Here is a 113108-nt window from a genome sequence, read left to right on the forward strand (position 1 = left end):
TTTGTGTCAGACCCAACATGAGTCAGCTGAACCACCGCTATCGCAGGCAAGCCAGCTCCCACATTCAACCGCATGCTCAAGCCGGAACCCGATCAACTGTCGGAGCGGGCTTGCCCGCGAAGGCTTTGTGTCAGGCCCGACATGAGTCAGCTGGCCCACCGCTATCGCAGGCAAGCCAGCCCTCACATTCAACCGCATGCTCAAGCCGGAACCCGGTCAACTGTGGGAGCGGGCTTGCCCGCGAAGGCGGTTTGTCAGGCCCTACATGAGGCGATTGGCCCACCGCTATCGCAGGCAAGCCAGCTCCCACATTCAACCGCATGCTCAAGCTGGAACCCGGTCAACTGTGGGAGCGGGCTTGCCCGCGAAGGCTTTGTGTCAGGCCCTGCATGAGTCAGCTGACCCACCACTATCGCAGGCAAGCCAGCCCGCGCATTCGACCACACACGCATGTTGGAACTCGGTCTACTGCTGAAGGGTTTATCCAGACAAAAAAATGCCCCGCACGTGGCGGGGCATTTTCATGTGCGAGGCTTACAGGCCGTCGAGCATTGCTTTGTTACGCACAGCGCCTTTGTCGGCGCTGGTGGCCAGCAGGGCGTAAGCCTTCAGCGCGGTGGTGACTTTGCGCGGACGCTTCTCGACCGGTTTCCAGCCTTTCTTGTCCTGCTCGACCCGGCGCGCGGCCAGTTCGTCGTCGCTGATCAACAGGTTGATCGAGCGGTTCGGAATGTCGATCAGCACTTTGTCACCGTCCTGCACCAGGCCAATCGCGCCGCCGGCAGCGGCTTCTGGCGAAGCGTGGCCGATGGACAGGCCCGAGGTGCCGCCGGAGAAACGGCCGTCAGTGAGCAACGCACAAGCTTTGCCCAGGCCTTTGGATTTCAGGTACGACGTCGGGTAGAGCATCTCTTGCATGCCCGGGCCGCCTTTCGGGCCTTCGTAGCGGATGATCACGATGTCGCCGGCTTTGACTTCGTCAGCGAGGATGCCGCGCACGGCGCTGTCCTGGCTTTCGAAGATCTTGGCGTTACCTTCGAACACATGGATGGATTCATCCACACCGGCGGTTTTCACCACGCAGCCATCCAGCGCGATGTTGCCGTACAGCACGGCCAGGCCGCCTTCTTGCGAGTAGGCGTGCTCGACACTGCGGATGCAGCCGTTTTCACGGTCGTCATCGAGGGTGTCCCAGCGGGTGGACTGGCTGAACGCCGTTTGCGTCGGGATGCCGGCCGGGCCTGCCTTGAAGAAGTGATGCACGGCTTCGTCGGTGGTCTGGGTGATGTCCCACTTGGCGATACCTTCGGCCATGCTCGTGCTGTGCACGGTCGGCAGGTCGGTGTGCAACAAGCCGCCACGGGCCAGCGAACCGAGGATCGAGAAGATCCCGCCGGCGCGGTGCACGTCTTCCATGTGGTACTTCTGGATGTTCGGCGCGACTTTGCACAGTTGTGGCACGTGGCGGGACAGACGGTCGATGTCGCGCAGGTCGAAATCGATCTCGGCTTCCTGGGCGGCGGCCAGCAAGTGCAGGATGGTGTTGGTGGAACCGCCCATGGCGATGTCCAGGGTCATGGCGTTTTCGAACGCCTTGAAGTTGGCGATGTTGCGCGGCAACACTGACTCATCGTTGTCGGTGTAGTAACGCTTGCACAGCTCGACGATGGTGCGGCCGGCCTGCAGGAACAGCTGCTCGCGGTCGCTGTGGGTGGCCAGCGTGGAACCGTTGCCCGGCAAGGCCAGGCCCAAGGCTTCGACCAGGCAGTTCATCGAGTTGGCGGTGAACATGCCGGAGCACGAACCGCAGGTCGGGCAGGCGCTGCGCTCGTATTCCGCGACTTTCTCGTCAGACGCGCTGGAATCGGCGGCGATGACCATGGCGTCCACAAGGTCGAGGCCGTGCGAGGCGAGTTTGGTCTTGCCGGCTTCCATCGGCCCGCCGGAGACGAAGATCACCGGGATGTTCAGGCGCAGGGAGGCCATCAGCATGCCGGGGGTGATCTTGTCGCAGTTGGAGATGCACACGATGGCGTCGGCGCAGTGGGCGTTGACCATGTATTCCACGGAGTCGGCGATGATCTCGCGGCTCGGCAGCGAATACAGCATGCCGTCATGGCCCATGGCGATGCCGTCATCCACGGCGATGGTGTTGAATTCTTTGGCCACGCCGCCGGCGCGTTCGATCTCGCGGGCGACCAGTTGGCCCAGGTCCTTGAGGTGGACGTGGCCGGGTACGAACTGGGTGAACGAGTTGGCAATCGCGATGATCGGCTTTTTGAAGTCGTCATCTTTCATCCCCGTGGCACGCCACAGTGCGCGCGCGCCGGCCATGTTGCGGCCGTGGGTGGATGTTTTCGAGCGGTAATCAGGCATGAAGCACTCCGGGCGGCTAATCAAGTACTAAAGGGAAGTGAGCCTCTATTGGCGTCTGGAACACTCAGAAAATGGCTGTGTGTCCAAACGCTGCCACTCGCGTCGCGGGATCGCCGCGTGCTTGGGCCTCGAGCTCATAAACCCGCCGGGGGATGACTGGCGATGAATAGGGTCGATTCTACACCGCTGGCGGCCGGAGGGAATGGCCGCCGGTGTGAAGATAATGCTTACGAGACGTGCGCAGGCCGTTGCACCAGAGCGTTCAGGCCCATGCCGATACCGCTCAAGAGCAGGAAGGTGATGGGCAGCACTGTCATCACCTGCTCGCCGGTCTGGCTGACCAGGCCGCTGATCAGGCCGCCGCTGATGAAAATGATCACATTACCTGCCGACGCCGAAGTGCCGGCGTTCTGTGGGAACAGCCCCATGGCGCGTGAAGTGGCGATGGGCCGAGTGATGGTGGTGCCTGCGGTGCAGAGGATCATCGGCAGCATCACCGTGACCACACTCAAGCCCCACACATGATCAAGTACCAGCATCAGTACGCCCGCGAAGGCGATCAGCCGCTGACCGGTGACGATTTGGGTGGTGCCCTCCATCCGTCGGTTCATCCAGCCGGCACCCATGCCGCCCAGCACGTAGGCTGCACCGTAGAGCAGCAGCGCCAGGGAGAACTGATAAGGCGTGAGGGCAAGTTGTTCCATCAGGATGATCGGCGACACCACGATAAAGGCGAAGTGGCAGGCAAACGCCAGTGCAGAGATCAGCCAGTAGCCGACAAAACGGCGATCGGAGAACACCTGTTGATAGGCCTTTAAAATGGGAACGCGGGCGGCCGGCACGCTAGGTTGGCCGTCCAGCAGTAGCCAGGCCTTGAGGACCAGCACGAGACCGATGATCACAAACACCTGGAAGCTGCCGCGCCAGTCCAGCCAGGTCTGCAACCAACTGCCGAACAAGGGCGACACTGAAATGCAGATGCCGCCCGCCGTGACCATGGCGATGCGCAGCCGCTCCTGCTCCTTGCCGACAAAAAGGTCCTGAACCAGCGCCTGAGACAGCACAAAACTGCCACAACCCACCGCCTGCACCACGCGGAAGAACAGGAACCAGCCGAAATCGTCCGCCATCGCACAGCCCGCCGAGCCTGCCACGGCAATGCTCATGCCGATCATCAACAGGCGCTTGCGGCCCAGGTTGTCGGACAGCGGCCCGATCAGCAGCAGCGACAACGACAAGCCGATGGAAAACAAACTCACCGACAACGCGATGTCGGCCACCGAGGTGTCAAAGTGCGCAGCCATGGACGGAAACGAAGGCAGGATCACATCCAGCGGGAACACGCCGAGCACCGTCATCGTCATCAGCAGGAAGATGGCGGCGGTCTTTCGGGTCGGGGAGGTGAGGGTGGTCATCTGGTCAAAACTCGGTCCTTGAGCGAGGACGAAGAATTGATTTGATGACTCGGAAAGTCAATGCTCAGCGGCTGAGAAAATGTGCCTGGTGCCGCAAAAAAAAAGGTGGGAGCCGGCTTGCCTGCGATAGCGGTGTAACAGGTAAAAAATGTGTACCTGATGCACCGCTATCGCGGGCAAGCCCGCTCCCACCTTTTGATCTGCGTTTATTGCTTAGCTATTCGGCAACAACCGGCACGTAATGCTCTTGATGTAGCGCGTTTCGGCAATCGCCGGGTGCACCGGGTGATCCGGGCCCTGGCCGCCGCGTTCGAGCATCTGGATATTGCGGTCCAGGTGACGGGCGCTGGTCAGCAGGATGTTTTGCAGGTCGTCTTCCGGCAGGTGCATCGAGCAGGATGCGCTGACCAGGATGCCGTCCTTGCTGAGCAGGCGCATGGCTTGCTCGTTCAGGCGGCGGTAGGCGCCTTCGCCGTTCTTCATGTCTTTCTTGCGTTTGATGAAGGCAGGTGGGTCGGCCACGATCACGTCGAAACGCTCTTCGCTGGCTTTCAGCTCTTTGAGGGCTTCGAACACGTCGCCTTCGATGCAGGTCATCTTCTCGGCAACGCCGTTCAGTGCCGCGTTGCGCTCAACACCGTCGAGGGCGAAGGCCGAAGCGTCGACGCAGAACACTTCACTGGCGCCGAAGGCGGCCGCTTGCACGCCCCAGCCGCCGATGTAGCTGTACAGGTCGAGTACGCGTTTGCCTTTGGCATACGGCGCCAGGCGGGCGCGGTTCATGCGGTGGTCGTAGAACCAGCCGGTCTTCTGGCCCTGGATTACCGGGGCTTCGAATTTCACGCCGTTCTCTTCCAGCGCGACCCATTCCGGCACCAGGCCGAACACGGTTTCAACGTAGCGGTTGAGGCCTTCGGCGTCGCGCGCGGCGGAGTCGTTCTTGAACAGGATGCCGCTTGGCTTGAGCACTTGGGTCAGGGCGGCGATCACGTCTTCTTTGTGGGCTTCCATGGTCGCCGAAGCGATCTGGACGACCAGGATGTCGCCGAAACGGTCGACCACCAGGCCTGGCAACAAGTCGGAGTCGCCATACACCAGGCGGTAGAACGGCTTGTCGAACAGGCGGTCACGCAGCGACAGCGCGACGTTGATGCGGTGCACCAGCAGCGACTTGTCCAATGGCAACTTGATGTCGCGCGACAGCAGGCGTGCGCAGATCAGGTTGTTCGGGCTCATGGCCACGATGCCCAGGGTCTTGCCGCCGGCCGCTTCCAGGATAGCCTGGTCGCCTGCCTGGAAGCCGTGAAGTGGGGTGGCGGCCACGTCGATTTCGTTGCTGTAGACCCACAGGTGGCCGTTGCGCAAACGACGATCGGCGTTGGCTTTGAGACGCAGGCTTGGCAGGGACATGACGTCGCTCCGGAAAAAAGAGCGGGAGTATACCGTGTTGTGCATGATTTCGCGGCGCCGCCGGACATGTGGGAGCGGGCTTGCTCGCGAAAGCGGTGGATCAGCCACTCTATTGGGTGACTGACACCGGGCTTTCGCGAACAGGCCCGCTCCCACATTTGATCCGGTTTCAGTTCGGCATTTGGGTGTCGGTCAAGTCTTCATAAGGGTTAGAATCCCCGCCTAGCCCAGAGTGTGTACTTATGTCCCAAGAGCTTTCCGCCGAGCAGATCCAACAGGCCCTGCAAGGCATCAGCGTGCCGCCTCAACCGCAAATCATGGTGGATTTGCAGATGGAGCAGTACATGCCCGACCCGGACCTGGAAGTGATCGCGCGGTTGATCTCCCAGGACCCTGGCCTGTCCGGCGCATTGCTGAAGATCGTCAACTCGCCGTATTACGGCCTGAGCAACAAGATTGCCTCGATCCAGCGCGCGGTGAATCTGCTGGGCAGCCGTTCGATCATCAACTTGATCAACGCGCAGTCGATCAAAGGCGAGATGAGCGACGACACCATTGTCACCCTCAACCGCTTCTGGGACACCGCCCAGGATGTGGCCATGACCTGCCTGACCCTGGCCAAGCGCACCGGCTCGCAGGCGGTGGACGAGGCTTATGCCCTGGGGCTGTTCCACGATTGCGGCGTGCCGTTGATGCTCAAGCGGTTCCCCAATTACATGACGGTGCTGGAGCAGGCCTACGCCAATGCCGGGCCCGATTGCCGCGTGGTCGACACCGAGAACAACGCGTTCAACACCAACCATGCCGTGGTCGGCTACTACACCGCCAAATCCTGGCGTCTGCCGGAGCATGTGACCGACGCGATTGCCAACCACCACAACGCGTTGGCGATTTTCAGCGATGAGTCCTCGCGCACGCCGCAACTTAAAAACCTGCTGGCCATCTTGAAAATGGCTGAGCACATCTGTTCGTCCTATCGCGTGCTGGGTAACCAGGCCGTGGACCATGAATGGAATGCCATCGGCCATCTGGTGCTGGATTACGTGGGCCTGTCGGACTACGACTTCGAGAGCATGAAGTTGTCGATCCGCGAACTGGGCGCGCACTGACCCTTTTTTCACGAGGTACACATGCCCGAGTTACCAGAAGTCGAAACCACCCGGCGCGGGATTGCGCCGCACCTGGAAGGCCAACGCGTCAGCCGTGTGGTGGTGCGTGAGCGGCGCTTGCGCTGGCCGATCCCGGAAGATTTGGATGTGCGCCTGTCCGGGCAGCGCATCGTGCTGGTGGAGCGGCGGGCCAAGTACCTGTTGATCAATGCCGAAGTGGGCACCTTGATCAGTCACTTGGGCATGTCGGGAAACCTGCGGCTGGTGGAAGCCGGTTCACCCGCGCTCAAGCATGAGCATGTGGACATCGAGCTGGAGTCGGGAATGGCGCTGCGCTACACCGACCCGCGGCGCTTCGGCGCAATGCTCTGGAGCCAGGACCCGCACAACCACGAATTGCTGATTCGCCTGGGGCCGGAGCCGTTGACTGACCTGTTTGACGGCGAGCGGTTGTTCCAGCTGTCCCGCGGCAAGTCGATGGCGGTGAAGCCGTTCATCATGGACAACGCGGTGGTGGTGGGCGTGGGCAATATCTATGCGACCGAAGCACTGTTTGCCGCCGGGATTGACCCGCGCAGGGCTGCCGGTGGCATTTCTCGCGGGCGTTACTTGAAGCTGGCGATTGAGATCAAGCGTGTGCTGGCCGCCGCCATCGAGCGTGGCGGCACCACATTGCGGGACTTCATCGGCGGTGACGGGCAGCCGGGGTATTTTCAGCAGGAACTGTTCGTCTACGGCCGGGGCGGCGAGGCGTGCAAGGTCTGCGGCAGCGAATTGCGCAATGTGGTGTTGGGGCAGCGGGCGAGTGTGTTTTGCCCTAAGTGCCAGAGCTGAGTGTTGTGTGAGGGCTGATGTCGCCATCGCAGGCAAGCCCGCTCCCACATTCGACCGCATTTTGATGTGGGTACTTGGTCAACGGTGGGAGCGGGCGTGCTCGCAAAGAGGCCCTTGCAGGCACTGAAGAACCTCAGGCCTTACCGGTAATCAACCGATATTTTTCCATCAACTGCTCTTCAGTCTCAGGGTGTGCCTCGTCCAGCGGAATGCAATCCACCGGGCACACTTGCTGGCACTGAGGCTCGTCGTAGTGGCCGACGCATTGGGTGCACAGGTTGGGGTCGATCACGTAGATCTCTTCACCCTGGGAAATCGCAGCGTTCGGGCACTCAGGTTCGCAGACGTCGCAGTTGATGCAATCGTCGGTGATGATCAGGGACATGGAAACTCCTGCCAGGGCTGTCAGCCAGGGCATCTGAAAACGAATGCGCGCAATTGTGCCGCATTGGCGCCCGCAGTGCGAGCTGTGGCGATCGCTGGGCTTGTTGTGGCGAGCAGGCTTGCAACGGGTTGCGCTGCGAAGCGGCGCTAAAAACAGGCGGCGGTGTTTTGGCTGGAACTAAGCGGTGGCTTCATTGGGGCTGCTTCGCAGCCCAACGCGGGGCAAGCCCGCTCGCCACAGCAAGTCCGCTGCCACAATAAGCCTGCTCAGTGCAGGCAAATCAGGCTCAGCATGGACAAGTCAGGCTTGGCACAGGCAAGCCCGCTCATCAGAAAATTACTTCTTGAAGCGCAGTGTCAGCGCATCCGCCACAGCCGGGTGCACGAACTTGGTGATATCTCCGCCCAAAGCGGCGATTTCACGGACCAACGTCGAGGAAATGAACGAATAACGCTCCGACGGCGTGAGGAACAGGCTTTCCACGTCCGGCGCCAGTTGGCGGTTCATGTTGGCCAGCTGGAATTCGTACTCGAAGTCGGACACCGCGCGCAGCCCACGCAGGAACACATTGGCGTTCTGCTCCTTGGCGAAGTGTGCCAGCAGCGTCGAAAAACCCACCACTTCCACGTTAGGCAGGTGTTTGGTGACCTCACGCGCCAGTTCCACGCGCTGTTCCAGGGGAAACAGCGGGTTTTTCTTGGGGCTGGCAGCGACCGCGATGATCACATGGTCGAACAGGCGAGAGGCGCGTTCGACCAGATCGCCATGGCCTTTGGTAATCGGGTCGAAGGTACCTGGGTACAACACTCGGTTCATCGCGTCGTCCTGGCGGAGTCCGTTGGGGAACCGGATGGTATCGCAGCCATCCCGGTCGGCCAAGTCAACTTATGCAGAAGAAAGCACTATAGACACCGCGAATAACCTGTTTTTTCACGCTGTTTTCAGACGTTCGGCCAACGCTGTCGCCAGTTGCGCGGTTAATCCATACACCGACAATTGCGGGTTAGCCCCAATGCTGGTGGGGAATAACGAGCCGTCGTGGATCGACAGGTTGCGCAACTGGTGATGGCGACCGAGGCTGTCAGCCACTGCGTTTTTCGGGTCTTCGCCCATGGCGCAACCGCCCATCACGTGGGCGCTGCCCAGGGTGGTCCGATGCAGTTCCAGGCTCAGGCCGTCGATCAGGCTGCGTGCCTCGGCCAGGGTGCTGACGTAACGCGCGTCGTGATGCAACGGCTTGACCGACTTGGCGCCCGCCGCGAACTGGATCTCGGCCATGCTGTGGAAGGCTCGGCGCAGGCCGTCCCAGGCGTAGGGCGATACTGGGTAATCCAGAACCGGCGTACCGTCGCCGCGTAATTCCACCGTGCCGCCAGGGCTGTCGGGATGAAAACCATCACGTAAAAGGGCAAGCATGGCGTGGGTATGTGGCAACTGGCTCATATCCAGCGCGTTGCCGGTGCCGTAACCGCCGAATAGCGTGCTGGCCAACCCTGGGTGCAAGGGCGGTGCCTCCAGCTTGTAGGACATTTTGCCGGTGGTGCCGTCCACCCACTGAAAATGATCGGAATAAATTGACTGCGGCGCGCCGTAGAACGGGTTGATCACCTCGTCGAACTGCGCGGCAGAGAAATTCACCAGGTGCAGAAACGTGCGCTTGCCCACGCGCGAGTGCGGGTCGGGCGCGTCCGAGCGCATCAGCAGCGCCGGGCTGTTGATGCCGCCGCCCGACAGCACGTAATGCCTGGCCTTGACCGTTATCTTGCGACCCGTGGGCGCGACGCAGCGCGCGTCCATGGCCACGCATTCCAGGCTGCTGATGGTGTCGCCGCTGTAGTTCAAGCGTTCGGCGCGGGCCAGGTACAGCAGCTCGCCGCCGTTCTCCAGCGTGGACGGAATGGTGGTCACCAGCATCGATTGCTTGGCGTTGACCGGGCAGCCCATGCCGCAATAGCCCAGGTTGAAGCAGCCGCGCACGTTGCGCGGGATGACGTGCCAGCTGTAACCGAGCTTTTCGCAGCCTTTGCGGATCACATCGTTATTGGCATTCGGTGGAATCGCCCATGGCGCGATGCCCAGGCGCTGTTCCATTTTTTCGAACCACGGCGCCATCTCGGCGCTGCTGTGGCCTTTCACCGCGTACTCACTGGCCCAGTGGGAAAGCGTGGCGTCGGGCGTGCGAAAACTCGACGTCCAGTTGATCAATGTGGTGCCGCCCACCGCCCGGCCCTGCAGGATGGTGATCGCGCCGTCCTTGCTCATGCGGCCAATGCCTTCCTGGTACAGGCTGGCGTAGGCCTCGTCTTCGAGCAGCTTGAAGTCGCTGCTGGTCTTGAGCGGGCCCTCTTCGATCAGCAGCACCTTGTAGCCCGCGGCGCTGAGGATTTCGGCGGTGGTGCCACCGCCGGCACCACTGCCGATGATCACCACATCGGCTTCCAGCGTCAGGTCGCTGTTGAGTGCGGCGCCATTGTGGGTTTTCCAGCCGCGGGCCAGGCCGTCGCGGAATAGATCGGGTACGGGCATAGGTGTGCACTCTTATTTTTCTGTACGAAGTTGCGACCAGTGTGGGAGCTGGCTTGCCGGCGATAGCGGTTTGCCTGCCGATCAATTCATCGCGGATACACCGCCATCGCAGGCCTGCCAGCTCCCACATTTTCTAATCGGGTTGTCAGGTCTAGATCTTCGGCGGGCCGGGGTAGCCGCAATGGGCCCAGGATTGCGGGCGGAAGTACCACGCCATGATCACCAGCTTGAGCAGCGAGCCCTGGCCCATGCGCAGCAGGTTCAGGTAGCTGTTTTCCCAACGATGCAGGAAGTTGCGGATCTGTTCAGCGCTGGCATTTTCCCAACTGCCCCAGATCCCCGTCAGCGGGCCGCGGGTGATGCCCATGCCCAGTACGTCGAACAGTTGCTGGGTAAGCTTGAACATCTCCGGCGACAGGTGCTGCAGGCTGTAGTCGAGTTTTTTCAGCGTGTCTTCAATCCCGGCGACCACGTCCTGGGCGCTGGCCGCGCCTTCGAGCAGCACCGGGATCACCGCGCGCAAGAACGGCAAGTCGCTGCTGCGCAGCATGGCAAAGCCGCTGGCCGGGGTGCTGCTGGAACACCCGCTGAGGTTGGCGCCCAGCCCGGCAGTGGCCAGGAACGCGCTGGCACACAGGCCAATTTTCAAGACGCCGCGCCGCGACAGCGCAGGTGTTTCAGTCAGGCTAGGGTTCATTGTTATTGTTGTCCCGAGAGTGGCGGAATCAGCGAATAAACAACTTCTGAATCAACTTCTGAATCGACTTGCCATAGGGCGGGTAGATCAATTTCGCCGCGTTGAGGCGCTGCTTCACCAGCACGCCCTTGGCCTTGCTGAACGTAAGGAACCCTTCGTGGCCGTGGTAGTGGCCCATGCCTGAAGGTCCGATGCCGCCGAAGGGCATGTCGTCCTGGGCCACATGCAGCAGGGTGTCGTTCAGGCACACGCCGCCGGAGTGGGTTTCATGCAGTACGCGGTTCTGCTCGCCCTTGTTGTAGCCGAAGTAATACAGGGCCAACGGGCGAGGGCGTTGGTTGATGTAGGCAAACGCCTGGTCGATGCCGCGATACGGCACGATCGGCAGCACCGGGCCGAAGATTTCGTCCTGCATCACGGTCATTTCATCGCTGACATTCAGCAACAGGCTGTGGGACATACGCCGTGCCTGGCCTTGGTCGTACAAGGCGATCAGGGTGGCGCCTTTGTCGGTGGCGTCTTTGACGTAGGCATTCAGCCTGGCCTGTTGCCGATCATTGATGATGGCGGTGTAGTCCGGGTTGTCGGTCAGGGTTGGGTAAAACCCGCGAACTGCCTTGCTGTATGCCTCGACGAACCCCTCGACGCGATCTTCGGGCACCAGCACGTAGTCCGGCGCCACGCAGGTTTGCCCGGCATTCAGGCATTTGCCGAAGGCGATGCGCTCGGCGGCGTCCTTGAGCGGCACATCGGCGGAGACTATTGTCGGCGACTTGCCGCCCAGCTCCAGCGTCACCGGGGTCAGGTGTTCAGCCGCCGCGCGCATCACGTGCTTGCCGATGCTGGTGGCGCCGGTGAACAGCAGGTGATCGAAGCGCAATTTGGAAAACGCCATGCCCACTTCGGCTTCGCCCAGCACCACGCACACCAGGTCTTCGGGGAAAATTTTCGCCAGCAGCGCCTTGAGCAGCTCACCCGTAGCGGGCGTGGATTCGCTGAGCTTGAGCATCACCCGGTTACCGGCCGCCAACGCGCCGACCAATGGGCCGATGGCCAAATACAACGGGTAGTTCCACGGCACGATCACGCCGACCACGCCCAGTGGTTGATAGATGACCTTGGCAGATGCCGGTTGGAAGGCGATGCCTACAGCGCGGCGGGAAGGTTTCATCCAGCCTTTGAGGTGTTTGCTGGCGTAGTGAATGCCATGCAGGCTCGGCATCAATTCGGCGAACAGGGTTTCGTCTGCGCTGCGGTGGCTGAAGTCCTGGCTGATCGCGTCGATCAGGGCCTGGCGTTCGTCGCTGAGTACATCGCGCAATGCCTTGAGCCATTGTTGGCGCTGCGCCGCCGGTGGCATCGGGTTGGCGGCATAGGCACGGCGCTGGGCGTCGAACAGGTCCTGGAGCTGATCCAGCGCCTGGGAATCTTGCAGGTAGGCAACGTTGGCAGACATGGCGCAGTTCCCGATTGTTATAGGTCTGCCTGGATTTTTAGAGTCATTGCTCTAAATTGTCAAATGTCATTACAGCAACATGCGGATTTATCCAGACAAGGATAGGCCGTAAGATGCCCCATCACGTGTTCAGAAGCTGATCCCCTATGGCACCACGAGTAAAGACCAGCGAGCGCATCGTGCAAACCAGCCTGGAGCTTTTTAACCAGCAGGGCGAGCGCAGCGTCAGCACCAATCACATTGCCGCCCACATGGAAATTTCCCCGGGCAACCTGTACTACCACTTTCCCAACAAGCAGGCGATCATCGCCGTGCTGTTTCGCGAATACGAAGTCCTAGTGGACAGTTTCCTGCGCCCGCCCCAAGGCCGCGCCGTCACCGTCGAAGACAAGCGTTTTTACCTGCAGGCCGTGCTGGCTGGCATGTGGCGCTACCGCTTCCTGCACCGCGACCTGGAACACCTGCTGGAAAGCGATCCGGAACTGGCCACCGGCTACCGGCGCTTTTCCCAGCGTTGCCTGATCCAGGGCGGCGCCATCTATCAAGGGTTTGTCGATGCCGGCATCCTCAATATGGACCCGGTGCAAACCGAGGCGCTGACCCTCAATGCCTGGATCATCCTCACCTCGTGGGTGCGATTTCTGTGCACCACCAATGAAAATTCCGCCCACTTGAGCGCCGAGGCGATCAAGCGTGGGGTGTACCAGGTGCTGGTGCTGGAGGCGGGGTTTGTCACGCCCCAGGCCAAAGAGGCGGTAGACGCCTTGTTCAAAGAGTTTTACGTGCCGTTGAACCAGGCACTGGAAGAAGTGAAGTAGGACCTTTCCCGAATCTGTTCACAGGAGTCCGTCATGCCGCTTGCCCAACTGATCAGCCCCCAGCAACTCGCCGAGCGCCAGAAGGCGGCCGGGCTGGTGATCCTGGATTGCCGCTTCGCCCTGGAAGACCCGGACTACGGGCTTTGCAGCTACGCCGAAGGGCATATCGAAGGTGCGCAATATGCCGACCTGGAGCGCCACCTCAGCGGTGCGGTAACAAAGGGCGTGACCGGGCGTCATCCGTTGCCAGCGGCGGACACCTTGGCCGCGCAACTGCGGGCCTGGGGCATCAATGCTGACACGGACATCGTGCTGTATGACGACGGCCCCGGCGCTTATGCCGCCCGCGCGTGGTGGCTGCTGGCCTGGCTGGGCAAACGCGACGGCGTGTTTATTCTGGACGCAGGCCTCAAGGCCTGGCACTCGGCCGGCTTCCCGCTGAGCCTGGACGCGCCCGTGGTTGAGCCGGGGACGTTTGCCGGCATCCCGGACAATCACCTCGTGCTGGACGCCGAGCACTTGCAAAAACGCTTGGGCGAACCGGGCATGACCTTGATCGATGCCCGCGCCCAAGCGCGTTTTCGCGGCGACGTGGAGCCTATCGACCCGATTGCCGGGCACATTCCCGGCGCCCAATGTGCGGCGTTCAACGAAAACCTGGGCAGTGACGGTCGCTTCCTGCCAGCTGAGCAGCTCAAGCAGCGTTTCGCTGCGCGGTTGAAGGGCCGCTCGCCGGAAGAGTTGGTGGCGTATTGCGGTTCTGGCGTGACGGCGTGTCACAACCTGTTTGCGCTGAGTTTGGCGGGTTACCCGTTGGGCAAGCTGTATGCGGGGTCGTGGAGCGAGTGGATTACCGACCCGGCGCGGGAAGTTGCTACCGGCGACTAAATTCCCAGTCTGAAATCCGATCACGTGTGGGAGCTGGCTTGCCTGCGACAGCGGTGTGTCAGTGTTTAATCAGCCAACTGACACGACCTCATCGCCGGCAAGCCAGCGCCCACATTTTTAGCCGTGTTGAGCCAGTAGCCACTGTGGAATGCGACGCTCCAGGTAATAAGTGGGGCGCTTCAGCGACCCATCAACAAACCCCACATGCCCACCCTTGGCCAACAACTCGAACTCGGTGCAAGCCGACAGTTCACTGGCCTCGGGCAAGCTGTGGGCGAACACGAATGGGTCATCGGCCGCCTGGATAATCAGCGTCGGCGTGCGAATATCGCCCAGGTAATAGCGACTCGACGCGCGGCGGTAATAGTCCTCGGCGCTGAGAAAGCCATGCAGCGGCGCGGTCACCCGCCCGTCGAAGTCCCAGAACGTACGCATCTTCTCCAGCGAGCCGAGTGCCTCGAGGGTTTTCAGCCCGTCAGCTTGGCCATCCTGTAAAAAACGACGTTGCTTGACGCGGATATACGCCAGCATCTCGCGCATAAAGTGCTTCTGATACACCCGCGAAAACCCCAGCCCGATGCGATCCGCACACTGGTCCAGGCGAAACGGCACCGACACCGCGGCCGCGCCATGCAGCCCCGAGGCTTCGCCGGTTTCACCCAAGTGCTTGAGCAGCACATTGCCGCCCAGCGAATAACCCACGGCATACAGCGGCGCCAACGGTCGCTTGGCGCGCAGATGCGCAATCGCTGCTGCCAGGTCTTCGCTGGCGCCCGAATGGTAACTGCGCGCCAGCAGGTTGGGCTCACCCGAACACCCGCGCCAGTTCAACGCGGCGCTCGCCCAGCCTTGGGCGGCGAGGACTTTTTGCAAGCCGGCCACGTAGGGCGAATTGGACGAGCCGGTCAGCCCATGCAGCACCAGCACCAATGGCGCTTGCGCGTCATGGGGGCCGTGCCAGTCAAGGTCGAGGAAGTCGCCGTCGTCCAGCCACAAGCGTTCGCGTTGGCGTTCGATATGCGTGGTAGGACGCCACAACGGCCCCCACAGCGTTTGCAGGTGCGGGTTGCCGAGGCCGAAAGCGGGTTTGAACAGGTCGACGGAAGGGGTCATGGACATCTCTGTAGCGAGCGGACTTGTTGTGGAGAGCGAGGCTTCATGTGGCGAGCAGGCCGCCCTGCGTTGGGCTGCGCAGCGGCCCTGGCTCAGTCACCGCGGTCGGGCAGAGTGAACGCGGTGACTCTTTTGGGACCGCCTCGCAGCCCAACGCGGGGCAACAAGCCCCGCTTGCCACACATCAGGCGGCGCTTTCTACCAGGCGATGCCAAAGCGCGTAGTACACCCGGCCGGACTTCTGCTCGCGGTGCAGGCGCCAGGCGCCCGGCAGGCCGAGGGTAGACGGCGCGGTTTCACTTTCGGTGTAGATCCACGCATCTGCCGCCAGCCACTGACGCTCTTCCAGCAGCGCACACACGGTCGGCAACAGGTTCTGATTGAACGGCGGGTCGAGAAACACCACGTCGTATTCAGTCGCCGCCTGGGTTTCCAGGTAGCGCAGCGCGTCGGCGGTCTGGACCTGGCCGGTGGTGCAGCGCAAAGTGCCCAGGTGCTCCTTGAGGCTGGACACCGCCACATTGCTGGCATCCAGCGCCTGGGCCTGGGCCGCGCCACGGGACAGCGCCTCCAGGAACAGCGCGCCGCTGCCGGCGAACGGGTCCAGCACTTTGGCCCCGCCGATGTACGGCGCAAGCCAGTTGAACAGGGTTTCACGCACGCGATCCGGCGTCGGGCGCAGGCCTACGACGTCGGGGAAGCTCAGCTTGCGGCTGCCCCATTCACCGCCAATGATGCGCAGTTGGCCCACACCGTTATGCACGTTGTGGACGGGTTTTTTCGGGCGAGATGAACTGGCCATTAATGCTCCGGAACCCCGAGCGGCTGCTCGGCAGGTTTATCAGTGGGGGGCGGTAGTGGCTTTTGCGCAATCGTCGGGCCGGCGGTCACGATGACCATCTTGTCGGCGCTCAAGTGTTTATTCATTGCAGCCTTGACCTGCTCTACGGTCAGGGCCTGGGATTGTTTCATGAAATCCTCAAGATAGCTCAGCGGCAGGTTGTAGAAACCCATGGCGCCCAGCTGTCCGACGATATCGGCGTTGCTCGCGGTGGACAGCGGGAAGCTGCCGGCCAGCTCACGCTTGGCGTCGTCCAGTTCCTTTTGCGTCGGGCCGGTCTTGAGGTAGTCGGCCAGCACGTCTTCGACCAGGCGCAGGGTGCCGCCGCTCATTTCGGCGCGGGTCTGCAGGTTGATCATGAACGGGCCACGTGCCTGCATCGGCGAGAAGCCGGAGTACACGCCGTAGGTCAGGCCGCGTTTTTCACGCACTTCACTCATCAAGCGGGTGCCGAAACCACCGCCGCCCAGGATCTGGTTGCCCAGCGACAAGGCCGCGTAGTCCGGGTCGGCGCGGTCGATGCCCAATTGCGCGAACAGCAGGTGCGTCTGCTTGGACGGGAATTCGATATGGCTCAAGCCGGCTTGCGGTTCGGTCGGTTGGGCGATCTTCGCCAGGGCCGGGCCTTTAGGCAGCGACGCGGAGACCTTGGCCGTCATGGCTTCGGCTTCGGCACGGGTCAGGTCGCCGACCACTGCAATCACCGCATTGCCCGCGGCATACGCCTTGGCGTGGAACGCCTGCAATTGCGCGAGGTTAATCTTCGCAATGCTGTCGGGCGTGCCTTCGCTCGGGTGGGCGTAAGGATGGTCACCGTACAGGCGCTTGAACAGCTCAAGGCTGGCCAACTTGGCCGGGTTCTGCTTCTGGTATTCAAAGCCTGCAAGGATCTGGTTTTTGATCCGCGCCAGGGAATCGGCAGGGAAGGTCGGCTTGCCGATCACGTCGTCGAACAGGGCCAGGGCCGCGTCGCGCTTGTCGCTGTCGCTCAGGCTGCGCAGCGAAACCAGCGCCATGTCGCGGTAAGCACCATTGCCGAAATCGGCGCCCAAGCCTTCAAAACCGTTGGCGATCTGGCTGACATCCTTGCCCGGTACGCCTTCGTTGAGCATCGCATTGGTCAACAGTGCCAGGCCGGGCGTGTCGCCGTCCTGGCTGCTGCCGGCGGCGAACAGGATGCGCATGTCGTACATCGGCAATTCGTGGGCTTCGACGAACAGCACCTTGGCGCCGTCAGCGGTGGCCCAGGTTTGCACGTCGAGCTTGCGGTTGGTCGGCGCCTTGCCGTCCAGTTCCGCCAGCGATTGCAATTTGTTGGCCGATTCAGCTTTATCCAGGGCCTGGCTGGCGACGGATTCGCTTGGGCGCAGGAAGTACACGGCACTGGCGGCGATCAGGGTAACGACGACCAGGCCAGGAAAGATCAGGCGGCTGCTTTTACGATCACTCATGAGCGGTCTCCTCAGGCAAAACATGGGCGACGCTCAAACGCTCGCGGGTGAAATAAGTGCGTGCGGCTTTCTGGATATCTTCCGGCGTCACGCTTTGCAGGTCGGCCAGTTCGGTGTCCATCAGTTTCCAGGACAGGCCGACGGTTTCCAGGGAGCCGATAGCCGTTGCCTGGCTGGTGATGGAGTCACGTTGATAGACCACGCCGGCAATCACTTGAGCGCGGATACGCTCCAGTTCTTCGGTGGTCGGCGGCTTGGCTTTCAGCTCATCCAGCAGTCGCCACAGGCCGGCTTCGGCTTGGGCAATGGTCTTTTTCTTCTGCTGGTTCGGCGTGGCCGTCAGGGTGAACAGGCTGTCACCCCGGGTATAGGCGTCGTAGCTGGTGGAGGCGGCAGATACCAGCTCTTCACCGCGCTCCAGTTGCTCCGAAATACGCGCGCTATAGCCGCCGTCGAGCAGCGCCGAGAGCAGGCGCAGGGCTTGTACCGAGCGCTTGTCTTCGGCGGTGGCGAGGCCCGGCACGTTGAAGCCCAGGATCACGCTCGGCAGTTGGGTCTGCACGTGCATCGTCAGCAGGCGTTCGCCGGGTTCGGCGAGTTCCAGCGGGATTTTCGCGGGCGGCACATCACGCTTGGGGATCGGGCCGAAATAACGCTGGGCCAGGTTCTTCACCTCGTCCGGGGTTACGTCGCCGACCACCACCAGCGTGGCGTTGTTCGGCACATACCAGGATTGATACCAGTGGCGCAGCTCTTCGACTTTCATGCGCTCAAGGTCGGCCATCCAGCCGATGGTCGGCGTGTGGTAGCCGCTGGCCGGGTAGGCCATGGCCTTGAAGCGCTCGTAGGCCTTGGACATCGGGTTATCGTCGGTGCGCAGGCGGCGCTCTTCCTTGATTACTTCGATCTCGCGGCTGAACTCGTCGGCCGGCAGGCGCAGGCTGGCCATGCGGTCGGCTTCCAACTCGAACGCGACGCCCAGGCGGTCACGGGCCAGCACTTGGTAGTAGGCGGTGTAGTCGTCGCTGGTGAAGGCGTTTTCTTCGGCGCCCAGGTCGCGCAGGATCAGCGAGGCTTCGCCGGGGCCGACCTTGGCGCTGCCCTTGAACATCATGTGTTCCAGGGCGTGGGACAACCCGGTCTGGCCGGGCGTTTCATAGCTCGAACCAACCTTGTACCAAACCTGTGAAACCACCACCGGCGCGCGATGATCTTCGCGCACGACCACTTTGAGGCCGTTATCCAGGGTGAATTCGTGGGTGGGTTGTGGGTCGGCAGCCAAGGCTGAAAGGGGCAGACAAACTGTGCTGAGCAGCAGGCCTGCAGCGCGGCGGGCTAGAGCATTCATTCGTTTTTAAACCTGTTGGGCTGCCCGCTTGGTCTTAGCGTCGGCGGGCGAGGAGGTGCTAGGATACTGATCCGATTTAGGGACGGCCACTGCGGCGGCCATCTTGTCCCGGATCCAGTCGTAGAAATGTTGGAATAGAGGGTGGTTTTCCCCGATGATCTTCCACTTTTCGCCGATTTTGTCGCTTCAGTCCTTTATTGAAACGATTTGTTGAGGCCTTTATTTACGCCTTGCAGAATGTTGCGCATGAACAAGCGAGCGTTAAAGCAGTCTGTTCTGCATCGAATTTATTTACCGAGGCGCCCTGGCGCATCGCTACTTTGAGATAGCCGTCCTCCATGTTTGGTTCCAACGACGACAAGAAGAGCCCAGCTGCGGCTGGCGAGAAAAAAGGCCTGTTCGGATGGCTGCGCAAAAAGCCGCAGGAAACCGTCGTCGAACAGCCACAGGTTCAGCCTGAGCCGATTCCCGAACCTATAGTAGACGCCGAACCGGTTGTTGAAATCCCGGCACCGGTGGTGTTGCCGATGGCCGAGCCGGTGTTGCAGCCGGTGGTTGAGGAGGTGCCGGAACCTGAGCCTGAACACAAGCCGTGGCTTGAGCTACCGGTTGCCGAAGAACCTGTGGCGCTGGTTGAGGATTTGCAGGCTGAGCACGTGACGCCGCCGATTCCGCTCGCGGTCGAGCCGGTGGCCGTTGTGGTTGAGTCGTCACCTGTCATCGAAACGCCTGCGCCAGCAGTTGTTGAGCCCGCGCCAGCGCCTGTCGTCGTTGCCGCGCCTGCCGTGATCGAGCCGCCCGCTGCCCCGGAGCCGGTCGCCGCTGCCGCTGAAACCAGCAAAACCGGCTTCTTTGCCCGCCTTAAGCAAGGTCTGAGCAAGACCAGCGCCAGCATCGGCGAAGGCATGGCCAGTCTGTTCCTGGGCAAAAAGGTCATCGATGACGAGCTGCTGGAAGACATCGAAACCCGTCTGCTGACCGCCGACGTGGGCGTCGAAGCCACTGCGGTGATCATCCAGAGCCTGACGCAGAAGGTTGCGCGCAAACAACTGACCGACGCCGACGCGCTCTACAAATCGCTGCAGGCTGAACTGGCCGCGATGCTCAAGCCCGTGGAAGCGCCGCTGGTGATCACGCCGAACAAGCCGTTCGTGATCCTGGTCGTCGGTGTCAACGGCGCCGGCAAAACCACCACCATTGGCAAGCTGGCCAAGAAGCTGCAGTCGGAAGGCAAGAAAGTCATGCTCGCCGCCGGCGACACCTTCCGCGCCGCAGCCGTGGAGCAGCTGCAGGTGTGGGGTGAGCGCAACAAGATTCCGGTCATCGCCCAGCACACCGGCGCCGACTCCGCGTCCGTCATCTTCGATGCCGTGCAAGCCGCCAAGGCCCGTAACATCGATGTGTTGATTGCCGATACCGCCGGTCGTCTGCACACCAAAGACAACTTGATGGAAGAGTTGAAAAAGGTCCGACGCGTCATCAGCAAGCTCGACGCCGACGCGCCGCATGAAGTGTTGCTGGTGCTTGACGCCGGCACCGGCCAGAACGCCATCAGCCAGGCCAAACAATTCAACCAGACGGTGCAACTCACCGGCCTGGCATTGACTAAGCTCGACGGCACGGCCAAGGGCGGCGTGATCTTCGCCCTGGCCAAACAGTTCGGGTTGCCGATTCGTTACATCGGCGTCGGTGAAGGCATCGACGACCTGCGCACCTTTGAAGCCGAACCCTTTGTACAGGCACTTTTCGCCGAGCGGGAGCGTTCATGATTCGATTCGAACAGGTCGGTAAACGCTACGCCAACGGGCATGTGGGCTTGCATGAGCTGAGCTTTCGAGTGCGTCGTGGCGAATTCTTGTTTGTAACTGGTCATTCGGGCGCGGGCAAAAGTACGCTGCTGCGGCTGCTGCTGGCCATGGAACGCCCGACCACCGGCAAGTTGCTGCTGGCGGGCCAGGATCTGGCCACCATCAGCAATGCACAGATTCCGTTCCTGCGCCGTCAGATTGGCGTGGTGTTCCAGAATCACCAGTTGCTGTTTGATCGCACCGTGTTCAACAACATTGCGCTGCCGTTGCAGATTCTCGGGCTGTCCAAGGCCGAGATCGTCAAACGGGTGGACTCGGCCCTGGAGCGCGTAGCGCTGTCGGACAAGACCGACCTGTATCCGGGCGATTTGTCCACCGGCCAGCAACAGCGCGTCGGCATCGCCCGCGCGATTGTTCACCGCCCGGCCTTGCTGCTGGCGGACGAACCTACCGGTAACCTCGACCCGCGCCTGGCGGCCGAGATCATGGGCGTATTCGAAGATATCAATCGCCTGGGCACCAGCGTGCTGATCGCCAGTCACGACCTGGCGCTGATTGCGCGCATGCGCCACCGCATGCTGACCCTGCAACGCGGCCGCCTGATTGGTGATGGGGAGGCCGGCGTATGAGTGCAACACGCAGCCCTAAAGTATCCGAGCGTGTGGCGCCTAAAGCCGCCGACCCGCAGCCGCAGAAGAAAAAACGCGACGAAGACGACGGTCCGGACTTCGGCACGCTGCTGCGCGCCTGGATCGAAAGCCATCGCGCCAGCCTGCTCGACAGCCTACGCCGCCTGGGCAAGCAACCGATTGGCAGCTTTTTCACCTGCCTGGTGATGGCCGTGGCACTGAGCCTGCCGATGGGTTTGTCGCTGCTTCTTAATAATGTCGAGCGCCTGGGTGGTTCCTGGCAGCGTGCGGCGCAGATTTCGCTGTACCTGAACCTCGACGCCAGCGCCAAAGACGGCGAGAACTTGCGCGATGACATCAAGAACCTGCCGGGTGTGGCGGACGCCGAGTACATCAGTCGCGACCAGGCGCTTGAGGAGTTCCAGCAGCAATCCGGCCTGGGTGAGGCGCTCAAAGAGTTGCCGCAGAACCCGCTGCCGGGCGTGGTGCTGGTAACGCCAAATGAAGTCGACAAGCCGGCGCTGGAGGCCCTGCGACAAAAACTCGCAGAGATGCCGAAGGTACAACAGGCGCAACTTGATCTAGTCTGGGTAGAGCGTCTTGCCGCGATTCTCAAGCTGGGCGACCGCTTTGTGTTCGGCCTGACGGTGCTGTTGGTGTCTGCATTACTTTTGGTGATAGGTAATACCATTCGTCTTCATATTGAAAACCGTCGCACCGAGATAGAAGTGATTAAACTGGTCGGCGGCACGGACAGCTATGTGCGTCGTCCTTTTCTGTACATGGGCGCGCTTTATGGCTTTGGTGCCGGGATTTTGTCCTGGGGCGTGCTGGCTTTTGGCCTTGACTGGCTGAACGACGCGGTAGTCGGGCTTGCCGGCCTGTACGGCAGCGATTTTGCCCTGGCCGGCGTGCCGGTTGCCGATGGGCTGTCACTCTTGCTTGGCGCGGTATTGTTGGGGTATATCGGTGCGTGGATTGCGGTCGCTCGTCACTTACGTGAGCTGGCGCCGAAGTAGTTAATGTCAGATTAATGTGGTTTCGTTTGTATTGACCGTATCAGTGGTTTAGGGAACTTGTCCTACGGTTCCCGGTCAATTTTCGCAGTGCTGAACTGCACGAGTTATGTGAGTCGGAGGTTTTTTCGTATGACCACTTCTTTGCAACCTGCTTATGCTCTGGTCCCGGGTGCGAACCTGGAGGCCTATGTGCACACGGTCAACAGCATTCCATTGCTGACGCCCGAGCAGGAGCGTGAACTGGCCGAGAGTCTCTACTATGAGCAGGATTTGGGGGCGGCTCGGCAGATGGTGCTCGCCCACCTGCGTTTTGTCGTACATATCGCCCGTAGCTATAGCGGCTACGGTCTGGCCCAGGCTGACCTGATTCAGGAAGGCAACGTCGGCCTGATGAAGGCTGTAAAACGCTTCAACCCTGAAATGGGTGTGCGTCTGGTGTCGTTTGCTGTGCACTGGATCAAGGCGGAAATTCACGAATTCATCCTGCGCAACTGGCGCATTGTGAAAGTCGCGACCACCAAGGCCCAGCGCAAGCTGTTCTTCAACCTGCGCAGCCAGAAGAAACGCCTGGCGTGGCTGAACAACGAGGAAGTCCACCGTGTGGCCGAAAGCCTCGGTGTAGAGCCGCGTGAAGTGCGCGAGATGGAAAGCCGCTTGACCGGCCATGACATGGCCTTCGACCCGGCCGCCGAAGCGGACGACGACAGCGCCTTCCAGTCGCCAGCCAACTACCTGGAAGACCACCGGTACGACCCGGCGCGTCAACTGGAAGATGCGGACTGGAGCGACAACTCCAACCACAACCTGCACGAAGCGCTGGAAGTGTTGGACGACCGCAGCCGTGACATCCTCTACCAGCGCTGGCTGGCAGAAGAAAAAGCCACGCTGCACGACTTGGCGCAGAAGTACAACGTGTCGGCCGAGCGGATTCGTCAGCTTGAAAAAAGCGCGATGAACAAGCTGAAACTGTCCATCGCCGCCTAAACGCTGGTTTCGGAAATACCACGATCGAATGTGGGGGCGGGCTTGCTCGCGAAAGCGGAGTGTCAGTCATCGCAAATGTTGACTGAGCCACCGTATTCGCGAGCAAGCCCGCTCCCACATTTGTTTTTGTGTTGCGTCAGTGGGTATCAGTCGGACCAGGGTGCCTTGCGCGAATTGTTCAGTTCGACCAGATAACCATCGCCCCCCAACTGGCTCATCTGCTGGCGAATCCAGGCAGCCCGTCGCGCCACATAGGCGGTTGGATGGCTGGCGCTCCATACCCGTGGGTTCGGCAACACCGCCGCCAGGTAACTGGCCTGCTGACGGGAAAGCCCTTTGGCACTCACGCCAAAGTGATGCCGAGCCGCCGCTTCGGCGCCGAACACACCTTCATCCCATTCGACGCTGTTGAGGTACACCTCAAGAATCCGTTGCTTGGGCCAGAACACCTCGATCAACCCGGTAAACCAGGCCTCCAGGCCTTTGCGCAGGTAACTGCGGCCGGTCCACAGAAACAGGTTTTTCGACACTTGCTGGCTTAGGGTGCTGGCGCCGCGAATCGAGCCGCCGCGTTCGTTGTGCAGCAGCGCCGCTTGAATCGCGTCAAAATCAAAGCCCCAATGCTGCGGGAAGCGCTGGTCTTCACCGGCCATCACCGCCACTTTGAGGTCGTCGGAGATCTCGTCCCACGCCACCCACGTGCGTTGCAGGTCAATCGGCTCGCCGTCGACCCAGGATTCGACCTTGCGCTCCACCATCAATGCGGTGAACGGTGGCGGCACGACACGAAACAGCAACACCAGCAGCACACTGCCGATGGCAAACCATTTCACGACTTTGAGAAAACGCTTGAAGAGGAGACGCAGCATAGAGATGGCTTGGCCGAACCCGTTGAGCGGGCCATTATACAGACCCGGCCCTTTGAGTCTGACTGGAGTTCCTCATGCTGCGTAGCTTTCTGATGCTGGCTGCCTTTTTCGGCTTCACCGGCGTTGCCCTCGGCGCTTTTGCTGCTCATGCCCTGAAAAACCGCTTGAGCGCCGAGTACCTGGCGATCTTCCATACCGGCGTGACGTACCAACTGGTGCACGCCCTGGCGCTGTTCGGCGTGGCGCTGCTGGCCGCGCACATTCCTGGCCGGCTGGTCAGTTGGGCGGGCATCTCGTTTACCGTCGGTATCCTGCTGTTTTCCGGCAGCTTGTATGCACTGACACTGACCGGCATCAGCAAGCTCGGCATCATTACGCCGTTTGGTGGGCTGGCATTCCTGTTGGGCTGGTTCTTTCTCGGCCTCACCGCATGGCGCCTGCAGGTCATCTGACCGAGGGGCTTGGGCCGACAACGCCAATCGGGCTAGAATGCTGGCCCCTAAAAACGATGGCGGCCCGTGGCATGCGCATTCAGTTGAACGGCGAATCCTTTGAACTGCCCGACGGTGAAACCGTTGCGGCCCTGCTGACCCGTCTGGACTTGACCGGGCGTCGCGTCGCAGTGGAGCTCAACCTGGATATCGTCCCGCGTAGCCTGCACGCCGAGACCGCGCTCACCGAAGGTGATCAGGTCGAAGTGGTCCATGCCATCGGCGGCGGTTAGTCGCCCGGCGCGCCAGCGCGCCAACCCGCATTCTGCAGAACCTCATCCCACCTCGAGGATTTCCCATGAGCATCGTTCGTAGCGACAAGCCCTTCGTTCTGGCCGGTCGTACCTACCAGTCCCGTCTGCTGGTCGGCACCGGCAAGTACCGCGACATGGAAGAAACCCGCCTGGCCATCGAAGCCTCGGGCGCCGAGATCGTTACCTTCGCCGTGCGCCGCACCAACCTCGGGCAGATCGAGGGCGAGCCGAACCTGCTCGAAGTGCTGTCGCCGGACCGCTACACCTTCTTGCCGAACACCGCCGGGTGCTACGACGCGATTGAAGCGGTGCGCACTTGCCGCCTGGCCCGCGAGCTGCTCGACGGCCACAACCTGGTGAAGCTGGAAGTGCTGGCCGACCAGAAAACCCTGTTCCCCAACGTGATCGAAACCCTGAAGGCCGCCGAAACGCTGGTCAAGGAAGGCTTCGACGTGATGGTTTACACCAGCGATGACCCGATCATTGCCCGCCAACTGGCAGAAATCGGCTGCGTTGCCGTGATGCCGCTGGCCGGTCTGATCGGTTCCGGCCTGGGTATCTGCAACCCGTACAACCTGCAGATCATCCTCGAAGAAGCCAAGATTCCGGTGCTGGTGGACGCGGGCGTAGGCACTGCCTCCGACGCCACCATTGCCATGGAGCTGGGTTGCGATGCGGTGCTGATGAACTCGGCCATCGCTCATGCCCAGCAGCCGATCATGATGGCTGAAGCCATGAACCACGCGATCGTCGCGGGCCGCCTGGCCTACCTCGCCGGCCGTATGCCGAAAAAACTCTATGCCAGCGCCTCTTCGCCGCTGGATGGTCTGATCAAGTAAGAGCTATTGATGACTGAATCAAACGAAACGCCGAACACCGTGGAAGAGGGCGACGAGTCCAAGCACCGCCGCATCAAGAGCTTTGTGATGCGCGCGGGCCGTATGACCGAAGGCCAGCAAAAGGGCCTGGAGCAGGGCACGCCGCTGTTCGTTTTGCCATTGGCCGACGCGCCAGTGGACTACGACCAGGTGTTTGGCCGTTCGGCCCCGCGTTCCCTGGAAATCGGATTCGGCATGGGTCACTCCTTGCTGGAAATGGCCGCGGCCTCGCCGGAGCAGGACTTCATCGGTGTGGAAGTACACCGTCCGGGTGTCGGCGCGTTGCTCAACGGCGTGCTGACCCAAGGCCTGACTAACCTGCGGGTCTATGACTGCGACGCGATTGAAGTGCTCAACCGCTGCATCGCCGACAACAGCCTCGATCGCCTGATGCTGTTCTTCCCGGACCCGTGGCACAAAGCCCGTCACCACAAGCGTCGCATCGTCCAGGCTTCGTTCGCGGAGCTGGTGCGCAGCAAGCTTAAAGTCGGTGGCATCCTGCACATGGCGACCGACTGGGAACCGTACGCCGAGTACATGCTGGAAGTGATGAACGTCGCCCCTGGCTATCGTAACCTGGCCGAAGACGGCAAATGCGTGCCACGCCCGGCTGAGCGTCCGATCACCAAGTTCGAGCGCCGCGGCGAGCGGTTGGGGCATGGCGTTTGGGATCTGAAGTTCGAGAAGGTCGACTGACAAGCCATTAGCGTGGAATACGGTCAAAAAAGTGGGAGCGGGCTTGCTCGCGAAGGCGCTGAATCAGTCGACCTGTAAGGTGACTGACGCACCGTTTTCGCGAGCAAGCCCGCTCCCACATTTGTATCCCTGTTGGATTGGCAGTCAGCGGCGGTCTGCGACTACGCCAATCAACACCAGCACCACCACCAACACTGGCGCCAGGCTGTAGTTATTGAACTGGCTCAACCCCCGCACGATCCATGGCGTGGCGTAGATCAACGCCGCACCGCTGCCGATCATGCACACCAGCGCCATCAAGGGGACGCGCAATGCGCCCGCGATACTGCCCAGGCGGGCCTCGACCCAGCCTTTGATATCGGCGCCGAACAACACCAGCAAGCAGCCGACAAGAGCCAGAGAGATTTCCGACAGGTTACTTCGGCTCCAGCGGGATACGGTGGCGAGCAGGTCGAGTACCAAATCCATTCGAATTCCTTAGAGCGTCAGCTCAAAAACTTCTGCAACAGGTCATTGAGAAAGAGTTGCCCGCGGTCGGTCGCCGCCAGGCGTGACGGTTCGACCTGCATTAAGCCACTTTGTTCTGCCTCACGGCGGCCTTCCTCAAGGCTCGCCAGATCAAGGCCGGTGCGCTCGGCGTAGAGCGTGGCGTCGACGCCTTCGGTGAGCCGCAACGCATTCATGAGGAACTCGAATGGAAGCTCTTCATTGGTCAGTTCTTTCGCCCCGGCCTGAAAGCTTTTGGCCGGGTTGAGGTAGTCCTTGGGTGCTCGGGTCTTCCAGGTGCGCACGATGCGCCCGTCCGGGTGGCTGAGCTTGCCGTGGGCGCCGGCGCCGATGCCGATAAAGTCGCCAAAGCTCCAGTAATTAAGGTTATGCCGCGCCGGGCGGCCCGGTTGGGCATACGCCGAGACTTCATATTGCGCGTAACCGTGTTCGGCCAGCAGCGCCTGACCGGCTTCCTGAATGTCCCACAGGGTGTCATCTTCCGGCAGCGCGGGCGGCTGGTTCCAGAACACAGTGTTGGGTTCCAGGGTCAGTTGGTACCACGACACGTGCGTCGGCTTGAGGGCGATTGCCTGGCGCAAGTCGCTCAGGGCGTCGTCCAGGGTTTGATCGGGCAAGCCATGCATCAGGTCCAGGTTGAAGTTATCAAACCCGGCCTGGCGCGCCATGCCGGCGGCGCGCACGGCTTCGTCACCGTTGTGAATACGGCCCAGGGCTTCGAGCTTCTCCTGCTGGAAACTCTGGATGCCGATGGACAGGCGGTTGATGCCCAGCGCGCGGTAGGCCACGAACTTCTCTTGCTCGAAGGTCCCGGGGTTGGCCTCCAGGGTGATTTCGATGTCGCCGGCAAACGGGATGCGTGCTTCCACGCCCTTGAGCAAACGGCCCAGCGCAGCGGCGCTGAACAAGCTTGGCGTGCCGCCACCGAAGAAGATCGAACTGAGTTCACGGCCATAAACCGCGTGCAGGTCTTGATCAAGGTCAGCCAGCAACGCGTCCACGTACTCTTCTTCCGGCAGCACCTTGCTGGCGGTGTGGGAGTTGAAGTCGCAATACGGGCATTTGCGCACGCACCATGGAATGTGGATATACAGCGCCAAGGGCGGCAGGTGCGGCAGGGCCGCCCGAGGCGTTTGCGCGCCGCCGTGGATCAGCGGCTGCGCAGAGGTGTTCTGGGTCATTTCAGGCTCAGGCGTTGGCGCAGCAAATCCATTGCGCGGGCGCGGTGGCTGATCTGGTTCTTGTCGGCCGGGCTCAGTTCGGCGCTGGAAACATTACGCTCCGGCACCCAGAACAGCGGATCGTAGCCAAACCCGTGCTCGCCACTGGCCGCATGCAGGATGCGCCCATGCCACAGGCCTTCGCAGAGGATCGGCAGCGGGTCGTCGGCGTGGCGCACCAGCGCCAGCACACAGACAAACTGCGCACCGCGCATCGCGTCCGGCACGTCCTTGAGAGCGTCCAGCAACTTGGCGTTGTTGGCCGCGTCGCCCTTGCCGTCGGCATACCGCGCCGAATAAATGCCAGGTGCTCCGCCCAGGAAGTCCACCGCCAGGCCCGAATCATCCGCCAGCGCCGGCAAACCGGAGATACGCGCGGCGTTGCGGGCCTTGAGAATCGCGTTTTCGACAAACGACAGGCCGGTTTCTTCCGGCTCGACCTGGCTGAACTCGCCGATCGAGCGCAGTTGCACGCAATTACCGAGCATCGCCTGGAGTTCTTTGAGTTTGCCGGCGTTATGGCTGGCCAGTACGAGTTGTGTGAGGTTCATCAGTCGGCCGGAAACAGTTCTTGGTTGAATTGGAAACCGTGGGCTTTGCCGCCGGTTTCAACATTGATGGTGAAAATCTTGGTTTCCTGCTGTGGCACCGCGTACTGGGCGACATACAGCGTGGAGCCGTTCTGGATGATTTTCTTGAACGTGAGCATCTCGCTCTTGCCGCCCAGGTCTTTGATCGTGCCGGTGACGGTTGCGTCGATCGGTTCGACGCCCTTGTTCACGAACACATTGATCATGCCCAGCTCTTTGCTGCGTACGATCCCGGCTTCCTGAGCCATTTCCGGCGTCAGGAAACTCGTGGTCAGGGTGTTGTAATGCACCGTGATATCGCCGAATTCTTTCTGGCGATTACCATCGATGGCATCCGCCGCCATGGCGCTGACGCCCAGGCATGCGGTGAGTAGAAATACAGCCAAACGACTCATGTTCGTCCTCCTTGAAAATGGTTAGACGGCAATTTGATGGTCCGTGAGGCCAGGACTGCTGACGCGGTAGATCCCGATTTCGCCCAACAGATTGGGCCATAGCTTACTCGCCCAGCCGTGGCGATGCTGTTGATCGACGGCAAGGCGGTTGATGACTTTGGCCTCACGCTCTCCGCACAAGGCTTCGAAGTCTTCGAAGGTGCAGAAGTGGATGTTCGGGGTGTTGTACCACGTGTACGGCAGGAAGTCCGACACCGGCATCCGGCCCTTGGTGGCCAGGTACCAGCGGCAGCGCCAGTGGCCGAAGTTGGGGAAGGTGATGATGCATTGGCGGCCCACACGCAGCATTTCGTCGAGAATGCGGTCCGGGTAGTGCACGGCTTGCAGGGCCTGGGTCATCACCACGATGTCGAAGCTGTTACTGGCAAAGTTGCCCAGGCCCTTGTCCAGGTCCTGCTCGATCACGTTGATGCCCTTGGCCACGCATTGGGCAATGTTGTCCGGGTCATTTTCCAGGCCGTAGCCGGTGACTTGCTTGTTGTCGCGCAGCCAGCTCAGCAGTTCGCCATCACCGCAACCGAGGTCGAGCACGCGGCTGCCGGCGGGGATCCAGTCTTGGATGATTTCCAGGTCGGCTCTCATGGCGTTCTCACAGAGTTATGCGGTTCATGTAATTGCTGAAAGCCTGCAGGTAGCGCGGGATCGGAATCAGGAAGGCGTCATGGCCTTGCGGAGCATCGATCTCCAGGTAGCAGACATCTTTCTTGGCGGCCATCAGCGCGTCCACCAGCTCACGGGAGCGGGCCGGCGAGAAGCGCCAGTCGGTGGTGAACGACATCACGCAGAACTTGGCGCTGGCACCCTCAAAGGTTTTCGCCAGGTCGTCGTTGAAGTTGGCGGCCGGGTCGAAGTAGTCCAGCGCCTTGGTCATCAGCAGGTAGGTGTTGGCGTCGAAACGCCCGGAAAACTCCTCGCCCTGATAGCGCAGGTAGCTTTCAACCTGGAACTCGACGCTGTGGAAGTCGTAGTTGAGCTTCTCGCTCTTGAGGCCACGGCCGAATTTTTCGCCCATGGAGTCATCGGACAGGTAAGTGATGTGCCCGACCATGCGCGCGAGCATCAAGCCACGCTTGGGGATTACGCCCGCTTCCTGGAACGAACCGCCGTGGAACTCGGGGTCGGTGAGGATGGCCTGGCGCGCCACTTCGTTGAAAGCAATGTTCTGCGCCGACAGTTTTGGTGCCGAGGCAATTGCCAGGCAATGGCGCACGCGGTCCGGGTAGGAGATGGTCCATTGCAGCGCTTGCATGCCGCCCAGGCTGCCGCCGATCACTGCAGCCCACTGGCCGATGCCCAGCAGGTCAGCCAGACGCGCCTGGCTGTGCACCCAGTCTTCCACGGTCAGCACTGGGAAGTCGGCGCCGAACGGTTTGCCGGTTTCCGGGTTGAGGCTGCTCGGGCCGGTGGAACCGTTGCAGCCGCCGAGGTTGTTCAGGCTGACTACAAAGAATTTGTTGGTGTCGATGGGCTTGCCGGGGCCGATGCAGCTGTCCCACCAGCCGGGCTTGCGCTCGTCGGCACTGTGGAAACCGGCGGCGTGATGATGGCCGGACAAGGCATGGCAGATCAGCACGGCGTTGCTCGCCGTGGCGTTCAGTTGGCCATAGGTTTCGTAGATCAGGTCATAGGCCGGCAGCGAACGGCCGCAGGCCAGGGCCAGCGGTTCGCTGAAGTGCGCCACTTGGGGCACGACCAGTCCAACAGAATCGGGGGGGAAGGCAGCTGGCATCGACCCTGCTCTCGTTTAAATGAGGCGTAAGTCTAAAGACCGCTGCACCTAGCGGCAAGCAAAGGCCTGCGCCCGTACAAAGATACAAATGGGGGAGGGGGCTTGTGTGGGAGCTGGCTTGCCTGCGATGCAGTCACCTCGGTGTTTCAGTCACACCGCAGTGATGCAATCGCAGGCAAGCCAGCTTCCCCAAAAGCGGCTTGCACAGTGATCCGCCAGGAATCAAATCAGCCCGAACAGCTCCTTGGGCATGAACGCGTAGTAGGCCAGGCGCGGGATCACCCAGCTTTGCAGCAGCTGGATCGCGATAAACGCGAAGATCGGCGAGATATCCAGGCCGCCCAGGTTCGGGATCAACCGACGGAACGGCGCCAGCACCGGTTCGGTGATCTGGGCCACCAGCTCCGCGCCAGGGCTACGGCTGCCGGGTGCGACCCACGAGAGGATCACGCTGATGATCATCGACCAGAAGATGATCTTCAAAAACAGCGAGAAGATACCGATCAGGCCCCATGGCAACAGCAGCGGGGTGAAGGCCTGGTAGCCGTTGAGCATCAGGATCACCACAAACAGCAAAATCTGCAGCAGCAGCGCCAGCACCAGCGATGACATGTCCAGGCCGAACAGGCTTGGTATCACGCGGCGCAGCGGTTTGAGCAGCGGTTGGGTGGCTTTCACCACGAACTGGCAGAGCGGGTTGTAGAAGTTCGCCCGCACCAATTGCAGGATAAAGCGCATCAGCACGATCAGCAGGTACAGGCTGCCCAAGGTCTGGATGATGAAAATGGCAGCGTCATTGATTCCGAGCATGTTTGTTTCCTATCGGGTCCAGTTGCAGGGGACGACTATTTGCCCAGTTGCTCGGCCATCTCGGCCGAACGATGTGCCGCAGCACCCAGGGCTTTTTCCACCAGGGCTTCAAAGCCACCGGCCTGGAACGATTCAATGGCCGCTTGCGTAGTGCCACCCGGCGACGTTACGCGGCGGCGCAGTTCGGCGGCGTCCACGTCGCTGTCGACGGCCATGTTGGCGGCGCCGAGCGCGGTTTGCTCAGCCAGTTGCTCAGCCACTTCGTGTGGCAGGCCCAGTTTCACGCCGGCGGCGGTCATGGCTTCGATCAACAGAAAGAAGTACGCCGGGCCGCTGCCGGAAACGGCGGTGACCGCATCCAGTTGCTGCTCTTGCTCCAGCCACACGGCGATGCCGACGGCGGACAACAGTTCTTGCGCCTGATCGCGTTGCTCGGCCGTCACTTCGGCGGTGGCGTACAGGCCACTCACGCCCTTGCGCAGCAGCGCCGGGGTGTTGGGCATGCAGCGCACGATTGGCTGTTCACCGAGCCAGGTGTTCATGCTGGCGCAGGTGATGCCGGCAGCGATGGAGACCACCAACTGATGCGGTTGCAGGCTTGGCCGCAGGCTTTCGCACACGGTCTTCATGGCCTGCGGCTTGACCGCCAGTACGATCACGTCAACGCCCTGGATCGCCTCGGCGTTGTCGGCAAAGGTTTCAATGCCGTGCTCAGTGCTGACGCGGGCGCGGGTGTCGGCGCCCGGGTCGCTGGCGCGGATCTGGGAGGCTTCGAGGCCTTTGGCCCGCAGGCCACCGATCAGGCTGGCCGCCATGTTACCGGCGCCGATAAAGGCAATACGCGTGTTGCTCATGACAGGTCCTTATTCAGAGGAAAGTCAGCCATTTCACGGCTGGCCGTAGTCGCGGGCGCCAAACAGGGCGGTACCGATCCGCACCCAGGTAGCGCCTTGGGCGATGGCCGACTCGAGGTCGTGGCTCATGCCCATGGAAAGTGTGTCCAGCGGCAGATTCAGGCTGGCTTGCAGGTCTCTCACCGCTGCGAACGCCGCATCTTGTGCGGCGCGATCTTCAGTCGGCTCGGGGATCGCCATCAAGCCGCGCAGTTTCAGGCGCGGCAAAGCGCTGATCGCATGGGCCAGGGCCGGCAGATCGGCGGGCGTACAGCCGGATTTGCTGGCTTCGCCACTGACGTTGACCTGGATGCAGATGTTCAGCGGCGGCAGGTCGGCCGGGCGTTGTTCGGACAGGCGTTGAGCGATTTTCAAGCGGTCCACGGAATGTACCCAAGCGAAGTTCTCGGCGATCGCACGAGTCTTGTTCGATTGAATGGGGCCAATGAAGTGCCAACTCAAGGGCAGGTCGGTTAATTGCGCCTGTTTGCCCAAGGCTTCCTGCAGGTAGTTCTCGCCAAAATCGTGCATCCCGGCGGCGTAGGCCTCGCGCACGGCTTGCGCGGGTTTGGTCTTGCTCACGGCCAGCAGGTGGATGCTGTTTTCGTCACGTTGCACGGCGTGGGCCGCGGCACGGATTCGCTCGCTAACCAGGCCAATGTTGTCTGCTATCGTCGACATTCAAGATGCACCCGTGGATATGGAGTCCGCGGCATTCTACTGGAAATGGAAAGCCCTATGGATATCACTGAATTGCTGACGGCCAGCGTGCGCCGTGGCGCCTCCGACCTGCATTTGTCGGCCGGCCTGGCACCGATGCTGCGTGTCGATGGCGAGGTCTGGCCGCTGGAAGGCCCGGTGCTCACGCCCCCGCAAGTTGCGGACTTATTGAGCCCTTTGCTCAACAGCTACCAACAAAAGGATTTCAAAACATCTCTTGAAACCGATTTTGCCTTTGAACTGCCGAGCGTGGCGCGGTTCCGGGTGAACGTATTTCAGCAGGACCGCGGCATGGGGGCGGTGTTTCGCACCATTCCCGCCCAGGTGCGGAGCCTTGAAAGCCTCGGGCTGGGGGCGGTGTTCCAGCGGATCGCGCAACTGCCGCGCGGCCTGGTGCTGGTCACCGGGCCGACCGGGTCGGGCAAGTCCACCACGCTGGCAGCAATGATCGACTACCTCAACGGGCATCGACGCCAGCACATCCTCACCCTCGAAGACCCCATCGAATTTATCCACAGGCCGAAAATGGCCTTGATCAACCAGCGCCAGGTGCACCGCGATACCCACAGCTTTTCGGCGGCGCTGCGTTCGGCTCTGCGTGAAGACCCGGATGTGATTCTGGTGGGCGAATTGCGCGACCTTGAGACCATCCGCCTGGCGCTGACCGCCGCTGAGACCGGGCACCTGGTATTTGGCACCCTGCACACCACGTCGGCCGCAAAGAGCGTGGACCGGCTGGTGGACGTGTTCCCGGCAGCGGAAAAAGCCATGGTGCGCTCGATGCTCTCGGAATCGTTGCAGGCGGTGGTGTCGCAAGTGCTGGTCAAGAAAATCGGCGGCGGGCGGGTGGCGGCTCACGAGATCATGCTGGGGACACCGGCTATTCGTAACTTGATCCGTGAAGACAAAGTGGCGCAGATGGTCTCGGCGATCCAGACCGGTGGGGCACTGGGGATGAAAACGTTGGACATGAGCTTGAAGGCGTTGGTCAGCGAGGGGCTGATCAGCCGGGAAGATGCGCGGGGGCAGGCGAGGGTGCCTGGGGACATTTGAGGTCTTGCGGGCAATGAAAATCAAATGTGGGAGCGGGCTTGCCCGCGAATGCGCAGTGTCAGTCACCATCTTGGTTGACTGATCTAACGCATTCGCGAGCAAGCCCGCTCCCACATTGGTTACCGCATATCAGACTGAAATCAGCGCTGCACAACCCGCAGGTTGTTGTTCTGCTCTTTCGGCAGAACCCGTTTGGCAATCACGTAGTTCTTGTCCCAGAACGGCTTTTTCAGCGTGTCGATGCTTACCGACTTGCCACGACGCGGTGCGTGGATGAAGCGGTCGTTGCCCAGGTAGATGGCAACGTGATTGACCTGGCGGCTCTTGAGCTTGAAGAACAACAGGTCGCCCGGTTTCAGGTCTTTACGATCAACCTTCAGCCCGTGACCGGCGGCCATGGCGTTGGACGTGCGTGGCAAATCCACCGCTTTGACGTCATTAAACGCATATTTCACCAAACCACTGCAGTCGAACCCTTTACTTGGGCTGCTGCCGCCCCAACGATAAGGTGTACCGAGCACATTAACCGCGCGGCTGAGGACGTTGCTGCTTTGTTTGGTGTTGACTGCCATCAGGCCGGCGGTTGCTTTACCGTGGGCCTTGCTCACTTGAGTCGGGCGGTTGACGGTCAGCTTTACCGACTTGGCGGTGCCTGGTGTGCTGTGAACTTTAGGGGTGAAACCGTTAACGTTAGGAAGACGTTGCTCACGATTGGTGGCGTGGGCGGCCAGTGGCATTAATAGGCAGATGGTTAGCCATGTCTTGAAAAATGGTCGCATTAGGCGTGGCTCTTTTTGGTTTGCGCGCAACTTTATAACAGCTTTTTGTGTCGTTCTAAGGCCGTTTGTCGACTGAACCCTGGGGTCAAATTCAGGAAAAACGCGACGAATTGCCGCTATTGTCCTGCAGAGGTCAGGTGGCATAAGGCTTTGCGGGAAGGAAGATACCATTTGCCGTACGTCGGGCGCCCGTAAAAAAGTCACAAAGAAAATTAAAAAATTTATCTATCGAGGCAAAAGAGGTACTCCATGAACACCTATCGACAGGATGTGATGCAGCAGGACACCCACAGCAAGGTGATCGGTTACCTGCTGTGGATTTTCGGTTTTACCGGGGCGCACCGCTTCTATTACGGCAAGCCGGTGACCGGGACGATCTGGTTTTTCACCTTTGGACTTTTCGGGATCGGCTGGCTGATCGACTTGTTCCTGATCCCCGCCATGGACCGTGAAGCAGACCTGCGTTTTACCGCCGGGCCGATCGAATACAACGTGGCCTGGGTACTGTTGGCGTTCCTGGGCGTGTTCGGGCTGCACCGCATGTATCAGGGCAAATGGATCACCGGCCTGATCTACCTGCTGACCGGCGGTTTGTTCCTGGTGGGCGTGCTGTATGACTTCTGGACGCTGAATACGCAGGTTTCGATCCGCAATGCCGAGCGCAACAACGGCCGATAAGCGCGCATACATTCAATGCGAGCACGGGCAATGTGGGAGCCGGGCTTGCCCGCGATAGCATCACCTCGGTCTGGCTGAAAGACCGAGGTGCCCGCATCGCAGGCAAGCCAGCTCCCACATAAGCCAGCTCCCACATTAACGGTGGGCCACTTTATATTTTGCGATCTATCAGGCCTGGTAGCTGATCCGCCCATCCACCAAGGTGTACCGCACCGTCGCCGGCAGGCTATGGCCGATGAACGGGCAGTTTTCGCCCTTGGACAGCCAGTGTTCCCCGGCAACCGTGGAGCTGGTCGGATCAAACAGCACCAGGTCCGCCGCCGAACCCACCGCCACCTTGCCCGCCGGCAGCCGCAAGGCCTCAGCCGGGCCGGCACTCAGGCGAGCCAACAGCGTTGGCAGGTCGAGCAGACCGTCTTGCACCAAGGTCATCGCCAGCGGCAGCAACAGTTCGACACTGCTGATGCCCGGCTCGGTCGCGCCAAACGGCGCCAGCTTGGCATCACGCTCGTGGGGTTGGTGATGGCTGGAGATTGCCGACACCACACCCGACTTCACGGCCGCGCGCAAACCGTCGCGGTCGGCCAGCGTGCGCAGCGGCGGCTGCACGTGATAGAGGCTGGAGAAATCGATCAGCGCTTCATCGGTCAAAATCAGCTGGTACAACGCCACGTCCGCCGTCACGGGCAGGCCGCGCGCTTGTGCCTGGGCGATCAGGGCCACGCCGCGCGCGCTGGTCAACTGGCTGAAGTGCGCACGCACGCCACTTTGCTCCACCAGCAGCAGATCACGGGCCAGGGCCACGGTTTCAGCGGTTTCCGGGATGCCCGGCAGGCCGAGGAAACTGGCGACGGCGCCTTCATGGGCCAGGCCGCCTTCGGCCAGGTCGCGGTCCTGGGAGTGGAAGATCACCGTCAGGTCGAAGGTGGCCGCGTATTCCAGGGCGCGGCACAGCGTGCGCGTGCTGCGAAAACTTTCCAGCCCGTTGCCGAATGCCACGCAACCGGCGTCGCGCAGGGCGATCAGCTCGGCGAGTTGTTCGCCTTCCAGGCCTTTGCTCAGCGCGCCAATGGGGAACACTTTGCAATTGCCGGCTTCGCGGGCGCGGTCCAGGATCAGCTCGGTCACCGCCGAGGTGTCCAGGATTGGCTTGGTGTGCGGCGGGCAGCACAGGCTGGTGACACCACCGGCAGCGGCGGCGCGGGTTTCACTGGCGATGGTGCCTTTGCGGCTGTAACCCGGTTCGCGCAGGGCGACGTTCAGGTCGACCAAACCAGGCGCGGCCACCAGGCCTTTGGCGTCGATCGTCTCGCTGGCGTTGAATCCCGCAGGCGCAGCGCCAATGGCGAGGATCTTGCCGGCTTCCAGGTGAAGATCGGTAACTTGATCCAGGCCGCTGGCCGGATCGATGACTCGGGCGCCGAGAATGCTGAGCTTCACTGGGCGTTCTCCTGCTCGAATTGACGTTGCGCGGTTTGCCCGCTCATGGCCATGGACAACACCGCCATGCGCACGGCGATGCCGTAGGTGACTTGATTGAGGATCACCGATTGGCTGCCGTCGGCCACCGCCGACTCAATCTCAACCCCACGGTTGATCGGCCCTGGGTGCATCACGATGGCATCCGGCTTGGCGCCGGCCAGCCGCGCGGTGGTCAGGCCGAACAGGCGGTAGAACTCACCTTCGCTCGGCAGCAGGCCACCGGCCATGCGCTCGCGTTGCAGGCGCAGCATGATCACCACGTCTACGTCCTTGAGGCCTGCGGTCATGTCGGTGTAGACCTTGACGCCGTACTGCTCGATACCGATCGGCAGCAGGGTTTTCGGCGCGATCACGCGGATGTCCGGGCAACCCAGGGCTTTGAGGGCCAGCATGTTCGAGCGCGCGACCCGCGAGTGCAGGATGTCGCCGACGATGGCCACCGAGAGGTTTTCAAAACCGCCCTTGTGCCGACGGATCGTCAGCATGTCGAGCATGCCTTGGGTTGGGTGCGCGTGACGGCCGTCGCCGCCGTTGATGATTGCCACGTTCGGGCACACATGCTCGGCGATGAAGTGTGCGGCGCCGGAGTCGCCGTGGCGCACCACGAACATGTCGGCGGCCATGGCTTCGAGGTTGCGCAGGGTATCGAGCAGGGTCTCGCCCTTGCTCGCCGACGAGGTCGACACGTTCAGTGTGATCACGTCGGCCGACAGTCGCTGGGCTGCCAGTTCAAAGGTGGTGCGGGTGCGGGTGGAGTTCTCGAAGAACACATTGCAGATGGTCTTGCCGCGCAGCAGCGGGACCTTCTTCACCGCGCGGCCACCGACTTCGAGGAACGAGTCGGCGGTGTCGAGGATTTCAGTCAGCAGTTCGCGGGGCAAACCGTCGAGGGACAAGAAGTGTTGCAACTGGCCCTGAGCATTGAGCTGCAGCGGGCGCTTGGCATCTAGAGGCGTCATCGCGGGGACTCTGTACAAGGCGGTTTAAAGGGCAAGGTCTTGCAGTTCGAGTTCGAGCGGCGTGGGACCGGACAATTTTACCCGCTGGTGGGCCTCCAGGGACAGGGTGGCACCGACCACATCCGGGCTGATCGGCAATTCGCCAGCGTCCAGGTCGAGCAGGCACACAAGCGTCACGCTGGCCGGGCGGCCGTAATCGAACAACTCGTTCATGGCGGCGCGGATGGTGCGGCCGCTCATCAGTACGTCGTCGATCAGCACCAGGTGCTGGCCTTCGATCTCGAACGGCAGGGCCGAAGGGCGCACCTGCGGGTGCAGGCCGTTCTGGCTGAAGTCGTCACGGTAAAAAGACACGTCCAGCGTGCCCAGCGGCGAATCACTGCCCAGCTCTTTCAGCAACGCTTGGGCCACCCACACACCACCGGTGCGAATGCCGATGAAGCGCGGTTCGCTGATGGCACGGTGTTGCAGGTGCGCCTTGAGGCGAATCGCCATCTGGCTGATCAGGTCGGCGGGATTGGGCAGGCTCATGGTGGCTCCTTCAAGGCCTCGCGCAGGCAAGGTCCGGGCTCAAACGTAAAAAGACGCGGCAAGCCGCGTCAGTCAGGATTCAAATAAAGCGGTGTTTTCATCCAGCCAACCCTGCAACAGCAGGGCGGCGGCGATGGCGTCCACCGGGTTGTCGCGGTAGCTGCCTTTCTGCCCGCCACGGTCACGGCGCTCACCCTTGGCTTCAAAGGTGGTCAGGCGCTCGTCGTGGGTATAGAAGGGCAGGTTGTAGCGGCCATTGAGGCGGCGGGCGAACTTTTCGGCGCGCAGGCACATGTCGCTGGGGGTGCCGTCCATGTTCAAGGGCAGGCCGACCACGACGGCGTCGGGTTTCCACTCCTTGATCAGGGCCTCGACCTGGTTCCAGTCCGGCACGCCGTTCTGGGCCTTCAAGGTGCACAACTCGCGGGCCTGGCCGGTAATCACCTGGCCGACCGCTACGCCGATCTGTTTGGTGCCGTAGTCAAAACCGAGGATCAAGCGCAAGGCCATCAGGCGTGCCCCGCCTGGCTGGTCAGCAGGTTGAGGTTGACCCGCAACTTGGCTGCCGCCGCTTCCAGGCGCAGCTCGCTGGCGGTGTTGAATAGAATGTCGGCGTCGAACGGGCAGGTCAGCCAGGCATTACTGGCCAGTTCGGCTTCCAGTTGCCCGGCTTCCCAGCCGGCGTAGCCGAGGGTGATCACGCTTTGCTCAGGCCCCACGCCGTCGGCGATGGCGAACAACACGTCCTGTGACGTGGACAACGACACACCTTCCAGGTCGACCGTGGCCTGGAACTTCGGCCCGGTGGGGTGCAGCACAAAACCACGGTCGGTCTGCACCGGCCCGCCGATGTAGATCGGTACGTTTTGGCAGCGCGCCGGCGGGTCGATCTCGGGGCGCAGTTGCTCAAGAATGTCGGCCAGGTTCAACTCTTGCGGGCGGTTCACCACCAACCCCATGGCACCATTGGCCGTGTGCTCGACGATGTAGGTCAAGGTTTGCGCAAAGTTCGGGTCGGCCATATGGGGCATGGCGATCAGGAATTGGTGCTTGAGGTAGGTCGGGCTGACATTTTTCATGTCCGCTAGTGTGGCGTCGGAGGGGCGAACTGACAAGCTGCGGCGGACGCTAATTGTGGTAAGCGGGCTTGCCGTGGCGGGTAGGCTTGTTGTGGCGAGCGAGCTGTTGTGGCGAGCGGGCTTGCCACGCGTTGGGGCGCGAAGCGGCCATGAAATCTGGCGCAGTGGTCTTTCAGGCAGCGCGCGGTGGCCCTGTTGGGGGCCGCTTCGCAGCCCAACGCGGGGCAAGCCCGCTCGCCACGAAAAGCCCGCTCGCCACGACAGCCCCGCTCGCCACACGGGCACGCAGCCTTTGGCAGGGTGTAGGAACGATCAGTTACTGGAAAGCCGATCACCCCGGGCAAACTTCCAGGTGCGGATGATTTCCAGGCGGTCTATGTCGTTCAAGTCGCCGGTAAACGGCGCGAAAGGCGCGGCCAGGCGCACGATGCGCTGGGCCGCCTGGTCCAGCAACGGTTGGCCGGACGACTCCAGCACCTGCACTTCATATAACGAACCGTCGCGGTTGATCGACACCAGTAAGCGCAAATTGCCATAGATCTGCTGGCGCCGGGCTTCGTCCGGGTAGTTGAGGTTGCCGATGCGTTCGACCTTCTTGCGCCATTCGTCCTTATACCAGGCGCCTTTGTCGCGCATGGTCGAGGCGGCGTTCAGGCGATAGATGCGCGGGCGCTTGGCGTACAGCTGTTGTTCGTTGGCCAGTTCGGCTTCGAGGCTGGAGATCTGGTCGGAGAGCTGTGAGCTGTCGAAGGTCGGCGCCGGCTTGACCGGCTCGGGCTGTGGCTCGGTCTTGGTTTTCTCGCGCTGGGTCGGGGCTTTTTGCGGTTTCGGCGCAACAGTGGTCACGGCGGCCTTGGGCGCGGCCTGCTTGACCTCAGGCTTGGGCGTCGGCGGCGGGGTGACTTTATTCACCTTGTTGTCCTGGAACGGCGCCACTTCGGTGGTCTTGGGCACCGCCTTTTTGTCGAGCGTGCCGCTGCCTTGCTGATTGTCCTGGGCGAGAAAGTCAGCCTTTTCGGGCTTTTTTTCGCTCTTGAACGTGGCGAGGGTGATTTCCAGGGTTTTGGTGATCTGCTTGGGCTCGGCAAAGGTGAAACCCAGGCCGAGTAACAAGGCGAGGTGGATCAGCGCTGCCAGAAACAGGGTAAATCCGAGCCGATCAGCCGGGCGCACGCCGCTGTGGGAGAGTTCGGGGGGCAGATCGGGCGGGAGCGTCATGACAAAAAAACCAACATCGCGCGTTTCACAGGTGCCGCATGATAACGCAATGTTGGTGTGTGTCCGGCTGTTCTATGTCACTTGGCTTGCAGCTTGCGCTCGATGGCTGCCATCAACATTTCGCCGATGTTCGTGCCAAATGCGTTGTCGATCTCGCGAATGCAGGTCGGGCTGGTGACGTTGATTTCGGTGAGATTCTCACCAATTACGTCCAGTCCTACGAACAGCAGGCCTTTTTCGCGCAGAGTTGGGCCGACTTGGGAAGCGATCCAACGGTCTTTGTCCGACAGTGGTCGCGCTTCACCGCGACCGCCGGCTGCCAGGTTGCCACGCGTCTCGCCTGCGGCCGGGATACGCGCCAAGCAATAATCCACCGGCTCGCCGTCGATCATCAGGATGCGTTTGTCGCCGTCCTTGATCGCCGGAATGTAAGCCTGGCCCATGATCTGCTGGGTGCCCAGCGCGGTCAGGGTTTCCAGGATCACCGACAGGTTAGGGTCGCCGGCGCGGTGGCGGAAGATCGACGTGCCGCCCATGCCGTCCAGCGGCTTGAGGATCACGTCGCCGTGCTTGGCGGCGAATTCACGCAACACATCGGCGCGGCGGCTCACTACGGTAGGCGGCGTGCACTGTGGGAACAGGGTGGCGAACAGCTTTTCGTTGCAGTCGCGCAGGCTTTGCGGTTTGTTGACGATCAGCACGCCAGCCCGCTCGGCCTGTTCCAGCAAGTAAGTGGAGTAGACGAATTCCATGTCGAACGGCGGGTCCTTGCGCATCAGGATCACGTCCAGATCGTTCAAGGGGCTGTCGATTTCATCCGCAAGCTCGAACCACTTTTCAGGGTTGGCAAACACCTGCAGCGGGCGCATGCGTGCGCGGGCCTCGCCGTCGCCCTGGTAAAGGTCCGGCTGCTCCATATAGAACAGCGTCCAGCCGCGGGCCTGGGCGGCCAGGAGCATGGCCAGCGAACTGTCCTTTTTATAGGAAATGCTGGCAATAGGGTCCATGACAATGCCGACGCGAACGCTCATGGGGGATTTCCTCTAGCAAATTAGGGCGCATAAAAGTGGCGTCAGAGTGGCGCTGCGGCTGTTGTGGGTCAAGGAAAAACCACCTGGCCGGTTGCTCGATAGATTGCGCCCGGAGACTGTGCTAAAAAGACTCCCACGGTGCAGCAGCCCTTGAATTCCAAGGCTTGCAGCGCTCATCCTGTGCAACATCAGGCAGTACACACCGAAAACCGATTCGCTGTGGCGATGGTAGAGCAGATATGGAACAGCATTCCAACGCCTTGAGAGTGATGGTGATCGACGATTCGAAAACGATCCGCCGCACCGCCGAGACCCTGTTGAAGAACGTGGGGTGCGAAGTCATCACCGCCATCGACGGTTTCGATGCACTGGCCCGGATTGTTGATCATCACCCGCACATTATCTTTGTCGACATCATGATGCCGCGCCTGGATGGCTATCAAACCTGCGCGCTGGTGAAGAACAACCCGGCGTTCAAGTCGATTCCGGTGATCATGTTGTCCTCCAAGGATGGCCTGTTCGACAAGGCCAAGGGGCGCATCGTGGGTGTCGATCAGTTTTTGACCAAGCCTTTCAGCAAGGAAGAACTGCTGAGCGCGATCAAGGCCTACGTGCCCGGCTTCGCCGCAGTAGAACAAGCACACTGACACCGCCTCACAAGGGCCGGCGTCCACCAATGTAGTGGGGAAAACCATGGCACGTGTTCTGATCGTCGACGATTCGCCGACCGAAATGTACAAACTGACCGGCATGCTGGAAAAGCACGGCCACCAGGTCCTCAAAGCCGAAAATGGCGCAGACGGCGTGGCCCTGGCCCGTCAGGAAAAGCCCGACGCCGTGCTGATGGACATCGTGATGCCGGGCCTCAATGGCTTCCAGGCCACCCGCCAGCTGTCCAAGGAGCCGGAAACCAACGGCATCCCGATCATCATCATCACCACCAAGGATCAGGAAACCGACAAGATCTGGGGCGCACGCCAGGGCGCCAAGGATTACCTGACCAAACCCGTGGACGAAGACACCCTGATCGCCACCCTGAACAAGGTGTTGGCCGGCTGACGGCACGCCATCATGACCGAGTCACAAACCGCCTTCGAGCTGCTGCTGGACATCGACCGCCGCTGCCGCCTGCTGGCCGCCGACCTGCCGTCCCAGGAAACCCGCCTGCAACGTTGGAGTGGGATCGGTTTTCGCCTGGGGCCGTATTGGTACGTGGCGCCGATGGGCGAAGTCGCCGAGGTGTTGCATGAACCGCGCTGCACCTTGATGCCCGGCGTCAAGCCCTGGGTCAAAGGCGTGGCCAACCTGCGTGGGCGTTTACTGCCGGTGATGGACCTGGGCGGGTTCCTCGACCTCGGGCTGTCCAGGGCCCGCAAGCAACGGCGGGTGCTGGTGGTGGAATTCAACGACTTGTTTGTCGGGTTGCTGGTGGACGAGGTGGTGGGCATGCAGCATTTCGCACAAGACGCACTGTTGGCGAGCACCGCGCCCACCGCGCCGTTTATCCAGGGCCAGTTCGACAGTGACCAGCTGTGGCAGGTCTTCAGCCCCTTCGCTTTGGCCCAGGCCCCAGGCTTCATGGATGTCGCCGCATGACCACCGCTACCACGCCCAAACCGCAAGCCGCATCGCGCAGCCGTTCGCAGATCATCGTGCTGTTTATCGCGCTGATCGTGTTCATCATGCTGTTGTTCGCCAACTTCGCGTACCTCAATACCCAGTCCACGTACGACAAACAGTACATCGGCCACGCCGGTGAGCTGCGCGTGCTGTCGCAGCGCATCGCCAAGAACGCCACCGAAGCCGCCGCCGGCAAGGCGGCCGCGTTCAAGCTGCTGGGCGATGCACGCAACGACTTCGCCCAGCGCTGGGGCTATTTGAAAAAAGGCGATACCGAGACTGGCCTGCCGGCTGCACCGAACGCGGTACGCGCCGAAATGCGCGCGGTGCAGACCGACTGGGAAGCGCTGCTGAAAAACACCGACGCGATTCTCGCCAGCGAACAGACCGTGTTGTCGTTGCACCAAGTGGCCGCGACCCTTGCCGAAACCGTGCCGCAATTGCAGATGGAATCGGAAAAGGTCGTCGACATTCTGCTGCAACGCGGCGCCCCGGCCAGCCAGGTGGTGTTGGCCCAGCGCCAATCATTACTGGCCGAACGCATCCTCGGCGCAGTCAACACCGTGTTGGCCGGCGACGAAACTTCGGTGCAGGCCGCCGATGCCTTTGGCCGCGACGCCAACCGTTTTGGCCAAGTGCTTAACGGCATGCTCCAGGGCAACGCCGGCCTGCGCATTGCTCAGGTTGAAGACCACGACGCCCGTGCACGGCTGGCGGAAATCGCCGAGCTGTTTGAATTTGTCTCCGGCTCCGTGGATGAAATTCTTGAAACCTCGCCGCAGCTGTTTCAGGTACGCGCCTCGGCGAGCAATATTTTCAACCTGTCGCAAACCCTGCTCGATGAAGCCTCGCACCTGGCCACCGGGTTTGAAAACCTCGCCAGCGGGCGCAGCTTCGACACCATCGGCGGCTACGTATTGGGCTTGCTGGCGCTGACCTCGATTATCCTGATCGGCCTGGTGATGGTGCGCGAGACCAACCGCCAGCTGCATGAAACCGCCGAGAAAAACGAGCGCAACCAGAACGCGATCATGCGCCTGCTCGATGAAATCGAGGACCTGGCCGATGGTGACCTGACGGTGACCGCCTCGGTCACCGAAGACTTCACCGGCACCATCGCCGACTCCATCAATTATTCCGTGGACCAGCTGCGCGATCTGGTGGCGACCATCAACCTCACGGCCGGGCAAGTGGCCGGCGCGGTGCAGGAAACCCAGGCCACCGCCATGCACCTGGCCCAGGCCTCGGAGCATCAGGCCCAGCAAATCGCCGAGGCTTCTACCGCGATCAACCAGATGGCCCAATCCATCGACCAGGTGTCGGCCAACGCCGCCGAGTCTTCGGCGGTGGCGGAGCGCTCGGTGGAAATCGCCAACAAGGGCAATGAGGTGGTGCACAACACCATCCACGGCATGGACAACATTCGCGAGCAGATTCAGGACACCGCCAAGCGCATCAAGCGCCTGGGCGAGTCGTCCCAGGAGATTGGCGACATCGTCAGCCTGATCGACGACATTGCCGATCAGACCAACATCCTTGCCCTTAACGCCGCGATTCAGGCAAGCATGGCCGGTGATGCCGGGCGCGGGTTTGCCGTGGTGGCCGACGAAGTGCAGCGGTTGGCCGAGCGCTCGTCCGCCGCCACACGCCAAATTGAAACCCTGGTGCGGGCGATCCAGACCGACACCAACGAAGCGGTTATTTCCATGGAACAGACCACCACCGAAGTGGTGCGTGGCGCGCGGCTGGCGCAAGACGCCGGGGTGGCGCTGGAAGAGATCGAAGGCGTGTCGAAAACCCTGGCAGCGTTGATCCAGAGTATTTCCAACGCGGCGCAGCAACAGACCTCGTCGGCGGGGCAGATTTCCCTGACGATGAACGTGATCCAGCAGATCACCACGCAGACGTCATCGGGCTCGACCGCCACGGCGGAGAGCATCGGCAACCTGGCAAAAATGGCCAGCCAGTTGCGGCGTTCGGTGTCGGGTTTCACGTTGCCAGCCGCCAAGCAGGTGGACGATTGAAATGCTATCCAACTGTGGGAGCGGGCTTGCTCGCGAATGCGGTGTATCAGTCAGCTGATCTATTAGCTGGCCCACCGCTTTCGCGAGCAAGCCCGCTCCCACATTGGATCTCCTTTTGATTTGAGATCTTGGCAACACACGCAATTCACGAATTCTAAGCGGAGCAGTTATGGTTGATCGGCACGACTACGTGGCCCTCGAATGGGTCAAGGGCGACATTGCCGAAACCCTGAAACAGGCCCGTTCGGCGCTGGACACGTTTGTCGAAACCCGCGACAGCGACGCCATTGCCGAGTGCCTGGCCGGCATCCACCAAGTGCATGGCGCGCTGCAAATGGTCGAGTTCTACGGCGCGGCGCTGCTGGCCGAAGAGATCGAAGCACTGGCCCTGGCCCTGCAGGCCGAGCGCGTCAGCCAGCGCGATGAAAGCATCCGCCTGCTGCAACAGGCCCTCGGCCAACTGCCGCTGTACCTCGACCGCGTGCACAGCGCCCGCCGCGACCTGCCATTGGTGGTGTTGCCGCTGCTCAACGACCTGCGCAGTGCGCGCGGTGAAAGCCTGCTGTCGGAGACCAGCCTGTTCAGCCCGCAACTGTTGTCGATTGCGCCGTTGCCCGACGAGGCCTTGGCCCAGCGCATGCTGCCGGACCTTCACGAGCAACTGCGCCAGTGGCATCAATTGCTGCAACAGGCCCTGGCCGGGCTGTTGCGTGAAGACCACGGCCCCAGCAACCTGGAAGACATGGCGCGGGTGTTCGCGCGCCTCGAAGCGCTGTGCCAGGGCGCGCCATTGCTGCCATTGTGGCAAGTCACCTCGGCGCTGGTCGAAGGCATGCTCACCGGCGTGATCGCCAACAGCCCGGCGCTGCGCAGCCTGCTCAAGGCCAGCGACAAGCAACTCAAGCGCCTGCTGGCCCAGGGCATCGGCGGCATCAACCAGCCAGCGCCGGATGAGCTGCTAAAGAGCCTGTTGTTCTACGTGGCCAAGGTCACCCGGCCGACGCCGCGCATGCAAAGCCTCAAGGAACGATACGGGCTGGATGAAGCCTTGCCCGACAGCGCGGTGGTCGATGCCGAGCGTGCACGTTTGGCTGGACCGGACCGCAATGCCATGGGCTCGGTGCTCGGCGCCTTGTGCGAGGAGCTGGTGCGGGTCAAGGAGCGCCTCGACCTGTTCGTGCGCAGCGACCGCCAACACACCAACGACCTCGATGCCTTGCTGGCGCCACTGCGCCAGATCGCCGACACCTTGGCGGTGCTGGGCTTCGGCCAGCCGCGTAAGGTCATCATCGATCAGCTTGCGGTGGTGCTGAGCCTGGTGCAGGGCCAGCGCGAACCCAATGACGCGGTGTTGATGGATGTTGCCGGCGCCTTGCTCTACGTCGAGGCCACGCTGGCGGGCATGGTGGGCACGGTCGAGCCGGAAAGCCGTGAAGAAAGCCGCCTGCCTACCACCGACCTGACCCAGATTCATCAATTGGTGATCCGCGAATCCTGCCAATGCTTGCGTCAGGCCAAAGAGCTGGTGATCGATTGCCTTGAGGCCGATTGGGACCGCCAGCGCCTGGAGTCGCTGCCCGAGCTGCTCAGCCAGGTGCGCGGCGCGTTGGCGATGATTCCGCTGCCACGCGCGGCGAGCTTGATGCGTGGTTGCACCCACTATGTCGATGAACAGTTGATGACCAGCGCTGCGCCGCCGCCCGAAGCGCAGCTGGCGCATTTCGCCGACGTGGTCAGCAGCCTCGAATACTACCTGGAACGCATGCTCCAGGACCCCGACGCCGCCGGCGAACGCGTGCTGGAGCTGGCCACTCAAGGCCTGGCTGCACTCGGCTACCTGCCGGTCGAAAAGCCTTGGCGCCAAGCGCTGGTCGCGCCGGATGGGGCATTGTCGAGCGAGAGCGCGCCGAGCCAATCCCAGTTCGATGCATTGGCCAGCCCCACGTCGCGCCTGAACCCACCCGCCCAGCACCGCCCCGGCAGCCTGCTGCCGCCGCCGGCCGGTGAAGCCTCCATCGACGATGAGCTGCGCGAAGTCTTCCTCGAAGAAACCGACGAAGTCCTCGACGTGTTGCATCGCTACTTGCCCAACAGCGCGGACAAAACCGCCCAAAGCGAGATGCGGCGTGCCTTCCACACGCTCAAAGGCAGCGGCCGGATGGTCCGCGCCCTGGTACTGGCCGAGCTGGCCTGGGCGGTGGAAAACCTGCTTAACCGCGTGCTCGAACGCAGCGTGGCGCTCGACGCCGAGGTGCAACACGTGCTGGATGAAGCCGTGGCCTTGCTGCCGGAGCTGATCGCCGACTTTGCGGCCGACGACCAACGCCAGCGCGATGAAGTCGACGCCCTGGCGGCCCGTGCCCACGCCTTGGCCAGCGGCACTCAACCGGTCGCAGAGCCCCATGACCCGATGTTGCTGGAGATCTTTCGCAACGAAGCCCAGAGCCACCTGGAAAGCCTCAACCACTTTCTGCAACAGGCCGCCGAGCATGTGCCGCTGCAAGTCAGCGATGAACTGCAACGTGCCCTGCACACCCTCAAGGGCAGCGCCTACATGGCCGGCGTGTTGCCGATGGCTGAACTGGCGCGACCGCTCGATCACCTGACCCGCGAATACAAGGCCCACCGCCTGCCGCTGGACCTGGATGAAGTGGAACTGCTGCTGGAAGCCGAAGGCCTGTTCCAGCGCGGTTTGCGTCAGCTGGACAGTGATCCGCTGGTGCCGATCAAGGGCGCGCCGGATTTGATCAGCCGCACGCAAAGCCTGCTCGACCAACAGCTGCAAGCCTTGCTCGACGCGCCCAACACCGGGCTGCGCATCAAGCGCGACCCGCAACTGATCAGCAACTTCCTGGCCCAGGGCATGGACATCCTGCTGGACGCCGAAAGCCTGCTGCGCCGCTGGCAGCAACACCCCGGCGAACGCCAGGAGCTGACCGCGCTGCTGGACGAATTGACCACCCTGGGCGAGGGCGCGCACATCGCCGACCTGCACGCCATCGACGAACTCTGCGAAGCCTTGCTCGACCTCTATGGCGCTGTGGAAGAGAGCAGCCTGGCGGTCAGCGAACGGTTTTTCCATGAGGCCGAACAGGCCCATGAAGCGCTGATCAACATGCTCGACCAACTGGCGGCCGGCCAGGAAATCAACCCGGCGCCGGCGCGGGTAGACGCCCTGCGCGAACTGCTGGATGAAGCCCTCGACCCGTCCGCCACCGGCCTGATCAAAAGCGACGGCGGGCGCGCCCCGAGCATTTCCGAACTGGGCGCCGCCACGGCCCGGTTGGGCCAGGACACGGCGATGGACGACGAGATCGTCGAGATTTTCCTGGAAGAGGCAGTGGACATCCTCGACAGTGCCGGGCAGTCGCTTAAACGCTGGCTGCTGGAACCGGACAGCGCGGCGCCGTTGTCGTCGTTGCAGCGTGACCTGCACACCCTCAAGGGCGGCGCGCGCATGGCCGAAATCGGCCCGATTGGCGACCTCGCCCATGAGCTGGAATGCCTGTACGAAGGCCTGGTGGACCGCCGCTACAGTTACTCGACCGAACTGTCCCAAGTATTGATGGCCAGCCATGAGCGGCTGGCCTTGCAGCTCGATCAATTGCAAGACCACCAACCCCTGAGCGACTCCAGTGATTTGATCGCTCAGTTGCGCGCGTTGCGCCAGAACAACGCGCCCGCCACTGCGCCCACAGAACCTGAAACCGCAGCGGCTGATCCCGAGTTGCTGGATATCTTCCTCGAAGAAGCCGCCGACATTCTCGACAGTTCAAGCAGCGCGTTGCTGCGTTGGCAGGCCGAGCCGAGCAATCGCCAGGAGGTGGAAACCTTACTGCGCGACTTGCACACCCTCAAGGGCGGCGCGCGCATGGTCGAAATCGGGCCGATTGGCGATTTGGCCCATGAACTGGAGTTTCTCTACGAAGGCTTGTCTGCCGGTTTGCTCGCGCCGTCGCCGGAACTGTTCGCCTTGCTGCAAGGCTGCCATGACCGCCTGGCGCAGATGATCGACGCGGTGGCGGGCGGTTTGCCGGTGGGGTCGGTGGATAAACTCATCGAGCGCATCAGAAGCCTGGTGCACCCCGGTGATGAGCCGCTGGCGCCCGTGGCCTTGCCGGCCGGCAAGGCCGACGCGGCGGTGGACCCCGGCGCCGACATGGTGAAGATTTCCGCCGACTTGCTTGATGATCTGGTCAACCTGGCCGGTGAAACCTCGATCTTCCGTGGCCGTATCGAGCAGCAAGTCAACGACGCGCGTATCGCCCTCAACGAAGTCGAAACCACCATCGAGCGCATGCGTGACCAACTGCGCCGCCTCGACACCGAAACCCAGGGCCGCATTCTCAGTCGTCAGCAGGCCGAGGCCGAGCGCTTGGGTTATGAAGAATTCGACCCGCTGGAAATGGACCGTCATTCGCAGCTGCAGCAGTTGTCGCGCGCGTTGTCCGAATCGGCCTCCGACCTGCTGGACCTCAAGGAGACCCTCGACCGCCGCAACGGGGATGCGCACAACCTGTTGCAGCAACAGGCGCGTATCAACACCGAGTTGCAGGAAGGCCTGATGCGTACGCGCATGGTGCCGTTTGAGCGCATGCTGCCGCGCCTCAAGCGCATCGTGCGCCAGGTGGCGGAGGAGTTGGGCAAGGACGTTGAATTCGTGGTCGGCAATGCCGAAGGCGAGATGGACCGCAACGTGCTGGAACGCATGGTGGCGCCGCTGGAGCATATGCTGCGCAATGCCGTCGACCATGGCCTGGAGTCCCGCGAGGCGCGCGTATTGGCCGGTAAACCCGAGAAGGGCCGGATCAGCCTGGACCTGACCCACGAAGGCGGCGATATCGTCTTCGACATGCGCGATGACGGTGCCGGTGTGCCCCTGGACGCGGTGCGGCGCAAAGCGATCAAGCGCGGCCTGCTCGCACCTGATCAAGACATGAGCGACCGCGACGTGTTGCAGTTTATCCTGCAGCCGGGCTTTTCCACCGCCGAAAAAATCACCCAGATTTCCGGGCGCGGCGTGGGCATGGACGTGGTGCACGAAGAAGTGCGCCAGCTCGGTGGCTCGATGTTCATCGACTCGACGCCGGGTGCGGGCGTGCACTTTCGCATTCGCCTGCCGTTTACCGTGTCGGTCAATCGCGCGCTGATGGTGCAATGCGCGGACGACCAATATGCGATCCCGCTCAACACCATCGAAGGCCTGGTGCGCGTGCTGCCCCACGAGCTGGCCGGGCACTATCAGCAAGACCTGCCGCGCTATGAATACGCTGGTCAGCGCTATGAGTTGTTCTACCTCGGCGACCTGCTGCACACCGTCGCCCGGCCGAAACTGCTCGGCCAATACCAGCCAGTGCCGGTGTTGCTGGTGCAATGCAACGAGCGACGCGTGGCGGTGCACGTGGACGCCATGGCCGGTACGCGCGAGATCGTGGTCAAGGGCCTGGGGCCGCAGTTTGCCGGGGTGCAGGGTTTGTCCGGGGCGACCATCCTCGGTGATGGCCGTGTGGTGCTGATCATCGACTTGCTCGCGCACATCCGTGCACGCCAGCCAGCGTTGCCGGCGCAGTCGGTGGACGCGCCACTGGTCCTCAACGACCCGCTGAAAAAGCGCCCGCTGCTGGTGCTGGTGGTGGACGACTCGGTCACCGTGCGCAAAGTCACCAGCCGCCTGCTGGAGCGCAACGGCATGAACGTGCTCACCGCCAAAGACGGCATCGACGCCATCGCGCTGCTCGAAGAACACACCCCGGACCTGATGCTGCTCGACATCGAAATGCCGCGCATGGACGGCTTCGAAGTGGCGATTCAGGTGCGCAACGACCCCCGGCTGATGCGCCTGCCGATCATCATGATCACCTCGCGCACCGGCCAGAAGCACCGCGACCGCGCCATGGCCATCGGCGTCAACGACTACCTCGGCAAGCCGTACCAAGAGTCGGTGCTGCTGGAAAGCATCGCCTACTGGAGCAAGTCCCATGCTTGACCATCGCACCAGCCAACTCACCGGCCTGCTGCTGCCCCTGGCCGACCGCCACCTGGTGCTGCCCAACGTCGCCATCGCCGAACTGATCGACTTCCAGCGCGGCGAACCCGCCAGCGATGCACCGCCGTGGTACCTGCGGCAAGTGACATGGCGCGATCGGCAATTGCCGCTGATCAGCTTTGAAGCCGTGTGCGGTGAAGCCAGCGTGACCGGTGAGCGCTCGCGGATTGTGGTGCTGAACGCGCTGGGCGGGCGGCCGACGTTGAAGTTTATTGCGATGGTGATTCAGGGGATTCCACGTTCTTACAAGTTGGATAGTCAGCTGAGTTATGTCGACGTGCCGCTGTGCCCGCTGGAACTGGCGGCGGTGCAGGTGGGTGAGCATGTGGCGAAGGTGCCTGACCTTATGGGACTTGAAGCGTTGTTGGTCGAATCCGGCCTGGCCTGAGCGTAATCCTTGTGAAGCCCCACTGTGGGAGCTGGCTTGCCTGCAATGGCGGAGTGTCAGTCACTGCATCAGCAACTGACCCACCGCCATCGCAGGCAAGCCAGCTCCCACACTGAATTGTGTTCAATCGCGCAAACCGCTCAGTCGCCTCTTATGCTTTTTATCGTTTTCGGCGCGAACAGTGGATGTGTTATCAAATTCAATCAAACGTTAGGGTTTTCGTGACAAAAAATTGTCGTTGATGATCGTACCTTATCGCCATTTCGGATCTGCTAATGATGAGGGTTGATTGCTCACATGTCGGAATGGGATGGAGTTGCTGTAGGCGAGTTCTGCATTTGGATTAAGCGGGTTTTCAGGCCTGAGTGGAGTGGCTAGCTTCTGCGCTCCTCACTGCCTGCAAGGATCTGCAAATGGCCGTACCGTTAATGCCGCCCGGTGTTTCAATTTTTGAAAACATTGCGATATCTCGATGCAAACGTACTCATCTCAAACCGGGCTCGGCATTCGCCTATTCCTGGTTTTATTCTCAGGTCAGGGCTGCTGGCCCATGGAACTACAAGAGGCGAGGGCGCGAGTATGAGGCTTTTGGTAACTTTAATTACGGCGCTACGGGTACGGTGCTGGGCATTCCCGAGCATGTGTTGTTGCGAGCTGCTGGTGTGGCTCAAACCGCCGCAAAAACCACCCTTCCGGATTTTGGAACATGGTGGGGCGGTGAGCCTTTTGGTGATGACCCACGGGACCAATATTGGATAAGAAAAGGTATTGAATATGCAATTTCGCAAGGCCACTAAGCGCCTCATACCGTTTCTGCGTAATTGCCTGCTTGTGGTTTGCCTGATCTATATCGGTGGCAGTTGGATCCTGTCGTCCGGAACACCGGATCTGGATGAAGTGGTGTTGAAGCATTCATTGGGTAACGGCACCTCTATATACGGTGCGCGAGACGGCCAGGGCGGTGCGACGGTAGGATTTTCCTACAGGTACTACGTCCATGAGGACTTGGGGAGTGATAAGGAAATACTCACCGCATTAGTGTCTGCACATCCTTTTCTGAAAACCAAAGAGCCCGATGTTCAAGTGAGTGATGAGGGCGGTGCGCTGCACCTGATCATTCAGGGGAAGGTCTATGAGTACCACAGCTATGCGCTGGAGGGCCTTGGAGCGGTCAAGGTGATGATGGCTTTGTGATGGGGCAGTCTTCGGATTTTTCCTGCAAGATTTCGGGCTGTACATGAACTTGTTGTGGGTAGCCATGGCGGCTAGTCTTCGTCCCGTCATCGAAAAAACGGTGACACGGACGTGCAAGTCCGGTTACATGTCGGCGCACCAACGCCCATAGCCATCCAACGGGCGTTTTTTATGCCTGCTGTATTTGTTATGGCGGCTGTGCGCGGGAGACTCCTTGGAGTCTGCCGGGGTCCGATATGCCCGGTCTTGCACACCTGCGCACGGCTGCCACCCTATTTCGCGTGCAAGCGGATGAGGGCAGCCTCCATCACATATCGGAGCTGTAAATCATGGCTAAACCCACCCCTAATCCGCCTCTCTTCACCGTCAACCCACACCAAAACACCGAAGCTCTACTGGTCAACGCCAGCGAAACCTTATCGTCGCTAAACGCCATGACCTGCAATCTTGCCTTCAACCTGGACACCTCCCAGCGCGCAATCATGCTCGGCATTCAGCAAATGGCCGAGTTGAGTCAGTTGCTGGTCGATAGAGCGCTGGAACACGTCAGCCCTGCGCAGGTAGGTTGAAGCGGCCCCAAACAGAGATTGATCGGTCCCTGCTTGGCACCGCTATCTAACACCCACCACCGAACAAATGTGGGAGCGGGCTTGCCCGCGAATGCAGGGTGTCAGTCGGTACATGTGTCACTGACCCACCGCATTCGCGAGCAAGCCCGCTCCCACATTTTGTTCTTCATTCGGCTCGAACCCAGTATTTGCTGATTGATCGTTTCCTATATCTCAATCGCCTAACACTTGATCGTTCCCAAAAAGGGACCTATCGTTCCCTTTTTGGGACTCTTTGGCCGTTGCCATGCAAACCTTGCCGCTCATTACTGCACTCTTCACCAACACTCAGCAGAAAGTGCTGGGCCTGCTTTTCGGCAAGCCCGATCAAAGTTTCTTCACCAATGAAATCGCGCGCTGGGCACAGGTGGGCAAGGGCAGCCTTACCCGCGAGCTGGAGCGGTTGCAGCTGGCGGGCATCTTGAGCATGACGCGCCAAGGCAATCAGACCCACTACCAAGCCAACCCCCAATGCCCGATTTACTCGGAGTTGCTGGCCATCGTGCGCAAGACCCTGAGCCTGGACGAACCCTTGCGCAATGCATTGGCACCGTTCGTGGAGCAGATAACCTGGGCCTTTATCTACGGCTCCATCGCCAGGGGTGAGGCGCACTCATCCAGTGACATAGATCTGATGCTGATCGGCGAAAGCCTCAACTACAGTGAAGTCATGGAGCAGCTCATGCCGCTGGAAGAGCAGCTGGGCCGCACCATCAACCCGACGCTTTACACCCCCGAGGACTGGATCGGCAAATGGAATGCCGGGAACAGTTTTGTGCAGCGGGTCTTGGCACAGGACAAGATCAATCTGATTGGGGCCAACCCCCTGGAATCCATGGATGGACAGCAAAGCCAATCTGGAGAATCTGCAACGTAGTGGTGGCTTGAAGGCTGAGCCGCCGGATCGCAAGGAGTGTGATGGGCTGATGCGCTCAGCACGGGACCGGTTAACGGATGCGGGTAATCCACAGCTATCGTTCGCCAGTCGTTTCGACTTGGCCTACAACGCCGCCCACGCTATCGCGCTCACGGCTTTGCGCCTGCAAGGGTATCGTTCTGACAAACGCTATCTGGTCTTTCAATGTCTGATTCACTCCGCCGACGTGAACAGGGTGCAGGTGAGGTTACTGGCGTTGTGTCATGAACGCCGAAACCTGGCGGAATATGAAGGGTATATGGATGAGGACGAGGCGTTGCTGGGGCAGTTGATGGATGGCGCGACAGTACTGCTGAATGAAGTGGAAAACTTGTTGGCTGACCATTGGTGACAATGATGAGATTTCCCTGAACACCACCGAACAAATGTGGGAGCGGGCTTGCCCGCGAATGCAGGGTGTCAGTCGGCAAATGTGTAACTGACCCACCGCATTCGCGAGCAAGCCCGCTCCCACTTTTTGATCTTCATTTGGTCCTGGCTCAGCGATTGCTGACGATCCATTACTCCAGCCGTAACGATCCGCCTTCGGGCTTGATTGATACCCCCCACGTTCACTCCTAAGGTACAGCCCACGACAGCAAACCCCGTGGAGCGACCATGACAACAACCATCACCCCCGACTCGCGCTGGACGCGGCGGCGCGACGAGAAGCAGCGGCGCCTCGGGCTGGTCAAAAAATACGCAGACGGGGCGGTGTTGCCCAGTGACAGAATCGTCGAGGCGCTGGAAGCGCTGATCCTCCCCGGCGACCGCGTGGTGCTGGAGGGCAACAACCAGAAACAAGCCGACTTCCTCTCGCGCTCCCTGGCCAAGGCCGACCCGGCCAAGCTCCACGATTTGCACATGATCATGCCGAGTGTCGGGCGTTCCGAGCATTTGGACCTGTTTGAAAAGGGCATCGCGCGCAAGCTGGATTTCTCCTTTGCCGGCACCCAATCCCTGCGCATCAGCCAGTTGCTGGAAGACGGCCTGCTGGAAATTGGCGCGATCCACACTTACATCGAACTCTATGCGCGGCTGGTGGTGGACCTGATCCCCAACGTCGTGCTCTCGGCCGGTTTCATGGCCGACCGCGCCGGCAATATCTACACCGGCGCCAGCACCGAAGACACCCCGGCGTTGATCGAGCCGGCAGCATTCAGCGATGGCATCGTCATCGTGCAGGTCAACCAGTTGGTGGATGACGTCACCGATTTGCCCCGCGTCGACATCCCCGCGAGCTGGGTGGATTTTGTGGTGGTGGCCGACAAGCCGTTCTACATCGAGCCGCTGTTCACCCGCGACCCGCGCCATATCAAGCCGGTGCATGTGCTGATGGCGATGATGGCGATCCGTGGCATCTACGAAAAACACAATGTGCAGTCGCTCAACCACGGTATCGGTTTCAATACGGCCGCCATCGAATTGATCCTGCCGACCTACGGCGAATCCCTCGGCCTCAAAGGCAAAATCTGCCGCAACTGGACCCTCAACCCACACCCAACCCTGATCCCTGCCATCGAAAGCGGCTGGGTGGAAAGCGTGCATTGCTTCGGCACCGAACTGGGCATGGAGAACTACATTGCTGCCCGCCCGGATGTGTTCTTTACCGGCCGCGACGGCTCGATGCGCTCCAACCGCATGTTCTGCCAACTCGCCGGCCAGTACGCGGTGGACCTGTTTATCGGCGCCACCCTGCAAGTGGATGGCGACGGGCATTCTTCCACCGTGACCCGTGGCCGCCTCGCCGGGTTTGGTGGTGCGCCGAACATGGGCCACGACCCGCGCGGCCGTCGGCATGGCACTCCAGCCTGGCTGGATATGCGCCACGACGACGCGCAGGAAGTTTTGCTCGAACGCGGCAAAAAACTCGTGGTGCAGATGGTCGAAACCTTCCAGGAAGGCGGCAAACCGACCTTTGTCGAGACCCTCGATGCAGTGGAAGTGGCGCGCAAAAGCGGCATGCCGCTGGCGCCGATCATGATCTACGGCGACGACGTCACCCACTTGCTCACCGAAGAAGGCATTGCCTACCTGTACAAGGCGCGTTCGCTGGAAGAGCGCCAGGCGATGATCGCCGCGGTCGCTGGCGTCACCGCCATCGGCCTGCGCCACAACCCCAAGGACACCGCGCGCATGCGCCGCGAAGGCTTGATCGCGTTGCCCGAAGACCTCGGCATCCGCCGTACCGACGCCACCCGCGAGCTGTTGGCCGCCAAGAGCGTGGCCGACTTGGTGGAGTGGTCCGGTGGCCTGTACAACCCGCCCGCCAAATTCAGGAGCTGGTAAATGCGCGCCCTCAAATTGCATGAACTCAGCCTGGCTGATCGCTTGGCAGACATGGCCGTCGACGCATTGATAGATGAGGCGGACTTGTCGCCCAAACCGGCCTTGGTGGACCGTCGCGGCAATGGCGCCCACAGCGATTTGCACCTGGGCCTGATGCACGCTTCGGCGCTGTCGCTGTGGCCGATGTTCAAGGAGATGGCGGAAGCCGCGCTTGAGTTCGGTGAAGTCGGTTTGCCCTTGCGCGAAGCCCTCGGGCGCATTGGCCGTGAAGGCGAGCAGGCGATGCTCACCACCACCAATGGCGTGAACACTCATCGCGGCGCGATCTGGGCGCTCGGTTTGCTCACTGCTGCGGCGGCGCTGGAACCACGCAGCGTCACGCTGACGGCGGCCAAGCTGGCCCTGCTCAACGACCGCTACGCCCCACAGCCGATGAGCCACGGCGCCCAGGTTGCGCAACGCTACGGCGCACGCGGTGCCCGTGAAGAAGCACAACTGGGCTTCCCGTCCGTAATGCAGCGCGGCCTGCCGCAACTGCACAAAAGCCGCCGGCAAAACGCTGGCGAACAGAACGCCCGCCTGGACGCCTTGCTCGCCATCATGACCAACCTCGCCGACACCTGCGTGCTCTACCGCGCCGGCACCGAAGGCTTGCACGCCATGCAACGCGGCGCCCAAGCCGTACTGGACGCAGGTGGCAGCGCGACCCTCACCGGTCGCCGCCAATTGCACGAACTCGACGACCAATTGCTGGCCCTGAATGCCTCCCCCGGCGGCGCCGCCGACCTGTTGGCCGCCTGCCTGTTTATCGACCGCCTCGACGGAGCGTTTTGATGGAAACCTTATCCTTTGAATTCCCCGCCGGGCAGCCGCCCAAAGGCCGTGCGCTGGTGGGTTGCGTCGGCTCCGGCGACCTGGAAGTGCTGCTGGAACCGGGCACGCCCGGCACGCTGACCATCCAGGTGCAGACCTCGGTGAATGGCGCCGAACAACGCTGGCAGCATCTGTTCGAGCGGATCTTCCAGGAGCACACGCCACCCGCTTTGAAGATTGATATCCACGACTTCGGTGCCACGCCCGGCGTGGTGCGTTTGCGCCTGGAGCAAGGCTTCGAGGAGATCGGCCATGACTGACTTGCTCAGCAAACACAGCTTCGTGGAACTCGGTGCCCGGCAGCGGGCCAAGGCCTTGCTGGACGCCGGCACGTATCGCGAACTGATCGACCCCTTCCAGCGCGTGATGTCGCCGTGGCTCAGCCGCCAGGGCGTAGTACCCCAGGCCGATGACGGCGTGGTGATCGCCAAAGGCAGCATCGCCGGAAAGCCGGTGGTGGTGGCCGCTATCGAAGGCAACTTCCAGGGCGGCAGCCTCGGTGAAGTCGGCGGTGCAAAAATGGCCGGTGCGCTGGAATTGGCGGCCGAAGACAACCGCAAGGGCATCCCGACCGGCGCGGTGCTGTTGCTGGAAACCGGCGGCGTGCGCCTGCAGGAAGCCAACCTTGGCCTCGCGGCGATTGCCGATATCCACGCGGCGATTGTCGACCTGCGCCAGTACCAGCCGGTGATCGGCGTAGTGGCCGGCAGTGTTGGCTGCTTTGGCGGCATGTCCATCGCCGCTGGGCTGTGCAGTTACCTCGTCGTCACCCGCGAAGCACGCGTGGGCCTGAATGGCCCGCAAGTGATCGAGCAGGAGGCAGGGCTGGACGAATACGACTCCCGCGACCGCCCGTTTATCTGGAGCCTCACGGGCGGCGAACAACGCTTCAACAGCGGCTTGGCCGACCGCTACGTGGCGGACGATGTGGCGCAGATTCAGCAGACCGTTACCGAGTTGCTGCAACAAGGCTTGCCCACACAACAACGCAGCCGTCAGGTCGATTTTTACCTGGCGCGTCTGGCCGAGCTGGACGCCACGCCGCAGATCGACGCGGCGACGGTGCGCGACCTGTACCAAGGAGATCGCTCATGAGAGGCCTGCAGTGGTTCAACGCATTGAGTGCCGGCGCCACAGCTGTGGATGGTTTGCCGGCCTCGCTGAAAGTCGCCGACGGCGTATTGGGTGAGCAAGCCGTGCGCTTCATCGCCGTGGTCACCGACGCGCACAACCGTTTCCCGCGTGCGCGCAATGGTGAGGTCGGCCTGCTCGAAGGCTGGGGCCTGGCCAAGGCGGTGGACGATGCCATCGCGCGCGGCGACAAGCGCCCGATCATCGCCATCGTCGATGTGCCCAGCCAAGCCTATGGCCGTCGCGAAGAAGCCCTCGGCATTCATCAGGCCCTGGCCGCCGCTGCCGACAGCTACGCCCGCGCGCGGTTGGCCGGCCACCCGGTGATTGCGCTGCTAGTGGGCAAGGCCATGTCCGGCGCGTTCCTCGCCCACGGCTACCAGGCCAACCGCCTGATTGCTCTGCGCGACCCCGGCGTGATGGTGCATGCGATGGGCAAGGCCTCGGCGGCGCGGGTGACCCTGCGCAGTGTCGAAGAGCTGGAAGCCCTGGCCGCCAGCGTGCCGCCGATGGCCTATGACATCGACAGTTATGCCAGCCTTGGTTTGCTCTGGGAGACGCTGTCGGTCAGCCAAATTGAACACCCCACGGCGAACGATGTGGTGCGCGTCAGTGATTGCCTGCTGCACGCCATCAACGATGTCGCGGGCCCCGATTTAAAAGGGCGCCTGGGCGCCACCCACCGTGCCGCTTCCAGCCACGTGCGCCAATTGCTGAGGGAGCAATGGTGAACGCTCACGACTTGCTTTGGGGCATGACCCCGGCGCATCTGCCCGCCGACGCGCCGGCGTGGGTGTTGGAGGCGATCAACGCCGGCCATCCGGTGGTGGTGCGTCGCGCCATCGCCGAGCCGGGCCAGGTGGCCGTCGGCGTGCGCGGGCGTTTGCGTGAGCAGCGGTTTGCGGCGGTGATGCCTATCGCAGCGGTGCAGCGGCGAGTAGTGCCCGAGGCGCTGCGCGCTGTGACCTCATCACGGGATTTACCGGCGTTGCGCGCGCTCGATCTACTACGACCCGTGTTAGCGCAGGAGGCGTGGGGCGTCACCGGCAGCGCAGGTTTCGAGTTGGCCAGCGGAATTGCAGCGCTGCATGCGCAGAGCGACCTGGATTTGATCCTGCGCACGCCCCAGCGGCTGGAGCGCGGTGATGCCGAGGACTTGCTCGCGATATTGGACACCGCGCCATGTGCCGTGGACCTGCAACTGCAAACCCCGTTTGGCGCCGTCGCCTTACGCGAATGGGCGGGTGGCTCGCGCCGAGTACTGCTGAAAACCGTCAGCGGCGCGCACTTGGTGGTTGACCCGTGGCAGGCCGTGGCATGAGCAGCCTTCTGGTGTTTCCGGGGCAGGGCGCCCAACGCACGGGCATGCTCCAGGCGTTGTCGGCTGATGTGCTGGAAGAAGCCAGTGATGCCTTGGGTGAAGACGTTCGCCTGCTCGATTCGGCGCAAGCCTTGGCGAGTACGCGCGCTGTTCAACTGTGCCTGCTGATTGTCGGCGTGGCCCATGCCCGTCAGCTGCAACACACGCCGGATTACGTGGCGGGCCTGTCCATCGGCGCCTACCCGGCGGCCGTTATCGCGGGCGCCCTGGGGTTTGCCGACGCGGTAAAACTGGTCAGCCTGCGCGGCGAGCTGATGCAACACGCTTATCCACAAGGCTTTGGGATGACCGCGCTGATCGGCCCTGAGTTATCCACAGTCGAAAAAATACTGAGCGAAATCCACAGCCCGCAAACGCCGGTGTATTTGGCCAACATCAACGCCGACAACCAAACCGTCATTGCTGGCAGCGATGAAGCGATGCAGCGCGTCGCGGCGCGCATCAAGGGCAACGGCGTCGCCAAGCGCCTGGCGGTCAGCGTGCCGTCCCATTGCGCGCTGCTGGAGGCGCCTGCCCAGGCGCTGGCGCAAGCATTCGTTGCGCTCAAGGCGCCGCGCATTACTTACCTGAGCAGCACCCGCGCGCGGCCGATCCACAACCCCGAGCAACTGCGCGACGACCTGGCCTTCAACATGTGCCGCATCGTCGATTGGCGCGGCACCGTGCAAAGCGCCTACGAGCGTGGCGTGCGCCTGCAAATCGAGCTGCCGCCGGGCGCGGTGCTCACCGGCCTGTCACGCCGCGTGTTCGAGCAGGGCACGGTGATCGCCTGCGAAGGCGCGCGCCTGGACACCTTGCAGGCCCTGCTGCAAGAGGAGGAGCGCCGCCACCGATAAAGCACCACCCAAGGCTTTCGAAGCACAAAAACAACAATTTCGATGAAGCACTTTGAGGACAACAACGATGATTATTTATGGTGTGGCCTTGTTGGCGATCTGCATGTTGGCGGGTGTGATCCTCGGCGACATGCTCGGCGTGTTGCTGGGCGTCAAATCCAATGTGGGCGGTGTCGGGATCGCCATGATCCTGTTGATCTGCGCGCGCTTGTGGATGCAAAAACACGGTGGCATGACCAAAGACTGCGAAATGGGCGTGGGCTTTTGGGGCGCCATGTACATCCCGGTGGTGGTGGCGATGGCCGCGCAACAAAACGTCGTGACCGCGCTGCACGGCGGCCCGGTCGCGGTGCTGGCGGCCATCGGTTCGGTGGTGGTCTGCGGTTGCACCATTGCCCTGATCAGCCGCACGCACAAGGGCGAACCCTTGCCTGCCGAAGAGCCGTTGATCGCTGCTGCGGGAGGTCGCTGATATGTGGCCTCTGATCGAAAAAGGGTTGGAAAATAACAGCCTGGTCACCGCGTTTGCCTTTGTCGGGGTGGTGATGTGGGTTTCCGTGGTGCTGTCCAAGCGCCTGACGTTCGGGCGCATTCATGGCTCGGCGATTGCCATCGTGATCGGGTTGGTGTTGGCCTGGGTCGGCGGCACACTCACCGGCGGGCAAAAAGGCCTGGCGGACATGGCGCTGTTCTCCGGCATCGGCTTGATGGGCGGCGCGATGCTGCGCGATTTCGCCATTGTTGCCACCGCGTTTGAAGTGCAGGCCACCGAAGCGCGCAAAGCCGGGCTGATCGGTGTGATTGCGTTGCTGCTCGGCACGATCCTGCCGTTTATTGTCGGCGCGAGCATGGCCTGGGCGTTTGGCTATCGCGATGCGATCAGCATGACCACCATCGGCGCGGGCGCCGTGACCTACATCGTTGGCCCTGTGACCGGTGCGGCGATTGGCGCGACCTCGGATGTGATGGCGCTGTCGATTGCGACAGGGCTGATCAAGGCGATTCTGGTGATGGTCGGCACGCCGGTGGCGGCGCGCTGGATGGGCCTGGATAACCCGCGTTCGGCGATGGTGTTTGGTGGGCTGGCCGGCACGGTGAGTGGGGTGACGGCGGGGTTGGCGGCGACGGATCGGCGGTTGGTGCCGTACGGGGCGTTGACGGCTACTTTCCATACCGGGCTGGGGTGTTTGCTTGGGCCTTCGTTGTTGTACTTCATTGTGCGAGGGATCGTTGGCTAACCCCGTAATTCAAGTTGATTGGTCTGGCCTCTTCGCGAGCAAGCCCGCTCCCACATTTGGAATGCATTTCAAATGTGGGAGCGGGCTTGCTCGCGAAAGCGATTTGTCAGGTTGGCACCTGGCGGTTGGCATACATCCGGCACTCTGCCAACAACGCCAGCAAATTCGGATCACGCTCCTTGGCCTTCAAAAACACCACGCCAATGTGCTGCTGCAGCCGGTACCTGGGCTGCAGCGGTATCAGCTTCACACGGTTCTCATACACCGCCGCAATCCGCCCCGGCAGCAGCGCATAACCCACGCCCGAACTGACCATGCTCAGCAAGGTGAAGATGTCATTCACCTGCATCGCCACCTTCGGCTCAAACCCCGCCTGGTTGAACACCCGGTTGCCATCCTGGTGCGTGGCGAAGCCTTGGGTGAGGGTGATGAAGGTTGCGTCGCGCACGTCGGCCAGGTCGATTTCCTGCTCGCGATCGAAGGGTGAGTCGGCCGGGGTGGCGAGGAAGATGTCGTCGGTGAACAGCGCGATCTGCTCGCAATCGGGGTCGTTGGCGCGTTCGTCGAGGGAGATCAGGATCGCGTCGACTTCCATGTTCTTGAGCTTGTAGAGCAGGTCAAAGTTGGAGCCCAGGATCAGGTCGATATTGAGTTCGCTGCGCCTGATTTTCAGGCCCATGATCAGCTGCGGTACGGTTTTGACCGTCAGCGAATACAGCGAGCCCAGCTTGAAGCGCTCAGCCGAGAACCCCGCGGCTTCGCGGGTCAGGCGCACACTGTCGACCACGTCGGCCACCAGCTTTTGCGCGCGCTCTTCCAGCACGTAGGCGCTTTCCAGCGGGGTGAGGTTGCGCCCTTCGTGTTTGAACAGCGGGCAGCGCAGCGCGTTTTCCAGCGAGTGGATGGCGCGGTGCACGCTGACGTTGCTGGTTTGCAACTCGGCAGCGGCGCGGGCCAGGTTGCCGGTGCGCATGAACGCCAGGAAGATCTCGAGCTTCTTGAGGGTGAATTCTTCGTCGATCAGCATGGCCGTGGCTCTTAGTCGAATGCCCTCGATTGTGCCCCTAAAACCAGTTCACTCCCAGCCATGCACTGCCCAGGCCCAGCAGCACGCCACAGATGATCAGCCAGATCGCGTTGAGCCGCGTGTAATACACCACGGCGGCGCTGGCCAGGGTCAGCACCAGGCTGGTCGCGTTGTTTTCCAGGCTGTTCATCAGGATGTAGGTTGAGGCGAGGATCAGGCCGATGGAGATCGGCAGCAGGCTGCGTTTGACCCGTTGCACCCACGGCGTTCGGGTGTGCCGTTCCAGCCAGCCGGCGCCCAGGTAAGCCAGCACCGAACAGGGCACCAGCTTGGCCAATAACGCCACCAGCGCGCCAGGCAAGCCCGCCGCCTGCTGGCCGATAAACACCAGGAACATGCCGTTGGGCCCTGGCAACGCCTGGGACAAGGCGAAGAAGGCGACAAATTGCGCGTCGGTGATCCAGTGCATGTCGACCACGGTGTAGCGATGGATATCGCCGATGGCCACCGTGTTGCCGCCAATCGCCATCAGCGACCACAGCGCGCATTGGATCATCAGGTGCAGCAGGACGGTTTGCATCAGCCGGCCACCTTGTTCGAACCGATAAAGCTCAAGGCCAGGGAGCTGGGAATGCAGATCAGCAAGACCATCCACAGCGGCAGCACGAAGACGGCCATCAATACGAAGGTCAACACGAAGGCGCTGTAGTTGGCGAGCGTGCGCGGCATGGCCTTGAGCAGGCGCAGCGTGGTGCCGAGCATCAAACCCGTGGCAATCGGCATCACCGCGCCGAAGACCTGCTGTACCACGTCGTGGCTCCACCACTTGGCATAGGCAAATCCGGCGAGCACGGTGATCAACGAGGGGAACAGGTACAGCCCGCAGACGGTCACAACCGCACCGGGCAAGCCATGCAGGCGCCGCCCGTAGATGATGCCGACGTTGGCGATATTGGGGCCGGGGAAGAACTGGCCGGTGGTCAGCAGTTCATTGAAGCTTTGCTCGCTGACCCAGCGACGGCGGTCGACCATCATCTGCCGCGCCCAGGGCATGACGCCGCCAAAGCCGAACAGGCCGACCATGGCAAAGTTGTAAAACAGCTGCCATACGCTGGGATGAGGCGGGGCGGGTTCTAGCTCGGGCATGGCAATTACCGATAGGACGCTTTTACATGGGCGCTGGCTTGCCTGCGATTGCGGCGTAACAGTCGAGAGAGAGGTTGAGTGTTAGGCCCTTATCGCAGGCAAGCCAGCGCCCACAGGATGAAGCGAATCATCTATGGACATGGGTATTTGGGCAAATGAAGAAAGGGTGTTACCTGATATGGGTAGGGTGGCGTCAGAATGCTCAAGGTGGTAACCGTTATGCGAGGTGAGTGACACATGTATCACGGGGAACGATTTAACGCCTGGAGCCATTTGGCCGGGGCGGTTGCAGCTTTTGTTGGCGCAGTGTGGATGTTGGTGGTGGCAAGCCTGGACGGCAGCCCCTGGAAGATTGTCAGCGTGGCGATTTATGGTTTTACGCTGCTGGTGCTGTACAGCGCGTCCACCGTGTACCACAGCGTGCGCGGGCGACGAAAAGAGATCATGCAGAAGGTCGACCACTTTTCGATCTACCTGTTGATCGCTGGCAGCTACACGCCGTTTTGCCTGGTGACGCTGCGCGGGCCGTGGGGTTGGACACTGTTCGGAATCGTGTGGGGGCTGGCGGTGATCGGCATCCTGCAGGAGATCAAGCCGCGCTCCGAGGCGCGCATCCTGTCGATTGTGATTTACGCGGTGATGGGCTGGATCGTGCTGGTGGCGGTCAAGCCGCTGATTGCCGCGTTGGGCACGGCGGGGTTTGTATGGCTGGCTTCGGGCGGGGTGTTGTACACCGTCGGGATTATCTTTTTTGCCCTCGAAGATCGCCTGCGCCACTCCCATGGGATCTGGCACTTGTTCGTGATCGGCGGCAGCCTGCTGCATTTTGTGGCGATCATGCATTACGTGCTCTAACAGGCGACGCGGGCAAAAACTGGGGGAGCGGGCTTGTGTGGGAGCGGGCTTGCTCGCGAATGCGGTGTATCAGTCGCCGGATGCGTTGAATGACACACCGCTTTCGCGAGCAAGCCCGCTCCCACACTGGTTGGGTGGTGTTCTCACAAGCGTTCGAGCCGTTCACGGGCGCGCTTGCCGAAAATCTCCAGCAGGCTGGCCAGCATATGCGGCGGCGGCTCATCGGCGCGGGTCAGCGCGTACAGGGTGATCGGCAGCGGCGGGGTGAGCGTGCGGATGCAGGTGGTGGCCGTCGATGCGCCGAGGGCAGTGAAGGGATCGATCACGGTCAGGCCGGCGCCGGACTCCACCATGGCCCGGGCCAGAGAATAGGTCTGGACAGAAATGGTCACTCGTGGCGGCGGGTCGACGTTTTCCAGGTAGCTGTCGAGCTTTGCCGCCAAGGGGTCGGCACTGGACAGGCCAATCAACGGCGCCCCCGCCAGGTCAGCCAGTGGCAACGGTTTGCTCATCTCGGCCTCAGGCCAGTAACCCTTGGAAGCCAACGCCACCAGCACCCCGTTGGCCAACACTTGCGTGGTTAAACCCGGGTGGCCGGAGAAGTTGAGCGTCAGCGCCAGGTCGATCTCACGCATCAACAGCTTCTGCACCAGCTCACGGCTGTGGTCGCTGGACAGCTCGCAGGCGATGTCCGGGTAGGCGCGCTTCCACTCCAGAATCGAAGGCGGCAGCAGTGACAATGCCAGGGCAGGGATCGCACCGATGCGCACACTCTGGCCCGGTTCGCGGCGCAAGCTCTTGGCCAGCCGCCGCACACCTTGCAGGCTCTCGGTGACTTTCTCGACTTCGCGTTCCAGCGCCAGGGCTTCCGGGGTGGGCTGCAGTTTGCCGCGCACGCGCAGAAACAGCGGAAAGCCCAGTTGCAGCTCGGCGTGCTGCAACACCTTGGTCACCGCCGGTTGCGAGACGTGCAGCAACTGCGCGGCGGCGCTGACGGAGCCGGTCTGGCGGATGGCCTGGAAGATTTCGATATGACGCAAGCGCATGGCACGTCCATAACCTTTGTTTATAGGTGAGCCATCTTTATTCATTGTCGGTGGCCTGTCACCTGCCCCTAGGCTTGAGGCCTGTCAATTCAATTGCGGGTGAGGGGAATGGCCGAGCGGGTTTGCATCATCGGCGGCGGTGTCATCGGTCTGGCGAGTGCATACGCCCTGGTGCGCGCAGGCCATGAGGTCACGGTGATCGACGCGCGCGACAGCCTGGGCAGCGAAACCAGTTTTGCCAACGGCGGGCAACTGTCTTACCGCTATGTCGCGCCGCTGGCCGACGCCGGCGTGCCCCTGCAAGCGCTGGGCTGGCTGCTGCGTGGGGACTCGCCGTTGACCCTGCGTCCGCGTCTCGATCCCCGGCAATGGCGCTGGATGGCGTCCTTCCTGGGCGCCTGCCGGGGTTCGGTGAACAAGCGTAATGCCGCTCACCTGCTGCGCCTGGCGTCTTTGAGCCAGGCCACCTTGCAGCAATGGCGCGAGGATGATCGCCTGGACGGCTTCGACTGGCGGCGCAACGGAAAGCTGGTGACCTTTCGCAGTGCCGGCACCTTTGAGCTTGCGCGCAGCAAGGTCACCGATTTTCTGCAACAGCAGGTGCTGTCGGCCGCCGAGTGCGCGTGCCTGGAGCCGGCGCTGGTGGGGGACGGTTTTGTCGGCGGTATTTACACGCCAAATGAAGAGGTCGCAGATTGTCATGCCTTCTGCCAACGACTGGCCGCGCGGCTTGAGGCTTCCGGGCGCTGCTCGTTTTTGCTTGGCCGCAAGGTCACGGGACTACGTCACGGCGAGGGTGCGGTGCAGGCCATCGATCTAGGCGATGAAATGATGCCGGTGGACCAGCTTGTAATCGCTGCCGGGCATCGCAGCGCCGAGTTAGCGTTGCCGGGCGTGGCCCTTGCGCTGTATCCGCTCAAAGGCTACAGCCTGAGCGTGCCGATTGGCGCGCAGCACCAGGCGCCGAATGTGAGCATCACCGATTACGACCGCAAGATCGTCTACGCGCGGATCGGCGAGCAGCTGCGAGTCGCCGCCATGGTGGATATTGTCGGCTTTGACGCCCGCCTTGAGCCCAAGCGCCTGGCGCTGATCAAACGCCAGGCGCTGGAGACCTTTCCCCATGGCGGCGATTACGCCCAGGCGGTCGAATGGGCCGGCATGCGCCCGGCCACGCCGACCGGTGTGCCGCTGATTGGCGCGAGTGCTTATCGCAATCTGTGGCTGAACCTTGGCCACGGTGCGCTCGGCTTCACCTTGGCCTGTGGCAGCGGCCAACTGCTGGCCGAGCTGATCGGCCAGCAGGCGCCTTCCATCGATATGCAGGGCCTGGCGCCCCGCGCTGCTTGATTCGTCACACCACCAACGGAGAATAACAATGAAAAAAATCCTGTTGACCGGCTGCACCCTGGGGCTTTTGTTGGGCGCTCAGGCTCAGGCGACTGAAGCACCTCTGGACGGCACGTTGGGCAAGATCGCCAGCGCCAGGTCCATCACGCTGGGTTATCGCGATGCGTCTGTGCCGTTTTCCTACGTAGGTGACAACAGCGGCCAACCCATGGGCTATTCAGTGGAATTGGCGAGCAAGATCGTCGAGCGCATCCAGCAGAAAATCGGCGTGGCCAACCTTGGCGTGAAGTACACCCTGGTGACGTCCCAGACCCGCATCCCGCTGGTGCAGAACGGCACTGTGGACCTGGAATGCGGCTCCACCGGGGTGACCGCCGAGCGCCAGAAACAGGTGGCGTTTTCGTACGGGTTTATCTACGTGAAGGGTCAGTTGCTGACCGCCAGGGACAGCGGCATCCACGGGTTTGACGACCTCAAGGGCAAGAACGTGGTGACCACCGCCGGCACCACCAATGAGCGGTACCTCAAGCACTACAACGCCGAACACAACAGCAACATGTCGGTGATCAGTGCCAAGGACCACGGCGAAGCCTTCAAGATGCTTGAGACCGGCCGCGCGGCGGCGTTTTACATGGACGATGCGCTGCTCTACGGCGAGCGCGCCAAAGCCCGCGACCCGCACCGCTGGGTAGTGGTGGGCAAGGAGCAGTCGCGGGAGATCTACAGCTGCATGGTGCGCAAGGACGACCCGCAGCTTCTGGCGGTGGTCAACGAAACGCTGGCTGACCTTTACCGCTCCGGTGAAATCAACGGGATTTACCAGCGCTGGTTTGAGCAGCCGATCCCGCCCAAGGGCTTGAACCTGGAATTCCCGATGACGGCTGAGTTGAAGGCGATTATCGCCAAGCCGATCAGTGAGCCGGTGGACTGACAACCCAATCCAAAATCTGGCAGCGTGTTTGCTCGCGAAGGCAGTGTGTCAGTTGATAAACAGGCTGACTGATCCACCGCATTGGCGAGCAAGCGCGCTCCCACATTGGGTTAGGGTTTGCACAGCGGGGTTAGAAGTCGCCCCACAGTTGCTGGGCGACGGCCAGCGCCACCACTGGCGCCGTCTCAGTGCGCAGCACGCGCGGGCCGAGGCGGGCGGCGTGGAAGCCGGCGCTTTGGGCGGTGTCGACTTCGTTATCGGTCAAGCCACCTTCAGGCCCGATCAAAAACGCCAGGCTGGCAGGCTTGGCATGGCTGATCATCGGCGCGGCCACCGGGTGCAGCACCAGCTTCAACTGCGCCTCGGCCTGCTTCAGCCAGTCTGCGAGCAGCAGCGGCGGATGAATCACCGGCACCGTCGAACGCCCGCATTGCTCGCACGCGCTGATCGCCACCTGGCGCCAGTGCAGCAGGCGTTTATCGGCGCGCTCGTCCTTGAGGCGCACTTCGCAGCGGTCGCTGAAGATCGGCGTGATTTCATTCACGCCCAGCTCGGTGGCTTTCTGAATCGCCCAGTCCATACGCTCGCCCCGGGACAGGCCCTGGCCGAGGTGGATGTGCAGCGGCGATTCGCTCTGGCCTGCGAAACTTTGCGTGAGCTGCACGCTGACGCGTTTTTTACCGACCTCCAGCAACGTGCCCAAAAACTCCTGGCCGGAGCCGTCGAACAGTTGCACGGCATCGCCTTCGCCCATGCGCAATACACGGCTGATGTAGTGGGCCTGGGCTTCGGGCAGTTCGTGCTCGCCAAGGCTCAGCGGGGTGTCGGTGAAAAAGCGGGACAGTCTCATTTCTGTTCTCTGGAAAATTTAAGTAGGTGCTATCAGCCCGGATCACGGAAGCCTGGGTGGAAGTCTTTCGGCACCGCAACGCTGACTTTATCGTTGGTGGCGATATCGATGCCTTCACTGGCCACTTCAGCCAAAAAGTCGATCTGCTCCGGTGTGATCACATACGGCGGCAGGAAATACACCACGCTGCCCAACGGCCGCAACAGCGCGCCGCGCTCCAGGGCATGTTCGAAGACTTTCAGGCCACGGCGTTCCTGCCACGGGTAGGCGGTCTTGGTGGCTTTGTCCTGGACCATCTCGATGGCCAGCACCATGCCGGTCTGGCGCACTTCCGAGACGTGCGGGTGGTCCGCCAGGTGCGCGGTGGCGGTGGCCATGCGCTGGGCCAGCGCCTTGTTGTTTTCGATGACGTTGTCTTCTTCGAAAATATCCAGGGTCGCCAGGGCCGCCGCGCACGCCAGCGGGTTGCCGGTGTAGCTGTGGGAGTGCAGGAAGGCGCGCAGGGTCGGGTAGTCGTCGTAGAAGGCGTCGTAGACATCGTCGGTGGTGACCACGGCGGCCAACGGCAGGTAGCCGCCGGTGAGGGCCTTGGACAGGCACAGGAAGTCCGGACGGATGCCGGCCTGTTCACAGGCGAACATCGTGCCGGTACGGCCGAAGCCCACAGCGATTTCATCGTGGATCAGGTGCACGCCGTAGCGGTCGCAGGCCTCGCGCAGCAGCTTGAGGTACACCGGATGGTACATGCGCATGCCGCCGGCGCCCTGGATCAGCGGTTCGACGATCACGGCGGCGACGGTGTCGTGGTTTTCGGCAAGGGTCTGTTCCATGGCCAGGAACATGTTCCGGGAATGTTCTTCCCAGCTCATGCCGTCGGGGCGCAGGTAGCAGTCCGGGCTCGGCACCTTGATGGTGTCCAGCAGCAAGGCCTTGTAGGTTTCGGTAAACAGCGGCACATCGCCTACCGACATCGCGGCGATGGTTTCGCCGTGGTAGCTGTTGGTCAGGGTCACGAAGCGCTTTTTGTTCGGCAGGCCGCGGTTGAGCCAATAGTGAAAGCTCATCTTCAACGCGACTTCGATGCACGACGAACCGTTATCGGCGTAGAAGCAGCGGGTCAGGCCTTCGGGCGTCATTTTGACCAGGCGTTCGGACAGCTCGATCACCGGCTGGTGGCTGAAACCGGCGAGGATCACGTGTTCCAGTTGGTCGACCTGATCCTTGATGCGCTGGTTGATGCGCGGGTTGGCGTGGCCGAATACGTTGACCCACCAGGAACTGACCGCATCGAGGTAGCGCTTGCCTTCGAAGTCTTCCAGCCACACGCCTTCACCGCGCTTGATCGGGATCAGCGGCAGTTGCTGGTGATCTTTCATTTGGGTGCAGGGATGCCACAGCACCGCGAGGTCGCGTTGCATCCACTGGTTATTCAAGCCCATCGGTTATCTCCTCGAAGCGGTCCTGCGGCCGGCGCAGGCGTAACAATCGCGCAAGCCTATGCAATGCCAGGCGGTGCCACAACCCATTACGGATGAATTGGCAGTAAACGCGGGACGGTCTGTCACGTTTCTCAGGAATAGTCCTTAATCCATTGTTAACGTACTGTGCATAACCTCTTGATCGTATTTCTCGATATTTCAAAGCGAAATTTTCCGCTTTAATTCGATAGGTAAATCGCTAGTCTTGGGCACAGTTCTTACGGGATTTGGGACATGCAGCTACGTAATTCACCGGCCCGCTATGGTTGGGTCAGCATGGTTTTGCACTGGGGCGTGGCCCTGGTGGTGTTTGGTTTGTTCGCGCTGGGCCTGTGGATGGTCGGTCTCGACTACTACAGCGCCTGGCGCAAAGACGCGCCCGACCTGCACAAGAGCATCGGCATCACGCTGTTCGCCATCATGCTCGTGCGCATCGTCTGGCGTTTGGTCAGCCCGCCACCACCGCCGCTGGCCAGCTACAGTCGTTTGACCCGTTTGGGCGCTGCGTTTGGCCATGCGTTCCTGTATCTCGGGCTGTTTGCCGTGATGATTGCCGGTTACCTGATTTCCACCGCAGACGGTGTCGGTATCCCGGTGTTTGGCCTGTTTGAGATTCCTGCCGTGGTTTCCGGGCTACCGGACCAGGCAGACACCGCCGGTGTGGTGCACTTGTACCTTGCCTGGGTGTTGGTGGTCTTTGCCGGTTTGCACGGCGTGGCTGCATTGAAACACCACTTTATCGATCGTGATGCGACCCTCCTGCGAATGCTGGGGCGCAAAGCCTGATGTTCAACCTCGACTCACAAGGAATAGAAAGCATGTTGAAAAAGACACTCGCCGCTCTGGCAATCGGTTCTGCTCTGCTGTCCGCCGGTTCAGCGATGGCCGCTGACTACGTGATCGACAAAGAAGGCCAGCACGCCTTCGTCGACTTCAAGATCAGCCACTTGGGCTACAGCTACATCACCGGTACCTTCAAGGACCTGGACGGCAAGTTCAGCTTCGACGCTGCCAAGCCTGAAGACGCCAAGATCGAAGTGAACGTGCGCACCGCCAGCGTGTTCACCAACCACGCCGAACGTGACAAGCACATCGCCAGCAAAGACTTCCTGGACGTTGCCAAGTTTGCCGACGCCAAGTTCGTGTCCACCAAGGTCACGCCAACCGGCAAGAATGCTGATGGCAAAGTCACTGCTGACGTAGCAGGCGACCTGACCCTGCTGGGCGTGACCAAGCCAGTAGTGGTCAAGGCCACGTTCCTGGGTGAAGGCAAGGATCCATGGGGCGGCTACCGTGCCGGCTTCGAAGGCACCACCACCATCAATCGCCAGGACTTCGGCAAGCAGATGGACCTGGGTCCAGCGTCCAACTCGGTTGAGTTGTACGTGACGTTTGAAGGTGTGAAAGCGAAGTAATTTTCGCCTCGCACACAAAAATGCCCCGCATCTTTGGATGCGGGGCATTTTTTATGGCGCGTTGAAAATCAGCGGTTGCGGGTCAGCAACGCCGGTTTTTCACCACGAGGACGGCCTGGCAGTTGATCCAACTGCTCGGGTGTCGGGAAGCGGTCAGCCTTCGACTCCTTATGGATGATCTTCGGCGCCGGGCCACCGCGCGGGTTCTGCACGGCAGGTTCGGACGAGCGTGGCTGGTCGTCACGGGCCGGGCGGCGGTTGTTGCTGCGCGAGTCTTCGCGACGGGCTTGACCGTCACGCGGTGCGCCATTGCGTGGGCCGCTGCGTTTGGCAGGTGGCGTGCCGGTGGTGCCGCCGCTGCTGTTGCGCGGACCATTCTGACGGCCGCCCTGCGGCTGGCCGCCACGTGGAGCGGCTGCGCCTGCACCCTGTGCCGGTGCACCTGGACGACGGCCACGGCCCTGGGCCGGTTTGGCCTGAGGCACGTAGTCGACGCGGTTACCGAAGTTGTCCACGTCGTCGTCGAGGAACTCGTCCGGGGCGCGGTCGGCCGCGGCGCGTGGCGGCTGGCTTGGCTGGCGCTGTTCGCGGGCCGGGGTGCCTTCGCGCGGCTTTTGCTCACGGGCTGGGCGTTCGCCACGGCCGTTGGTGGGCGCTTTGTCCTTGCCGCCTTTGTCCTTGCCTTTGTCGCGACGGCCACCGCCACCACCGCCGCCGTTCGGGCCATCGCCCTTCGGACCGCGTGGGTTGCGTGGGTTACGCACATCCGGACGCTCGCGCACTTCAGGCTTTTCAGCCTCTACGGCGCTGGCATCGAAGCCCATCAGGTCGCCGTCGGCGATTTTCTGCTTGGTCATGCGCTCGATGCTTTTCAGCAGTTTTTCTTCGTCCGGGGCGACCAGAGAAATGGCCTCGCCCGACCGCCCGGCACGGCCAGTACGGCCGATACGGTGCACATAGTCTTCGTCGACGTTTGGCAGCTCGAAATTGACCACGTGTGGCAGTTGGTCGATATCCAGGCCGCGCGCGGCGATGTCGGTGGCGACCAGGATGCGCACTTCACCGGCCTTGAAATCGGCCAGGGCTTTGGTGCGCGCGTTCTGGCTCTTGTTGCCGTGGATGGCGACGGCGGTGAGGCCGTGTTTGTCCAGGTACTCGGCCAGGCGGTTGGCGCCGTGCTTGGTGCGGGTAAACACCAGCACTTGTTCCCAGGCGCCGGCGGTGATCAGGTGGGCCAGCAGCGCACGCTTGTGGCTGGCAGCCAGGCGGAATACGCGTTGCTCGATCCGCTCGACCGTGGTGTTCGGCGGCGTGACTTCGATGCGTTCCGGGTTGTGCAGCAGCTTGCCGGCCAGGGCGGTGATGTCCTGGGAGAACGTTGCCGAGAACAGCAGGTTCTGACGTTTGGCCGGCAGGCGTGCGAGAACCTTTTTCACGTCATGGACAAAGCCCATGTCGAGCATGCGGTCGGCTTCGTCCAGCACGAGGATTTCCACGTGGGACAAGTCAACGCTGCCTTGGCCGCACAGGTCGAGCAAACGACCCGGGCAGGCGACCAGCACGTCAACACCGCGGGACATGGCCTGAACCTGTGGGTTCATGCCGACGCCGCCGAAAATGCAGGCGCTAACGAACTTCAAGTCGCGGGCATACAGCTTGAAGCTGTCGTGCACCTGGGCGGCGAGTTCGCGGGTAGGGGTCAGGACCAGTACGCGCGGTTGGCGCGGGCCGTGACGCTGGGATTTGTCCGGGTGACCGTTGGGGAACAAGCGCTCCAGAATCGGGAGGGCGAAACCACCGGTTTTACCAGTACCTGTCTGAGCCGCAACCATCAGGTCGCGACCTTGCAACACGGCGGGAATGGCCCGCTGTTGCACCGGAGTAGGCTCGGTATAGCCCGCTGCCTCGATGGCGCGGACTAAAGCCTCGGAGAGACCGAGGGAAGCAAAGGACATGAGTAATCCTGTTTTAGTTAGGGCTTGGCCCAAAGGGATAATCTTGCCGGGCGTGAATGGCGCTTAGGGGAGCGCAACCCCGTCCGGTCCTGCTGCGTCTGGCGGGCACTCCACCGGCTCGCGCGGGCTGAAAGCTGCGCAGTAGCTGGGTTAGGTGCCTTTTTCAAGACCTCAGCGGCCGGGCGTGAGCCTGGCGGAAAGGCCGGAGTATAACAGAGCAATCACGGCGCGCTGCTTTCCTGCTGCTCAACGGTGTGTTCAGAGGCCGTGATGGCCTGGATTCCACCGTATTTTGCGCTCAAGGCGGCGTAGGCCGGCTCTTGTTTGAAGCGCTTGAGCTCGGCCGCGAAGCGCTGCACCAGCAAATCCATGCCGGCGCCACGGCGCACGGCAAGAAACTGCGGCTGGCGGCTGACCACCACGGGCGCCTGGCTGACCTTGCCCTCCAGGCCTATGGCCTTGATTACATGCTGGCCCACTCGGCGGTCCGTAATGACCAGATCGATGCGCCCCAGCGACAGCTTGCCGAAGTTGGCCTCATGGCTGGGCGCCGGCTCGCGGTTGAACAAGGTCGACTCGCTGAAATCTTCGCCATAGAGGTAGCCAGGGGATGTACCGACGGTGAGCCCGCGCAGATCATCGAGGGTTTCGGCCGGATGAGGGCGGTCGTTGGCGTAGAACAGCACGAATTCGACATCCGACAGCGGCTCGCTGGGGTAAAGCAGCAGGGCGTCGCGCTCATGGCTGTGAAAGATGTCCAGTGCGCCATCGGCGTGGCCTTGGTCGAGCATCGCCAGGCAGCGCTTCCAGGGCAGGAATTGCCATTGCACGTCCACGCCCAGGCGTTGGAACACGGTCACCGTGGTTTCGTAATCCAGCCCGCGCATGCTGCCTTTGTCGTCGTAGACGTAGGGGGCCCAGGGCTCGGTGACAATGCGCAGTTTCTCACCGTAAGCGGTGAGGCTCAGGCAAGTAAAAAACACAGCAGTCAACAACTTGAGAATGACAGGCATGCCCTGAGGTTACGACGCTCTTGCGCTAAAGAGAAGCTCTGGCGCAAGCATTCGCGGGCACGTTGATGTGGCGCATTTAAAACAAAAAGGCCCTCGTATTGACGAGGGCCTTTGAGTCACGGAGCAAGCCTCAGCGTGGCAGCTTGAGGTTGTTCCAGATGGCCAGGCTCGGTTCAGCCTGGTTCAGGGTGTAGAAGTGCAACCCTGGCGCGCCGCCTTGCAGCAGTTGTTCGCACATCTGGGTGATGACCTGCTCGCCAAACGCCTGGATGCTCTTGACGTCGTCGCCGTAGGCTTCCAGTTGCTTGCGCACCCAGCGCGGGATTTCAGCGCCGCAAGCGTCGGAGAAGCGCGCCAGCTTGCTGTAGTTGGTGATCGGCATGATGCCCGGCACGATCGGGATGTTCACGCCCATGGCCCGTACACGCTCGACGAAGTAGAAATAGCTGTCGGCGTTGAAAAAGTACTGGGTGATCGCGCTGTCGGCGCCGGCGTTGGCCTTGCGCACGAAATTCTGCAGGTCGTCTTCGAAATTGCGTGCCTGGGGATGCATCTCCGGGTACGCCGCCACTTCGATATGGAAGTGATCGCCGCTTTCTTCACGGATGAAACTCACCAGGTCATTGGCGTAGCGCAGCTCACCGCTGGCCATGCCCATGCCGGACGGCAAATCGCCACGCAGGGCGACGATGCGCTTGATGCCGGCTTGCTTGTACTGGGTCAGCAGGCCGCGCAGGTCGGCTTTGCTGTCGCCCACGCACGACAAGTGCGGAGCGGCGGGAACTTTGACTTCGCTTTCCAGCTGCAACACGGTGTTGATCGTGCGATCACGGGTCGAACCGCCGGCGCCGTAGGTGCAGGAGAAGAAGTCGGGGTTGTAACTGGCCAACTGCTTGGCAGTCGCCATCAGTTTTTCATGCCCAGCATCGGTCTTGGTCGGGAAGAACTCGAAGCTGTAGCGACGGTCTTGGGACATGGTAATACCCTTGAAAACTCATAAAACCGGGAGATGTACGCCGTCAATATGGGAGGGGGCTTGCCCCCGATGACGATGTATCAGTCGACATAGTTGTTAACTGACATTCCGCTATCGGGGGCAAGCCCCCTCCTACATTAGAAGCCCGCTCCCACAAGGGGAGCAGGCAGCAGGCATATCAGTAGCGGTAAGCGTGCGGCTTGAACGGGCCTTCAACCGTCACGCCGATGTAGTCGGCCTGGGTTTTGGTCAGTTGAGTCACTACGCCGCCAAAGCCGCGGACCATTTCCAGGGCCACTTCTTCGTCGAGTTTCTTGGGCAGCACTTCCACAGTCAGGCGCTCGGCTTTCTGGGCTGGCGACAGGTCGGCGTACTTCTGGCCGAACAGGAAGATCTGCGCCAGAACCTGGTTGGCGAACGAACCGTCCATGATGCGGCTTGGGTGGCCAGTGGCGTTGCCCAGGTTAACCAGACGGCCTTCAGCCAGCAGGATCAGGTAGTCGTCGTTCTGTGGGTCAAAATCGCCAGCGCCGGTGCGGTGAACCTTGTGCACCTGCGGCTTCACTTCTTCCCATGCCCAGTTTTTGCGCATGAAAGCGGTGTCGATTTCGTTGTCGAAGTGACCGATGTTGCACACCACGGCGCGCTTTTTCAGGGCTTTGAGCATGTTCGCGTCGCAAACATTCACGTTACCGGTGGTGGTCACGATCAGGTCGATCTTGCCCAACAGGGCCTTGTCGACGCTCGCTTCGGTGCCGTCGTTCTGGCCGTTGATGAACGGCGAAACCACTTCGAAACCGTCCATGCAGGCTTGCATGGCGCAGATCGGGTCAACTTCGGAGACTTTAACGATCATGCCTTCCTGACGCAGGGACTGGGACGAACCCTTGCCCACGTCGCCGTAGCCGATCACCAGGGCTTGTTTGCCCGACAGCAGGTGGTCGGTGCCGCGCTTGATGGCATCGTTCAGGCTGTGACGGCAGCCGTACTTGTTGTCGTTCTTGCTCTTGGTCACCGAGTCGTTGACGTTGATGGCCGGGATTTTCAGCTCGCCCTTGGCCAGCATGTCCAGCAGGCGGTGCACGCCGGTGGTGGTTTCTTCGGTCACGCCGTGGACGCGGTCGAGGATCTGCGGGTACTTCTTGTGCAGCAGCTCAGTCAGGTCGCCGCCGTCGTCGAGGATCATGTTGGCGTCCCATGGCTTGCCATCTTTGAGGATGGTTTGCTCCAGGCACCACTCATACTCTTCTTCGGTCTCGCCTTTCCAGGCATAGACCGCGATGCCGGCAGCAGCGATAGCAGCAGCGGCCTGGTCTTGAGTCGAGAAAATGTTGCAGGACGACCAACGCACTTCGGCGCCCAGCGCGACCAGGGTCTCGATCAGCACGGCTGTCTGGATGGTCATGTGGATGCAGCCGAGAATCTTCGCGCCCTTGAGCGGTTGCTCAGCGGCGTATTTGCGACGCAGGCCCATCAGGGCAGGCATTTCGGATTCGGCGATAAAGGTTTCGCGACGGCCCCAGGCAGCGAGGGACATGTCGGCGACTTTGTAGTCGGTGAAATCTGCAGGCGTGATTACAGCGCTCATGAAGAGCCTCCATTCGTAGTGTGCGAATGGGCGCCGTTGTGCGTTTAGTATCAAACCCGATAAACCAGGCCTGACAACGCCCCATCCGAGCCTGACAGGTCGAGCCTGCTGCAGCGCCCCTCGGACAGGTGGCGGGAGAACGGTATCAATCAGAGATGACCGTTTTGAAGCGGTGGCGATTATAGCTGTGTGCGCCAGACTTCCCAAGCCTTTCTGTCGGGCATATGAAGATCGCTCATGGGCTTGATAGGCAATGGCTCATAGAGCTTGGGCCTGGGCTCTGCCATGATGTTGCCCATCATTTCGCAATACGCTTTGGAGTGACCATGAACTTCCACACCCGCAAATGGGTAAAACCCGAAGACCTCAACCCCAACGGCACCCTGTTCGGCGGCAGCCTGCTGCGCTGGATCGACGAAGAAGCGGCCATTTACGCGATTGTGCAATTGGGCAACCAGCGCGTGGTGACCAAATACATCTCCGAAATCAACTTCGTCAGCGCCTCGCGCCAGGGCGACATCATCGAGCTGGGCATCACCGCCACCGAGTTCGGCCGCACCTCGATCACCCTGACCTGCGAAGTGCGCAACAAGATCACGCGCAAAAGCATCCTGACCGTAGAAAAAATGGTCTTCGTCAACCTCGGCGAAGACGGCTTGCCGGCGCCCCACGGTCGCACTGAGATCAAGTACGTGAAGGACCAGTTCCAGGAAGACGGCATCAAGGACTAATCCTGCCGCTGGCCAGTGAACGCTATTGATAGGTCAAAGGTCGTACCTGAACAACGCCCCCCGTTCAGGTATCACCATGGCTACGCAAGCAGACGGCAAGACCCCTAACCTGTCGCAGGAAGAACAGCACGACGTCGACAAGAACCAGCCGCCCCGCGCGGCGGTTCTGCATGAAATTATCCGCACCCAGGGCGATCAGGAACTGGAACGCACCGTGGCCGCATTGTGGTGGTCGGCGCTGGCCGCCGGCCTGACCATGGGCCTGTCGTTGATGGGCATGGGCCTGCTCAATTCGCGGCTTCCGGACGGCGAAGGGTTCAAAGTGATCGCCAGTTTCGGGTACTGCGCAGGTTTCCTGGCGGTGATCCTCGCCCGTCAGCAGTTGTTTACCGAAAACACCCTGACGGCCGTGCTGCCGGTGATGAGCAAGCCAACCCTGGCCAACGCCGGACGCTTGCTGCGCCTGTGGACAGTGGTGCTGGTGGGCAACCTGTGCGGCACCTTGCTGGTGGCGTATGTGATGCTGCATTTGCCGATCTTCGACACCAAGACCGACATGGCCTTCCTCGAAATCGGTCGCAAAGTCATGGAAAACGACCCCGGCCAGATGTTCGCGAAGGGCATTATTTCCGGCTGGATGATCGCCACCATGGTGTGGATGATCCCGTCCATGGAAAGCGCGAAAATGTTCATCATCATCCTGATTACCTACCTGATGGCGCTGGGTGACTTCACCCATATCGTCGTCGGGTCGGCCGAAGTCTCGTACCTTGTGTTTGCGGGCGAACTGCCGTGGAAGGATTTCTGGCTGGTGTTCGCCGGGCCGACGCTGGCGGGCAACATCATCGGCGGCAGTTTCATCTTTGCGCTGATCAGCCACGCACAGATTCGCAGCGAAAACAGTTTACCGGGCGAGACCGCAGACCCGCGCCACCCCCAGCAGGTCAACAAAGAGCGGTAAGCCGATTCGTCATAAATGAATGGCAAAGTCGCTGCGCGGCTTTCCATTCATGAAAGAAGGATCTTTATGCGGGCTTCCCCTTTTTTACGGGTGCGCAATGGGTGCGCGCTGATCGTGGCGCTGGGCGTGTTCGGCATGGCGCAGGCCAGGGACGATGCGGCGGATCGCTCGGTGACCATCGAAAAGAATACTCAACACTACGTGATCAACGCCGACGGCAGTTATGTGCTGCAGGCCGATAAGGTCACGTTGATCAACGAAGAGCGAGCCATCAGGTTCAGTGCCCAGCAGGCGGTCAGTTACAACCGCTCGCTGGACAGCCTGGAGATTGTCGAAGCCTTCACGCTCAAGCCCGACGGGCGCAAAGTGAGGGTCACCGCGCCGCAGATCAGGGAGCAACAGGAGCAGGCGTCGGCGAATGCCCCGATGTTTCAGGACTCACGGGTCAAAGTTGTGATTTTTCCTGAGGTGGCGGTAGGGGATCGTCTGAGCCTGCGCTATACACGAACGCGCAAGACGGCGTTATTCCCTGGCGAGTTCACTGACTTCGCCACGCCGAGCCTGAGCCAGACCCAGGATTACAGCCTGACCTATGACCTGCCGGCCGACAAACCCTTGTATGCCGAGGCTCGGGGTTTCAAGGCGGCCCCTGCGCATGCCACGGCCGGGCGCAAGGTCTACCGTTGGGACTATGTGCCGGTTGACAAACTCCGACCTGAGCAGAGTGCTGTGGCCTACACCGACTATGGCCAAATCCTCGCCGTTTCGACCTTTGCAAACTACCAAGACCTGGCCAAAGCGTACCAGGCACGGGCCCAGGTCGAGGTGACGCCGCACATCACTGAGTTGGCGCACACGCTCACGGCCGACCAGCCGACGCCTCGGGCCAAAGCCCTGGCGCTCAGTGACTGGGTGCGCAAGAACATCCGTTATGTGGCGGTGTACATCGATGCCGGCGGCGTGGTGCCACACTCGGCGCAGTCCGTGCTGGATAACCGTTACGGCGACTGCAAGGACCATGTGGCCTTGCTCGAAGCCATGCTAAAGGCCGTGGCCATCGACAGCTCGCCGGCGCTGATCAACCTGGGCAATGCCTACACCTTGCCCACGGTGGCCGCGTTACGTGTGATCAACCATGTGATCACCTATGTGCCCAGCCTTGACCTGTACCTGGACTCTACCGCCCGTTTCATCGCCGCCGGTTACCTGCCGCTGCAGGACCTGGACAAGCTAGTGTTGTTGACGTGCACCGGCGAGATGGCGCGTACCCCGGCCACTCAAGCTGGCAAGTTGTCCAGTGAGTTGGTGTTCAAGATCGATGACACGGGCGCGGCGGATTTTACCCAAACGTCTCTGGCCGAAGGTTGGCGCACGGAAGCGATGCGTTTTGGTATCAGGTCGCTGCCGCCGACGGAGCGTGAGCAGATCATTCAGAAAACGCTACGCAGCCATGGCCTGATGGGCAGCGGTGCGCTGCAAACAGATGCACTCGACGGGGATGCGTCCGGCTTCAACACCACGTTGGCCGGGCGCACGGAAAACCTCGTCAACTTACCGGGGCCAATCGGCGTGCCGGCCCTCAGTCGGCTGGGCAGCAATATTGCTCAGGACGTGCAGGCCCTGTCGGTGGAAAAGGAGCGGCTGCAGAACTTCAGCTGTTTCGCCAACCAGAGTATTGAAAAGGCCCGCTTCGAGTTTCCCGAAGGGGTGAATATTCTGGCGGTGCCCAAGACCGTTTCGCTTAAGGGCGCGGATGTTACCTACGACGCCCGTTATGAGCGCAGCGGCAACACCGTACTGGTTTCCCGCACCCTGGCGTTCAGTCATCCCGAAGCGGTGTGCAGCCCTGCTTGGTTCAAGGCGATGCAGCCGATGATCGAGGCGATGTTCAATGACCTGAAAAGCCAGATCATTGTGCAGACCCTCTGACCGTAATGCGGGCGGCGAAGTCAGCTCGCCGCCCGTGTCCATCAGTGGGTCTCGGCCTGCGGAGCCGGTTCATCCTTGGTCACGTGTTTGACCAGCTTGCCGATGCTCAAACCCTGCAGCAGGATCGACGACAGCACCACGATGTAGGTGATGCTCAGCAACAAGTCGCGCTCCGGCCCCAACGGCAAGGCCAGTGCCAATGCTACCGACACCCCGCCACGCAGGCCGCCCCAGGTAAGGATACGGATAGTGCCGCGCGGTACGGTGCGCCAGCGGCGCAGCAACAGGATCGCCGGGGCCACGGTCAGCAGGCGCGAAAGCAGGATCGCCACCGCCAGCAAACTGGCCGCCAATACGTGCAGCCAGTTGAACGGCAACAGCAACAGCTCCATGCCGATCAACGCGAACAGCAGGGCGTTGAGCATGTCATCGAGCAATTCCCAGAAACCGTCCAGGTAGCGTCGGGTCATGTCGTTCATCGCCAGCTTGCGGCCCAGGTTGCCGATGATCAGGCCGGCAACCACCATCGCAATCGGTGCCGAGACGTGCAGTTCGGTGGCCAGCGCCGAGCCGCCGATCACCAGCGCCAAGGTCAGCATGACCTCAATCTGGTGCTGCTCGATGCTTTTGATCATCAAGTACACCAGGTAGCCGATCAGCCCGCCGAACACCACGCCGCCAATCGCTTCATGGGCGAACAGCATGGCCGTGGCGCCGACGGTTGGCGTTTCACCCAACTGCGCGATGCCCAACAGCACGGTAAACACCACGACCGCGGTGCCGTCATTGAACAGCGATTCGCCGACGATGGTGGTTTTCAGCGGTTTCGATGCGTTGGCCGTTCGCAGCACGCCCAGCACCGCAATCGGGTCGGTGGGCGAGATCAGCGCGCCGAACAGCAGGCAGTAGAGGAAGCTCACGTGCCAGCCAAACAGGGCAAAAATGTAAAACGCCAGGCTGCCGATAACCACGGTGGCAATCAACACGCCAAAGGTTGCCAACAGACCGATGGGCCAGCGATAACTGCGCAAGTCATTCAGGTTGACGTGCAAGGCGCCGGCGAACAGCAGGAACGAAAGCATCCAGTTCATCAACAGATCGCCAAAGTCGATCTGGCCGATCAATTGCTGAATACGCTCCTCCAGGCCTGGGTAACCGATGAAGCTCAGGCCTTGCAGGATCAGTGAGAACAGCAGGGCGGTGACCATCACGCCGATGGTGGGCGGCAGGCCGATAAAACGGAAGTTCACATACGTGAGCAGGGTGGTGAGGCAAATGAAGGCGGCGACAAGTTCAAGCATCCGGGGTCCTTGGAAGGTGGAGTGTGCGTTGGTTAATGGGTGGATGGACCGCAGCAGTGGCGGGATGTTGCAGGCCATGGGGCAAAAGGCCGGTAGAACCTTTGGCGGTGGCGCGGTTCATAGCGGTTAAGTGCGGTGTGGCATTTTTAGTGCTAAAACTCTAACCGCTGGCTAAAACTACAAAAGGAATCAGTGATGACGGTGGCTTTCTGGTGTGTGTTGATCGCAATTTTCCTGCCTTATCTGTGCACGGGTGTGGCCAAGTTCAGCGGCGGCAAGTTCGGGCCTCGGCAGAACCATGACCCTCGGGCTTTCCTGGACACCCTCGATGGGTTCGCCAAGCGCGCTCACAGTGCGCAACTCAACAGCTTTGAAGTGACGCCGGCGTTTGCGGCGGCAGTGATCATTGCGCACTTGGCCGGCACGGCGTCACTGGTGACTATCAATGTGCTGGCGGTGCTGTTTATCACCAGTCGGCTGCTGTACATCATTTGCTACCTGGCGGACTGGGCGATGCTGCGTTCGCTGGTCTGGGCATTGGGCATGGCATTGATTGCGAGTTTCTTTTTTGTCTCGATCTAAGGCCTGATGCAATTTCTCGTGTGACCTGGCTTGTTGTGCCGAGCCCGTTTGTCGTGCCGAGCGGAATGGGTGTGCGAGCGGGCTTGTGGTGGCGAGCGGGCTTGCCCCGCGTTGGGGCGCGAAGCGGCCCCGTTAAAAGCGCCGAGTTCTTTCAGAAAGAACGCGGTGTGTATTTTTAGGGCCGCTTCGCAGCCCAACGCGGGGCAAGCCCGCTCGCCACATCAATCCCGCTCGCCACATTAGGTCTGCTAGTCACACCAGCCCGCTCGCCACACACGCGTGCCCAGCACCATGAGTCGCGCCTGTCAGTAGCACTCAGGTACCGGCAGGTGCATCCGGTACGTGTGGCAACGCTGCGCCTTTGGGCCACAACATCCAGATCTGGCCCTGCTGCTTCATATTCCCCGCCAACTCGCCCGCTGCATCACCGGTGCCCCAGAACAAGTCTGCGCGCACTTCGCCGGTGATTGCACCGCCGGTGTCCTGTGCGGCCACGGGCCGGGCAATGGGCGAGCCGTCAGGTTTGGTGGTCGACAGCCATAACAGGCTGCCCAGCGGAATCACCTTGCGATCCACCGCCACGCTGTAGCCAGCCGTCAGCGGCACATTCAGTGAGCCGCGCGGGCCTTCATTGCTGTCCGGACGCGCGCTGAAAAACACGTAGCTGGGGTTGCTCGCCAGCAGTTGTGGAATACGTTGCGGGTTAGCCTTGGCCCAGGCGCTGATGGCGCCCATGGTCACGTCTTCTTTTTTCAGCTCGCCTTGCTCCACCAGCCAACGGCCGATCGGGCGGTACGGGTAACCGTTCTGGTCGCCATACCCCACACGCAGTTGGCGCCCGCCGGCGAGTTGAATGCGGCCCGAGCCCTGAATCTGCAAGAACTGCAGGTCCATCGGGTTGGTCAGCCAGGCAATCGGCTTGGCGGTGGAGCCCTGGCCGTTGATGGTGCTGGCGTCGTCATATGGCTTGAGCACACGCCCTTCGAGGCGGCCGCGCAGGCGCTTGCCCTTGAGTTCCGGGTAGATGCTTTCCAGGTTGACGATGATCAGGTCATCCGGCACCCCGTACACCGGCACATGGGCAGTGGCGGTTTCGGTCAGACTGCCGGGGTAGACCGGTTCGTAGTAGCCGGTGATCAGGCCGTTCGGCGTGTTGTCGGCCGAGCGCAGGCCGAACACGTCCAGGCGCTCCTTGAGAAAGCTGCGCACCGCCGGGGCGTTGCCCGGCACGCTGGTCGCTGCTGCGCAGGTCGCACCCCAGATCGGGTCGGCTTTCAGGCGTTGGCAGGCGCTGCGCCAGGACTCAAACCCGGCCAGCAGGTCGCTGTCGGAAACAGCCGGCAAGGCTTCCCACGGTGCACTCACATACGTGGCGACGGCATGGGGTTTAACGGTTTCATCTTTGCCGGCGTCTTTGTTGCCATCGCAGCCGGCCAGCAGTGCAATGATCGGCAGAGCCCACGCCAGGCGGCGGGTCCAGGGTTTCAAGGTGACATTCATACAAACACTTCCTGAAGCGATTGCCCGCGCCGCAGCGCGTTTGGGCAACCCTTATTATTAATAGGGCTATTGGTCTTTACGGGCGGGGCGAGGATACTGGCCGCCGTTCCCGTGACCTGAAGCCATCATGACTTTTAAAAGACTGACCGTTGTATTGCTGGCCTGCCTGACGTTATCCGCTTGTGGCGGTGTTGATCCGAATTCACCCCTGGGTCAGCGCAAGGCAATCTTCAAGCAAATGCTCAAGACCGGCGAAGACCTGGGCGGCATGTTGCGTGGGCGCATCCCTTTCGATGGCGCGAAGTTCGCCGAAGGCGCGGTCAAGCTTGACGCGTTGTCCCACGAACCGTGGAAGCATTTCCCGAGTGTGCGCGAAGAAGATCACACCAGCGCCAAGGACAGCGTGTGGCAACAGCAGGCACGGTTCCAGGCGTTGGCCCGAAACCTTGAAACGGCCACCGGTGAACTGGTGATCGCCAGCCAGGTGCAGCCTTACAAAGCCAGCAACCTGGGGCCTGCGGTGCAGAAAGTCGAAGATGCCTGCACGGCTTGCCATAAACAGTTTCGGGATCACTGACCGGGTTTACTGGTCGAGTTCTTCAACAGCGTCCTGCAGCTCTTTGCGTGATTGCGCCAACTTGTCCTTACGCTTGTTGATCTTGTCTGCGTCACCCTTTTTCATCGCCTTGTCGAGGTCGGCCTGACGGCGGCTGACTTCGTGCTTGGCGTCGAGCACCTTGTTTTCGCGTTCTTTCCTCAGGGATGCGTCGGTGCAGTTGGCGGTGACTTCGCTCAGGGCTTTTTCCAGGCCAGCCTGTTGTTGGCTGTTGCCGTGTGCCTTGGCTTGTTCGATCTGAGCGCTGATGGCTTGGCGCTTGGCGGCGCAGCCGGTGAGTTCCGGCACCTCTTCAGCGGCCAGCAGGGGTGTCGCCATGAAGCTTGCAACCGTTAACAAGGCAAAAGGGGCAAGAAATTTCATAAAGGCTCCAGGGTGCAATCAAATGGCAGGATGAATTCTGCCGTTGGTTAAAAAATGGTCGGGCCAGGTTAGAACCCGTCTATCCCCGCCTCGCGGAGTGTCTGAGCCAACGCCTGTACTTGCGGGTCGCGAAAAAAGGCGCTCAATTGCGCTGCGCGGCCCGGGCCGATGCCATCGGTGGCCAGCCAGGCCTGGGTGTCTCTGGCGGCCAGGGTCTGCCAGCCGCCGTCCAGGTCGTTACGTGCCGAGGGCGGTACACCCAAGGCTTTGAGCCATTGTGCAAAGGGACGTTGCCGAGCGTTTTGAATGCTATCGAGCACCCGCGCGCGGCTGCGTTCGCCGAAGCCGTCAATGTTAGCAAGCTCTGCCGCATCCAGGGTCAACCAATCGAGAATGCCGGCGATTAGACCGGCCTGGATCAATATGTTCCAGGTTTCGCGGCCAATATGCGGCATGGCCAGGCCTTGGTTGCCGCTCAGCCAGGTCAGGCGGGCCAGCAATTGCTCCTCGCAACCAGGGTCCAGTTGCCAACAGCTCAAGGCGTGAAAATTACGCGCATCGGGCACTCGTACTTCCACCCTGTTCTCGTTGCGCAGGATCACGTGCTCCAAGCGGGGGATAACATGGCCGGCAAGGCTGATGGACACCTGATCGCCGGGGCGAATATCCAGCACTTGCCAGCGTTTCAGGGAGCCGACGCTCACGCGGTGGATGTGCCGGTCATCCAGCCGTACCGGCTCCAGCTCAAGAATGGGCGTAATACGCCCGGTGCGGCCGATGTTGAACCGCACGTTACGCACCAGCGCGAGCGCCTTGGCGGCCGGGTATTTCCAGGCGACCGCCCAGTAGGGAGCGCTGGCTTGCCAGCGTTTGCCGGGCGCATGCACAGCCTGGTGCAATACCACGCCATCGCTGGCAAACGGCAGGGGATGGTTGTACCAGTAGCTGCGCCAGTGTGAGGCTTCAGCAATGTTTTGAATGCGCTGGCTGTAGCGATGGCTATCGGTGAAGCCCCAGCGTGAGAGGGTGGTCAGGCGCTCGTTGAAGTCGGTCGGGCCGTCAGGCCAGGCCCAGACAAAGAGCCCGATCCCCGCGGCATCGGTGTCGCTCAACTGAAGGCGGTTCATCAACCCGGCCATCTTGCTGCGAGCATTCAGCCCGCCCTGTGTCGCTTGCACATGAGCGTCGAGGCGCCAATAGAGTTCGCCTTGCAGCACCAGGTCGATGGGCTCCGGCAGTTGCTGGACAATGCCGGGGATCCGGCGTGCGGCAGTCGACCAATCCTGGCCGAGGCGTCCGTCACCCCGGCTGATAAGCCGGCTCAATCGGCCCTGGCGATAGACCAGCGTCACCGCGACACCATCGACCTTGGGTTGAATCCATACGTCTTGCCGCGTCCTGAGCCATTCGTCGACAGCCTGCTCATCCAGTAACTTTTCAAGGCCGGTATGCGCGACCGGGTGAGGCCGCGTGCCCCGCGAACTCGCGAGTGGCTTGTCAGCCGTCAGGCCGTTTTTGGGGAAACACGTTCGCCAGTGGTCCAGGCGGTGGCGCGCCTGATCGTAGAGTTCATCGCTCACCGGGGATTGGCCGAGCCGGTGGTAGCTGTCATCCCACAGCGTGATCTGCCTGGCCAGCGCGCCGACCTGTGATCGGGCGTCCTCGGGACAGTCTTCTGCCCACACCAGAAAGGGCAAGGCACTGAGTAACAGAGCAATCAATAAACGCATCATGAGCATCCTTGCTCGGAAGGGGCGCCCAGCCTAAGTGATCCAGGCGGCCACAAAAAAGCCCCGACAGCGCGGGGCTTTTTACCGGGTGTTTCGAATTACTTGAACAGGCCGCCCAACGCTTTCACCGCGTCGTTCTTATTCATCTTGGCTTCCTGTGTTTGCTGCCTGGCGTCGACTTGGGCTTAAGACTCGGCCAGTTTGTTACAACCTTTGTTGACCTGCTCTCGTGCGGCTTTAAAAAGCCTTCACGCTCAGCACGTCGTTCTTGGCCTGCGCCACGTCAATTTTGCTTTGCCGGTCTTTGGCGTGCGGCTGGCAGTCGCCGGGTTTGTCGCCCAGTCGGGTACTCAGGGCGCCAAATGTGTAATGCCTGTTGCGCAGGCAATAAAAAGCCCCGCCGGCGAACCCGGCGGGGCTTTTGGGGCAGCGCGTGCTTACAGGCCGGCGGCGGTGCGCAGGTCGTTGGCGCGGTCGGTTTTTTCCCAGGTGAACGTGGTGAAGGTGTCGTCGCCGACAGTCTTCTGCGCAGGGGTACGGCCGAAGTGGCCGTAGGCTGCAGTTTCCTGGTACATCGGGTGCAGCAGGTCAAGCATGGTGGTGATCGCGTATGGACGCAGGTCGAAGATCTCGCGCACCAGCTTGACGATTTTGTCGTCGCTGATCTTGCCGGTGCCGAAGGTATTCAGCGAGATCGACGTAGGCTGGGCTACACCGATAGCGTAGGAAACCTGGATCTCGCAACGCTCGGCCAGGCCGGCCGCGACGATGTTCTTGGCCACATAACGACCGGCGTAGGCCGCCGAACGGTCAACCTTGGACGGGTCTTTGCCCGAGAACGCGCCGCCGCCGTGACGGGCCATGCCGCCGTAGCTGTCGACGATGATCTTGCGGCCGGTCAGGCCGCAGTCGCCCACCGGGCCACCGATGATGAACTGGCCAGTCGGGTTGATGTGGAACTGGGTGTCCTTGGTCAGCAGTTCGGCCGGCAGCACGTGCTTGACGATCAGCTCCATCACGCCTTCGCGCAGGTCGGCGTAGGACACGTCCGGGTTGTGCTGGGTCGACAGTACAACGGCGTCGATACCCACGACTTTGCCGCCTTCGTAACGGCAGGTCACCTGGGACTTGGCATCCGGACGCAGCCACGGCAGCAGGCCGTTTTTGCGGGCCTCGGCCTGACGCTGCACCAGCTGGTGCGAGAAGGTGATCGGCGCCGGCATCAGCACCTCGGTTTCGTTGCTGGCGTAGCCGAACATCAGGCCCTGGTCGCCAGCGCCCTGATCTTCAGGCTTGGCGCGGTCCACGCCCTGGTTGATGTCGGGCGACTGCTTGCCGATGATGTTCATCACGCCGCAGGTCGCGCCGTCGAAGCCGACGTCGGAGCTGTTGTAGCCAATCTTGGTGATAACGTCGCGCACGATCTGTTCCAGATCGACCCACGCGGTGGTGGTGACTTCACCGGCGATGATCGCCACGCCCGTTTTCACCAGAGTCTCGCACGCCACACGGGCGAACTTGTCTTCAGCAATGATGGCGTCCAGCACCGCATCAGAAATCTGGTCGGCGATTTTGTCCGGATGCCCTTCAGACACGGACTCGGAGGTGAAAAGGGAGTATTCGCTCATCTCGATGTTTTCCTGATATTTACCGATGGTGAGTGTCGCCAGCCGGCCGCTGAAAATGGCGGACCTGAATCTGGAAACCATTACGTAAACCTACATAGAGGCTTTCCCCGGGAACGAGTCCCGCAGCGGTGGCCCAACGGGCCAGATCGTCCTGTTCAAAACCCAACCAGAGATCACCGCAGGCCTCCTTGGCCCAATTCTGGTTGTGGCTGCATAAATCTGTGACCAGCAGGCTACCGCCGGGTTGCAGCAAATTTGCCATCTGCTTGAGGGCGTCGGCGGGGGCGGCGAAATGGTGCAAGACCATGTTCAACACCACGCAATCGGCCCGCAGGTTTGTGTCGTTCAACGCGTCCGCCAGCTGCAGGCTGACATTGCCCAGCGCCTCGCGCTCGCACAACTGGCGCGCCAGTTCGAGCATCGCCGGGCTGTTGTCCAGCGCTGTCACCTGCTTGAAGCGGCGCGCCAGCTCCGGCAGGAAACCGCCATCGCCAGGGCCGACTTCCAGCGCCGTGGCCGAATGACTGAAGCCCAGTTTGTCCAACAGCGCCAGTACGCTTTCGCGGTATTGCGGCAAGCCGGCAATCAGGTCTTGTTGGGCGCGAAACTTCTCGGCGACCCGTGAGAAAAAATCCTGGCTGGCGGCAGCGCGTTGTCCGTGAACTTGGCTGATGCGCGACTGCACGTCGCCGGGCAAGCTCAAGCTGTCCACCTCTTCCAGCAGCGCGGCGTGCAGTTTGCCGCCGAGCAGCTCGGTGTGGGGCAGGGCGCGGCGGTAAAAAATCGCATTGCCCTCGCGGCGGGTGGCCACCAGGTCAGCCTGGGCCAGGACCTTCAAATGGTGGCTCATGCCGGACTGGCCAATGGCGAAGATCTGCGCCAGTTCCAGTACGCCGAAAGAGTCGTTGGCCAGTGCGCGCAATACGTTCAGGCGTAACGGATCACCAGCTGCCTTGCACAAGGCTGCCAGTTCATCGCCGTCGTCAGGACGCAGGGAGGGCACGGGTAGGTTCATAAGGCCAGCAGTCTAGTGACGGGTGGATATCCCCGCAAGGCCAATATCAAAAAGTTTTGATATTGGTCGATAATCGGTAGTTATAAGCAGCCGCTATAACCTTTAGACGAAGCGGTCAGGCTTTTCTGCAAGCGATTAGCGGGCAAACCGCAGGAAAAACACCTCAAGTGACTATCTGTGATTGCCCGCAGGCGGTGGCTGAGGGAAAATGCCGATCCTTTTTTCCGTTTCTTTTAAGCAACCCCAGGAGATCAGCGATGCCCAGCCGTCGTGAGCGTGCCAACGCCATTCGTGCCCTCAGCATGGATGCCGTGCAAAAAGCCAACAGCGGCCATCCCGGTGCCCCGATGGGCATGGCGGATATCGCCGAGGTACTTTGGCGTGACTACCTGAAACACAATCCGAGCAACCCGTCGTTCGCCGACCGTGACCGCTTCGTGCTGTCCAACGGCCATGGCTCGATGCTGATCTATTCGCTGCTGCACCTGACCGGCTACGACGTCACCATCGATGACCTCAAGAGCTTCCGCCAACTGCACAGCCGCACCCCGGGTCACCCGGAATTCGGCTACACCCCAGGCGTCGAGACCACCACCGGTCCGCTGGGCCAGGGCCTGGCCAATGCTGTTGGCTTCGCACTCGCTGAAAAAGTCCTGAGCGCGCAGTTCAACCGCCCTGGTCACAACATCGTCGATCACCACACCTATGTGTTCCTGGGTGATGGCTGCATGATGGAAGGCATTTCCCACGAAGTGGCTTCCCTGGCCGGTACCCTGGGCCTGGGCAAGCTGATTGCCTTCTACGATGACAACGGCATCTCCATCGACGGCGAAGTCGAAGGCTGGTTCACCGATGACACTCCGAAGCGTTTCGAAGCCTACAACTGGCAAGTGATCCGTAACGTCGACGGCCACGATCCGGAAGAGATCAAGACCGCCATCGACACCGCCCGCAAGAGCGAGCAGCCGACCCTGATCTGCTGCAAGACCACCATTGGTTTCGGCTCGCCGAACAAGCAAGGTAAAGAAGACTGCCACGGCGCCCCACTGGGTGACGCGGAAATCGCCCTGACCCGTGAAGCGCTGAAGTGGAACCACGGCCCGTTCGAAATCCCGGCTGACATCTATGCCGAGTGGAACGCCAAGGAAAAAGGCCTGGCGACCGAAGCCGAGTGGGACCAGCGTTTTGCGGCCTACTCCGCCGAATTCCCTGAGTTGGCCAACGAACTGGTACGCCGCCTGGCCGGTGACCTGCCTGCCGACTTCTCGGAAAAAGCCTCGGCCTACATCGCCGAAGTGGCGGCCAAGGGCGAGACCATCGCCAGCCGTAAAGCCAGCCAGAACACCCTGAACGCCTTTGGCCCGTTGCTGCCTGAGATCCTCGGCGGTTCGGCTGACCTGGCCGGTTCCAACCTGACCCTGTGGAAAGGTTGCAAAGGTGTCTCGGCCGAAGACGCCAGCGGCAACTACATGTACTACGGCGTGCGCGAGTTCGGCATGAGCGCCATCATGAACGGCGTGTCCCTGCACGGCGGCCTGGTGCCTTACGGCGCAACCTTCCTGATGTTCATGGAATACGCGCGCAACGCCGTACGTATGGCCGCGCTGATGAAAAAGCGTGTGATCCATGTGTACACCCACGACTCCATCGGTTTGGGCGAAGACGGCCCGACGCACCAGCCGGTCGAGCAACTGACCAGCCTGCGTACCACACCGAACCTGGATTGCTGGCGCCCAGCCGACGCGGTCGAATCTGCCGTGGCCTGGAAACACGCCATTGAGCGTAAGGACGGCCCTTCGGCACTGATCTTCTCGCGTCAGAACCTGCAGCACCAAGTGCGTACCGACGCGCAGATCGCTGCGATCAGCCGTGGTGGCTACGTGCTCAAGGACTGCGTTGGCGAGCCGGAGCTGATCCTGATTTCCACCGGTTCCGAAGTCGGCCTGACCGTTCAGGCCTACGACAAGCTGACGGCCCAGGGCCGCAACGTGCGCGTTGTGTCCATGCCGTGCACCAGCCTGTTCGAAGCCCAGGACGCCGACTACAAGCAATCGGTTCTGCCGTTGCAGGTCAGCGCGCGTATTGCCATCGAAGCGGCTCACGCCGACTACTGGTACAAGTACGTGGGCCTGGAAGGCCGCGTGATCGGCATGACCACCTATGGTGAGTCGGCGCCGGCGCCAGCGTTGTTCGAAGAGTTCGGTTTCACCCTGGAAAACATCCTGGGTCAGGCTGAAGAGCTGCTGGAAGACTAAGTCAGTCTGCGTTGTCTGCACTGGCGCTATCGCGGGCAAGCCCGCTCCCACATTTGGATCGCGGTCTAATGTGGGAGCGGGCTTGCCCGCGATAGCGTCAGAGCATTCAACACCGAACTAACATTGATCGAGAACCCCATGCCCCAACCGCGTCCCTACAAAGTTGCACTCAACGGCTACGGCCGCATTGGTCGTTGCGTCTTGCGTGCTCTGTTTGAGCGAGGGGCGGCGGCCGGGTTTGAAATTGTCGCGATCAACGATTTGGCCGACATGGCCAGTATCGAATACCTGACACGCTTTGACTCCACCCATGGCCGGTTTCCCGGCGAAGTGCGCGTTGAAGGCGACTGTCTGCATATCAATGGCGACTGCGTGAAAGTCCTGCGCAGTGCCACCCCCGAGGGCATCGACTGGGCGGCGCTGGGCGTCGACCTGGTGTTGGAATGCTCCGGTGCTTACCACACCCGTGCCGATGGCCAGCGTTTTCTCGACGCCGGCGCACCGCGTGTGCTGTTTTCCCAGCCGATGGCCAGCGAGGCGGATGTCGACGCCACCATCGTCTACGGCATCAACCAGGATTGCCTGACCGGCAATGAGCTGCTGGTGTCTAACGCCTCCTGCACCACCAACTGCAGCGTGCCGCTGTTGCGCCTGCTGGATCAGGCGATTGGCCTGGATTATGTGTCGATCACCACGATTCACTCGGCGATGAACGACCAGCCGGTCATCGACGCCTATCACCACGAAGACCTGCGCCGCACGCGTTCGGCCTTCCAGTCAGTGATTCCGGTGTCTACCGGCCTGGCGCGAGGTATCGAAAGATTGTTACCGGAACTTGCCGGGCGAATTCAAGCCAAAGCCGTACGGGTGCCAACGGTGAACGTGTCTTGCCTGGACATCACCATGCAGACTGTCAGCGACACTGACGCGACGGAGGTCAACCGGATTCTGCGCGACGCCGCCACCAGCGGCCCGCTCAAGGGTTTGCTGGCCTACACCGAGTTGCCGCATGCCAGTTGCGATTTCAACCATGACCCGCATTCGGCGATTGTCGATGCCAGCCAGACCCGCGTTTCCGGCCCCAGGCTGGTGAACATCCTGGCTTGGTTCGACAACGAATGGGGGTTTGCCAACCGAATGCTGGATGTTGCCGAACATTATCTGCACATCGCCTCCACACAACCTCAACAGTAATTCAGGAACTGCGACCCATGACCGTGTTGAAGATGACCGACCTCGATCTGCAAGGTAAGCGCGTACTGATTCGCGAAGACCTCAACGTCCCAGTCAAGGACGGTGTTGTCACCAGCGATGCGCGAATCCTGGCCTCGCTGCCGACCATCAAGCTGGCCCTGGAAAAAGGCGCGGCCGTGATGGTCTGCTCCCACCTGGGTCGTCCGACCGAAGGTGAGTTCTCCGCCGAAAACAGCCTCAAGCCGGTAGCCGACTACCTGAGCAAGGCCCTGGGCCGCGACGTGCCGCTGGTGGCTGACTACCTGGGCGGCGTTGACGTCAAGCCAGGCGACATCGTGCTGTTCGAAAACGTGCGCTTCAACAAAGGCGAGAAAAAGAACAGCGACGAACTGGCCCAGCAATACGCGGCCCTGTGCGACGTGTTCGTGATGGACGCCTTCGGCACCGCGCACCGCGCCGAGGGTTCGACCCATGGCGTGGCCAAGTTCGCCAAAGTCGCCGCCGCCGGCCCGCTGCTGGCCGCAGAACTGGATGCACTGGGCAAGGCCCTGGGCGCTCCGGCGCAGCCAATGGCGGCCATCGTGGCCGGTTCCAAAGTCTCCACCAAGCTCGACGTGCTCAACAGCCTGAGCCAGATCTGCAACCAGTTGATCGTCGGCGGCGGCATTGCCAACACCTTCCTGGCCGCAGCCGGCCACCCGGTGGGCAAGTCCCTGTACGAGCCGGACCTGCTCGACACCGCGCGCGCCATCGCGGCCAAAGTCAGCGTGCCGCTGCCGGTGGACGTAGTCGTGGCCAAGGAGTTCGCTGAAAGCGCCGAAGCCACCGTCAAGCTCATCGCTGACGTGGCCGCCGACGACATGATCCTGGACATCGGCCCGCAAACCGCAGCCAACTTCGCTGAACTGCTGAAGTCGTCCAAGACTATTTTGTGGAACGGCCCGGTCGGCGTGTTCGAGTTCGACCAGTTCGGCAACGGCACCAAAGTACTGGCCCACGCCATTGCTGAAAGCTCGGCATTCTCCATCGCCGGCGGTGGCGATACCTTGGCGGCCATCGATAAATATGGCGTTGCTGACCAGATCTCCTACATTTCTACCGGTGGCGGCGCGTTCCTCGAATTCGTCGAAGGCAAAGTGCTGCCGGCCGTTGAAGTGCTGGAAACTCGAGCCAAAGGCTAAGGCTCGTGATCCGGAAAAGGAGTATTCCCATGATCAAGTCGTTGGCACTGGTGATTGCAGCCGGCCTGTTGGCTGGCTGCGGCAGCACGCCAAGCGCGAAGCCTGCCGCTGCAGAGCCTGCGCCTACGCAGAAAAAGAGCTGCTACCAGGCTGACTGGCAAGCCGAAACCATGCCGGTGATCAACAAGCGCATCGGCAACGAGCGGCTTGAGCAATACGACGCCGCGCCCAACGGTCAGGAACAGGGTTGCCCTTGACGGGTCTGATCAACTAACCGACAGCTTTGGCGACCTTTTGGGTCGCCGTTCGAGGATTGGCAATGAAAGGCGTTTTCGCCCTGGCAGCCCTGGCCTTGTTGGCCGGCTGCAGCAGCATGAACATGTTCAACAAGGCAGAGCCGGCCGACAAGTGGACCACCTGGACGTGCGACAGCAAGGCCGAGGTCAACTGGCGCTTTGCCAACCAGGCGCGTTCCGAGGTGGATGTACGCCTCGGCGGTTCCGACCAGGTTTATCGTCTTAAACAGGACGTTGCTGCCTCGGGCGTGCTGTACAGCAACGACCAGTTGGCGTTTCACCAAAAAGGTGAGGAAGGCCTGATTTACTGGGTCGCCACCGATGATTTGATTGGGCGAGGCTGCAAGGCCCAGTAGTGAGCCCAATGAAAATCAAATGTGGGAGTGGGCTTGCCCGCGATGACGGTGGGTCAGTTACCGAAGATGTCGACAGACAAATCGCCATCGCAGGCAAGCCAGCTCTCACATTGATCGGGTTTCAAATTGGAGCTTGTGTCAGGTCCGTCACTGCAATAACGATTCAGCAGGCCAAGCCTTAACCCCTTGATCTGCAATAACTTGAATAGCAGCCGCCGCTACGGCAGGCTTGCACGATTAACGACCCACGATCGGGAGAGACAACACAATGGCACTTATCAGCATGCGTCAAATGCTGGACCACGCAGCCGAGTTCGGCTACGGCGTCCCAGCCTTTAACGTCAACAACCTTGAGCAGATGCGCGCCATCATGGAAGCCGCTGACAAGACCGACTCCCCAGTGATCGTTCAGGCTTCGGCCGGTGCCCGCAAATACGCCGGTGCCCCTTTCCTGCGTCACCTGATCCTGGCCGCCATCGAAGAATTCCCGCACATCCCGGTGTGCATGCACCAGGACCACGGCACCAGCCCTGACGTGTGCCAGCGCTCCATCCAACTGGGCTTCAGCTCGGTGATGATGGACGGCTCCCTCGGCGAAGACGGCAAGACCCCAACTGACTACGAGTACAACGTACGCGTGACCCAACAAACCGTGGCCATGGCTCACGCCTGCGGCGTTTCGGTTGAAGGCGAGCTGGGCTGCCTGGGTTCGTTGGAAACCGGCATGGCCGGCGAAGAAGACGGCATCGGCGCTGAAGGCGTGCTGGATCACAGCCAGATGCTGACCGACCCGGAAGAAGCCGCTGACTTCGTGAAAAAGACCCAAGTGGATGCCCTGGCCATCGCCATCGGCACCAGCCACGGCGCTTACAAGTTCACCAAGCCGCCTACCGGCGACGTGCTGGCGATCGACCGCATCAAGGAAATCCACAAACGCATCCCTAACACCCACCTGGTGATGCACGGTTCTTCCTCGGTGCCGCAAGAGTGGCTGGCGATCATCAACCAGTACGGTGGCGACATCAAAGAGACCTACGGCGTGCCGGTTGAAGAAATCGTTGAAGGCATCAAGTACGGCGTGCGCAAGGTCAACATCGACACCGACCTGCGCCTGGCGTCCACCGGTGCGATGCGTCGCCTGATGGCCACCAACCCGAGCGAATTTGACCCACGTAAATTCTTCGGTGCCACTGTGACCGCGATGCGTGACGTGTGTATCGCTCGTTACGAAGCGTTCGGTACGGCCGGTAATGCTTCGAAGATCAAGCCGATCTCCCTGGAAGCGATGTACCAGCGTTACCTGAAAGGTGAGTTGAACGCCAAGGTGAACTGAGCCTCAGGCGTTTAAACAAAAAGCCCGCAGCGATGCGGGCTTTTTTGTGGCCGGGATTTGACCCTTGTGCGTTGCGCCGAGCTGATTCGCCGCAGGGTTGCCCTGCCAATGCAGATTGCCTGTGGGTGCCGGGCTTGCCCGCGACGCGGCGTGTCAGTGACCGAATGGGTTGGCTGACAGTCCGCCATGGCGGGCAAGCCCGGCTCCCACAGGGATCAGCGGCGTGCTTAAACGCGAATAATCCGTGGAGTCGTAGGGCCAGGCCTGCTTGAAATCAGGCGGCACTCATTCGTGATCAATATCCAGCTTCGCAAACGTCACCCGTGCGCCTTCCTTGCTGTTGCCACTGTTGTCCTGCACATACGCGCCGGCCTTGAAATACAGCGGTTTGGCGCCCCACGCGGCACCAATGCGCTCATTCCACTGGCCGTCAGCGGCCTCGACGGTCAGCAGCCCGGCTTTATTGAGGTTGATCACGTAGGTGAAACTCTTCTCCAGCGGCACATTGGAGGCCACGATAATCACGCGGCCTTCATCCTCGTCCGGGCGCATGCGCACTTTGGCGACAATGTTGCCGGTCTGGGTTTTTTCCTTGAATTGATATTCGAGCTTGATCAGGGGTTTCTGGCTGTCGTAGGCGTGGATCTGACCGATGACTACTTTGCCGCTCGAGGGCACCTGGTTGACGGCCAGGGTGGCGCGCAGAAAATTGTCGGCGTCGGGGTAAGTCCAGTTACGCAGACGCCCGTCGGCATAGGTTTCGCGCAATTCGCTGCGCGGGTAGACGGCGTTTTCTGTGCGCGTGCCGGTCACGGGTGTCCAGAATTGCACGTCGCTGCCTTCGGCCTGGAAATATTGGTCCTTGAAGCCGCTAAGCAGTTTCGGAGTGTCGATGGTCGTGGGCGGCGAGCCGACCGGAATGCTCAGGTTCCAGGTGGAAAGGTCGATCATGGTGTTGGCCTTTTTACAGAGGTGAGGCTTTGGCCCGGGGGCCATTCACGTTCTTTATAGGCGGTGATCGTCCGGTTGTTAAACAATTGCTGGCAATTTATTGGCGTCAGAGGAGTGCCAAAAAGCCATGTTTCCCATGGGGCGTGGGCTGTAGCGCTTGACCGTTAGTCGGCTTCCTGAGCTTTGGCGCAATGATGGCACCCGCGTCACTTCTGCTTTTTTAGAACCGGGGCTAGAGTGAGGCCTCAGTGTTTGTCCGGTTTTTATATCAGAAGTGACCGGTACAGCCCTTCAAGGAAGAGACGTAGCATGGATTGCGCTCCACACCCCGGCGATGGTAGTTCGGTTCTTCTGGTGGTTGATGACTACCCGGAAAACCTCATCAGCATGCGTGCGCTTTTGCAGCGTGAAGATTGGCACGTGATGACCGCGGCTTCCGGGCTGGAAGCGTTGGAGTTACTGCTCGCGCACGAAGTCGACCTGGTCTTGCTGGATGTGCGCATGCCCGGCATGGATGGCTTTGAGGTTGCGCGCCTGATGCGTGGCAGCCAACGCACGCGCATGACGCCAATTATCTTCCTGACCGCCCATGCCCAGTCGCCTGCCTCTGTATTGGAAGGCTATGCCAGCGGCGCCATTGATTACCTGTTCAAACCCTTCGACCCACACATTCTCAAGCCCAAGGTGCAGGCGTTGCTGGAACACCAGCGCAACCGCCGTGCCTTGCAGCGCCTGAGCCATGACCTGGAGTCCGCGCGCGCCTTTAACGCCTCGGTGCTCGACAACGCCGCCGAGGGCATCCTGGTGGTGGGCGAGGGCAGTGTGATCCAGTACGCCAACCCGGCCATTTCGCGGTTGCTGAATGCGACGATGGCCGAGTTGCAGGGCGAAAGCTTTTTGAGCTTCCTGCAAAAGCCCCATGTGCCCGCCTGGCTGGGGTTCGCGATGTACGAGGCGTATCGCAAAGGTGAGACATGGCGCCAGCACGACGCCATTTTGCGCACCAGTCGCGGCCAGCAGGTGCCGGTGGCGTTGTCCTGCGCGCCGTTACCCGCCGAGCAGAAGGCCATGGTCGTGACGGTGCTGGACATGTCCGAGGTGCGCCATCTGCACCAGCAGTTGGAGTTCCAGGCGGTGACCGACCCGTTGACCGGCCTGCTGAACCGGCGCGGCTTCCACCAGGCAGTGGAAAACACGTTGCTGCGCAGCGAGCGAACCGAGCAATCGCTGGTGCTGCTCTACCTGGACCTCGACGGCTTCAAGCGGGTCAACGATTCGTTGGGCCACGACGCGGGAGACCGGGTGCTGCGCTGGGTTTCCGAGCAAATGCAGGCGTGTCTGCGTTCCTACGACATTCTTGGGCGCATGGGCGGGGATGAGTTCACCGCATTGGTGGAGCTGGAATTCCCGGAACAGGCGGCGAAGATTTCGGAAAAACTGATCGAACGCGTGTCGGTGTGTCAGCAGGTCGACGGTTTGGACGTGATGCTTGGCGTCAGCATTGGCATTGCGACCTTCCCGGACTGCGGCTCGGACCTCAATGGCCTGCTGCGCGCGGCCGACATCGCCATGTACGAAGCCAAGCGTGCGGGGCGTCAGCAATATCGCTATTACGATCAGGAAATGAACGGCCGCGCCCGCTCGCGTCTGATGCTTGAAGACAGCGTGCGTACCGCGATTCAAAACAAGGATTTCACCTTGGTGTACCAGCCCCAGGTCTCGCTGGAGGACGGGCGCTTGCGTGGCGTCGAGGCGTTGTTGCGCTGGCAGCACCCGAGCGTCGGCGATGTGCCGCCGGGCTTGTTTTTGCCGTTGCTTGAAGAGGCGCGACTGATCAGCCAGTTGAGCGCCTGGATCTACCAGCAGGTCGCCGCCCAACGTCAGGCCTGGCAAACCAGCTTCGATGAAGAACTGGTGCTGAGCGTGAGCCTGAGCAGCAGTCAGTTCAACATGCCCAACCTGGCCGGCCAACTGCAGCAGGTCCTCGAGCGACATGGGTTGCAGGCGCGGCAGCTGGAGGTGGAAATCAGTGAAGACAGCCTGATGAGCAACCTTGATGAAACCAACAAGCAGCTCAAGTTGTTGCGGCGGATCGGCGTGCGTATCGCCCTGGATGACTTCGGGTTGGGCCAGTGTTCGCTGGCCCATCTGCGTGACCTGGAGTTCGATACGTTGAAGCTGGACCCGCAATTGGTGGCGCGTCTACCGGGTTCGGTGCGGGACGCCGCGATGGCGCGCAGCATCATCCAGTTGTGCGGGCATTTTGATGTGTTAGTGATCGCCGAGGGCGTGGAAACACTCGAACAGGCGCAATGGCTGAAAGCCAATGGTTGCTCGTTCGTCCAAGGGCCATGGGCGGCCCAGCCCTTGATTGCTGAGGAAGTGGCCGATTGGTCTCACCCCCGTCTGCTTTAGATTCGCTACACTGGCGCCCATTCGAACCCTGTTGCAGACCCCATGACCGCGCTGAAATACCTCCAGGCTTACCCCGCAGCGCTCCAGGAGCAAGTGCGCCAGATGATCGCCAAGGATCAGTTGGGCGCCTACCTGGAGCAACGCTACCCCGAGCGCCATGCGGTGCAAAGTGACAAGGCGTTGTACAGCTATGCCCTGGCCTTGAAGCAGGAACACCTGCGTAACGCGCCGGCCATCGACAAAGTGCTGTTCGACAACCGCCTGGACCTGACCCACCGCGCCCTGGGCCTGCACACCACGATTTCACGGGTGCAGGGCGGCAATCTCAAATCCAAGAAAGAGATTCGCATCGCGGCGTTGTTCAAAGAGGCGGCGCCGGAATTTCTGCGCATGATCGTTGTGCACGAACTGGCGCACTTCAAGGAATCGGACCACAACAAGGCGTTCTATAAACTCTGCGAATACATGATGCCCGGCTACCATCAGGTGGAATTCGACCTGCGGGTGTACCTCACGTATCGCGATTTGCAGGGCAAGCCCTAACCTCACCAGGCGACCAAGCATGGACGTGAGCAAGACCAAAAGCAGTTTCTATCGCCGCCTGTACGTGGCGTACCTGATCGACAGCGGGCTGGCCAGCAGCGTCCCGGCGTTGACCGACGCCACCGGCATGCCGCGGCGCACGGCGCAGGACACGATTGCGGCATTGGCCGACCTGGATATTCTGTGTGAGTTCGAGCAGGAAGACGGCGCGCGCAATCATGCCGGGCGCTACCGGATTCGTAGCTGGGGGGCGATCGACCGCAAGTGGATCGAGGCGAATCTGGGGGCGATCAAGCAGGTGTTGGGTTATCCCTGAAATAGGGCGGTGATGGGGCTGACGCTTTCGCGAGCAAGCCCGCTCCCACATTCGACCGCGTTTCAAAGGGTGTGCACGGTTAATGTGGGAGCGGGCTTGCTCGCGAAGGGGCCATCAGGCGCGGCGCATGCCAATGTGCGGAATATCGTCCTCCAGGTATTCCTCACCCTCCGCCACAAACCCGTACCGCCCGTAATACCCCTGCAAATGCGCCTGGGCTGACAGAAAAATCGGCGTTTCAGGCCAGATGTCGTCAATCCGCTTGAGGGCTTCTTCCATCATTTGATGGCCCAGCCCGGTGCCGCGTGCCACTGGCGCGACGATCACTCGGCCGATCACCACATCACCGCCCTGGGATTCCGGGTCCAGCAGGCGCAGGTAGGCCACCAGCTCGTCGTCTTTCCAGGCCATCAGGTGGTGGGTATCACCCGAAAGGTCCTGCCCGTCGAGGTCTGGATACACGCACTGCTGTTCAACAACAAAGACCTCGCTGCGCAAGCGCAGAAGGGCGTACAGCTGGTCCTTGCCCAAGTCTTCCTGGTGTTTGCAGACCCAATTAACCGTCATGGTGTGTTCTCTTGTTAATGGCTGTTGCCGATAGTAAGCGTGACGGTCACGACTGTCTAAATTCAGCATTTTTGTGAATGGCGTCAATTTGCCATCATTCAGTGCGAGCGCGGCCCGGTTCTTTGTGTAATCTGCAATGCAGGCTCATTGATGAGCTACTGTTATCAGGCCACTGCCTGCCCGCCAAGGACTTTAAGCATGCCGCGATTTTCTCGTGCCGTTGCTTTGATAGGAGTGTTGTTGCTGGCCACGCCAGCGGTCGCACAACGTCTGCGTTTGGTAGCGGATGCCTGGCCACCGTTTACCGATTCGACATTGATCAACGGTGGGCTGGCCACCGACATTGTCAGCACGGCCCTGGCGCGCGCCGGCTACGCCAGTGACTTTGAGCAGGTACCTTGGGCGCGAGCGTTGATGGGTGTGGGTGATGGCCGCTATGACGTGTTGGTCAATGCCTGGTACGACGAGGCGCGCACGCAACTGGGGCAGTTTTCCGCTGAATACCTGCTCAACCGCGTGCGGTTTATCAAGCGCCGGGACGACCCCATCGATTATCAGAACCTGGAACAGCTGCACGGTGAGCCCATCGCCGTGGTGCGCGGGTATGCCTATTCGGCGGCGTTCGACCAGGATGCGCAGCTGCAGAAAGTGCCGGTGCATAACTTCGCCATGGCCGTGCGCATGCTCGCGGCGCAACGCGTGAGGCTGACGCTGGAAGACGAGTATGTCGCCCGCTATTACCTGGCACGCGAGTCGCCACGGGTGCGCAATACGGTGGAGTTTTTACCCCAGCCGTTGAGTGAAAACAGCCTGCATATTCTGGTCAGCCTGAAGAACCCCGAGCATGCGCAGATCATTGCCGGTTTCGACCGCGAGATTGCCAAGATGAAGGTCGATGGCAGTTATGCGCGGTTGATGAAGGCGCATGGGATGTAGTTTGTAGTGCTCTTGCGGGCCTCTTCGCGAGCAAGCCCGCTGCCACATCAACCGCGCACATCCTTTGTAATGCGGTCGAGTGTGGCAGCGGGCTTGCTCGCGAAGGCGGCCTAAGCCGCGCGGGTGTCCTTGATCAGGTGCGCCGCCAGCGTGCGCAACGGCCCCAGCTGCCGGCAGATCAACGCCAATTGTGTCTGCACCAACCGCTGCCCCTCATCGATCTCATCCGGCATCTGCTCCAGGTCCGCCGCCAGGGCTTCTTCGGCGTCGCTTTGAATCGCGATCGGCTGCTTGTTGGCCAGCCCCGTGGCGATCTCGTCGATACTCGCTGCCAGGCTGTTGCCGGCGCCGTCGATCAAGTGCTCACGCACTTCGGCCGGCAGCTGGGTTTCCCGGTGTGCGCCCAGCCCCGACAGGTAGCTGAGCAAGGTGTGCGACAGCACCAAAAAGCGGAAGCCTACGTCAGCTTCTTTGCGAAAGTGCCCAGGCTCCATCAGCATGTTTGCCAGCGTGGTGGACAGCGCCGCATCGGCGTTGTGCGCGTTGCGCCGGGCCAGGCGGTAGGCCAGGTCGTCGCTCTTGCCGGCGGCGTATTGCTGCATGATCTGGCGCAGGTAGATGCTGTTGCAGGTCAGGGTGTTGGCCAGCACCTTGTTCAGGCGCCGGCCTTGCCAGTCCGGCAGGAACAGGAACACCGCCAGGCCCGCGATCAGGCTGCCAATCAGCGTATCGAACAGCCGTGGCAGGAACAGCCCGTAGCCATCACCCACCTGGTTGAAGCAGAACAACACCATCAAGGTGATCGCCGCCGTGGCCAGGGTGTAGCGGGTGGTGCGGTTGATAAAGAACACCAGGCCGGCGGCGATGGCGAACAGCGATTGCACCAGCGGGCTTGGGAACAGGTCGAACAGGGCCCAGGCCACGGTCAGGCCGATGGCCGTGCCGATGATCCGTTGGCCGAGTTTGCGCCGGGTGGCGCCATAGTTGGGCTGGCACACGAACAGGGTGGTGAGGATGATCCAATAACCCTGGGAGGCGTGAATCGCATGCAGGGTGCCGTAGCCAATGGTCAGCGCCAGGGCCAGGCGCAAGGCATGGCGGAACAGCAGCGAGGTCGGCGTCAGTTGCGTGCGCAGGCGCGTCCACATTTCCTTGAGGTTGCGTGGCGCACGGTCCAGCAGGTTGCTGTCGGTGGCGTCCGCGAGGGCATCGGGGTTGCTGGCGTCGCCGAGCAGGCGGTCAAGGGTCGACAGGTTGGCTGCCAGGGCGCGCAACGAGCGCAGCAGGCCGCGCCAGGCAGGGTTGCTCTGGATGCGCAGGTGTTCCAGCGAGGCATTCAGGTCGCCCAGCGCTTCGGCAAAGCTGTCGTCATAAATGAATGGCTGGCGCAGCTGGATCGACTCGCCCAGGGTTTCGCAGGCTTTGCCTTGCTGGCGCAACAGGCGCTGACAGCGGAACAGCACGTCGCTGTGGAAAAAGGCGTCGGCCAGGGCGTTGTACGGGTAGTGCGAGGAGCTGGCGCGTTCGTGGATGTCCTGAGCAAGGAAGTACAGCTTCAAGTAGCGGCTGACCTTCGAGCCGGGCCGACCATTGCCCACGCGGTGCAGGATGATTTCCTTCGCCGCATTCAGCGCTGCTACAACGCGCCCGTTTTGCTGGGCGAGTTCCAGGCGGCGAGCCTCTACATCCAGCTGGCGGATCGGTTCGAACAAGGATGATTTGAGTTTGAGATAACGCCCCAGTTCGCGAAACAGCCGCGCCAGGCTTTGCTGCACCGGCTGGTTGGAAAACAGTGCCTGCCACAGCACCGAGAGCACGCCATACCAGGCGGCACCCGCCACCAGCAGCAGCGGTTCGTGCCAGAAATCAGAGACGGCGCCCCCGCGCTGGTCCACACCAATCATGGTGTACACCGACAGAATCAGCGTCGCCGAAGCAATCGCGCCATAGCGTTCGCCCAGCGCACCCAGCATGGTCAGGCAGAAACTGGCCAGGGCCAGGGCGATCGCGAAAATCCACGGGTAAGGGAACAGCAGCTCCACCGACAGCGCGGCGATGCTGAAACACACCAGCGTCACCGCCAGAGCGTTGAGGCGGCCTTGCCAACTGTCATCGGTCTCGGCCAGGGCGCTGGCGATAATCCCCAGGAACAGCGGGATCAGCAGCGTCATTTCGTCCTGATACCAGCACAGCGCCATGCTGCCGGTGAGGGCGATGAACACCCGTACGCTGTAACTGAATTTATCCAGCGCCCACAGGCGCCGCATGGACTGCTTGAACGAGGTCGATGACATGAAGGCTGGAGTCTTCCGGGACGATGCCGCTAAATTGAGCTATCAAGGACGTCACGGCAAGCGTGGCGATCACATCAATTGCGCAAAATAACTTCCAGGCGCCCCAAATCTAATGTGGGAGCTGGCTTGCCTGCGATAGCGATGGTAAATCCAACGCCGCTGTCGCAGGCAAGCCAGCTCCCACAGGGTTTTGCATTTCAAGGTTTAAGCGGCGTCAGGCGTATTGCGCGGCGGCGTAGCCCGACGCCCAGGCCCACTGGAAGTTGAACCCGCCCAGGTGACCGGTCACATCCAGCACTTCGCCGATGAAGTAGAGCCCAGGGCTTTTCAGCGATTCCATGGTCTTGGACGACACTTCCCGCGTATCAACTCCACCCAGCGTGACCTCGGCCGTGCGATAGCCTTCAGTGCCCGCCGGCACCAGTTGCCAGCTCGACAGCTTTTGCGCGATGTCAGCGATTTCGGCGTGGGTGTACTGCTTCATCGGTTTGGACGCAAACCAGGTGTCGGCCAGCAGGTTGGCCATCTTCTTGGTAAAGATCTCACCCAGCAGGGTTTTCAACTCGCTGTTGGGGCGCTCGACCTGTTGCTGTTGCAGCCAGGCGTGGGCGTCGTGGTCGGGCAGCAGGTTGATTTCGACCGTGTCGCCGGTTTCCCAGTACGAGGAAATCTGCAAGATCGCCGGCCCGCTCAGGCCGCGGTGAGTAAACAGGATGTTCTCGCGAAAGCTCTGGTCGTTGCAGCTGACCAGGCAGTCCACCGAGGTGCCGGACAGCTCGCCGCACAAGTCCTTGAGCTGGTCGGTGATGGTAAACGGCACCAACCCTGCGCGGGTCGGCAGCAGTTCATGGCCGAACTGCTTGGCTACCTGATAACCGAACCCGGTAGCGCCCAAGGTCGGAATCGACAGGCCGCCCGTGGCGATTACCAGGGATTCGCAGCGCAACTCACCCAGGGTGGTTTGCAACTGATAACCGGCCTCCAGCTTGGCAATTTCCTGAACCGACGTGTCCAGGTGCATGCTCACGCCGGCTTGTATGCATTCATCGAGCAGCATGCCGAGGATGTCGCTGGACTTGTTATCGCAGAACAACTGGCCAAGCTTCTTCTCGTGGTACGGCACGCCATGCTTGGCCACCAGCCCGATAAAATCCCACTGGGTGTAGCGGGCCAGCGCAGACTTGCAGAAGTGCGCGTTGTGCGAAAGGAAGTTGGCCGGCTCGGTGTACATGTTGGTGAAATTGCAGCGGCCACCGCCGGACATCAGGATCTTTTTGCCGGCCTTGTTCGCGTGGTCGATCAACATCACCTTGCGCCCACGCCCGGCGGCGGTCAGCGCGCACATCAAGCCTGCGGCGCCGGCGCCAATGATCACAACTTCGGTCGAGCGCACAGCAATGTCCTCACAAAAAAATTGATCTGAAATGCAATCAAATGTGGGAGCTGGCTTGCCTGCGATGCATCAACTCGGTCGATCTGTCAGACCGAGTCGCCTGCATCGCGGGCAAGCCCGGCTCCCACATTGATTCGGTTCCTACAACAGGAACGCGGTGTTTTTACAGGATGCGCACGCGCAACGAACGGCCTTTGATTTTGCCGTCATTCAAACGCTGCAGCGCCTGCTTGGCGATCCCGCGTTCCACGGCCACAAAGGCCTGGAAGTCAAAGATCGCGATTTTGCCGACCTGGGCACCCGGAATGCCGGCTTCACCGGTCAATGCGCCGAGAATGTCGCCTGGGCGAACCTTGTCTTTACGGCCAGCGGCGATGCACAGGGTGCTCATCTGCGGCAGCAACGGGCCGCCGCTTTGTGGCTTGAGGTTGTCCAGCTGGTCCCAGTTCAGCGGCGACTTCTGCAGTTGCTCGATGGCCTGGGCGCGATGCGCTTCGGACGGCGCCACCAGGCTGATGGCGATGCCGGTTTCGCCCGCGCGGCCGGTACGGCCTACGCGGTGAATGTGGATTTCCGAGTCGCGGGCCAGTTCGACGTTGATCACCATGTCCAGCGAGTCAATGTCCAGGCCCCGCGCGGCCACGTCGGTGGCGACCAGCACCGAGGTGCTGCGGTTGGCGAACATCGCCAGTACCTGGTCACGGTCGCGCTGTTCCAGGTCGCCATGCAGGCCGACGGCGGAAATGCCTTTGGACGTCAGGTGATCCACGGTTTCCTGCACTTGCTGCTTGGTAAAGCAGAACGCCACGCACGAGGCCGGGCGGAAATGCGCCAGCACCTTGGTCACGGCGTCCATGCGCTCTTCCGGCGAGATCTCGTAGAAGCGCTGTTCGATCTGGTCGTCGGAGTGGAACGCTTCGGCCTTCACTTGCTGCGGCGCGCGCATGAACTTGGACGCCAGCTGCTTGATGCTCACCGGGTAGGTAGCCGAGAACAGCAGGGTCTGGCGGCGCGCCGGGGTCTTGCTGATGATGTCTTCGATGGCGTCGTAGAAGCCCATGTCGAGCATGCGGTCAGCTTCGTCGAGGATCAGTGTGTTCAAACCGTCCAGCACCAGCGAACCCTTGCGCAGGTGCTGCTGGATGCGGCCCGGTGTGCCGACGATGACGTGGGCGCCGTGTTCCAGCGAGGCAATCTGCGGGCCGAGGGACACGCCGCCGCACAGGGTCAGCACCTTGATGTTGTCTTCGGCGCGCGCCAGGCGACGGATTTCCTTGGCGACCTGGTCGGCCAGCTCACGCGTCGGGCACATCACCAGCGCCTGGCAGCCGAAGTAGCGCGGGTTGATCGGGTTCAACAGGCCGATGCCGAAGGCGGCGGTTTTACCGCTGCCGGTCTTGGCCTGGGCAATCAGGTCCAGCCCCTTGAGGATCACCGGCAAGCTTTGCGCCTGGATCTGCGTCATCTCGACATAACCCAGCGAGTCGAGGTTAGCCAGCATGGCGGCGGAGAGCGGCAAAGTATTAAAAGCGGTGGCGATGGTAGTCACGGGACTGGCTCTGCAAAACAAAATGTCGCGCAGTGTAGCAGCCCGCCGGGGTTTTTCTCGCAAGTTCTAGACGAGGGGAGGCGGGCAGCGGCAAGTTACGCGCGGCAAGCCGCCGGCTTGAGGCTTACAGCTTGACGCTTGCCGCTGCTGCTAATGCTCAATGTCGTGCTCACGGCTGACCACGCGTTTGCCGTCTTTTGGCGACAATTGCAGGAAGATCGCTGCCGCCAGCATCGCCATGATGCCCACGGTGACGAAGGTCAATTGGAACGCGCCGAGCACGGTGTCGACCCCATCGTTGCCCACTTCAGCGGTGAAACCACCCAGCAGCGCACCGGCGCACGCCACCCCAAGGCTCAGGGACAACTGCGCCACCACCGAGAGCAAACTGTTGCCGCTGCTGGCCTGGGCGTCGTCGAGGTCGATCAGGGTGACGGTGTTCATTGCGGTGAACTGCAAGGAGTTGATCGCACCCAGCACCGCCAGCATTACCAGTAGAAGCGGATAGGGCGTCTGCTCGCTGACCAGGCCCATGCTCGCCAGCATGATGCCCAGCGCCAGGGTGTTGCCGGTCAGCACCACGCGGTAGCCCAGGCGCTCGATCAGCGGCCGGGCGATGGACTTGGCAAACATCGCCGCCGCCGCCAGGGGCAGCATGCTCATCCCGGCTTCGGACGGCGAGTAACCGAGCGCCACCTGCAACAGCAGCGGCACCAGAAACGGCAATGCGCCGCTGCCCAGGCGGGCGAACAGGTTGCCGAGAATGCCCACGGCAAAGGTGCGCGTCTTGAACAGCACCGGCGAGAACAGCGGGTTGTCGATATGCCCGGCGCGCAGCCAATACGCCGCCAGGCACGCCAGCCCGCCGAACAGCAGCAACATCACGCGCAAATGCGGCAAGTGCAATTCGCCCAGGCCCTCCATGGCGATGGTGATCAGCACCATCGCCGCGCCAAACAGCACGAACCCCACGCTGTCGAAACGCGTGCGCTCGCTGCCGCGCAAGTCGGGGATGAGTTTCCACACGGCGTAGCATCCGATCATGCCCACCGGCAGGTTGATCAGGAAGATCCAGTGCCAGGTCAGGTATTGCACCATCCAGCCGCCCATGGTCGGGCCGAGCAATGGGCCGAGCAGGCCGGGAATGGTAATGAAGCCCATGATCCGCACCAGTTCGGAGCGCGGATAAGCGCGTAAGACGACCAGTCGCCCCACCGGCAGCATCAGCGCGCCGCCCAAGCCCTGGATGACCCGCGCGCCCACCAGCATGGTCAAGCTGCTGGACAGGGCACACAGCAGCGAGCCAATGCTGAACAGCATGATCGCGCCAAAGAAGATTTTTTTGGTGCCGAAGCGGTCGGCGACCCAACCCGAGGCCGGGATCAGCAAGGCGACGGTGAGCATGTAAGCAATCACCACGCCTTGCATGCGCAGCGGGTTTTCCGCGAGGTCCCGGGCCATGGCCGGCAGTGCGGTGTTGAGAATCGTCCCATCCAGCGACTGCATGAAGAAGGCAATCGCCACCACCCAGGGGAGCCAGCGGGCGGTCTTGGCGTCGAGAGGGGCGCGATTGGGCATGAGCTACCTTTTTGTTAGCAGGCTATGTGTCGGCGATTATGCGCCATCCGTCGCTCCTTTTCCCACTGGCGGTTCGTCTAAATCTGACAATGTCGCGTGCTCTCCGACGAGGTAATCCAGCAGCGCACGGTGCACCGCCAGCGCAGCCTCGCGGGATTCAAGGTCGAGCAAGTGGCCGGTGTGTTCGGCGACGGCGAACGTGCTGCGGCCCACATACTGTTTGAACAGCCGGGCCTCCGCTGCCGGGGTGTACTCATCCAGCGCGCCGTTGATGAAATGCACCGGTGTTTCGATCTGCGTGAGCGCCGGCAAGTAGTTGCCATCGCCCAGCCCCAGCACCTGGTGGATATGAAAGCGCGCCTGGCGGTACTCGGTGGTGGCCATGTTCGACAGGTGCCGGTGGTTATTGCGCTTGAGCCTGGGTGACAGGTATTTGCCGACCGTCTCGTTGAGCAGGTGACCGACGGCGGACTTGTCATCCGCCTCGATCAACACGCGCACGCGCTCGACATAGTCGAGCATGGCCTGGTTGAGGTTGGGCGCCAGGGCCATCACCACCGAGCTTTCGATAGAGGGCGGGTTGTGCGCCAGGGTCAGCAGCGTGGAGATGCCGCCCCAGGAGGCCGACACCAGGTGGCTGACCTGGAAACGTTCCACCAGGGCACGCAGGATTTGGACTTCGTCGTCCTTGGTGACCAGGTCAAGGTTGCTGTTGTGCTCGCGCGAAAGGCCGGAGAACGGCAGATCGAACAGCAGCACATTGAAGTGTTCCGCCAGGCATTTGCTGGTGCGGGCGAAGGAGCGGGTGGTGGACAGTGCCCCATTGACCATCAGGACGGTTTTCTTTTCCGAATCGTTACCGAGCTGCTCAACGTGAACGTTGTAGTGTTTGAACAGCCCTTCTATGACAAAACTTCCATGGTCCATGTCAACGCTCCAGCTTGCCCAATCCAGGCAAGGTCATGCATCACGTGCGCACACGTGGGGTTAGTGGCGGGGTGCCACTAACCGTTATAACGAGGTTTTTTACGGGCGACAACCGGCCGTGTTCGCGGGCGGCGAAGAAGGGAAATGACAGTAGGAGGGGGTGGAGCAGTGATGTATGAAATCAGCGAAACCCCTTGTGGGAGCGGGCTTGCTCGCGAAAGCGGTGGGTCAGTTAACAGGTATGTCTACTGATACGACGCTTTCGCGAGCAAGCCCGCTCCCACAGGGGGTGGTGGTGTTTACAGGGTGAGAGTCAGGCGTTTGACCAACGCGCCTGGCAACAAGTTGGACGCGGTATTGCGCTGGCTATACGTACTGGCCGACAACAGCAACTCCCGCTCAGCCGTCAGCGCTTCCAGCTGTGAACCGAGCAACTGATAGACGCTGTCATCAAAACGCATGGTGCTGACCGGCGCCTTGATCTCGCCGTCTTCCACCCAGAAGGTGGCAAAACGCGTCATGCCGGTCAGGCGGGCGGCTGGCAGGTCGGAGTAGTTCAAGTACCACAGGTTGCTGATGTACAGCCCGGTGCCCAATTGCTTGAGGATATCGGCCTGGGCGAGGCTGCCCGCCGCCATCTGCAAGGCGCTGGGCGACTCGTCGCTGCTGGCACCGTTGGTGCTCAGGCCGTATTCGGCGGCGCTGCGCGAGTTGATCAACTGGCCCTCGGCTTTGCCCGCGTTGATCAGCGTGACGTCCCCGCGCGGGTAGCCTTCGGTGGAGAACGCCTGGCTCAGCGAGCCGCTGATCTGCTCATCGACTTTTACCAATGGGCTCAACGACTGCTCACCGGCATACAGCTTTTGCAACGAGCTGGCTTTGCTGGCGATGGCCTGAGCGGAAAACCCGCCCCAGGTGATGATGCTGATGATTTCTTCCAGCGCTGCCGGCGCCAAGTAGGCGCGGTACTGCCCAGGGGCGAGCTGGTGCAGCGGGCGCCCAAGAAACGCCAGTTGCTCGCGCGCCTGCTGGAAGCGTGCGGCGAATTCGGCGCTGTTCCAGGTGTGCCCGGCGTAGCTGGCTTTGACCGCTTCGCCATTGGCGTGGAACAGGCTGAAATCGAAGTTGAAACTGTTGGCCTGATGCCAGCCGAACGCGCCGTCGGAACTGGCGAACCCACGGCTGATCGGGCCAGCAGCGTAAAAGCCGACCAGGTCCACGCCTTCTGCGGCCTGGCTGATGTCTTCCAGCACCTGGGCCAGTTCCGGCAGCGGTCGTAACTGCTCGTTATGGCTTTGCCAGGCGTTGTGGTTCAGCAGCAGGTATGGGTCCTGTGGCAGCAAAGGCAAGGTTTCGCGCAACTGTTGCAGGCCATCGGCGAGGCGCTGGCGGTCCAGTTCCGGCTCACCGGCCAGGGTAATGCCGAGGTCGGCGTGGCGGCCGTCGTTGATCAGCTTGAGGTTGAGGCTGGCCTGTTGCACCTGGCCGGCCTGGCGCACCTGGGCGTGGTTGAAGCGTACAAACTCGGATGATTCGTCTGCGTAGCCGAGGTGAAATTGTTCCTTGTCGGTGATGGCCTGCTTGAGCCAGTTCACCAGTGCCTTGAAGTTGTTCATCAGGCATCTCCCCCAAATACGTCGACATCACTGAACACACACGCCGGTGACGCGTGACCCACGCGAATCACTTGGTTGGGCTCGCCTTTGCCGCAATTCGGCGTGCCCAACACCTTGAAGGTGCTGGCGTCGCCGACGGCGCTGAGCTTGCGCCAGAACTGCGCGGAAATCGCACGGTAGTTGGGGTTCTTCACCACGCCCTTGAGCTCGCCGTTTTCGATCAGTTGGCCCCACTCGCAGCCGAACTGGAATTTATTGCGCGCATCGTCAATGGACCAGGAGCGGTTGGTGCTCATCAGAATGCCATGCTCGATGCCGCTAACGAGTTCGGCCTGGGTTTTGTCGCCGGCCTCGATGTTCAAGTTGGCCATGCGGTCGATCGGCGCGCGGTTCCAGCTGCACGCGCGGCTGTTAGCGACCCCGCCGAGCCCCGAGCGAAATTGCGACAGCGCGCCGCCCAATGGCTTGAGCAGCAGACCGTCGCGGATCAGGAACTGCTTGGTGGCGCGGGTGCCGTCGTCGTCATGGCTGTAGCTGGCGAGCTGCTCGGGAATGTCCGGGTCGAAGGTCACGTTGAGCAAGGGCGAGCCGTATTGCAGGTGGCCAAAATCGCTGGCCTTCACAAAGCTGGTGCCGGCGTAATTGCGCTCATCACCCAGGATGCGGTCCAGTTCCAGCGGGTGACCGATGGACTCGTGGATCTGCAGGATCATCTGGTCGGGCATCAGCAGCAGATCACGCGGGCCGTTTGGTGTGTTGGGCGCGAGCAGCAGTTGCAGGGCTTCGTCGGCCACCTGGCGGGCGGCGCCGGCCAGGCCGAAGCGGCGAATCACGTTCGCACTGCCTTGT

At 61.5% G+C, this 113108-nt stretch carries 109 protein-coding genes, 1 pseudogene and 1 riboswitch (1 of these 111 running past the window's edge); of the genes and pseudogenes, 54 read left to right on the forward strand and 56 right to left on the reverse strand.

All coding sequences use genetic code 11. The annotated features are described in order from the left end of the window. Positions 1-534: 534 nt before the first annotated feature. The 3 genes from ilvD to AACV02_RS02525 form a co-directional block, all read right to left on the reverse strand. Positions 535-2376: a dihydroxy-acid dehydratase gene (ilvD, locus tag AACV02_RS02515; RefSeq protein WP_119737419.1), complete on the reverse strand. Its 1842-nt coding sequence runs from the start codon at positions 2374-2376 to the stop codon at positions 535-537. A gap of 227 nt (positions 2377-2603) precedes the next feature. Further along, a complete protein-coding gene (locus tag AACV02_RS02520; protein ID WP_119737421.1) occupies positions 2604-3791 on the reverse strand; it encodes an MFS transporter in 1188 nt (395 codons plus the stop codon). Positions 3792-4004: 213 nt separating this feature from the next. Beyond that, positions 4005-5201 carry a class I SAM-dependent rRNA methyltransferase gene (locus AACV02_RS02525; protein ID WP_003213799.1) on the reverse strand — a complete coding sequence of 399 codons (1197 nt, stop codon included), beginning with the start codon at positions 5199-5201 and terminating at the stop codon, positions 4005-4007. Positions 5202-5497: 296 nt separating this feature from the next. On the opposite strand from AACV02_RS02525, the gene AACV02_RS02530 reads away from it, so the two are divergent. Then, a complete protein-coding gene (locus AACV02_RS02530; protein WP_177410058.1) occupies positions 5498-6310 on the forward strand; it encodes an HDOD domain-containing protein in 813 nt (270 codons plus the stop codon). A 21-nt stretch (positions 6311-6331) separates the two neighbouring features. Then, positions 6332-7144: a bifunctional DNA-formamidopyrimidine glycosylase/DNA-(apurinic or apyrimidinic site) lyase gene (mutM, locus tag AACV02_RS02535; RefSeq protein WP_106575702.1), complete on the forward strand. Its 813-nt coding sequence runs from the start codon at positions 6332-6334 to the stop codon at positions 7142-7144. Between the two features lie 133 nt (positions 7145-7277). Here the strand turns inward: mutM and AACV02_RS02540 are convergent, their stop codons facing one another. From AACV02_RS02540 to AACV02_RS02560, 5 genes are all read right to left on the reverse strand, one after another. Next, positions 7278-7529, reverse strand: a complete 252-nt coding sequence (locus tag AACV02_RS02540) for a YfhL family 4Fe-4S dicluster ferredoxin (protein WP_003213796.1) — start codon at positions 7527-7529, stop codon at positions 7278-7280. Positions 7530-7865: 336 nt separating this feature from the next. Next, a complete protein-coding gene (coaD, locus tag AACV02_RS02545; RefSeq protein WP_003176711.1) occupies positions 7866-8345 on the reverse strand; it encodes a pantetheine-phosphate adenylyltransferase in 480 nt (159 codons plus the stop codon). A 114-nt stretch (positions 8346-8459) separates the two neighbouring features. Beyond that, positions 8460-10055: a GMC family oxidoreductase gene (locus tag AACV02_RS02550; protein WP_119737423.1), complete on the reverse strand. Its 1596-nt coding sequence runs from the start codon at positions 10053-10055 to the stop codon at positions 8460-8462. A 151-nt stretch (positions 10056-10206) separates the two neighbouring features. Further along, a complete protein-coding gene (locus tag AACV02_RS02555) occupies positions 10207-10752 on the reverse strand; it encodes a twin-arginine translocation pathway signal protein (RefSeq protein WP_119737425.1) in 546 nt (181 codons plus the stop codon). A gap of 28 nt (positions 10753-10780) precedes the next feature. After that, complete coding sequence (locus AACV02_RS02560) at positions 10781-12208, reverse strand: coniferyl aldehyde dehydrogenase (protein WP_119737427.1); 1428 nt, start codon at positions 12206-12208, stop codon at positions 10781-10783. Positions 12209-12354: 146 nt separating this feature from the next. On the opposite strand from AACV02_RS02560, the gene AACV02_RS02565 reads away from it, so the two are divergent. Together AACV02_RS02565 and AACV02_RS02570 are read left to right on the forward strand one after the other, a co-directional pair. Continuing rightward, on the forward strand, positions 12355-13026 hold the full coding sequence (locus AACV02_RS02565) for a TetR/AcrR family transcriptional regulator (RefSeq protein WP_106575697.1): 672 nt from the start codon (positions 12355-12357) through the stop codon (positions 13024-13026). Between the two features lie 33 nt (positions 13027-13059). Continuing rightward, a complete protein-coding gene (locus tag AACV02_RS02570) occupies positions 13060-13914 on the forward strand; it encodes a sulfurtransferase (RefSeq protein ID WP_119737429.1) in 855 nt (284 codons plus the stop codon). A gap of 117 nt (positions 13915-14031) precedes the next feature. On the opposite strand, the gene AACV02_RS02575 is transcribed toward AACV02_RS02570, so the two are convergent. From AACV02_RS02575 to AACV02_RS02590, 4 genes are all read right to left on the reverse strand, one after another. Then, complete coding sequence (locus tag AACV02_RS02575) at positions 14032-15027, reverse strand: hydrolase (protein ID WP_119737431.1); 996 nt, start codon at positions 15025-15027, stop codon at positions 14032-14034. Between the two features lie 184 nt (positions 15028-15211). Further along, positions 15212-15829: a 16S rRNA (guanine(966)-N(2))-methyltransferase RsmD gene (gene rsmD, locus AACV02_RS02580; protein ID WP_106575694.1), complete on the reverse strand. Its 618-nt coding sequence runs from the start codon at positions 15827-15829 to the stop codon at positions 15212-15214. Continuing rightward, complete coding sequence (locus tag AACV02_RS02585) at positions 15829-17319, reverse strand: M16 family metallopeptidase (RefSeq protein WP_119737433.1); 1491 nt, start codon at positions 17317-17319, stop codon at positions 15829-15831. Before AACV02_RS02585 ends, rsmD begins: the two co-directional genes overlap by 1 nt. Beyond that, a complete protein-coding gene (locus tag AACV02_RS02590) occupies positions 17312-18667 on the reverse strand; it encodes a M16 family metallopeptidase (protein WP_119737435.1) in 1356 nt (451 codons plus the stop codon). The genes AACV02_RS02585 and AACV02_RS02590 overlap by 8 nt, the downstream gene beginning before the upstream one ends. Before the next feature lie 338 nt (positions 18668-19005). On the opposite strand from AACV02_RS02590, the gene ftsY reads away from it, so the two are divergent. The 4 genes from ftsY to rpoH all read left to right on the forward strand — a co-directional run bounded on the left by ftsY (position 19006) and on the right by rpoH (position 23107). Continuing rightward, complete coding sequence (ftsY, locus tag AACV02_RS02595) at positions 19006-20436, forward strand: signal recognition particle-docking protein FtsY (RefSeq protein WP_119737437.1); 1431 nt, start codon at positions 19006-19008, stop codon at positions 20434-20436. Further along, the gene (gene ftsE / locus AACV02_RS02600) at positions 20433-21104 is read left to right on the forward strand and encodes a cell division ATP-binding protein FtsE (protein WP_003213784.1); all 672 of its coding nucleotides are present in this window, start codon (positions 20433-20435) and stop codon (positions 21102-21104) included. Before ftsY ends, ftsE begins: the two co-directional genes overlap by 4 nt. Then, complete coding sequence (ftsX, locus tag AACV02_RS02605) at positions 21101-22123, forward strand: permease-like cell division protein FtsX (RefSeq protein WP_106575690.1); 1023 nt, start codon at positions 21101-21103, stop codon at positions 22121-22123. Before ftsE ends, ftsX begins: the two co-directional genes overlap by 4 nt. Before the next feature lie 129 nt (positions 22124-22252). After that, positions 22253-23107, forward strand: a complete 855-nt coding sequence (gene rpoH / locus AACV02_RS02610; RefSeq protein ID WP_003176698.1) for an RNA polymerase sigma factor RpoH — start codon at positions 22253-22255, stop codon at positions 23105-23107. Between the two features lie 146 nt (positions 23108-23253). On the opposite strand, the gene mtgA is transcribed toward rpoH, so the two are convergent. Continuing rightward, positions 23254-23976, reverse strand: a complete 723-nt coding sequence (gene mtgA, locus AACV02_RS02615) for a monofunctional biosynthetic peptidoglycan transglycosylase (protein WP_106575689.1) — start codon at positions 23974-23976, stop codon at positions 23254-23256. A gap of 74 nt (positions 23977-24050) precedes the next feature. Between mtgA and AACV02_RS02620 the strand changes: the two genes are divergently transcribed. The 4 genes from AACV02_RS02620 to trmB all read left to right on the forward strand — a co-directional run bounded on the left by AACV02_RS02620 (position 24051) and on the right by trmB (position 26295). Next, positions 24051-24428 (forward strand): DUF423 domain-containing protein, encoded by a 378-nt coding sequence (locus AACV02_RS02620; RefSeq protein WP_106575688.1) that lies wholly within the window; start codon positions 24051-24053, stop codon positions 24426-24428. A 71-nt stretch (positions 24429-24499) separates the two neighbouring features. Continuing rightward, positions 24500-24700, forward strand: coding sequence for a sulfur carrier protein ThiS (gene thiS, locus AACV02_RS02625; RefSeq protein WP_015886354.1), 201 nt, complete (start codon positions 24500-24502; stop codon positions 24698-24700). Between the two features lie 65 nt (positions 24701-24765). Next, positions 24766-25560 carry a thiazole synthase gene (locus AACV02_RS02630; RefSeq protein WP_119737439.1) on the forward strand — a complete coding sequence of 265 codons (795 nt, stop codon included), beginning with the start codon at positions 24766-24768 and terminating at the stop codon, positions 25558-25560. A gap of 9 nt (positions 25561-25569) precedes the next feature. Beyond that, a complete protein-coding gene (gene trmB / locus AACV02_RS02635; protein ID WP_106575687.1) occupies positions 25570-26295 on the forward strand; it encodes a tRNA (guanosine(46)-N7)-methyltransferase TrmB in 726 nt (241 codons plus the stop codon). 144 nt (positions 26296-26439) lie between these two features. Here the strand turns inward: trmB and AACV02_RS02640 are convergent, their stop codons facing one another. The 9 genes from AACV02_RS02640 to AACV02_RS02680 form a co-directional block, all read right to left on the reverse strand. After that, positions 26440-26763: a DUF3392 domain-containing protein gene (locus tag AACV02_RS02640; protein WP_016972961.1), complete on the reverse strand. Its 324-nt coding sequence runs from the start codon at positions 26761-26763 to the stop codon at positions 26440-26442. 17 nt (positions 26764-26780) lie between these two features. Next, complete coding sequence (hemW, locus tag AACV02_RS02645) at positions 26781-27983, reverse strand: radical SAM family heme chaperone HemW (RefSeq protein WP_119737441.1); 1203 nt, start codon at positions 27981-27983, stop codon at positions 26781-26783. Next, positions 27980-28576, reverse strand: coding sequence for an RdgB/HAM1 family non-canonical purine NTP pyrophosphatase (gene rdgB, locus AACV02_RS02650; RefSeq protein WP_119737443.1), 597 nt, complete (start codon positions 28574-28576; stop codon positions 27980-27982). The genes hemW and rdgB overlap by 4 nt, the downstream gene beginning before the upstream one ends. Continuing rightward, the gene (locus AACV02_RS02655; protein WP_106575685.1) at positions 28573-29007 is read right to left on the reverse strand and encodes a DUF4426 domain-containing protein; all 435 of its coding nucleotides are present in this window, start codon (positions 29005-29007) and stop codon (positions 28573-28575) included. The genes rdgB and AACV02_RS02655 overlap by 4 nt, the downstream gene beginning before the upstream one ends. 21 nt (positions 29008-29028) lie before the next feature. Next, positions 29029-29649, reverse strand: coding sequence for a methionine biosynthesis protein MetW (gene metW / locus AACV02_RS02660; RefSeq protein ID WP_003213768.1), 621 nt, complete (start codon positions 29647-29649; stop codon positions 29029-29031). 7 nt (positions 29650-29656) lie between these two features. Further along, complete coding sequence (gene metX / locus AACV02_RS02665; RefSeq protein WP_106575683.1) at positions 29657-30796, reverse strand: homoserine O-succinyltransferase MetX; 1140 nt, start codon at positions 30794-30796, stop codon at positions 29657-29659. A gap of 222 nt (positions 30797-31018) precedes the next feature. Further along, complete coding sequence (locus AACV02_RS02670; RefSeq protein WP_106575682.1) at positions 31019-31606, reverse strand: YggT family protein; 588 nt, start codon at positions 31604-31606, stop codon at positions 31019-31021. Positions 31607-31641: 35 nt separating this feature from the next. Beyond that, positions 31642-32460: a pyrroline-5-carboxylate reductase gene (proC, locus tag AACV02_RS02675; RefSeq protein ID WP_119737445.1), complete on the reverse strand. Its 819-nt coding sequence runs from the start codon at positions 32458-32460 to the stop codon at positions 31642-31644. 33 nt (positions 32461-32493) lie between these two features. Then, positions 32494-33180: a YggS family pyridoxal phosphate-dependent enzyme gene (locus tag AACV02_RS02680; protein WP_119737447.1), complete on the reverse strand. Its 687-nt coding sequence runs from the start codon at positions 33178-33180 to the stop codon at positions 32494-32496. Between the two features lie 57 nt (positions 33181-33237). Here AACV02_RS02680 and AACV02_RS02685 point away from each other — a divergent pair, with 57 nt between their 5' ends. After that, entirely contained in the window at positions 33238-34272 is a 1035-nt protein-coding gene (locus AACV02_RS02685; protein WP_119737449.1) for a type IV pilus twitching motility protein PilT, read from the forward strand. Between the two features lie 140 nt (positions 34273-34412). Here the strand turns inward: AACV02_RS02685 and AACV02_RS02690 are convergent, their stop codons facing one another. Beyond that, on the reverse strand, positions 34413-35051 hold the full coding sequence (locus AACV02_RS02690; protein WP_106575678.1) for a C40 family peptidase: 639 nt from the start codon (positions 35049-35051) through the stop codon (positions 34413-34415). 249 nt (positions 35052-35300) lie between these two features. On the opposite strand from AACV02_RS02690, the gene AACV02_RS02695 reads away from it, so the two are divergent. Next, a complete protein-coding gene (locus AACV02_RS02695) occupies positions 35301-35729 on the forward strand; it encodes an NINE protein (protein WP_119737451.1) in 429 nt (142 codons plus the stop codon). A 168-nt stretch (positions 35730-35897) separates the two neighbouring features. On the opposite strand, the gene AACV02_RS02700 is transcribed toward AACV02_RS02695, so the two are convergent. The 7 genes from AACV02_RS02700 to gshB all read right to left on the reverse strand — a co-directional run bounded on the left by AACV02_RS02700 (position 35898) and on the right by gshB (position 42029). Further along, entirely contained in the window at positions 35898-37169 is a 1272-nt protein-coding gene (locus AACV02_RS02700; RefSeq protein WP_106575676.1) for a dihydroorotase, read from the reverse strand. After that, a complete protein-coding gene (locus AACV02_RS02705) occupies positions 37166-38170 on the reverse strand; it encodes an aspartate carbamoyltransferase catalytic subunit (RefSeq protein ID WP_106575675.1) in 1005 nt (334 codons plus the stop codon). Before AACV02_RS02705 ends, AACV02_RS02700 begins: the two co-directional genes overlap by 4 nt. Positions 38171-38194: 24 nt before the next feature. Continuing rightward, a complete protein-coding gene (pyrR, locus tag AACV02_RS02710; protein WP_119737455.1) occupies positions 38195-38701 on the reverse strand; it encodes a bifunctional pyr operon transcriptional regulator/uracil phosphoribosyltransferase PyrR in 507 nt (168 codons plus the stop codon). Positions 38702-38773: 72 nt separating this feature from the next. Next, complete coding sequence (gene ruvX / locus AACV02_RS02715; protein WP_003195067.1) at positions 38774-39211, reverse strand: Holliday junction resolvase RuvX; 438 nt, start codon at positions 39209-39211, stop codon at positions 38774-38776. Then, complete coding sequence (locus tag AACV02_RS02720; protein ID WP_106575672.1) at positions 39211-39780, reverse strand: YqgE/AlgH family protein; 570 nt, start codon at positions 39778-39780, stop codon at positions 39211-39213. The genes ruvX and AACV02_RS02720 overlap by 1 nt, the downstream gene beginning before the upstream one ends. Positions 39781-40092: 312 nt before the next feature. Then, a complete protein-coding gene (locus AACV02_RS02725; RefSeq protein ID WP_106575671.1) occupies positions 40093-40998 on the reverse strand; it encodes an energy transducer TonB in 906 nt (301 codons plus the stop codon). Positions 40999-41075: 77 nt separating this feature from the next. After that, on the reverse strand, positions 41076-42029 hold the full coding sequence (gshB, locus tag AACV02_RS02730) for a glutathione synthase (RefSeq protein ID WP_119737457.1): 954 nt from the start codon (positions 42027-42029) through the stop codon (positions 41076-41078). 239 nt (positions 42030-42268) lie between these two features. Here gshB and pilG point away from each other — a divergent pair, with 239 nt between their 5' ends. From pilG to madM, 20 genes are all read left to right on the forward strand, one after another. Beyond that, complete coding sequence (gene pilG, locus AACV02_RS02735) at positions 42269-42676, forward strand: twitching motility response regulator PilG (RefSeq protein WP_106575669.1); 408 nt, start codon at positions 42269-42271, stop codon at positions 42674-42676. A gap of 46 nt (positions 42677-42722) precedes the next feature. After that, positions 42723-43088, forward strand: coding sequence for a twitching motility response regulator PilH (pilH, locus tag AACV02_RS02740; RefSeq protein WP_003234583.1), 366 nt, complete (start codon positions 42723-42725; stop codon positions 43086-43088). A 12-nt stretch (positions 43089-43100) separates the two neighbouring features. Further along, positions 43101-43625: a chemotaxis protein CheW gene (locus tag AACV02_RS02745; RefSeq protein ID WP_119737459.1), complete on the forward strand. Its 525-nt coding sequence runs from the start codon at positions 43101-43103 to the stop codon at positions 43623-43625. Further along, entirely contained in the window at positions 43622-45673 is a 2052-nt protein-coding gene (locus tag AACV02_RS02750) for a methyl-accepting chemotaxis protein (RefSeq protein WP_119737461.1), read from the forward strand. Before AACV02_RS02745 ends, AACV02_RS02750 begins: the two co-directional genes overlap by 4 nt. Positions 45674-45842: 169 nt before the next feature. Next, a complete protein-coding gene (locus AACV02_RS02755; protein WP_119737465.1) occupies positions 45843-51659 on the forward strand; it encodes a hybrid sensor histidine kinase/response regulator in 5817 nt (1938 codons plus the stop codon). Next, entirely contained in the window at positions 51652-52107 is a 456-nt protein-coding gene (locus AACV02_RS02760; RefSeq protein ID WP_053258465.1) for a chemotaxis protein CheW, read from the forward strand. Before AACV02_RS02755 ends, AACV02_RS02760 begins: the two co-directional genes overlap by 8 nt. Before the next feature lie 413 nt (positions 52108-52520). Continuing rightward, a complete protein-coding gene (locus tag AACV02_RS02765) occupies positions 52521-52904 on the forward strand; it encodes a polymorphic toxin type 44 domain-containing protein (RefSeq protein WP_106575665.1) in 384 nt (127 codons plus the stop codon). Next, positions 52882-53301 (forward strand): hypothetical protein, encoded by a 420-nt coding sequence (locus tag AACV02_RS02770; protein WP_119737467.1) that lies wholly within the window; start codon positions 52882-52884, stop codon positions 53299-53301. Before AACV02_RS02765 ends, AACV02_RS02770 begins: the two co-directional genes overlap by 23 nt. 329 nt (positions 53302-53630) lie before the next feature. After that, a complete protein-coding gene (locus AACV02_RS02775; RefSeq protein ID WP_119737470.1) occupies positions 53631-53870 on the forward strand; it encodes a DUF6124 family protein in 240 nt (79 codons plus the stop codon). A gap of 286 nt (positions 53871-54156) precedes the next feature. Next, positions 54157-54786, forward strand: coding sequence for a nucleotidyltransferase domain-containing protein (locus tag AACV02_RS02780; RefSeq protein ID WP_119737472.1), 630 nt, complete (start codon positions 54157-54159; stop codon positions 54784-54786). Next, positions 54749-55177: a hypothetical protein gene (locus AACV02_RS02785; protein WP_119737481.1), complete on the forward strand. Its 429-nt coding sequence runs from the start codon at positions 54749-54751 to the stop codon at positions 55175-55177. Before AACV02_RS02780 ends, AACV02_RS02785 begins: the two co-directional genes overlap by 38 nt. Before the next feature lie 266 nt (positions 55178-55443). Continuing rightward, a complete protein-coding gene (gene mdcA, locus AACV02_RS02790; RefSeq protein WP_119737483.1) occupies positions 55444-57114 on the forward strand; it encodes a malonate decarboxylase subunit alpha in 1671 nt (556 codons plus the stop codon). Then, positions 57115-57948: a triphosphoribosyl-dephospho-CoA synthase gene (locus AACV02_RS02795; RefSeq protein WP_119737485.1), complete on the forward strand. Its 834-nt coding sequence runs from the start codon at positions 57115-57117 to the stop codon at positions 57946-57948. After that, on the forward strand, positions 57948-58247 hold the full coding sequence (locus AACV02_RS02800) for a malonate decarboxylase subunit delta (protein WP_056857713.1): 300 nt from the start codon (positions 57948-57950) through the stop codon (positions 58245-58247). The genes AACV02_RS02795 and AACV02_RS02800 overlap by 1 nt, the downstream gene beginning before the upstream one ends. Continuing rightward, positions 58240-59082 carry a biotin-independent malonate decarboxylase subunit beta gene (locus AACV02_RS02805; RefSeq protein WP_119737488.1) on the forward strand — a complete coding sequence of 281 codons (843 nt, stop codon included), beginning with the start codon at positions 58240-58242 and terminating at the stop codon, positions 59080-59082. Before AACV02_RS02800 ends, AACV02_RS02805 begins: the two co-directional genes overlap by 8 nt. Next, complete coding sequence (gene mdcE, locus AACV02_RS02810; RefSeq protein WP_119737490.1) at positions 59079-59849, forward strand: biotin-independent malonate decarboxylase subunit gamma; 771 nt, start codon at positions 59079-59081, stop codon at positions 59847-59849. The genes AACV02_RS02805 and mdcE overlap by 4 nt, the downstream gene beginning before the upstream one ends. Continuing rightward, positions 59843-60439, forward strand: a complete 597-nt coding sequence (locus AACV02_RS02815; RefSeq protein ID WP_119737492.1) for a malonate decarboxylase holo-ACP synthase — start codon at positions 59843-59845, stop codon at positions 60437-60439. Before mdcE ends, AACV02_RS02815 begins: the two co-directional genes overlap by 7 nt. After that, a complete protein-coding gene (mdcH, locus tag AACV02_RS02820; protein WP_119737494.1) occupies positions 60436-61335 on the forward strand; it encodes a malonate decarboxylase subunit epsilon in 900 nt (299 codons plus the stop codon). Before AACV02_RS02815 ends, mdcH begins: the two co-directional genes overlap by 4 nt. Positions 61336-61402: 67 nt before the next feature. Further along, complete coding sequence (madL, locus tag AACV02_RS02825) at positions 61403-61807, forward strand: malonate transporter subunit MadL (protein ID WP_106575654.1); 405 nt, start codon at positions 61403-61405, stop codon at positions 61805-61807. Between the two features lies 1 nt (position 61808). Further along, positions 61809-62573 carry a malonate transporter subunit MadM gene (gene madM, locus AACV02_RS02830; RefSeq protein ID WP_119737496.1) on the forward strand — a complete coding sequence of 255 codons (765 nt, stop codon included), beginning with the start codon at positions 61809-61811 and terminating at the stop codon, positions 62571-62573. A gap of 106 nt (positions 62574-62679) precedes the next feature. On the opposite strand, the gene AACV02_RS02835 is transcribed toward madM, so the two are convergent. Genes AACV02_RS02835 through AACV02_RS02845 form a run of 3 tightly spaced genes read right to left on the reverse strand, consistent with a single transcriptional unit; the run spans position 62680 to position 64746 of the window. Continuing rightward, positions 62680-63600: a LysR family transcriptional regulator gene (locus tag AACV02_RS02835; RefSeq protein ID WP_119737498.1), complete on the reverse strand. Its 921-nt coding sequence runs from the start codon at positions 63598-63600 to the stop codon at positions 62680-62682. 37 nt (positions 63601-63637) lie between these two features. Then, positions 63638-64180: a chromate transporter gene (locus AACV02_RS02840; RefSeq protein ID WP_106575651.1), complete on the reverse strand. Its 543-nt coding sequence runs from the start codon at positions 64178-64180 to the stop codon at positions 63638-63640. Continuing rightward, positions 64180-64746 (reverse strand): chromate transporter, encoded by a 567-nt coding sequence (locus AACV02_RS02845; protein WP_119737500.1) that lies wholly within the window; start codon positions 64744-64746, stop codon positions 64180-64182. The genes AACV02_RS02840 and AACV02_RS02845 overlap by 1 nt, the downstream gene beginning before the upstream one ends. A gap of 237 nt (positions 64747-64983) precedes the next feature. On the opposite strand from AACV02_RS02845, the gene trhA reads away from it, so the two are divergent. Next, on the forward strand, positions 64984-65601 hold the full coding sequence (gene trhA / locus AACV02_RS02850) for a PAQR family membrane homeostasis protein TrhA (RefSeq protein WP_106575649.1): 618 nt from the start codon (positions 64984-64986) through the stop codon (positions 65599-65601). 143 nt (positions 65602-65744) lie between these two features. Here trhA and AACV02_RS02855 read toward each other — a convergent pair whose 3' ends face one another. Then, a complete protein-coding gene (locus AACV02_RS02855) occupies positions 65745-66647 on the reverse strand; it encodes a LysR family transcriptional regulator (RefSeq protein ID WP_119737505.1) in 903 nt (300 codons plus the stop codon). Between the two features lie 108 nt (positions 66648-66755). Between AACV02_RS02855 and AACV02_RS02860 the strand changes: the two genes are divergently transcribed. Then, positions 66756-67997, forward strand: a complete 1242-nt coding sequence (locus AACV02_RS02860; protein WP_119737507.1) for a D-amino acid dehydrogenase — start codon at positions 66756-66758, stop codon at positions 67995-67997. A gap of 28 nt (positions 67998-68025) precedes the next feature. Next, positions 68026-68928: a transporter substrate-binding domain-containing protein gene (locus tag AACV02_RS02865; RefSeq protein WP_119737509.1), complete on the forward strand. Its 903-nt coding sequence runs from the start codon at positions 68026-68028 to the stop codon at positions 68926-68928. 130 nt (positions 68929-69058) lie between these two features. On the opposite strand, the gene AACV02_RS02870 is transcribed toward AACV02_RS02865, so the two are convergent. Beyond that, positions 69059-69778, reverse strand: coding sequence for a 16S rRNA (uracil(1498)-N(3))-methyltransferase (locus tag AACV02_RS02870; RefSeq protein ID WP_119737511.1), 720 nt, complete (start codon positions 69776-69778; stop codon positions 69059-69061). 32 nt (positions 69779-69810) lie between these two features. Then, on the reverse strand, positions 69811-71217 hold the full coding sequence (locus tag AACV02_RS02875; protein WP_119737513.1) for an adenosylmethionine--8-amino-7-oxononanoate transaminase: 1407 nt from the start codon (positions 71215-71217) through the stop codon (positions 69811-69813). Between the two features lie 273 nt (positions 71218-71490). Between AACV02_RS02875 and AACV02_RS02880 the strand changes: the two genes are divergently transcribed. Together AACV02_RS02880 and AACV02_RS02885 are read left to right on the forward strand one after the other, a co-directional pair. After that, positions 71491-72042 carry a cytochrome b gene (locus tag AACV02_RS02880; protein ID WP_106575643.1) on the forward strand — a complete coding sequence of 184 codons (552 nt, stop codon included), beginning with the start codon at positions 71491-71493 and terminating at the stop codon, positions 72040-72042. Between the two features lie 32 nt (positions 72043-72074). Beyond that, the gene (locus AACV02_RS02885; protein ID WP_106575642.1) at positions 72075-72671 is read left to right on the forward strand and encodes a YceI family protein; all 597 of its coding nucleotides are present in this window, start codon (positions 72075-72077) and stop codon (positions 72669-72671) included. A 68-nt stretch (positions 72672-72739) separates the two neighbouring features. Here AACV02_RS02885 and AACV02_RS02890 read toward each other — a convergent pair whose 3' ends face one another. The 4 genes from AACV02_RS02890 to ahcY all read right to left on the reverse strand — a co-directional run bounded on the left by AACV02_RS02890 (position 72740) and on the right by ahcY (position 78203). Continuing rightward, a complete protein-coding gene (locus tag AACV02_RS02890) occupies positions 72740-74626 on the reverse strand; it encodes a DEAD/DEAH box helicase (RefSeq protein ID WP_106575641.1) in 1887 nt (628 codons plus the stop codon). Between the two features lie 221 nt (positions 74627-74847). After that, positions 74848-75639 carry a substrate-binding periplasmic protein gene (locus tag AACV02_RS02895; RefSeq protein WP_119737515.1) on the reverse strand — a complete coding sequence of 264 codons (792 nt, stop codon included), beginning with the start codon at positions 75637-75639 and terminating at the stop codon, positions 74848-74850. Positions 75640-75769: 130 nt separating this feature from the next. Further along, on the reverse strand, positions 75770-76615 hold the full coding sequence (gene metF, locus AACV02_RS02900) for a methylenetetrahydrofolate reductase [NAD(P)H] (RefSeq protein WP_106575639.1): 846 nt from the start codon (positions 76613-76615) through the stop codon (positions 75770-75772). Between the two features lie 178 nt (positions 76616-76793). After that, entirely contained in the window at positions 76794-78203 is a 1410-nt protein-coding gene (ahcY, locus tag AACV02_RS02905) for an adenosylhomocysteinase (protein ID WP_106575638.1), read from the reverse strand. A 21-nt stretch (positions 78204-78224) separates the two neighbouring features. Beyond that, positions 78225-78331, reverse strand: a riboswitch (S-adenosyl-L-homocysteine riboswitch). A gap of 198 nt (positions 78332-78529) precedes the next feature. On the opposite strand from ahcY, the gene AACV02_RS02910 reads away from it, so the two are divergent. The 3 genes from AACV02_RS02910 (at position 78530) to AACV02_RS02920 (ending at position 81824) form a co-directional block, all read left to right on the forward strand. Next, a complete protein-coding gene (locus tag AACV02_RS02910) occupies positions 78530-78934 on the forward strand; it encodes an acyl-CoA thioesterase (protein WP_064454506.1) in 405 nt (134 codons plus the stop codon). Positions 78935-79010: 76 nt separating this feature from the next. Then, positions 79011-79895, forward strand: coding sequence for a formate/nitrite transporter family protein (locus tag AACV02_RS02915; protein WP_106575637.1), 885 nt, complete (start codon positions 79011-79013; stop codon positions 79893-79895). Positions 79896-79961: 66 nt separating this feature from the next. Further along, positions 79962-81824 carry a DUF3857 domain-containing transglutaminase family protein gene (locus tag AACV02_RS02920; RefSeq protein WP_119737517.1) on the forward strand — a complete coding sequence of 621 codons (1863 nt, stop codon included), beginning with the start codon at positions 79962-79964 and terminating at the stop codon, positions 81822-81824. Positions 81825-81865: 41 nt separating this feature from the next. On the opposite strand, the gene AACV02_RS02925 is transcribed toward AACV02_RS02920, so the two are convergent. After that, entirely contained in the window at positions 81866-83125 is a 1260-nt protein-coding gene (locus tag AACV02_RS02925; RefSeq protein WP_106575635.1) for a cation:proton antiporter, read from the reverse strand. A gap of 195 nt (positions 83126-83320) precedes the next feature. Between AACV02_RS02925 and AACV02_RS02930 the strand changes: the two genes are divergently transcribed. Next, positions 83321-83707: an MAPEG family protein gene (locus AACV02_RS02930; RefSeq protein ID WP_106575634.1), complete on the forward strand. Its 387-nt coding sequence runs from the start codon at positions 83321-83323 to the stop codon at positions 83705-83707. A 315-nt stretch (positions 83708-84022) separates the two neighbouring features. Here the strand turns inward: AACV02_RS02930 and mltA are convergent, their stop codons facing one another. Then, positions 84023-85207, reverse strand: coding sequence for a murein transglycosylase A (gene mltA / locus AACV02_RS02935; RefSeq protein ID WP_119737519.1), 1185 nt, complete (start codon positions 85205-85207; stop codon positions 84023-84025). A gap of 127 nt (positions 85208-85334) precedes the next feature. Between mltA and AACV02_RS02940 the strand changes: the two genes are divergently transcribed. Then, entirely contained in the window at positions 85335-85784 is a 450-nt protein-coding gene (locus AACV02_RS02940; RefSeq protein ID WP_106575631.1) for a c-type cytochrome, read from the forward strand. Between the two features lie 6 nt (positions 85785-85790). Here AACV02_RS02940 and AACV02_RS02945 read toward each other — a convergent pair whose 3' ends face one another. The 5 genes and pseudogenes from AACV02_RS02945 to AACV02_RS02965 form a co-directional block, all read right to left on the reverse strand. Beyond that, positions 85791-86186 (reverse strand): DUF1090 domain-containing protein, encoded by a 396-nt coding sequence (locus AACV02_RS02945; RefSeq protein WP_106575630.1) that lies wholly within the window; start codon positions 86184-86186, stop codon positions 85791-85793. Between the two features lie 68 nt (positions 86187-86254). Further along, positions 86255-87919: an NAD-dependent DNA ligase LigB gene (ligB, locus tag AACV02_RS02950; RefSeq protein WP_119737521.1), complete on the reverse strand. Its 1665-nt coding sequence runs from the start codon at positions 87917-87919 to the stop codon at positions 86255-86257. A gap of 95 nt (positions 87920-88014) precedes the next feature. After that, positions 88015-88276 (reverse strand): annotated as a pseudogene (locus tag AACV02_RS02955) (hypothetical protein); the annotation flags it as partial. 77 nt (positions 88277-88353) lie between these two features. Continuing rightward, positions 88354-89544 (reverse strand): methionine adenosyltransferase, encoded by a 1191-nt coding sequence (gene metK, locus AACV02_RS02960; RefSeq protein WP_099234792.1) that lies wholly within the window; start codon positions 89542-89544, stop codon positions 88354-88356. A gap of 19 nt (positions 89545-89563) precedes the next feature. Continuing rightward, positions 89564-90559 (reverse strand): ArsR/SmtB family transcription factor, encoded by a 996-nt coding sequence (locus AACV02_RS02965; protein WP_119737523.1) that lies wholly within the window; start codon positions 90557-90559, stop codon positions 89564-89566. Between the two features lie 257 nt (positions 90560-90816). Between AACV02_RS02965 and tkt the strand changes: the two genes are divergently transcribed. The 6 genes from tkt (at position 90817) to fba (ending at position 97174) form a co-directional block, all read left to right on the forward strand. Further along, entirely contained in the window at positions 90817-92814 is a 1998-nt protein-coding gene (gene tkt, locus AACV02_RS02970; protein WP_119737524.1) for a transketolase, read from the forward strand. A 138-nt stretch (positions 92815-92952) separates the two neighbouring features. Further along, a complete protein-coding gene (gene epd, locus AACV02_RS02975) occupies positions 92953-94008 on the forward strand; it encodes an erythrose-4-phosphate dehydrogenase (RefSeq protein WP_106575626.1) in 1056 nt (351 codons plus the stop codon). A gap of 17 nt (positions 94009-94025) precedes the next feature. Continuing rightward, the gene (locus AACV02_RS02980) at positions 94026-95189 is read left to right on the forward strand and encodes a phosphoglycerate kinase (RefSeq protein WP_106575625.1); all 1164 of its coding nucleotides are present in this window, start codon (positions 94026-94028) and stop codon (positions 95187-95189) included. 29 nt (positions 95190-95218) lie between these two features. After that, complete coding sequence (locus AACV02_RS02985; protein ID WP_106575624.1) at positions 95219-95446, forward strand: hypothetical protein; 228 nt, start codon at positions 95219-95221, stop codon at positions 95444-95446. Between the two features lie 62 nt (positions 95447-95508). Continuing rightward, positions 95509-95841 (forward strand): MliC family protein, encoded by a 333-nt coding sequence (locus AACV02_RS02990; protein ID WP_119737525.1) that lies wholly within the window; start codon positions 95509-95511, stop codon positions 95839-95841. 268 nt (positions 95842-96109) lie between these two features. After that, a complete protein-coding gene (gene fba / locus AACV02_RS02995) occupies positions 96110-97174 on the forward strand; it encodes a class II fructose-bisphosphate aldolase (protein ID WP_003177554.1) in 1065 nt (354 codons plus the stop codon). A 285-nt stretch (positions 97175-97459) separates the two neighbouring features. Here the strand turns inward: fba and AACV02_RS03000 are convergent, their stop codons facing one another. Next, a complete protein-coding gene (locus AACV02_RS03000) occupies positions 97460-98125 on the reverse strand; it encodes a polysaccharide lyase family 7 protein (RefSeq protein ID WP_106576070.1) in 666 nt (221 codons plus the stop codon). Positions 98126-98434: 309 nt separating this feature from the next. Here AACV02_RS03000 and AACV02_RS03005 point away from each other — a divergent pair, with 309 nt between their 5' ends. From AACV02_RS03005 to AACV02_RS03015, 3 genes are read left to right on the forward strand one after another with little or no spacing between them, the layout of a single operon-like run. After that, the gene (locus AACV02_RS03005) at positions 98435-100540 is read left to right on the forward strand and encodes a putative bifunctional diguanylate cyclase/phosphodiesterase (protein ID WP_106575622.1); all 2106 of its coding nucleotides are present in this window, start codon (positions 98435-98437) and stop codon (positions 100538-100540) included. Positions 100541-100582: 42 nt separating this feature from the next. Then, positions 100583-101083 carry a M48 metallopeptidase family protein gene (locus AACV02_RS03010; RefSeq protein ID WP_094949103.1) on the forward strand — a complete coding sequence of 167 codons (501 nt, stop codon included), beginning with the start codon at positions 100583-100585 and terminating at the stop codon, positions 101081-101083. Positions 101084-101102: 19 nt separating this feature from the next. Then, positions 101103-101399 (forward strand): winged helix-turn-helix domain-containing protein, encoded by a 297-nt coding sequence (locus tag AACV02_RS03015; protein WP_106575620.1) that lies wholly within the window; start codon positions 101103-101105, stop codon positions 101397-101399. A 114-nt stretch (positions 101400-101513) separates the two neighbouring features. Here AACV02_RS03015 and AACV02_RS03020 read toward each other — a convergent pair whose 3' ends face one another. Continuing rightward, the gene (locus AACV02_RS03020; protein ID WP_119737526.1) at positions 101514-101966 is read right to left on the reverse strand and encodes a GNAT family N-acetyltransferase; all 453 of its coding nucleotides are present in this window, start codon (positions 101964-101966) and stop codon (positions 101514-101516) included. A 198-nt stretch (positions 101967-102164) separates the two neighbouring features. Between AACV02_RS03020 and AACV02_RS03025 the strand changes: the two genes are divergently transcribed. After that, on the forward strand, positions 102165-102902 hold the full coding sequence (locus tag AACV02_RS03025) for a substrate-binding periplasmic protein (RefSeq protein ID WP_106575618.1): 738 nt from the start codon (positions 102165-102167) through the stop codon (positions 102900-102902). A 110-nt stretch (positions 102903-103012) separates the two neighbouring features. Here AACV02_RS03025 and yccS read toward each other — a convergent pair whose 3' ends face one another. From yccS to AACV02_RS03060, 7 genes are all read right to left on the reverse strand, one after another. Then, positions 103013-105196, reverse strand: a complete 2184-nt coding sequence (yccS, locus tag AACV02_RS03030) for a YccS family putative transporter (RefSeq protein ID WP_106575617.1) — start codon at positions 105194-105196, stop codon at positions 103013-103015. Positions 105197-105410: 214 nt separating this feature from the next. Next, positions 105411-106589, reverse strand: a complete 1179-nt coding sequence (locus AACV02_RS03035; protein WP_106575616.1) for an NAD(P)/FAD-dependent oxidoreductase — start codon at positions 106587-106589, stop codon at positions 105411-105413. Between the two features lie 163 nt (positions 106590-106752). Next, the gene (dbpA, locus tag AACV02_RS03040) at positions 106753-108090 is read right to left on the reverse strand and encodes an ATP-dependent RNA helicase DbpA (RefSeq protein WP_234452441.1); all 1338 of its coding nucleotides are present in this window, start codon (positions 108088-108090) and stop codon (positions 106753-106755) included. Positions 108091-108288: 198 nt separating this feature from the next. Next, entirely contained in the window at positions 108289-109716 is a 1428-nt protein-coding gene (gene mdtD / locus AACV02_RS03045) for a multidrug transporter subunit MdtD (RefSeq protein WP_119737527.1), read from the reverse strand. Positions 109717-109752: 36 nt separating this feature from the next. Continuing rightward, complete coding sequence (locus AACV02_RS03050; RefSeq protein ID WP_119737528.1) at positions 109753-110643, reverse strand: alpha/beta fold hydrolase; 891 nt, start codon at positions 110641-110643, stop codon at positions 109753-109755. Positions 110644-110942: 299 nt separating this feature from the next. Continuing rightward, positions 110943-112259 (reverse strand): TldD/PmbA family protein, encoded by a 1317-nt coding sequence (locus tag AACV02_RS03055; protein WP_119737530.1) that lies wholly within the window; start codon positions 112257-112259, stop codon positions 110943-110945. Continuing rightward, positions 112259-113108, reverse strand: partial view of a TldD/PmbA family protein gene (locus AACV02_RS03060; RefSeq protein WP_119737532.1) — the 3' portion only. The gene runs 593 nt beyond the window's last position; only the last 850 of its 1443 coding nucleotides appear in the window; the start codon falls outside the window, past its right edge; it ends in the stop codon at positions 112259-112261. Before AACV02_RS03060 ends, AACV02_RS03055 begins: the two co-directional genes overlap by 1 nt.

Source organism: Pseudomonas sp. Larv2_ips (assembly GCF_963879675.1).
Classification (GTDB): domain Bacteria; phylum Pseudomonadota; class Gammaproteobacteria; order Pseudomonadales; family Pseudomonadaceae; genus Aquipseudomonas.

Coding starts and splice junctions, on each gene's coding strand:
- ilvD (WP_119737419.1), bottom strand. CDS start 2,376: ATGCCTGATTACCGCTCGAAAACATCCACCCACGGCCGCAACATGGCC.
- AACV02_RS02520 (WP_119737421.1), bottom strand. CDS start 3,791: ATGACCACCCTCACCTCCCCGACCCGAAAGACCGCCGCCATCTTCCTG.
- AACV02_RS02525 (WP_003213799.1), bottom strand. CDS start 5,201: ATGTCCCTGCCAAGCCTGCGTCTCAAAGCCAACGCCGATCGTCGTTTG.
- mutM (WP_106575702.1), top strand. CDS start 6,332: ATGCCCGAGTTACCAGAAGTCGAAACCACCCGGCGCGGGATTGCGCCG.
- AACV02_RS02540 (WP_003213796.1), bottom strand. CDS start 7,529: ATGTCCCTGATCATCACCGACGATTGCATCAACTGCGACGTCTGCGAA.
- coaD (WP_003176711.1), bottom strand. CDS start 8,345: ATGAACCGAGTGTTGTACCCAGGTACCTTCGACCCGATTACCAAAGGC.
- AACV02_RS02550 (WP_119737423.1), bottom strand. CDS start 10,055: ATGCCCGTACCCGATCTATTCCGCGACGGCCTGGCCCGCGGCTGGAAA.
- AACV02_RS02555 (WP_119737425.1), bottom strand. CDS start 10,752: ATGAACCCTAGCCTGACTGAAACACCTGCGCTGTCGCGGCGCGGCGTC.
- AACV02_RS02560 (WP_119737427.1), bottom strand. CDS start 12,208: ATGTCTGCCAACGTTGCCTACCTGCAAGATTCCCAGGCGCTGGATCAG.
- AACV02_RS02565 (WP_106575697.1), top strand. CDS start 12,355: ATGGCACCACGAGTAAAGACCAGCGAGCGCATCGTGCAAACCAGCCTG.
- AACV02_RS02570 (WP_119737429.1), top strand. CDS start 13,060: ATGCCGCTTGCCCAACTGATCAGCCCCCAGCAACTCGCCGAGCGCCAG.
- AACV02_RS02575 (WP_119737431.1), bottom strand. CDS start 15,027: ATGACCCCTTCCGTCGACCTGTTCAAACCCGCTTTCGGCCTCGGCAAC.
- rsmD (WP_106575694.1), bottom strand. CDS start 15,829: ATGGCCAGTTCATCTCGCCCGAAAAAACCCGTCCACAACGTGCATAAC.
- AACV02_RS02585 (WP_119737433.1), bottom strand. CDS start 17,319: ATGAGTGATCGTAAAAGCAGCCGCCTGATCTTTCCTGGCCTGGTCGTC.
- AACV02_RS02590 (WP_119737435.1), bottom strand. CDS start 18,667: ATGAATGCTCTAGCCCGCCGCGCTGCAGGCCTGCTGCTCAGCACAGTT.
- ftsY (WP_119737437.1), top strand. CDS start 19,006: ATGTTTGGTTCCAACGACGACAAGAAGAGCCCAGCTGCGGCTGGCGAG.
- ftsE (WP_003213784.1), top strand. CDS start 20,433: ATGATTCGATTCGAACAGGTCGGTAAACGCTACGCCAACGGGCATGTG.
- ftsX (WP_106575690.1), top strand. CDS start 21,101: ATGAGTGCAACACGCAGCCCTAAAGTATCCGAGCGTGTGGCGCCTAAA.
- rpoH (WP_003176698.1), top strand. CDS start 22,253: ATGACCACTTCTTTGCAACCTGCTTATGCTCTGGTCCCGGGTGCGAAC.
- mtgA (WP_106575689.1), bottom strand. CDS start 23,976: ATGCTGCGTCTCCTCTTCAAGCGTTTTCTCAAAGTCGTGAAATGGTTT.
- AACV02_RS02620 (WP_106575688.1), top strand. CDS start 24,051: ATGCTGCGTAGCTTTCTGATGCTGGCTGCCTTTTTCGGCTTCACCGGC.
- thiS (WP_015886354.1), top strand. CDS start 24,500: ATGCGCATTCAGTTGAACGGCGAATCCTTTGAACTGCCCGACGGTGAA.
- AACV02_RS02630 (WP_119737439.1), top strand. CDS start 24,766: ATGAGCATCGTTCGTAGCGACAAGCCCTTCGTTCTGGCCGGTCGTACC.
- trmB (WP_106575687.1), top strand. CDS start 25,570: ATGACTGAATCAAACGAAACGCCGAACACCGTGGAAGAGGGCGACGAG.
- AACV02_RS02640 (WP_016972961.1), bottom strand. CDS start 26,763: ATGGATTTGGTACTCGACCTGCTCGCCACCGTATCCCGCTGGAGCCGA.
- hemW (WP_119737441.1), bottom strand. CDS start 27,983: ATGACCCAGAACACCTCTGCGCAGCCGCTGATCCACGGCGGCGCGCAA.
- AACV02_RS02655 (WP_106575685.1), bottom strand. CDS start 29,007: ATGAGTCGTTTGGCTGTATTTCTACTCACCGCATGCCTGGGCGTCAGC.
- metW (WP_003213768.1), bottom strand. CDS start 29,649: ATGAGAGCCGACCTGGAAATCATCCAAGACTGGATCCCCGCCGGCAGC.
- metX (WP_106575683.1), bottom strand. CDS start 30,796: ATGCCAGCTGCCTTCCCCCCCGATTCTGTTGGACTGGTCGTGCCCCAA.
- AACV02_RS02670 (WP_106575682.1), bottom strand. CDS start 31,606: ATGCTCGGAATCAATGACGCTGCCATTTTCATCATCCAGACCTTGGGC.
- proC (WP_119737445.1), bottom strand. CDS start 32,460: ATGAGCAACACGCGTATTGCCTTTATCGGCGCCGGTAACATGGCGGCC.
- AACV02_RS02680 (WP_119737447.1), bottom strand. CDS start 33,180: ATGTCGACGATAGCAGACAACATTGGCCTGGTTAGCGAGCGAATCCGT.
- AACV02_RS02685 (WP_119737449.1), top strand. CDS start 33,238: ATGGATATCACTGAATTGCTGACGGCCAGCGTGCGCCGTGGCGCCTCC.
- AACV02_RS02690 (WP_106575678.1), bottom strand. CDS start 35,051: ATGCGACCATTTTTCAAGACATGGCTAACCATCTGCCTATTAATGCCA.
- AACV02_RS02695 (WP_119737451.1), top strand. CDS start 35,301: ATGAACACCTATCGACAGGATGTGATGCAGCAGGACACCCACAGCAAG.
- AACV02_RS02705 (WP_106575675.1), bottom strand. CDS start 38,170: ATGACGCCTCTAGATGCCAAGCGCCCGCTGCAGCTCAATGCTCAGGGC.
- pyrR (WP_119737455.1), bottom strand. CDS start 38,701: ATGAGCCTGCCCAATCCCGCCGACCTGATCAGCCAGATGGCGATTCGC.
- ruvX (WP_003195067.1), bottom strand. CDS start 39,211: ATGGCCTTGCGCTTGATCCTCGGTTTTGACTACGGCACCAAACAGATC.
- AACV02_RS02720 (WP_106575672.1), bottom strand. CDS start 39,780: ATGAAAAATGTCAGCCCGACCTACCTCAAGCACCAATTCCTGATCGCC.
- AACV02_RS02725 (WP_106575671.1), bottom strand. CDS start 40,998: ATGACGCTCCCGCCCGATCTGCCCCCCGAACTCTCCCACAGCGGCGTG.
- gshB (WP_119737457.1), bottom strand. CDS start 42,029: ATGAGCGTTCGCGTCGGCATTGTCATGGACCCTATTGCCAGCATTTCC.
- pilG (WP_106575669.1), top strand. CDS start 42,269: ATGGAACAGCATTCCAACGCCTTGAGAGTGATGGTGATCGACGATTCG.
- pilH (WP_003234583.1), top strand. CDS start 42,723: ATGGCACGTGTTCTGATCGTCGACGATTCGCCGACCGAAATGTACAAA.
- AACV02_RS02745 (WP_119737459.1), top strand. CDS start 43,101: ATGACCGAGTCACAAACCGCCTTCGAGCTGCTGCTGGACATCGACCGC.
- AACV02_RS02750 (WP_119737461.1), top strand. CDS start 43,622: ATGACCACCGCTACCACGCCCAAACCGCAAGCCGCATCGCGCAGCCGT.
- AACV02_RS02755 (WP_119737465.1), top strand. CDS start 45,843: ATGGTTGATCGGCACGACTACGTGGCCCTCGAATGGGTCAAGGGCGAC.
- AACV02_RS02760 (WP_053258465.1), top strand. CDS start 51,652: ATGCTTGACCATCGCACCAGCCAACTCACCGGCCTGCTGCTGCCCCTG.
- AACV02_RS02765 (WP_106575665.1), top strand. CDS start 52,521: ATGGCCGTACCGTTAATGCCGCCCGGTGTTTCAATTTTTGAAAACATT.
- AACV02_RS02770 (WP_119737467.1), top strand. CDS start 52,882: ATGCAATTTCGCAAGGCCACTAAGCGCCTCATACCGTTTCTGCGTAAT.
- AACV02_RS02775 (WP_119737470.1), top strand. CDS start 53,631: ATGGCTAAACCCACCCCTAATCCGCCTCTCTTCACCGTCAACCCACAC.
- AACV02_RS02780 (WP_119737472.1), top strand. CDS start 54,157: ATGCAAACCTTGCCGCTCATTACTGCACTCTTCACCAACACTCAGCAG.
- AACV02_RS02785 (WP_119737481.1), top strand. CDS start 54,749: ATGGACAGCAAAGCCAATCTGGAGAATCTGCAACGTAGTGGTGGCTTG.
- mdcA (WP_119737483.1), top strand. CDS start 55,444: ATGACAACAACCATCACCCCCGACTCGCGCTGGACGCGGCGGCGCGAC.
- AACV02_RS02795 (WP_119737485.1), top strand. CDS start 57,115: ATGCGCGCCCTCAAATTGCATGAACTCAGCCTGGCTGATCGCTTGGCA.
- AACV02_RS02800 (WP_056857713.1), top strand. CDS start 57,948: ATGGAAACCTTATCCTTTGAATTCCCCGCCGGGCAGCCGCCCAAAGGC.
- AACV02_RS02805 (WP_119737488.1), top strand. CDS start 58,240: ATGACTGACTTGCTCAGCAAACACAGCTTCGTGGAACTCGGTGCCCGG.
- mdcE (WP_119737490.1), top strand. CDS start 59,079: ATGAGAGGCCTGCAGTGGTTCAACGCATTGAGTGCCGGCGCCACAGCT.
- AACV02_RS02815 (WP_119737492.1), top strand. CDS start 59,843: ATGGTGAACGCTCACGACTTGCTTTGGGGCATGACCCCGGCGCATCTG.
- mdcH (WP_119737494.1), top strand. CDS start 60,436: ATGAGCAGCCTTCTGGTGTTTCCGGGGCAGGGCGCCCAACGCACGGGC.
- madL (WP_106575654.1), top strand. CDS start 61,403: ATGATTATTTATGGTGTGGCCTTGTTGGCGATCTGCATGTTGGCGGGT.
- madM (WP_119737496.1), top strand. CDS start 61,809: ATGTGGCCTCTGATCGAAAAAGGGTTGGAAAATAACAGCCTGGTCACC.
- AACV02_RS02835 (WP_119737498.1), bottom strand. CDS start 63,600: ATGCTGATCGACGAAGAATTCACCCTCAAGAAGCTCGAGATCTTCCTG.
- AACV02_RS02840 (WP_106575651.1), bottom strand. CDS start 64,180: ATGCAAACCGTCCTGCTGCACCTGATGATCCAATGCGCGCTGTGGTCG.
- AACV02_RS02845 (WP_119737500.1), bottom strand. CDS start 64,746: ATGCCCGAGCTAGAACCCGCCCCGCCTCATCCCAGCGTATGGCAGCTG.
- trhA (WP_106575649.1), top strand. CDS start 64,984: ATGTATCACGGGGAACGATTTAACGCCTGGAGCCATTTGGCCGGGGCG.
- AACV02_RS02855 (WP_119737505.1), bottom strand. CDS start 66,647: ATGCGCTTGCGTCATATCGAAATCTTCCAGGCCATCCGCCAGACCGGC.
- AACV02_RS02860 (WP_119737507.1), top strand. CDS start 66,756: ATGGCCGAGCGGGTTTGCATCATCGGCGGCGGTGTCATCGGTCTGGCG.
- AACV02_RS02865 (WP_119737509.1), top strand. CDS start 68,026: ATGAAAAAAATCCTGTTGACCGGCTGCACCCTGGGGCTTTTGTTGGGC.
- AACV02_RS02870 (WP_119737511.1), bottom strand. CDS start 69,778: ATGAGACTGTCCCGCTTTTTCACCGACACCCCGCTGAGCCTTGGCGAG.
- AACV02_RS02875 (WP_119737513.1), bottom strand. CDS start 71,217: ATGGGCTTGAATAACCAGTGGATGCAACGCGACCTCGCGGTGCTGTGG.
- AACV02_RS02880 (WP_106575643.1), top strand. CDS start 71,491: ATGCAGCTACGTAATTCACCGGCCCGCTATGGTTGGGTCAGCATGGTT.
- AACV02_RS02885 (WP_106575642.1), top strand. CDS start 72,075: ATGTTGAAAAAGACACTCGCCGCTCTGGCAATCGGTTCTGCTCTGCTG.
- AACV02_RS02890 (WP_106575641.1), bottom strand. CDS start 74,626: ATGTCCTTTGCTTCCCTCGGTCTCTCCGAGGCTTTAGTCCGCGCCATC.
- AACV02_RS02895 (WP_119737515.1), bottom strand. CDS start 75,639: ATGCCTGTCATTCTCAAGTTGTTGACTGCTGTGTTTTTTACTTGCCTG.
- metF (WP_106575639.1), bottom strand. CDS start 76,615: ATGTCCCAAGACCGTCGCTACAGCTTCGAGTTCTTCCCGACCAAGACC.
- ahcY (WP_106575638.1), bottom strand. CDS start 78,203: ATGAGCGCTGTAATCACGCCTGCAGATTTCACCGACTACAAAGTCGCC.
- AACV02_RS02910 (WP_064454506.1), top strand. CDS start 78,530: ATGAACTTCCACACCCGCAAATGGGTAAAACCCGAAGACCTCAACCCC.
- AACV02_RS02915 (WP_106575637.1), top strand. CDS start 79,011: ATGGCTACGCAAGCAGACGGCAAGACCCCTAACCTGTCGCAGGAAGAA.
- AACV02_RS02920 (WP_119737517.1), top strand. CDS start 79,962: ATGCGGGCTTCCCCTTTTTTACGGGTGCGCAATGGGTGCGCGCTGATC.
- AACV02_RS02925 (WP_106575635.1), bottom strand. CDS start 83,125: ATGCTTGAACTTGTCGCCGCCTTCATTTGCCTCACCACCCTGCTCACG.
- AACV02_RS02930 (WP_106575634.1), top strand. CDS start 83,321: ATGACGGTGGCTTTCTGGTGTGTGTTGATCGCAATTTTCCTGCCTTAT.
- mltA (WP_119737519.1), bottom strand. CDS start 85,207: ATGAATGTCACCTTGAAACCCTGGACCCGCCGCCTGGCGTGGGCTCTG.
- AACV02_RS02940 (WP_106575631.1), top strand. CDS start 85,335: ATGACTTTTAAAAGACTGACCGTTGTATTGCTGGCCTGCCTGACGTTA.
- AACV02_RS02945 (WP_106575630.1), bottom strand. CDS start 86,186: ATGAAATTTCTTGCCCCTTTTGCCTTGTTAACGGTTGCAAGCTTCATG.
- ligB (WP_119737521.1), bottom strand. CDS start 87,919: ATGATGCGTTTATTGATTGCTCTGTTACTCAGTGCCTTGCCCTTTCTG.
- metK (WP_099234792.1), bottom strand. CDS start 89,544: ATGAGCGAATACTCCCTTTTCACCTCCGAGTCCGTGTCTGAAGGGCAT.
- AACV02_RS02965 (WP_119737523.1), bottom strand. CDS start 90,559: ATGAACCTACCCGTGCCCTCCCTGCGTCCTGACGACGGCGATGAACTG.
- tkt (WP_119737524.1), top strand. CDS start 90,817: ATGCCCAGCCGTCGTGAGCGTGCCAACGCCATTCGTGCCCTCAGCATG.
- epd (WP_106575626.1), top strand. CDS start 92,953: ATGCCCCAACCGCGTCCCTACAAAGTTGCACTCAACGGCTACGGCCGC.
- AACV02_RS02980 (WP_106575625.1), top strand. CDS start 94,026: ATGACCGTGTTGAAGATGACCGACCTCGATCTGCAAGGTAAGCGCGTA.
- AACV02_RS02985 (WP_106575624.1), top strand. CDS start 95,219: ATGATCAAGTCGTTGGCACTGGTGATTGCAGCCGGCCTGTTGGCTGGC.
- AACV02_RS02990 (WP_119737525.1), top strand. CDS start 95,509: ATGAAAGGCGTTTTCGCCCTGGCAGCCCTGGCCTTGTTGGCCGGCTGC.
- fba (WP_003177554.1), top strand. CDS start 96,110: ATGGCACTTATCAGCATGCGTCAAATGCTGGACCACGCAGCCGAGTTC.
- AACV02_RS03000 (WP_106576070.1), bottom strand. CDS start 98,125: ATGATCGACCTTTCCACCTGGAACCTGAGCATTCCGGTCGGCTCGCCG.
- AACV02_RS03005 (WP_106575622.1), top strand. CDS start 98,435: ATGGATTGCGCTCCACACCCCGGCGATGGTAGTTCGGTTCTTCTGGTG.
- AACV02_RS03010 (WP_094949103.1), top strand. CDS start 100,583: ATGACCGCGCTGAAATACCTCCAGGCTTACCCCGCAGCGCTCCAGGAG.
- AACV02_RS03015 (WP_106575620.1), top strand. CDS start 101,103: ATGGACGTGAGCAAGACCAAAAGCAGTTTCTATCGCCGCCTGTACGTG.
- AACV02_RS03020 (WP_119737526.1), bottom strand. CDS start 101,966: ATGACGGTTAATTGGGTCTGCAAACACCAGGAAGACTTGGGCAAGGAC.
- AACV02_RS03025 (WP_106575618.1), top strand. CDS start 102,165: ATGCCGCGATTTTCTCGTGCCGTTGCTTTGATAGGAGTGTTGTTGCTG.
- yccS (WP_106575617.1), bottom strand. CDS start 105,196: ATGTCATCGACCTCGTTCAAGCAGTCCATGCGGCGCCTGTGGGCGCTG.
- dbpA (WP_234452441.1), bottom strand. CDS start 108,090: ATGCTGGCTAACCTCGACTCGCTGGGTTATGTCGAGATGACGCAGATC.
- mdtD (WP_119737527.1), bottom strand. CDS start 109,716: ATGCCCAATCGCGCCCCTCTCGACGCCAAGACCGCCCGCTGGCTCCCC.
- AACV02_RS03050 (WP_119737528.1), bottom strand. CDS start 110,643: ATGGACCATGGAAGTTTTGTCATAGAAGGGCTGTTCAAACACTACAAC.
- AACV02_RS03055 (WP_119737530.1), bottom strand. CDS start 112,259: ATGAACAACTTCAAGGCACTGGTGAACTGGCTCAAGCAGGCCATCACC.